Raw genomic sequence first — 115,343 nt, forward strand, 5'->3', positions numbered from 1 at the left:
GACTTCACGCCGTACCGGCTGCGGCCGGGCAGCGTGCTGTGGGTCCGGCCGGGTCAGGTGCAGCAGTTCCAGCCGCGGTCCCGCGTGGACGGTCCGCTGCTGCTCTTCCAGCCGGACTTCCCGCCGCCGGACGTCGCGAGCCCGTTCGGTCCAACGCACTGGCAGCTGGGCGCGCGGGACCAGCGGCTGGCCGCGACCGCCGCCGAGCACCTGGCGCGGGAGTACGCCGCGCTCACCCACGAGCCCGTCGCCGTGGCCGGCCGGCTGCTGGCACACCTGCTGGCGGCCCTCCTGCACCGACTCTCCTTGGCCGCGGGCGGGCAGTCACCCGCCTACAACGAGACCTTCCTGCGGTTCCGCGAGGCCGTGGAGCGGCACTTCACCACCACCCACCGGATCACCGACTACGCCCGCGCGCTCGGCTACTCCCCCCGCACCCTGGCCCGCGCCACGCAGGACGCCGTGAGCATGAACCCCAAGGAATTCCTGGACCGCCGCATCATCCTGGAGGCGAGGCGCCTGCTGGCCCACACCGACCTGCCGGCCGCCACCATCGGCACCCACCTGGGCTTCCCGGCCGCCACCACCTTCGCGAAGTACTTCCGCCACCGAACAGGCACCACCCCAGGCGACTTCCGAGCCACCACCCAGTCCCCCACCTGACCCCCGCCCCCGCGAGGCCGCGTCGGCCTGTCGCGGCTCATTCGCCGCCGATCACGCTTCACGATCGGCGGCGAATCAGCCGCGACGGCCCGACCACCAAGCGGCCGAGCCGCCGCCTGCGAAGCAGCGGCCACAAGCACGGCCGCGTCGGCCTGTCGCGGCTCATTCGCCGCCGATCACGCTTCACGATCGGCGGCGAATCAGCCGCGACGGGCCGACCACCAAGCGGCCGAGCCGCCGCCTGCGGAGCAGCGGCCACAAGCACGGCCGCGTCGGGGTGTCGCGCCTCATTTCCTGTCGATCACGCTTTTCGATCGACAGGAAATCAGGCGCGACGGCCCGACCACAGGGCGGCCGAGCCCGCCGTCTGCGGAGCAGCGGCAATCAAACACAGTTCACCGCACGCCAAGACCGATCCGCCGCGCGCGCCGAATACTCGGGGCATGACCCACAGCCCACACCCGCTCGACCCGTTCACCGCGGCGGAGATCACCCAGGTCAGGGACGCACTGGTGGCCGCGGGCAAGGTCGGCGAGACCACCCGGTTCCCCAGCGTGCTGCCCGTCGAGCCGCCCAAGGAGGTCGTGCGCGCGCACCGGCCGGGCGACCCGGTGACCAAGCGGGCGCGGGTGGTGCTGCTGGACACCGCGACCGGGGTCTCCGCCGAGGCCGTGGTGGACGCGACCGCGGGCGTGGTGGAGTCCTACCGCGAGCTGGAACCGGCCAAGGACGGCCAGCCGGCGATCCTGTTCGAGGAGTACGACCGCAGCGCCGAGCTGGTGCGGGCCGACCCCCGCTGGCAGGCGGCGATGCGCAGGCGGGGCGTCGAGGACTGGTCGCTGGCGTTCGTCGCGCCGCTGTCGCCGGGCTTCTTCGACGAGCCGCTGCTGCGCGACCGGCGCGTGCTGCGCGCGTTGACGTTCCTGCGCGACCACGTGGACGACAGCCCGTGGGCCCACCCGGTCGAGGGCCTGCTCTGCGAGGTGGACCTCATCGCGAACGAGGTCATCGCGGTCACCGACGAGGGCGACGTCCCGACGCCCGCCGAGCACGGCAACTACTCGGGCGCTACACCGCGCACGACGCTGAAGCCGATCTCGATCACCCAGCCCGAGGGCGTCAGCTTCACCGTCGAGGGCAACGAGGTCTCCTGGGAGGGCTGGCGGTTCCGGGTCGGCTTCAACGCCCGCGAGGGCCTGACGCTGCACCGGATCGGGTTCGGCGGCGACCCGGTGCTGTACCGGGCGTCGATGGCCGAGATGGTGGTGCCCTACGGCGACCCCGCGCCGTGGCGCAACTGGATCAGCTACTTCGACGCGGGCGAGTACCTGCTCGGCAAGAACGCCAACTCGCTGCGGCTGGGCTGCGACTGCCTGGGCGTGATCCACTACTTCGACGCCGTGCTCGCCGACGACCACGGGCAGCCGGTCGCCATCCCGCAGGCGATCTGCATGCACGAGGAGGACTACGGCGTGCAGTGGAAGCACACCAACGTCCTCACCGGCGCGTCGGACGTGCGGCGGTCGCGGCGGCTGGTGGTGTCGTCGTTCAGCACCATCGGCAACTACGACTACGGATTCTTCTGGTACTTCTACCTCGACGGCACGATCGAGCTGGAGGCCAAGGCGACCGGCGTCGTGTTCTGCGGCGCGGGCGGCGACTCGCCCTACGGCGCGGAGATCGCGCCCGGCCTGGCGGCGCCGGTGCACCAGCACCTGTTCTGCGCCCGCCTGGACACCGAGGTGGCGAGCGAGGCGAACACCGTCGACGAGATCGACTTCGTCGGCGTGCCGACCGGGCCGGACAACCCGCGCGGCAACGCGTTCACGACGACCACCACCGTGCTGGACCGCGAGTCGACGGCGGCGCGCCTGGCCGACCCGCTGCGCGGTCGGACGTGGGTGGTGCGCAGCGCCGACCGCGTGAACCGGCTGGGCAAGCCGCGCGCCTACCAGCTGGTGCCGAAGCCGGGCCCGACGCTGCTGGCGCAGCCCGACGCGACGGTCGCCGCGCGGGCCGCGTTCGCCACCAGGCACCTGTGGGTGACCCGGTTCCACGAGGACGAGCGCTACCCGGCGGGCGAGTACCCGGACCAGCACCCCGGCGGCGCGGGGCTGCCGCGGTGGGCCGCGCAGGACCGCCCGCTGGTGGACGCCGACCTGGTCCTGTGGCACGTTTTCGGGCCCACCCACCTGCCCCGGCCGGAGGACTGGCCGGTGATGCCGGTGGACTACAGCGGATTCCTGTTCAAGCCGCTCGGATTCCACGACCGCAATCCCACGCTGGACCTGCCCGATTACTCGGCCTGCCGGCACTGCCCGCCCGGTGAATGCCACTGCGCCCATTGAGACCCGCCGAGGCCCGCTGTGCGGCCCATCGAGGCCGACCGGGAACACCCGCCGACCGGTCGGTGAACCGGCCCCGAAGCGCCCGTCGCCCCGCGCCGGCGGCGGGCGCCGAGGGCTGCCCGAACGCCGTCGACGGTGCATATGCACGCGCAGCACCGGGAGGTGACCGCAGCGTTACCGAATCGTGTACACCGGGGGCGCGCGACCATTGCGCGGGCACTTTCCCGTGAATCGTCCACATGATCGGCCCTGACCGGCCGAAAAGCGCCTCCGCGGCGCGCCGGCGACACGCCGCGCGGGCGGTGCCGGAACACCGCTCATCTTTTCTGAACAGGTACTTCAGTATTTTTACGGACCGGTGAACCACCCGGTCGGTACCACTCTTGCCCAACCACCCCGGAAGTGTCGACAGGACGGTGGAACCGGTGAGCGTGCTGTCCGTTGAGGACGTGTCGGTGGACAGGTCCGGACTGCCCATCGTGCGCGGCGTGTCGCTGCGGGTCGACGAGGGTTCGGTGACCGCCCTGCTCGGCGCGAACGGCGCGGGCAAGACCACCCTGCTGGAGGGCGTCTCCGGCGCCCTGCCGGTGTCCTCGGGCGCGATCACGCTCGCCGGCGAGCGGGTCGAGCGGCTGCGGGCCTGGCGGCGAGCGCGGGCCGGCCTCGCGCACGTCGAGCAGAACCGGACCGTCTTCCGGGAGATGTCCACGCTGGACAACCTGCGCGCCGCCTGCCGGCGCGGTGACACGCCCGACCGCGTGTTCGAGCTGTTCCCCGAGCTGCGCAAGCAGGTGGCCGCGCCCGCCGGGCTGCTCTCCGGCGGCGAGCAGCAGATGCTCGTGGTGGGCCGCGCCCTGCTCGGCAGGCCGAAGGTGCTGCTCATCGACGAGATGTCGCTGGGCCTCGCGCCGATCGTGGTGGCCCGGCTGGCCGCCGCCGTGCGGGCCCTCGCCGACGACGGCGTGGGCGTGCTGCTGGTCGAGCAGTTCGCCACCCTGGCCCTCGGCCTCGCCGACCGGGCCTACGTCATGGCCCGCGGCCGGATCGTGTTCTCCGGCGACGGCGGCGGGCTGCGCGGCGACGAGGACCTGCTCCGGTCGCTCTACCTGGGCGACACGCCCTCCGAGACCGGAGTCTGAAGTGGACATCCTGCGTCGCGGGCCGCACCCGGTGGTGCTCGGCCTCCTGCTCGCCGCCGCCGTCGCCGCCCTGGTCGCCGGGTTCGCGAACAGCAACTACACCTTCATGCTCACCGGCGCGGCCGTCAGCACGGTGTTCATGCAGAGCTACGGCCTCATCACCGGCCGGGCGGGCGTGATCTCCCTGTGCCAGCTCAGCTTCGCCGGCATCGGGGCGTGGGTGGTCGGCTGGGCCAACGTGGCCGGCGTGCCCGGCGGGTTCACCGCGTGGCTGCTGCTCGGCGGCCTGGCCGCCACGGTCGCCGGCGTGCTGGTCGGCCTGCCCGCGCTGCGGCTGCGCGGGGTCAACCTGGCGGTCGCGACGTTCGCCTTCGCCATCGCGCTCGACGTGGTGCTCACCGGCATCCCGTTCCCCGGCCAGGGCAACTACCGGCTGGTCGAGCGGCCGGCGGGCTTCACCACCGACAGCGGGTACTTCGTGTTCACCGTCGTCGTCGTCACGGTGATCTTCCTCGGCCTGCGGCACCTGGACCGCACGCGGGCCGGTGGCGCGCTGGTCGAGATCCGCCACTCCGAGCGGGCCGCCGCCGCGCACGGTATCAGCGTGGCGCGGGGCAAGCTGACCGCGTTCGCGCTCAGCGCGTTCGTCGCGGGTGTCGGCGGCGGGCTGATGGCGGGCCAGCTCGGCGTCGTCACGGCGGGCAACTTCGCGGCCTTCGCGTCCGTGTCGCTCTTCGCGATCGCCCTGTTCGTCGGCACCAACAACGTCGAGGGCGCGATCGCGGGCGGCCTGATGGGCGCGGTCTTCCCCTCGGTCCTGGACGCCCTGGGCGTGCCGCAGGACCTCGCCGCGCTGTTCTTCGCCGTCGGCGCGGTGCAGGTGCTGCGCCTGGGCGGCAGCCAGACCGACCTGCTGCGGTCGCGGCGCAGGCGGCGGAAGGCCGCCGAGCGGGGCTCGCTGCCGATACCGCACGCCAACCCCAAGCCGCTCGTGCCGATCCGGCTGCGCGCGCCGCGCGACACCGCCGACGCCACGCCCGCCCTGGAGGTGCGCGACCTGACGGTGCGGTTCGGCGCGCTGACCGCCAACGACGGCGTCTCGCTGGTCGTGCCCAAGGGCCACGTGGTCGGCCTGGTCGGCCCGAACGGCGCGGGCAAGTCCACCCTGATCAACACCGTCACCGGGTTCACCGACCACTACACCGGCCGGGTGCTGCTCAACGGCGAGCCGGTGGACGGCCTGCCCGCGCACCGCCGCGCCCGGCTTGGCCTGCGCCGCAGCTTCCAGCAGCTGCGGGTGCCCGAGCAGCTCACCGTCGGCATGTTCCTCCAGGTCGCGGCGGGCCGGACGCTGCCGGCCGAGGAGGTCGACGAGCAGCTCGCGCTGTTCGAGTGCCCGGCCGCGGACGTGCCGATCGACACCGTCGACGTCGCCACCCGCCGCCTGCTGGAGGTCGCGGGCCTGGTCGCCGGCCGCCCGCCGGTGCTGCTGCTCGACGAGCCCGCCGCGGGCCACTCCGGCGCGGAGACCGAGCTGCTGCAACGACGGCTGTCGGAGGTCCCCGAGCGGTTCGACACCGCCGTCCTGCTGGTGGAGCACGACATCGAGCTGGTCCGCTCCACGTGCGACTCCGTCGTCGTCCTCGACTTCGGGCGCGTCATCGCCGCCGGCCCACCCGACGAGGTGCTGGCCGACCCGGCGGTGATCGCCGCCTACCTGGGTTCCGCAGCCCACTGAAACACCCCATCCCCCGAAGGGACGCATTGTGATCAGGAAGCACCTCAGGGCGGGCGCCGCGCTCGCCGCCGCCGCGCTCACGGCCTCCGCCGTCGTGGGCTGCGGCAGCGGCGGCGACGACACCATCAAGATCGGTGCCGTGGCCGGTCTCACCGGCCAGTTCATCACCGCCGAGGTGGCCAAGACCGCCCAACGCGTGTTCGACGACGCCAACGAGGCGGGCGGCGTCAACGGCAAGAAGATCGAGTACATCGTCAAGGACGACGCGGGCAACCCGCAGCGCACCGCCCAGGTCGCCCGCGAGCTGGCGGACGCGGGCGTGGTCGCGATGGCGGGCTCCGCCAGCTTCACCGACTGCGACGTCAACGACGCGTTCTACCGGCAGCAGAAGATCAGCTCGGTGATGGCGGTCGCCGCCACCCCGAAGTGCTTCCAGAGCCCCAGCATCGCACCGGTCAACGTCGGGCCGTTCACGCTGATGACCGCCGTGCTGCTGCACGCGACGCAGAAGCTGAACGACAAGAACGTCTGCAACTTCAGCTCCCTGCTGCCCGGCAACGAGGAGGCGGTCAAGGAGGCGCTGGCGCGCTGGGAGCGGCTCAGCGGCCAGAAGCTCAAGGTCAACGACCTGACCGTGCCGCAGAGCGGCGACCTCACGCCGTACCTGCTCAAGGCCAAGCAGGCGGGCTGCGACGCCATCCTGTTCAACCCGGCCGAGTCGCTGGTCGTGCCGTGGCTACAGGCCGCGAAGACCCAGGGCATGGACGACGTGGACTTCCTGCTGCTCGCGCCCGCCTACACCGACAGCGTGGCGAAGGCCGTCGGCGGTCTCGGCCTGAACGTCTACGCGGGCAGCGAGTTCGAGCCGTTCACCGCGGAGAGCCTGGCCAACAAGGGCTGGCGCGACACCGTGTCCCGCGCGGGCGCGCAGGCCACCGCGTTCTCCCAGGGCGGCTACCTGTCCGCGAAGTTCCTGGTCGAGGTGCTCAAGACCATCGACGGCGACGTCACCCGCGACTCGGTCAACGCCGCGCTCCGGGACATGACGCCGATCGAGGACCCGATGCTGGGCACGCCGTGGGAGTTCGGCCCCGGCCAGACCCACGCGCCGAACCAGGGCTCCAAGATCGTCCGGCTCACCGGCCTGCGGTGGGTCGTGGTCGACGACACCTTCGTCACCGTGCCCGACGCCTGACCGGAGGCCGCTGTGCTGCAACTGTCCGCGGCCATCGCGGGACTGGTCACCGGCGGGGCCTACGCCCTGATGGGGCTGTCCACCCTGCTCACCTACCGGCTCGTCGCGGTCGTCAACTTCGCGCAGGCCGCCGTCGGCGCGTTCGGCGCGTTCGCGATGGTCGTGCTGCACGACGCGGGCCTGCCGCTGTTCCCGGCCGTCCTGTGCGGCCTGGTCGTGGGCGCCGGGGTGCACATGGGGCTCGGTGCGGTGATGGTGCGCTGGTTCGCGGAGGCGAGCGAGGGCGTGAAGGCCGCGGTGACCATCGCGGCCTTCACCGGGCTCGTCGCCGTGGGGTTGCGGCTGTTCGGGGCACAGCACCCGCACCGGTTCCCCAGCCCGTTCGACAGCCCGGCCGTCACGGTGGGCGGCGTCGTGGTGACCTGGACCGCGGTGGTCACGATGGCCCTCGCGGTGCTGTTCGCGGTGTTGCCCACCATGCTGCTCAAGCGGACCCGCGTCGGCCTGCTGCTGCGTGCGCTGGCGGAGCGGCCGACCACCGCCGAGCTGATCGGCGTGCGGGTGCCGCGACTGTCGCTGGTCGTGTGGGGCACGGCCGGCGCGGCCAGCGCCCTGGCGATCATGATCGTCGCGCCGCAGCTGGCCGGCGACTTCGGCTCGCAGGCCCTGCTGATCACGCCGGCGCTGGCCGCCGCGCTGGTCGGCGGGTTCCGCAGCTTCGCCTGGACGTTCGTCGGCGGTGTCGCCCTCGGGGTGCTCCAGGGGCTCGCCAGCACCGTCGTCGCGCTCCAGCAGTACCGCGGTGTCCTGCCGTTCCTGGTGATCCTCGTCGTCCTGCTGTGGACGCGCCGCCGGGACCGCTGGGACTCGATGGCCTGATCGGATATCGCAAAGGGGATGCCCACCATGTGCCACGCTCGGGACTCGCGCCCGCCGGCGCCGTCGGCCACCACCGGCGGAGCCGCCGGAGGGGTCGCGCCGAGGCCGACCCGCTCCTCCGGGCCCCGTACCCACCGGACGGGGTGCCGGGCCCACCCGGCCGGCCGCTCCGGGTCGTGCGCCGACCCGGCCCGCCCGACCCGGTCCCGCACCCGCCCGACCGGCCCGACCGGGCTCCGCGCCCACTCGACCGGCTCCACCGGGCTCCGCGCCAACCCGGCCGACGTCGACGCCGGCCTGCACGACCGGGGGGCGTAGATGCGCCCCACCGTGCCGCGCCCCACCGCGACGCACCCCGCCGTGACCCGCGCGGCGGTGCTGCGGGACTTCAACGCGCCGCTGGAGCTGACCGAGGTGCCGCTGCCGCGCGAGCTGCCGCCCGGCTCGGCGATCGTGCGGATCACCAGCACGACGCTGTGCGGCACCGACGCGCACCTGTGGCGGGGCGTGCTGCCGTTCGTCCGGACCCCGATCATCCTCGGCCACGAGATGGCGGGCGAGGTGGTGGCGCTGGGCGCGCTCTCCGGGCGGGACGCGTTCGGCAAGCCGGTGGAGATCGGCAGCCGCGTCGTGTGGTCGGAGTCGGTGTGCGGGCACTGCCAGGGCTGCACGGTGCTCCGCGAGCCCGTGCTGTGCGACCACCGGGGCTACGGGTTCGGCCAGCGGGCCGACCGCTGGCCCTTCGCCATCGGCGGCCTGTCCGAGTACGCCTACCTGCCGCCGGGCGCGGACCGCATCGTGCTGGACCCCGAGATGCCGGACACGTGGGCGGCGGCGGCCGGCTGCGCGGTGAAGACCGTGGTGCGGGCGTTCGCCAACGCGGGCGGCGTCGAGCCGGGCTCCACGGTGGCCGTGCAGGGCTCCGGGCCGCTGGGCCTGGTGGCCACCGCGATGGCGCGCGCGGCGGGCGCGGGCCGGGTGATCACCCTGGGCGGTCCGCCGAACCGGCTCGCGCTGGCCGCGAAGTACGGCGCGGACGCGACGATCGACGTCACCGACGTGACCGACCCGGACGAGCGGGTCGCGCAGGTCGAGGAGTTGACCGGCGCGCGCGGCGCGGACCTGGTGCTGGACTTCGCGGGCGCCCCGACGGCGAACCGCGAGGGTGTGTTGATGTGCGGCAAGCGCGGCACGCACGTCGTGGTGGGGCTGGCCGGTCCGCAGGCCGCGCCGGTCCCGATGGACGTCGTGATGGGCCGCGAGATCACCGTCGTCGGGTCGCTCAACGGCGACGTGGGCGACCTGGCGCGGGCACTGCGCTTCCTGTCGGCGTTCGCCGGCCGTTTCGAATGGGACGCCCTGTTCTCACCGCCCGTGGGGCTGGCGGGCGCGGAGCAGGCGATCCGTGACATGGCGTCGATGGCCGCCGTCAAGGCGGTCGTCGACCCCGGACTTGACTAGGAGAACACCCGATGACCGACCCCACTCCGCTGGTGGCCGTCACGACCGGATTCGAGGCCACCGAGCAGTTACCGACCGCCGACGGCGGGCTCGGCGTGTTCGCGGCGCTGGGCCTCGGCCCGGCGACCGTGCTGGAGCTCGCCGAGCGCGCGGAGCTGCCGGAGCGCTCCGCCCGCGTCCTCGCCGACGCGTTGGTGGGCCTGGGGCTGCTGGAGCACGTCGACGGCAGGTACCGCAACACACCGGTGTCGGAGGCGTGCCTCGCCCGGCCCGTCCCGCGCACCTGCCGGACGCCGTCCGATGCGCCGGACCACCCGCGCCGCGCGGACGCCGCCCGGCGCGGGCCGACCGTGCCGGACGGGTCCCGCGCGACCGGTGGCCGTGACCGGGCGGCGGGCGGGCAGCCCGCGCGGGCCCTCCCGCCGACCGGCGCCGGCCTGCCGTGCCCGGCGGCCGGACCGCTCGCCGGCGGGCCGCGCCTCGTGATCGCGGAGGCCGTGTGATGGTGGCGCTGGTTACCGGAGGGGCGGGTGGCATCGGCGGCGCGATCGCCGTGGCGCTGGCCGGGCGCGGCCACCGGGTCGCGATCGCGGACGTGGACCCGGTCGGCCTGGCGCGCAACGCCGAGGAGTTCGGCGGGCTCGCCGTGCACATGGACGTGCGCGACCCGGAGTCGGTGCGCACGGGCGTGGCCAAGGCGATCGCCGAGCTGGGCCCGCTCGACGTGCTCGTGCACGCGGCGGGCGTGGTCGGCGGCGCGGCGCCGCTGATGTCGCTGCCGGTGGAGGCGATGGACGCGGTGCTCGCGGTGAACGTGCGCGGCACGTTCCTGGTCACCCAGGCCGTCGGCGAGGCGATGGTCGCCGCCCGGCGCGGCGGCTCGATCGTGCACATCAGCTCGGCGGGCTCGTTGCAGCCGACCGTCGGCCTCGGGCACTACGAGGCGACCAAGGCGGCCATGAACGCGCTGACCCGCTCGGCGGCGCTGGAACTGGCACCGCACGGCATCCGCGTCAACGCGGTCGCGCCCGGCCCGGTGGAAACGCCGCTGACGGCCTCCGCGATGGCCGACCCGGCCGCCCGCGCGCCCTGGGTCGAGCGCATCCCGCTCGGCCGGCTGGCCAACACCGACGACCTGGTGCCGACCGTGCTGCTGCTGGCGTCGCTGGAGGCGCGGCACATCACCGGGACCGTGCTGCCCATCGACGGCGGTCAGCTGCTGAGAGGATGAGATGGCGCCCGTCGACCACACCCGCGCACCCGTCGTGGGCTACACCGACCGGCTCACCGCCCGGCCCGGCGAGCGGATCTCCGTGCACGCCGGCGCGTCCACCCCGGACGCGCGGGTGCGGCTGCTGCGCGTCGACCACGACGGGACCGCGCCCGTGCGCACCCCGGTCGACGTCGCCCTGCCGGACCGGGTCCGCGTGCCGCACCAGGAGTTCCGGCGCGGCTCGTACGGGCTGGTGCCGCGACCGCCGGTGCTGGGCGAGGCGGTGTCGTTCGCGGTGTGGGTGTGGCCGACGGCGCTGCCCGCCGCGCCGGCCGGGTTGGTCAGCCAGGGCGACGCGACGTGCGGTCCGCACGCGGAGCTGGTGCTGCGGCCCGACGGCGCGCCGGAGTTCGCCGCGCGCACCGCGCACGGGTGCGTCCGGGTGGCCGGCCCGCGGCTGCGACTGCGGCGCTGGTACTTCGTGGTCGGCGGGTACAGCCCGGAGTGCGGTGCGCGACTGGAGGTCCGGGCGCGCGACCGCCTCGCCGACGAGGCCGACGTCGTCACCACCGCGCCACCGGCGGGGCGGCTGGTCACCGGCGGCGCGCCGATGCTGTTCGCCGCGCGCCGGGTCGGCGGCGAGGTGGGCGGGCACTTCGACGGCAAGCTGGACGGGCCCACGGTGTTCACCGAGCTGCGCACGCAGCTGGACTGGCTGGTCGCCGACACGCGGTCCGCCTGGCACCTGGGCGCGCGGGCGCACTGGGAGCTGTCGCACGACATCGGCGGCGACGCCCTGCTGGAGCTGGTCGACGGGCGGCACGGCACGCTGCACAACCACCCGCTGCGCGGCGTCACCGGGCACGACTGGACCGGCGACGTGCCGGACCACCGGTTCGCCGACCGGGGCTACGCGGCCGTGCACTTCCACTCCGACGACCTCGCCGACTGCGGCTGGCCGCCGGTGCTGGAGGTCGCGCTGCCCGAGGACCTGCCCAGCGGTTGCTACGCGGTGGAGCTGCGCACCGCGGAGGGCGTGGACCGGCTGCCGTTCTTCGTGCGACCGCGTGCGCCGTCGGCCCGGCTGGCGTTCCTGGTCCCGACGCTGAGCTACCTGGTCCACGCGCTCGAACACGTGCGCCTGCCGCACCGGCCGGAGGACCCGGCGGAGGTCGCCGCGCCGTTCGCCCGCGACAACCTGCTGCACAGCCCGTGCGACCGGCACACCGACGGCAGCGGCGTGGCCACCGCGTCGCTGCGCCGCCCGCTGCTGGGCCTGCGGGACGACCACGTGCTCCGCCACACCGGCGCGCCGCACCAGTACAGCGCGGACCTCCACCTCGTGGGCTGGTTGCGGCGGCAGGGCTTCGCGTTCGACGTGGTCACCGACCACGACCTGCACGCCGACGGCCTCGCCGCGCTGGAGGGCTACCGGGCCGTCGTGACGGGCAGCCGCCCCGAGTGCTGGACGGGCGCGATGCTCGACGCCGCCACCGCGTACCTGCACGGCGGCGGCAGGCTCGGCCACCTCGGCGGCAACGGGGGGTACTGGGTCACCGCCGTGCACCCCCGGCAGCCGCACCTGGTCGAGCTGCGGCGCGGCGGTCCGGGCGCGTGGCCGTGGGAGGCCGAGCCGGGCGAGCTGGTGCTGGCGGCCACCGGCGAACCGGGCGGCCGGTGGCAGGACCGCGGTCGCCCGCCGCACCGGCTGTTCGGCGTCGGCACGACCGCGGCCCGCCGCCCGCACGAGGTGGTCGGCGGCCACCCGGTGCCCGATGGCATCCCGCGCACCCGGCCGCTGGGCGACTTCGGCGCGGGACTCGACGGCGCGGTGCTCGGCGGCGCGGGACTCGACGGCGCGGCGCTCGGCGACGCGGCCTCGTCGGCGACCGACGCCGCCGACCCGACGCTGTTCGCCACCGTCGGCGGTGGCGCGGTGTTCGCGACCGGCTCCACCGGGTGGTGCGGCGCGCTGTCGCACGACGAGGACGACAACGACGTCTCGCGCCTGACCGCCGCCGTCCTGCGGTGGTTCGGCGTGGGACCGGACACGGAGGACACCCCCGATGCCGCTGCACCCTGAAGCCAAGGCGGTGATCGACGCCAGCGACGCCCGCGGCGGGCTGGTGCCGTTCGGCGAGGACTCGCCCGCCCGGATGCGCGCCGCGTTCGCCGAGTCGTGGCAACCGTCGCCGCACCCCGAACCGGTCGACTCGGTCGTCGACCGCACCATCCCCGGACCGGCGGGCGAGATCCCGGTGCGGATCTACACCCCGCACGGCGACGGCCCGTTCCCCGCGCTGGTGTGGTACCACGGCGGCGGCTGGGTGATCGGGTCGTTGGACGAGAACGACACCACCTGCCGGGCGCTGTGCAACGCGGTCGGCACGATCGTGGTGTCGGTGGACTACCGGCTCGCGCCCGAGCACCGCTACCCGGCCGCCGCCGAGGACGCCTACGCCGCCCTCACGTGGGTCGCGTCGCACGGCGGGGAGATCGGCGCGGACGGCCGGATCGCGGTCGGGGGCGAGACCGCGGGCGGCAACCTGGCCGCCGTGGTCTCGCTGATGGCCCGCGACCACGACGGCCCGCCGATCTCGCTGCAACTGCTGGCGACGCCGGTGACCGCGCCGCCGAGCGACCGCCCGTCCTACGTGGACTACGGCCGCGGCCACTTCCTGGACCGCGCGAGCATGGAGTGGTTCTTCGAGCAGTACCCGCGCGACCCGTCGGACCTGGACGACCCCTACCTCGCGCCGCTGGCGGCGTCCCACCTCGGCGGGCTGCCGCCCGCGCTGGTGCTCACCGCCGAGTTCGACCCGCTGCGCGACGAGGGCGAGGAGTACGCGCACCGGCTGCTGGACGCGGGCGTGCCGGTGACGCTGCTCCGCTACGAGGGCCAGATCAACGGGTTCTTCGCGCTGCTGGTCGACCGGCTCAGCATCTCGGCGGAGGCCCACGCGCGGGCGGCGGCGGCCCTGCGGGCGGCGTTCGCGCAGGAGGCGATCCGGTGACCTGCCGCCGGGCGCCGATGCGCTGACACCGAACCGGAGCCTGCGGTCGCGGTCGCGGCACTGCCGGACGCCACGGCACCGGACGCGACAGCACCGGACGCGACAGCACCGGACGCGGCGGCACCGGACGCGGCGATGCCCGGCGCGGCGGGATCGAGCGTGGCGGCTCGGGAAGGTCGCGGGACCAGGCGCGACGCCGCCCGGAACGGCGGGGCCGGGCGCGGCGGCTCGGGGCGCGGCGATTCCAGGCGTGGCGTGATGGTGGTTCGAAGGGTGCGCGGGTAGCGCGATCCCGAACGGGCGCACGCGTTCCGGGTGCGAACGGGTGAGATCGGGATCACCGGCCGGGCCGTCGGACGCGAAGCCGCCGGACCCCGGCCGCCGGCAGGTGTCCGCCGGCCGCCGGTCCGAGCCTGCGGCCGGCCCGCGGACCGGTGGGAGCCCCGCCGATTGGCGACCGCGGCACACGCCTTGACCGGCGGCGCACCCCGGTGTTGGCGGCGGATTTCCTCTATTGCCCGCGTCACGTCACACGCCGTAGGTTGTGCGCCTACCTAGGAGGCGCGATGGACACCACGAAAGTGGCTTCAGCGGTGCGCATCGGCTCCGCCCTGGGCAGCGGTGCCGCCGTGGAGTGGGGCGAGGTCTTCGCCGCCCTGCGGATGGCGCTGCCGGAGATGTGCGCCGTGCAGGTCACCGGGTACGACCCCGTGTCGCGGGGCTTCGTGGTGATGGCCGAGGACGGCTACAACCACTCGATCAGCCAGGAGCTGGCGCACGAGCTGCCGCGCACCCGCTGGGGCGGTCAGCTGTTCGACTCCGCCGTGCCGCTGCTCATGGACGACATGCCGCACAACTTCCGCGACTCGCCGCACTACCAGGAGCGCCTGCGGCCCGCCGGCTTCGAGGACGGGCTGTCGGCGGTGCTGCGCATGGGCGGTCGCGAGCAGGTGGTGGGCGTCTTACACGCCAACGCCTCGGTCCGGGCGGCCTTCGACGAGGAGGCGCGGCGGTTCGTCGGCGAGCTGGGCTCGGTGCTGGCCCGTCGCGTGGACCCGTTGCACTGCCCGTCGTTCGACACGTGGTTCGGTCCGGAGTGGACGGCGAGCTGGCTGGTGCCCGCCGTCGGCCCGGTGGCCGGCCGCTCGCCCGCCGCGCTCGCCGACGACCCGGCCCTGCGGGCGGTGGCGGAGTCCTTCTCGACGCTCGGCGTGCGCACGGTGCCGTTCCTGTGGCCCGCCAAGGACGGTTGGTACCGCGTGCGCCTGCTGCGGGTGGTCGACGGGCCGCGCAACGGCGTCGTGGCGGCCTGCGCGCCGTTCGAGAACCCGTCCGGGCTCACGGCGCGCGAACTGGACATCGCGACCGGCCTGGTGGCCGGCCTGTCCAACCAGGCGATCGCGGAGAGCCTCGTGGTCAGCAGGCGCACCGTCGAGACCTACGTCGAGCGCCTGCTCACCAAGCTCGACTGCCAGTCGCGCGGCGAGGCCGCGGGCATCGCCGCGCGAGCCGGTTTCGTGCGGCCCTCGTCGGACCCCCGCGGCGTCGGCTCCCTGCTCCGCCTGACCCGCGGCGCCGACCCGTACTGGATCTGACCCGCACCGGACCTGACCCGTACCGGACCTCTCCTGCACCGGACCTCTTCTGGGAGCCACCCCACCGCACCGGACGCGCTCAGGTCCCGGTCGCGACCACCACGACCTGCCCGGACCGCTCGTCGAGGAAGGCCGACGCCGTCCACCGCTCGTGCGTGAACGCCCGGTCGAACGCCTCGCCGGTCAGGAACGGACCGGCGGGCACCCGCTCCCGCAGCCCGGCGACCACCTCCGGCGACCTGCCTTGCGCGGTCGGGCCGTGCGCGGCGACCAGCCGCCGCACCTCGTCGGCGGGCAGCGTCACCACGGCGTCGATCCAGTAGGTCGAGGGTCCGGGCGCGTCGCCCCGGCCGTAGGTGCCCGACATCCACCGCGCACCCGTCGCACCCGCCAACGGCGGGAACCGCTTCCGCAGCGGCTCCAGGTCCTCGCGCACCTCGTCCACCCCGGTCTTGGCCGCTCCGACGCCCCCCATCGGCTCCGCTCCCCTCGTCACCAGGCGGTAACCCGCCACGGCGACGAGCACCGCCACCGCCAGCGAGACCGCCGCCGCCACCCCGACCACCCACGGCCGAACCCCGGTCGAACCGCCCACTAGCGCCGCTCCCTCGGGTTGTCCGGCGTCGACCCGCGCTCGCGCTCCCGGCCGCGCGCGTCCACGTCCTGGCCCGGCACGCCCTCGGGCGGGTGCCCCAGCTCCCAGCTGACGGTCCTCGTCAGCGAGCCGTGCGTGTCGAACGGCTTCGCCCAGCCGACCTCGGTGAACCGGCCGTTCTCGTCGTCGCCCACCTCGGTCGCGATGTCGTGCTGGCCGCGGTTGAAGTTGTACCGGTCCTCGGCCTCCACGGTCACCGTCATGGTGACCCGGTTCCCGTCGACCCGCACGTCGCCGTGGCTCCACACCTGGTAGCCGCCGACCGCCTTCTGCCAGTTCTCCGTCCTCGGGTACGGCTCGGCGGTGGACGGCTGACCGGTCATCGGGAAGTCCGTGCGGCCGGATCGGATCAGCTCCTCGGCGGCGTGGGCGGCCCGCGTGATCTCCGCGTCGACGCCCGCGCGGATGCCCGAGTCCTCCCGGTACGCCTTCTCGTAGTCGAACCCGCGTGGCTCGCCGGTGTTCCCCCAGTAGTGCTCGTACATCCGCGTCGCGTCCGGCAACTGGCCCAGCGCCTGCGCCCCGCGCAATTTCGCGAGCCATTCCACCTTGCTCAGGTGGTCTGCCGCCGTCGATTCCGCCGAACCGTAGGAGAAATCCTCGTCGAAACGCACGTGCGGTTCCTCCGGCGGCCCCACCCGGAATCCGCCGTCGGCGGTGCGGGCGCTCGGGTCGGCCGCCGCGAGTCCGGTCGCGCCACCGTCGGACACCTGCGCCGCTTCGGCCTTGGCCAGCGCGGCGGTCAGGCCCCGGTCGATCTCCCGCGCCTCGTCCAGGACGCGGCGCACGCCGTCGGCGAGTTCGGCGGCGACCCGCGCCCGGCCCTCGGCGTCGGGGTCGTCGGGCGCCTCGTCCCGCACGGCGCCGGCCGCGTCGATGCCGAACCGGTTCGCGCGCGCGGTCGACTCGGTGTCCTCCACCAGCCGGATCAGCGCCGACACGGCGTCGGCCGCCTCGTACAGCGCGCGCTGCACCGAACCCGCCTCGGCCACCAGGTGCTCGGCCCGGTCCTTGACCGCGGCGAGCGCGCCACGCGCGGCCGTGGCGCTCCCGCCGTGCCACAGCAGCGGCCCGAACGCGCCGTCCAGCTCGTCCTGGAGCCCGATGAGCTGGTCCTTCCGGCTCCGGATGACCTCGGCCGCGTCCTCCAGCGCCTCGGCGTCCCACCGGCGGACCTCGTCGTAGGACGCCGTCACCCGGCACCGCCGAAGAACCCGCCCAGCAGGGAGAAGTCCCGCGCCGCCGCCGCCTCGTCGGTGGCGTACCGGTCGGCGGAGGCGGACAGGCCCGCGGCGAACGCGGCGACCTCGGCCGACCAGGCGGCCAGCCGCCGGTCCCACGCGTCCGCGAGCTTCGGCGCGGTCGCGGCGGCCTCCGAACCGGGCAGCGCGCCGGGCACGCCCCGCGGTGCGTCGCCCAGCCCGATCCGCCCGGCCTGCTCACCGGCGGACGCCGCCGCCGCGGCGGCCTTCCGCAAGCCCGCCAGGTCGACCTCGTAACCGCCCACAGCCCCTCCGCCACCCCGTCGGGAATTCGGAGAATAACCGGCCGCCGGGCAACGGAAACCGCCAATCCGGCGGAGACCACTCGAATGGCTGGATATTCCATCCAGCCACGCCATTCCGGATTTGTCGGAATACGCGCCGTGGACGCCACGGGTAACGGAATCGGCGGAAGCGCATATCCCGACCGGCGCCGAACGCCGTCGTCGACGAACACCTCGCCGGGCATGATGACGCACCCGAGGACGAGGACGACCGGCTGGAAGACCCACGACAAGGTCCGACCGACCCCGCTCCCGGCCGGGTCGAGCGAAGCCGGCGCCGCCAAGCACAGGTCGATGACGACCCCGTCACCGCGTCCGGCCAAGACCTCGAAACCGGTCTCCGGACGATCCTCGACGGCCTTCAGGCCCAACTGCCCGCTCGACCGCAGGTTCGGGCTCCTCCGCCGCGAACCCGTCCCGCCACCCGACGGCGACGGGACGGATTCGCGTACGGCGTCCCGGCACCGGCCGGGACGCGCGCGTCGGACGGCTCAGCCGTGGTGCATCCAGACACCCTTGATCTCGGTGTACGCGTCGATCGCGTACGGGCCCATCTCGCGGCCCCAGCCGCTGGACCGGAAACCGCCCCACGGCGCGGCGGCGTCCGGCACGCACGGCATGTTCACGAACACCGCGCCGGCCCGGATGCCGTCCGCCAGGCGGTGCGCCGTGCGGAGGTCGTTGCTCCACACCGACGCCGCCAGGCCGTACGGCGAGTCGTTGACGCGGCTCAGCAGCTCGTCCTCGTCGTCGTAGTCCAGCACCGCCAGCACCGGCCCGAAGACCTCTTCCCGCGCGATGGTCATGCGGTCCTGGACGGCGCCGAACACGGTCGGCCGGTAGAAGTGGCCGGGGCCGTCGGCGGGCGCGCCGCCGGTCAGCAGGTCCGCGCCCTCGGCGACCGCGCCGCGCACGAAGCCGTCCACGCGCTCGCGGTGCTCGGCGCTCACCAGCGGGCCGAGGTCGGTGTCCGGGTGCAGGCCCGCGCCCAGGCGCAGCCCGGAGACGGCGGTGGACAGCTTGGTGGCGAACTCGTCCTGCCGCGCCTTGTCGACGTACAGCCGGGCGTAGGCCGCGCACACCTGGCCGCTGTTGAGCAGGCCGCCCGCGACGGTGCCCTGCACGGCCGCGTCGATGTCGGCGTCCCGCGCGATGACGGTCGGCGTCTTGCCGCCCAGCTCCAGCGTCACCCGCTTGAGGTCCGCCGCCGACGCCGCCACGATGTCGCGGCCCACCGACGTCGAGCCCGTGAACGACACCTTGTCCACGCCGGGGTGGCGGACCAGGGCCTTGCCGGTCTCCGGGCCGCCGGTCACCAGGTTGACCACGCCGGGCGGGAAACCCGCCTCGACGCACAGCTCGACCAGGCGCACGGTGGTCAGCGGCGTCTGCTCGGCGGGCTTGATGACCGTGGTGTTGCCGCACGCCAGGGCGGGCGCCAGCTTCCACGCCATGATCATGAGCGGGAAGTTCCACGGCGCGATGAGCGCGCACACGCCGACCGGCACGCGCCGGTCGAACTGGAGCGTGTTCGGGAACGACACCGAGCGCACCGCGCCGTCCAGCTTGGTGGCCCACCCGGCGAAGTACCGGAAGTGCTCCGCCGTGCCGGTCACGGTGACCGCCCGCGCCACGCCCAGCGGCTGGCCCTGGTCGCGCGTCTCCAGCTCGGCGAGCTTCTCGGCGTCGGCCTCGATCAGGTCGGCCAGCCGCCACAGCAGCGCCGCGCGCTCGGTGGCCGGGGTCGCCGCCCAGCCCGGCAGGGCCTCGCGGGCGGCGGTCACGGCGGCGTCCACGTCGGACGCGCTCGCGTCGGCGCACACCGCGAGCGGCTCGTCCGTGGCGGGGTCGGTGGTGGTGAACTCCCCGGCTCCGGCGGTCCACTGTCCGCCGATGTAAAGATTTGTCGCGCGCATGTCGACTCCCTCCACTGACTGATCGCGGGTCAGTGTGGGCCGCCGGACGACCCGGAAGCTTGGCTGCGGGCGCACGGCGTTTGACCGTCAGCGCGTCCGCTGCGCCGCTGTCAACCCGCCCGGCGCACGGTCGAACCCACCCGGCGCGCGGCTCAACCCGCCCGGTGCTGGACGCTGCGCCGCCGGTACTCCGACGGGGACAGGCCGTACTCCGTCTTGAACGCCCGGCTCAGGTAGGAGGCGTCGACCAGGCCCCACCGCGCGCCGATGACGCCGATCGCGAGCTGGTTCTTGCCGGGGTCGGCGAGGTCCTGCCCGCAGCGCTCCAGCCTGCGGTGCCTGATCCAGCCGGACACCGTCGTCCCCGCCTCGCTGAACAGCTTGTGCAGGTACCGCGTGGAGATGTGGTGCGCCGCCGCGATGTCGCCGGGTGACAGCTCCGGGTCCTCCAGGTGCGCCTCGACGTACGACTTGATCTTCACCAGCATCGCCGCGCGGGACGTCTCGGCGGGCACGTCGGTGTAGTCCACCTGGTCGGCCAGCGCGGTGCCGAGCAGGTCGACCACGTTGCGCGCCAACCGGACGCTGCCGTGCACCTGCGGGTCGTCGATGTTGCGCGCGAGCTGCACGAGCGTCGTGCTGACGATCCCGCTCACGCCCTGCCCGCCCGCGAACCGGACCGCGGTCAGCTGCTCGACCTGCCCGGACGGCAGGCACAGCATGGACCGGGGGAACATCAGCACCAGGGTGGACGACACGTCGTCGAAGGCCAGCGCGTACGGCCGGGTGGTGTCGTAGATGGCGAAGTCGCCGGGGCGCAGCGCCGCCTGCCTGCCGTCCTGGCTGAGCTTGGCGGAGCCGTGCAGCTGGAGCGAGAGCTTGTAGTAGTCCGGCGCGGCGCGGGAGATCGCGCGCGCCGTCCGTCGCACGGTGTGCGCGTCCGCCGACGCCTCGTACACGGAGATGCTGCCGAGGTTCTGACCGCGCAACCGGCCGCGGAACGCCGAGTGCTCGCCGGTGGTGGCCTCCAGGGGCACGAAGGTCTGCGACACGGCCGACTGCCAGAGGTCGAACTGCTGCGTCGCGGGCACACCGGCGGTGGTCAGCACGTAGGACATCGTCGCCCTCCTGGACCTGCGCTGGGACGGTGGTCGGGTTCACACCGTGGCTCGGGTAACACTGGGTGACAGGGACAGTCGTCCGCCATCGCCCGTTCGTCAAGAGTTCGTTGCAGAGTCGTGAATGGGGTCACCAGCCGGTGCGCGCGGAGTCAAAGGGCGTGCGTCTTGGGTCAACATCACCACCCGGCCGTCCTGTTACACCTGGATAGCGGTCACGACAGCGTGCGCCGCGAACGGATCGTATTCGATCCGCTACACGATCCCCGATGTGGAGGTGTTCATGGGTGAGGTCGTGCTGGCAGCGAAGATCACGCATGTGCCGTCGATCTGGCTGTCCATCCAAACCGGCAAGCACCACGGCATCCGCAGGCACGCCGAGGTCGGGCTGGCCGAGGTGGGGCGACGGGCGCGGGAGCGCGGCGCGGACACCTTCGTGGTGGCCGACTCGCACTGGATGAACAGCATGAGCTTCCACATCAACGGGAAGGCTCGGCACCAGGGCAGCTACGCGTCGCACGAGCTGCCGCACTTCATCCACGACCTGGAGTACGACTACCCCGGCGGGCCCGACCTCGCGCGGCTGATCGGCGAGGAGATCAACGCCGGCGGCCAGAAGTCGATGGTCCACGACGTCAAGGACCTCGGCCTGGAGTACGCGACGCTGGTGCCGATGCACTTCATGAACCGCGAGGAGGACCCGCTCGCGGTGGTGCCGGTGGGCTGCAACATCTACTCCACGATCGACGAGAACCGCCGGGTCGGCGAGGCGATCGCGCGGGCCGTGCTGCGCAGCGACCGCAAGGTGGCGTTCCTGGCCAGCGGCTCGCTGTCGCACCAGTTCCCGCCGAACGAGGTCTCCTCGGAGTACCTGGACAAGATCAGCAACCCGATCAACGAGCAGGCCGACCGCCTGGTGCTCGACCAGTGGCGCAACGGCCACATCGCGGAGTTCCTGGCCGCGCTGCCCGCCTACAACGAGCGGTTCACCGGCGAGGCCGCGATGGCCGACACGGCGATGCTGTTCGGCATCCTCGGCTGGGACCGCTACACCGGCCACGGCGAGCAGCTGTGCGACTACTTCCCGAGCAGCGGCACCGGTCAGGTCATCGTCGACTTCCCCATCCCGGACGGGCTCAAGGCATGACGCACCCCCTGGGCCTCGCGCCCACCAAGATCATCGCCGTGCACCTCAACTTCCGCAGCCGCGCGGCCGAGCGGGGCCGGTTCCCGGACGAGCCGTCGTACTTCCTCAAGCCGCCGTCGTCGCTGTCCTGGACGGGCCGCGACCTCGTGCGGCCCGAGGGCACCGAGCTGTCGGCCTTCGAGGGCGAGATCGCGCTCGTCATCGGCAAGCGCGCGTCGCGGGTGCCCCGCGACGCGGCGGCCGACTACATCGGCGGCATCACCGCGGCCAACGACTTCGGCGTGCACGACCTGCGCTACGCCGACCGCGGCTCCAACCTGCGCTCCAAGGGCGCGGACGGCTACACGCCGGTCGGCCCGGTGCTGCTGGACCCGCGCGAGGTCGACCTGCGCGACCTGCGGCTGCGGACGTGGGTCAACGGCGAGCTGGTGCAGGACGACAACACCGGCGACCTGCTGTTCGACTTCGCCTACCTGATCGCCGACCTGAGCCGGAACGTGACGCTGGAGCCCGGCGACATCATCCTCACCGGCACCCCGACCGGCGCGACCGTCGTCGCGCCCGGTGACGTGGTCGAGGTGGCGGTCAACGACACCGAGCGGCTGCGCAACACGGTCCGCGAGGTCGAGCCGCTGGCCAAGCCCGGCGCGCGGCCCAGGGTCACCCGCGAGGACCGGGCGGCGGCCGTCGGCGGCGCCGTGCCGGCGATCAAGCCGGAGACCGAGGCGGCGCTGCGCTCGGTGTCCACGGCGACGCTGTCCAGCCAGCTCCGCAAGCGCGGGCTGCACCACACGTTCCTCACCGGCCTGCGGCCCGCGCGGCCCGACCTGCGCATGGTCGGCACCGCGCACACGCTCCGGTTCCTCCCGCTGCGCGAGGACCAGTTCGCCGAGCGCGGCGGCGGCATGAACGCCCAGAAGCGCGCGGTCGAGTCCATCGGGCCCGGCCAGGTGCTGGTCATCGACGCCCGCGAGGACCACGGCGCGGGCACGCTCGGCGACATCCTCGCGCTGCGCGCGGTCAAGCGCGGCGCGGCGGGCGTGGTCACCGACGGGTGCCTGCGGGACAGCCCGGCGTTCGAGGGCCTCGACCTGCCCGCCTACAGCGCGGGCGCGCACGCGGCCGTCCTGGGTCGTCGGCACGTGCCGTGGGAGGTCGGCGTGGACGTGGCCTGCGCGGGCGTGCTGGTGCGGCCGGGCGACGTGCTGGTGGGCGACGCCGAGGGCGTCATCCTGATCCCGCCCGCGCTGGTGGACGAGGTCGCCGCCGACGCCGTGGCGATGGAGCGCGAGGAGCGGTTCATCCTGGAGCGCGTCGCCGACGGCGAGCCGATCGACGGCCTGTACCCGCTCGGCGCGGCCAAGCGCGCCGAGTACGAGCGGTGGTCGGAGTGACCGCGATCGTCGGCTCGAAGACCCAGTACGCGTACGAGACGCTGCGCGACCGGATCGTCGAGGGGCGCTACGGCCCCGGCGCGCGGCTGGTGTTCGACCGGATCGCGCGGGAGCTGGGCGTCAGCCCGGTCCCGGTGCGGGAGGCCGTGCGCCGGCTCCAGGCCGAGGGCTGGGTGGTGTTCGAGCCGAACGTCGGCGCGCAGGTCGCCGACATCGACCCGGACGCCTACCGGCACACGATGGAGACCCTCGCGCTCCTGGAGGGCCACGCGGTGGCGCACGCCCGGCTGTCCGCGGCGCAGCTCGACCGCGCCGCGCACCTCAACGACCTGATGGCCGCGTCCCTGGTGGAGTTCGACCCGCTCGGCTTCACCCGGCTCAACCGCGAGTTCCACCTGCTGCTGTGCGACGGCTCGCCCAACCCCCGGCTGCGCGAGCTGATCGGCAAGGAGTGGGCGCGGCTGGACATGAGCAGGCGCACCACGTTCAGCCTCGTGCCCGGCCGCGCCCGCGAGTCGGTCGCCGAGCACGCCGAACTCCTGCGCCTCCTGCGCGCCGAGGCACCCGCCGAGGACGTGGAGCGCTTCGCCCGCGAGCACAAGCTCAACACCCTCCGGGCCGTGGACGAGAGGTCCCCGGCCCCGCTCTCAGTGGAGTTCCCGACATGAGGTTCCGTTCCGACCCGGCGTCGATCCGCGGCTCCATCGCGCCCGTCGTCACGCCGTTCACCGCCGAGGGCGAACTGGACACCGACAGCCTGCGCGCGCTGGTGCGCTGGCAGAAGGAGTCCGGTTCGCACGGCGTGTCCATCGGCGGCTCGACCGGCGAGCCCAGCGCGCAGTCGCTGGAGGAGCGCGTCACCGCGATGCGCGTGGTGGCCGAGGAGCTCGGCGACGCCATCCCGTTCCTGCCCGGCACCGGCGCGGTCACGCTCAAGCACACGCTGGAGCTGACCGACGAGGCGCGCAAGCTGGGCGCGGACCTCGCGCTGGTCATCACCCCGTACTACAGCAGGCCGACCCAGGAGGGCCTGTTCGCGTGGTACGACGCGGTGGCGCGGGAGTTCCCCGACCTGCCGATCGTGATCTACAACGTGCCGTCCCGCACGGCCGTGGACATCGCGCCGGACACCGTGGCCAAGCTGCGGCACGCCCACGACAACATCGTGGGCATCAAGGAGACCACCAAGGACTTCGAGCACTTCTCGCACGTGCTGCACAAGTGCGGGCGCGACTTCCTGATGTGGTCGGGCATCGAGCTGCTGTGCCTGCCGCTGCTGGCCATCGGCGGTCGCGGGTTCGTCAGCGCGCTGGCCAACCTCGCGCCCGCCGCCGTGGCGCGGATGTACGAGCTGTACGTCGAGGGCGACCACGAGGGCGCGATCGACCTGCACTACCGGCTGCACCCGCTGGTGGAGCTGCTGTTCGTGGAGACCAACCCGGCGCCCGCCAAGCACGTCCTGGCCGACCTGGGCCGCATCTCCAGCGCCCACGTCCGCCCGCCGCTGGTCCAGCCGACCCCGGCCGGGCTGGAGAAGATCAACGCGCTGCGCGCGCAGGCCGCCGACCTGCTCGTCCCGTCTGGAGTGAACGCATGAGCACCGTGAAGAAGCCGGACAACCTGCCCACCGAGCTGCTGCACCACATCGACGGCAAGGACGTCCCGTCGGTCGACGGCGCGACGTTCGCCGTCGCCGACCCGGTGACCGACACCGAGTACGGCCGCGTGGCCGCCGGTGGCCCCGCCGACGTCGACGCCGCCGTGGCCGCCGCGCGCCGCGCGTTCACCGAGGGCCCGTGGCCCCGGCTGTCCGACCGCGAGCGCGCCAAGGTGCTCAACCGGATCGCGGACGCCATCGAGTCCCGCGCCGACCGGCTGGCGGAGCTGGAGACGTTCGACACCGGCCTGCCGGTGACCCAGGCCAAGGGCCAGGCGCACCGCGCGGCGGAGAACTTCCGCTACTTCGCCGACGTGATCGTGGCGCAGCACGAGGACGCCTACCTCGTGGGCGAGAAGCAGGTCAACTACGCGATCCGGCAGCCGGCCGGCGTCGCGGGCCTGATCACGCCGTGGAACACGCCGTTCATGCTGGAGACCTGGAAGCTCGCGCCGTCGCTGGCGTCGGGCTGCACGGTGGTCCTCAAGCCCGCCGAGTGGTCGCCGCTGTCGGCGAGCCTGCTGCCCGGCATCATGGCCGAGGCGGGCGTGCCGGAGGGCGTGTTCAACCTGGTGCACGGCATCGGCGAGTCGGCGGGCGCGGCCCTGGTGGCGCACCCGGACGTGCCGCGCCTGTCGTTCACCGGCGAGAGCGGCACCGGGCAGATCATCATGCGCACGGCCGCCGAGCACCTCAAGGAGGTGTCGATGGAGCTGGGCGGCAAGTCGCCGTGCGTGGTCTTTGCCGACGCCGACTTCGACCGGGCGGTGGACGCCGCCGTGTTCGGCGTGTTCTCGCTCAACGGCGAGCGCTGCACGGCGTCCTCGCGGGTGCTGGTGCAGCGGGAGATCTACGACCGGTTCGTGGAGGCCCTGGCGGCCCGCGCGTCGGCCGTGCGGGTCGGCCTGCCGTCGGACCCGGCGACCGAGGTGGGCGCGCTGATCCACCCCGAGCACTACGCGCGGGTGCTGGAGTACGTGGAGATCGGCAAGCAGGAGGCCCGCCTGGTGGCCGGCGGCTCGCGACCCGAGCACCTGCCGTCGGGCAACTTCCTGTCGCCCACGGTGTTCGCCGACGTGCCGGCGGACGCGCGGGTGTTCCAGGAGGAGATCTTCGGCCCGGTGGTGTGCGTGACGCCGTTCGACACCGAGGAGGAGGCCGTCGCGCTGGCCAACGCCACCAAGTACGGCCTGGCGGGCTACGTGTGGACGTCGGACCTCCAGCGCGGCCACCGCGTGGCGCGGGCCGTGCAGTCCGGGATGGTGTGGGTCAACTCGCACAACGTGCGGGACCTGCGCACCCCGTTCGGCGGCATCAAGGCCAGCGGCGTCGGCCGGGAGGGCGGTGCGCACAGCATCGACTTCTACAGCGACCTGCGCGCCGTCCACGTGGCGGTGGGCGACCTGACCGGACCCCGCTTCGGAGTTGCCCGACCGTGAACACCCGTTGACCTCGGGCGCACCCGCATCCGCCGGCTATGGGGAACGCGGGTGCCCCGAGGTTAACGTCCGATCATGGGCATGGAGGGCAAGGTCGCGCTGGTGACCGGAGCCGGCTCCGGGATCGGCGCGGCGGTGGCGCGCAGGCTCGACGCCGCCGGTGCGCGGGTGGCCGCGCTGGACGCGGACTCGTCGGCGGTCGAGATCGTGGGCGGCGGGCTGTGGAGCGGGATGGCGGTGTGCGCCGAGGCCGCCGACCCGGCCCAGGCGGAATCGGCGGTGACGGCGGTGGTCGGGCACTTCGGCCGGATCGACCTGCTGGTCACCACCGCGCCCGCGCTGCCTTGCCCGCGCGGGCGCGGCGCACCGCGGGCGGCCGACCCGGCCACCGGCGGGTTCGCGGCGCGGACGCCCGCCGGCGGGCCCGCCGCGGCCGGCGACGGGTCCGCGGCACGACAGGCCGACCCCGACGGCCCGGCGACGCTCGCGGTCGACGACGAGACCTGGCACCTCGTGCTCGGCACCCAGCTCGACGCCGCCTTCTACACCACCCGTGCGGTGCTGCGGGCGATGGGCGGCGACGGCGGCGTGATCGTCGCCGTCGCCGTCACCTGCCCGCACCTGCCACCCCAGTCCGCCGCCGCGGGCGGCATCCGCGGCCTGGTCCGCGCCGTCGCCAGGGACGCCGAGCCGTTGGGCGTGCTGGTCCGCTCGGTCACCGCCCGCTGCACCCCCGATCCCGTCGAGGTCGCCGACACCGTCGCCGGCCTCGCCGTCACCACTGGAGGACCTACATGGGCTCTCGATTCACCGGCCGGGTCGCCCTGATCACCGGCGCGGGCACCGGCATCGGCGCGGCCACCGCCCGGCAGATCGTCGCGGAGGGCGGGCGGGCGGTGCTCACCGGCCGCCGACCCGCGCCGCTGGAGGAGGTCGCCGGCCCGCTGGGCGACGCCGCGCTCGCGCTGCCCGCGGACGCCGCCGACAGCGCGGCGATGGAGGCCGTCGTCGCGCGGGCGACCGAGCGGTTCGGCCGGGTCGACGTCGTGGTGGCCAACGCGGGCGGCCACGGGCTCGGCACCGCGGGCGAGACCACCGACGAGGGGTGGCGGCTGGCCCTCGACGCGAACCTGACCAGCGCGTTCGTCACCATCCGGGCCGCGCTGCCCGGCCTGGTCGACGGCGGCGGCTCGGTCGTCCTGGTGTCCTCGCTGGCGGGCCTGTTCGCCGGGCCGGGCGTCGCGGGCTACACCGCCACCAAGCACGCCCTGGTCGGCCTGACCAGGTCCATCGCCCGCGACTACGGCAAGCACGGCGTGCGGGCGAACGTGGTGTGCCCCGGCTGGGTGCGCACCACGATGGCGGACGAGCAGATGGACCGGTTCGGCGCGACCCGCGGCCTCGGCCGCGACGAGGCGTACGCCCTGGTCACCGAGAACACCCCGCTGGGCAGGCCCGCCGAGGCGGAGGAGGTGGCCTCGGTGATCGCGTTCCTCGCCTCGTCGGACGCCTCCGTCGTCAGCGGCGCGGTGGTCACCGCGGACGCCGGCGCGAGCGCCGTCGACCTGCCCACGATCGAACTGGCGTGAGAGGACACCACCCGATGTCGGATTGGAAGACCGTCGACGACTTCGCCAAGGGCATCGACGGGAACCGGCTGCCCCGCAGCGGCGCCCTCGTCGGCCTGCGCTGGACCGTGCGGCACGACGACGGCGGCCAGGTCGAGCTGTCGTTCACCGACGAGTCCACCGTGGAGTGGTCCACCGGTGACGCGAAGGGCACCGACTGGTACGAGGCGGTGGAGGGCGCGCCCGGCACCTTCTTCGTCTCGCTCCTCTTCGCCGCCACCCCGCGCGAGTCGGCGGTGCTCGTCGCGGACCTGGACAGCAGGCGGACGCTGACCGTCGAGTCGACCATCGCGGAGACCAGGACCGAGGGCGTGCCGCAGGTGTCGCAGGTGTTCCGCCCCGGCGTGCTCGACACCGGCGACGGCGTCGGGCCCAGGGGTGAGGCGCCCGCGCCGTCGCGCGACCTGATCGGCTGGCGCGCCCTCTACCGGTACAGCCCCAACCACCTCTACGAGCACGTGTACCTCAGCTCGGAGCGCTACGCCTGGCAGTGCCTGGTCGGCGAGCAGCGCGGGCACGGCGACGTGGACCTGGCGACGGCGTACCGGATCGCCGAGAACCGGTACGTGTTCACCTTCCGCGAGTTCCGCATCCCCGTGGCCACCACGTGGCTGTACGACCTGGACGCGATGCGCACCACGGGCACCTTCTTCGGCCTCAACGGCGAAGGCGAGATCCGCAACGCGCCCGGCGGCGCGCACATCACGTCGCTCGGCCGCGTGTCCTACCCCGAAGACCAGCCTGTCTGAAGGAAGACCATGACCGCACTGGAAGTCGTCCGCGCCCACTACGCCGCCTCCGACCGGGGTGACCTGGACGGGATGCTCGCGCCGCTCGCACCCGACGCCACCTGGACCGAAGCCGCCGGTTCCACCTACGGCGGCACCTACATCGGCCCGGATGCCATCCGCGCCAACGTGTTCCACCGGATCGGCGCGGACTGGGCGTCGTTCACCGTGACCGTGGCGGACCTGTTCGACGCGGGTGACGTGGTGGTGGCGCTGGGCAACTACACGGGCGTGCACCGCGCCACGGGCAAGGGCATGACCGCCCGCTTCACGCACATCTGGCGCGTCGCGGACGGTCGGGTCGCCAGTTTCGAGCAGGTGGCCGACACCGCGCTGATCCTCGCCGCGGAGTCCTGAGCCGGCGGCCCGGCAGCCCTCCGCCGGGCCGCCCCACGGCCGGAGCGGGCCGCCCGGAGCCGGGCGGTCCGCTCCTTCCACACCACGACGACGGGCCCATCCCGATGCGCATCGGGATGGGCCCGTCGTCGTGCGGAGTCGCCGGTGCGGCGGGGCGGGGCGGTCAGGCCGTCAGGCCCAGGAGGAGCAGCGCTTCTCGACGCACACGCGGGTCACGAAGTCCTTGACGCCGCTCCGGTTGCCCGAGACGCGGAGGGTGCTCACCTTGCCGTCGAACCGGCCCTGGGGTACGACGTTCGCGGTGGAGCGGGTGACCTCCCAGGTGACGTAGTAGTAGCCGCCGCCCGTGGGCGTCCAGGTGCGGCAGATCTCGGCGCCGCGCCCGTCGACGGTGTGCGCGTTGCAGGTGCTGTGCGTGGCTGCGGCGTCGACACCGCGCGGCGCGGCGGTCGCGGCGGTCGCGCCGCCGAGCAGGAGGGCGGCGGTGACGCCGGCGGTGGCCAGCGCGGAGGTCGTCCTGGTGTTCAGCGCGGAGGGCACTGTGTCCTCTTTCATGTCGGCGGGTTCCGGGCGTGGTGTTTGGATCACCGGGTGGGCACGATGCCCGGCCGATCGTGAGGAAACCGTGCGAGAAACCTGGAACGCGCTGGTCACCGGGTGCGCCGACACCGGGCCGGTGCTCCGGTTCCGGCTGCTGGGCGGGGTCGAGGGGCACCTCGGCGGCGCGCGGGTCGACCTGGGGCACCCGCGGCAGCGCGGTGTGCTGGCCGTGCTGCTGGTGGAGGCCAACCGCCCGGTGCCCGCCGCGCGGCTGCTCGACCGCGTGTGGGGCGAGCGGCCACCGGCGCGCGGCCGGGACACGCTGTACAACTACCTGTCGCGGCTGCGCGCGGCCCTGTCCGGCGTCGAGGGCGTGGCGCTGGCCCGCCGGTCCGGCGGCTACCTGCTGACCGTCGACGAGCAGGGCGTCGACCTGCACCGGTTCCGCCGGCTGCTCGCCCTGGCCAGGTCCGCCGGCGACGACCGGCGCGCGGCGGAGCTGTTCGACCTGGCGCTGGGGCTCTGGCGCGGCGAGCCGGTGCCGGACCTGGACACGCCGTGGGCGTGCGACCTGCGGGCCGCCCTGGGCGCGGAGCTGCTGGCCGCCGAGTCGGACCACGCGGACCTCGCGCTGCGCCGCGGGCGGCACGGCGCGCTGCTGCCCGCGCTGTCGGCCCGCGCCGCCCGGCACCCGCTGGACGAGCGCGTCGCCGGGCAGCTGATGCTGGCCCTCTACCGCGACGGCCGCCAGGCCGACGCCCTGGAGCACTACCGGCGCGTCCGCACCCGCTTGGCCGACGACCTGGGCGCGGACCCCGGACCGGCGCTGCAACGGCTGCACCGGCAGATCCTCACCGCCGACCCCGCGCTGCACCCGCCGACACCGCACCCAACCGCCGACACCGCGCCGCACGCACCGACCCCGCACACGCCGGCCGACACCACGCCGCGCACGCAGGCGCCGCACACATCTCCCGACACCACGCCGCACACGCCGACACCGCGCACGCCGGCCGACACCACGCCGCACACGCCGGCCGACAGCGCGCGGCCGGCCACGCCCGTGCCGCGCCAGCTGCCCGCCGCGCCGCCGTGGTTCACCGGCCGCGCCGACGAGCTGGCGGCGCTGACCGCGGCCCTGGGCACCGCGCCGACCGGTGACGCGGGCACGGTGCCGATCACGGCGATCGGCGGCGCGGGCGGCATCGGGAAGACCGCCCTCGCCCTGCACTGGGCGCACCGCAACGCCCACCGCTTCCCCGACGGCCACCTGTTCGTCGACCTGCACGGCTTCAGCCCCACCCACCGCCCGGTGCCGCCCGACGACGCGCTGCGCGGCTTCCTCGCCGCCCTCGGCGTCGCACCCGACCGGGTGCCCGACGACCCGGCCGCCAAGGCCGCGCTGTACCGCAGCCTGGTGGCCGGTAAGCGGGTGCTGGTGGTGCTGGACAACGCGGCGGGCGTCGACCAGGTCGAGCCGCTGCTGCCCGGCTCGCCCACCTGCGCCGTGCTGGTCACCGGCCGCCACCGGCTCGCGGCGCTGATCGACCGCTACGCCGCGCGCCACCTGCGGCTCGACGTGCTCACGCGGGCCGAGGCGCACGCCCTGCTCGCCGCGCGGGTGGGCGCGGCGCGCGTGGCCGCCGAACCCGACGCCGCCGCCGAGCTGGTCGACCGGTGCGGACGCCACCCGCTCGCGCTGTCGATCACGGCCCGCCACGCCTCCACCCGGCCGGGCGCACCGCTGGCCGAGCCGGCCGCCGAGCTGCGCCTGCTGGGCCTGCACCTGCTCGACCACGACGACCCGACCGCCAGCCTGCCCACCGTGCTGTCCTGGTCGCTGCGCCGCCTGACCCCCGAGCAGCGGCGGGTGTTCGCGCTGCTGGGCATCGCGCCCGGCCCCGACACCGGCCTGCCCGCCGCGATCGCCCTCACCGGCCTGCCGCCCGCGCGGGCGCACCGGGCGCTCACCACCCTGGAGGACGCCTCCCTGATCGACCGGCACGCCGGCGGGCGGCACACCATGCACGACCTGATCCGCGACTACGCGACCACCCTGGCCGACGACCTGGACCCCGCGGCGCGCGTGGCGGCGCTGCGCCGGGCGGTGGACTTCTACCTGCACACCGCCCACGCCGCCCAGCAGCTGCTCGACCCGCACACCGAGCCCCTCGCGCTCGACCCGCCCGCGCCCGGCGTCCACCCGCAGCGGCTGCCCGACGCGCCGGCCGCGCTGGCCTGGCTGGACAGCGAGTACCCGCACCTGTCCGCCGCCCAGCACACGGCGTTCACCCACCGGTGGCACCGGCAGGTGTGGCAGCTGGCCCGGACGCTGAGCACCTTCCACGCGCGCCGCGGGCACCGCCCCGACGAGCAGGCCCTGTGGGAGGCCGCGCTGGACGCCGCGACCCACCTGCCCGACCCGGCCACCCGCATCCACGCCCACCGGTCCCTCGGCCGCGCCCACATCCGGCGCGGGCGGCCGGCGGAGGCGATCGGGCACCTGGACCGGTCCCTCGCCCTGGCCCGCGCCCACGACGCGCGCGCCGACCAGGCCCTCACGCACCGCGTCCTCGCCGAGGCCCGGTCGCGCGGCGGTGACAACCGGCGGGCGCTGCACCACGCCCGGCGGGCGCTGGACATCTGCCGCGCGTTGGGCGACCCGGTCGGCCAAGCCGCCGCGCACGCCGACGCGGGCTGGGTCGCCGCCCTGCTGGGCGACCACGGCACCGCGCGCGAGCACTGCCGCAGCGCGCTGGCCCTCAACCGGGACCACCGCGACGACCCCGAGGTGGAGGCGCACGTCCTCGACACCCTCGGCTACGTCGACCACCACACCGGGCGGCACGCGCAGGCCGTCGACCACTACCGGCAGGCGCTCACCCTGTACCGGCCGCTGGGCAGCACGTACTACGCCGCCGACACCCTCGACCGCCTCGGGCACCCGCACCTCGCGCTCGGCCGGCGCCACGAGGCCCGCGCGGTGTGGCGGCAGGCGCTGGAGCTGTACCGCAGGCAGGGCCGGGAAGCCGACGCCGACCGGGTGCTCCGGCAGCTCCGCGACCTGGGCGACACCGCCTCCACCACCGACCCGGACGGCGCCACGCGCTGAAACCCCGCGCGGGGCGGCCGGGACACACCTCCCGGACGCCCCGCGCGGACCTCGCCTACAGCACCGACAGGTCGACGGCCTCGGCCATCGCGCGGTACCCCGCGTCACTGGGGTGCAGCCGGTCACCGCTGTCGTACGCGGGCAGCAGCGCGTCCGGGTCCGCCGGGTCGGCCGTGGCGCGGTCGAAGTCCACCACCGCGTCGAACTCGCCGGACGTGCGGATCCACGCGTTCACCTCGTCCCGCACCGCCTCGCCGCGCTCCGTGTGGTAGCCCGCGCCCTTGAACGGCAGCAGGGTCGCGCCGACGACCCGCACACCGGCGCGGTGCGCCTGCCCGATCAGGTCCCGGTAGCCCGCGATCAGCTGTGCGGCGGTGACCTCCGGGTTCGGCTTGGCGCAGTCGATCGGGAAGTTGCTGAAGCCGATGTCGTTGATGCCCTCCAACAGGATCACCGTGCGCACGTCCGGCTGGGCGAGCACGTCGCGGCCGAACCGCTCGGTGGCCTTCTCGCCGAAGCAGGACGAGTCGTTGAGCACCCGGTTCCCGCCGATGCCCGCGTTCACCACGGCCTTGCGCCCGCGCAGCCGTTCGGCCAGCTCGTCGGGGTACCGGTTGTCACCGTCCACGGTGGACCCGGTGCCGTCGGTGATCGAGTCGCCGAAGGCCACCACGACGTCGCGGCGCGGCGTCCGGTCGACCACTTCGACGGCGGTGACGTAGAACCAGGACGTCGAGGTCTCGCCGAACGCGTCGGCCGCCACGTCCGCCCGGTGGTCGCCCGCGGCCCGGTAGCTGGTCGCGGAGGCGAAGGTGTGCCCGGTCGCCGGACCGGTCCGGCCGGCGAAGTACAGCGTCACCGTCAACCGCTGCAACGGCTCGACCGGCAGGAGCGCCACGTCGCTGACGAGGTCGCCGCCGGGTCGGACCGTCGCCGAGCGGTGGCCGCCGAACGTCAGGTGCCGCACCGAGCGCGGCTGCACGGCCGCGCCCTCGGCAGCCCGCGCCACGGTCGCGCCCGTGATCTCCAGCGGCGCGTCGCCGTAGGCGTTGGACAGGCGGATGCGGACGGCCGGGCCGCCCGAGCTGATCCGCAGCACCTGCCGCACGGTCTGGTCGTCGAACCCCTCCGTGCCCCAGTTCGGGCCGAAGACGTCGGACGGCTCGTGCGGCGACGCCGTCCAGGTGGCCGCCCAGCCGGGCCGCGCGGACGCGGGCGGCGCGAACACCAGCCCCAGGACGGCGGCGAGCAGCACCAAGGCGAACTTCTTCATCGAACCAACCCCCGTAGTCGATCTCGTCGGGCACAACCCGCCCGGCGGCGCGCTTGTTCCCCGATGCCACGCGAGAACCGAAGCACTTCGGGCCCGGCTCACGCGCGCCCCGCCCCGGCACACCGCTCACCCGCGACCACCACGATCCTCACTCACGCCGGACCTGGTGCGGCACCGGCGGCACGGCGCGCGTCGCGTCCGACGGCGACCGCCGCTCCGGGATGACCCGCGGCCTCCGCTTGCCGGTCGCCAGGCCGTTCGCGATGTGGTGCAGCGCTTCCCGCTCCGTCCAGCCGTCCACGCCGACGTGCCGCGCGGCGGCGTCGAGCAGCACCTCGGCCGCCGCGCGGTCGTCCAGCCAGCCCGCGCCGACCAGTTCGCCGAGCCGGCACGCCGCCGTGAACAGCACGTGCGCGCGGGTGCCCGGCCGGGCCGACCGGACCCGGTCCACCTCGCCGCCCACCACGGCCTCCCGGTAGGCGCGGACCCGGCGCGGCGCGGGCGGGTCGGCCGGCGCGGCCCGCTGCTCGGGCTCCGGCGGGCGCAGGGCGGCGACCAGCCAGTCCGGCGCGGGCGCGACGGGCACGTCCCGCACCACCTTGTACAGGCGCGGCCCGCTGGTCGTGCGCCGGATCGAGCCCTGCGCCGCGACGTACCCGCCCGCCGACCGGGTGTCGACGTGCCGGCCGAGCCTGCCGACCGTGTTCGGCGGCGGGACGTCGGGCGCGCGGAAGTAGCGGTGCTCTCCCCCGCCGGGCGTGGCCACCGTGTACGTGTCGCGCGGGTCGTCCGCGCCGTGCCGGCGCGCGAGTTCGGCGAGCACGTCCCGCCCGTGCGGCACGCCCTGGTCGAGGTCGACCACCAGCAGCCCGGCGGCGCGGCAGGAGATGCCGACGTTGTAGGGCTTGTGCCCCCACCAGGCGCGCACCCGGTCGGGGTCCAGGGTCGCCCGGCGGTCCCAGTCCTTGACCGCGGGCACCTTCCCCCACGGCCGCAACGGGATCACGGGCCAGCCCCGCTCGACCGCCGCGAGCGCGGCCGCGAGCCGTGCCCGGAATTCGCTCATGCTCCACCCCCGGTGCCGTCCGGCGTCGGGGGAAGCGCGCCACCTCCCAGTGTGCGGCCCGGCGGCGGCGCGGTACAGGTGCGTCCGGACGATCCCGCCCGGGGCCGCCGGGAGGACGCCGACAGGCCGCCTGCCGCATCTCACCGGCAGCCGCCCGACAGCCGCCCGACACCGCCGCCCACCCGGCGACACCGCACCACCACCCGCGCCAGACAGCCACCGGTGCGCCCGCGCGGCGCGACACACCACACCAACGCCCGCCCGACAACCGCCAACACCCGCCCGCGCGGCGCGACACACCACAGCCTCGCCCGCCCGGCAGCCACCAACACCCGCCCGCGCGGCGACGCCGACGTCGGCCGACCGTCGCCGCGATCACCCGACCGGCGCGGCGACCCGGCACGGCGGCATTCCCGTGTGCGGGGTCCGCGGCGCGTGCGGACCCCGCACCGGGGTCAGCGGCCGACTTCCCGCGACGCCCAGGAAGCCACCGCCGCGTAGTACCGGCCCGCCTCCCGAGCCAGGTTGATCGAGTGCCCGTGCCCCGGCACCACGTGCGCCTCCAGCGGCGCGGTGAAGTACGGCGCCTCGTCCTCCCGCAACGCCTCCGCCGACGAGCAGTCCGTCGCCAACGGCCCGCACACGGCGGAGTCGTGGCTGCCCACCACGGACAGCACCGGCACGTCGACCAGCCTGCTGTAGGGCAGCACCACGGCCACGCCGAGCGCGTCGGCGGTCTCGACCGGCGAGAAGACGTCCTTGGTGGCCTCCTCCAGCTCGCGCGCCGCGCGCGACAGCTCGCCCGGCGCGTGGAAGTTCCCGTAACGCGTGCCCGGCGCGGTGGTCAGGTAGCCGGGCGGGAACAGCGCGCCGAACCTGCGGTCGAGGTTGGCCGGGACGAAGGTCGCGAACACCGCCGTCACCCCGGCCGGGTTGACGCGGTGGGTCATGCCGGTCAGCAGGACGCCGTCCACGTCGTGGTGCGTGCCCGCCTCGACGACGGCGATGGCCGCGCCCAGCGAGTGGCCGCCGATGACCACGCGCGGGAACGACCGGCCGTACGCGCCCGACCGCAGCCCCCGCACGACCTGGTGCATCGCCTCCGCCTGCGCCAGGGCGGTCAGGGTCGCGGCGGGCGGCCGGGAGCTGCCGCCCGTGCCCAGGCGGTCGACGGCCAGGGTCGCGAAGCCGGCCGCGTTCTGCGCCGCCCGGAACGAGTGCGCGCCGGGGTAGTCCCAGTACGCGCTGTTGTAGGTCGCGCCGGGGATCAGCAGCTGGACGGTCGAGCCGCCACCGGCCGGCGTGCACAGCGTCCCGTGCACGACCTCCCGGTGGCCGAGCACGGTGACCGGCGCGTGGACGTCGCGGCACGCCGGCGCGGCGGTGGCCGGTGACGCGGCGGTGAGGGTCGACGCGGCGAGCAGCGCCACCGCGCCGGCGGCGAGTGAGTACCGCAAGTGGGGAGAACCTCCATCGGTGTCGACTGGACAGGACGGTCATGGGCGGCCGGTTCGGGTGCATCAGGCCGACCACCCCGGGGCGCACGGGTTTCCCCGACGCGGGCACCAGGCGCCATCGGGCCGCCACGGTGGCGGCGACGATGGCGATCCCGATGGACGCAGGCGTGGCCGGGGCACTGGTGCAGCCCGCCCGCGAACGGCACGTACGCGCCCCCGGGCACCGACGCCGCGCGCAGGGGCAGCCACCGGTCGGGGTCGAACACCTCCGGCGCGTCGCAGGACAGCGGGTCGTGGTGCAGCGCGTGCGGGCTGAAGCCGACCTCCGCGCCCGCCGGCAGGCGCACGCCGCCCAGCGTCACGTCGGTGGCGGCGCGGCGCATCATCAGCCACCGCGGGCACTTGCGGAGCACTTCCTTGATCACGCGCTGCGTGTAGACCAGCGACGGCACGCCGGCGAAGGTCGTCGCGCGGCGGCCGAGCACCGCGTCCACGACGCCGTGCACGCCGGCGACCGCGCGGTCGAACCGCCGCCGCACCGGCCGGGCGAGCGGCGCGGGCAGCAGCACGCCGAGCCGGACCATCGTGGGCGTGTGCCGCCGGATCTCCGCCGAGGCGCGCGGCCCGAAGTCGGCGGAGAACAGCGTGCGGCCCACCACGGAGATCGCGAAGTCCCGCGCGAGCCGGTCGACGGCCACCCGCTGCCCGTGGCGCCAGGAATCGACCGATTCGACGGCGGATTCGGTCGTCTTTTCCGCGTGCCGCGCCGGCGCAGCGCCGCGCAGGGCAGGCTGGATCAGCCGGTGCCGGCGGCGGCGGAAATCGCCGCCGGTGCTGACCAGGCCGTTTCCGAACGCGCTGCGGAGTTTGTCCACCAGGACGCCCTTGGTGAACTCGCCGGGCCGCCCGGAAAGCACCTGGTGGGCCAATTCCGGAGTGGTCGCGAAGTACACCGGCGGCGAACCGAGGTGCACCCGGACGAGATCGCCGCAAGACCGCAACCCAGCGGTGAAGGCGAGCCGTCCGCGCACCATCGCGAGGGTGTGGCCGAGCAGCGGCAACCGGCCCGGCACGGTCGGTACCTGCGGTTTCGCGGTGTCGGCGGTCATCGCCTCGCCTTCGGAGCCGGATCGGTGCACTCTATGCGCCGTTCGGACCTCGCGGGATCGCGCATTCGAGTTAAGTTGTTGGATCTGCTGGTGCCCGAACGCCGGACCGGGTTGGATGTCACCGTTCACCCACCGACTGGAGTGCGCCGTGACCGAGCTCGACTGGGTGCCCGACGGCATCGACGTCAGCGTCCCCAGCGTGGCCCGCACTTACGACTACCTGCTGGGCGGTGCGCACAACCTCGCGGTCGACCGCGCGATGGGCGATCGAATGCTCGAAGTGCTGCCCGGCGCGCGCGACCTGGTCCGCATGAACCGCGCGTTCCTCCGCCGCGCCGTCACCCACCTGGTCGATTCCGGGATCACCCAGTTCCTCGACATCGGGTCGGGCATCCCGACGGTCGGCAACGTGCACGAGATCGCGCCGCGGGCGAAGGTCGTCTACGTCGACAAGGACCCGGTCGCCGTGGCGCACGGCCGGTTGCTGCTGACGGGCGTCGAGCGCGCCGCGGCGGTGCGGGCGGACCTGCGCGAGCCGGAGGACGTGCTGTCCCGGCCCGAGGTCGTCGGCCTGCTCGACTTCGACCGGCCGATCGCCCTGCTGGCGCTGCTGGTGGTGCACTTCTCGCCGGACTCCGAGGACCCGGTCGGCTACCTCGGGCGCTACCGGGACCGGCTCGCGCCGGGCAGCCGCCTGGTGATCTCGCACGCCACCGCCGACCGCCGCGTCGACACCATGCGGGCGGCGGCGGCGACCGTGCGGCGCAGCAACTCGCGCGACCAGCTCGTCTACCGCTCGCACGCCGAGGTCACCGCCCTGTTCGCCGGGTTCGAGCTGGAGGAGCCGGGCGTGACGGGCTGCGCGCTGTGGCGGCCGGACGGCGTCGGCGCGGTGTCCGACGACCCGGACGACAACACCCAGGTCTACGTGGGCGTCGGCCGCAAGCCGTCCGCCGGGGGCAGGTGAGATGACCGCCGCGCTTCCCCAGGACGCGGACGGCCTCCGCGCCCGCGCGAAGCTCGCGAAGAAGTGGACCTACCTGCTGAGCGCCCGGACGTTCGTGCCGCTGGCCAACCCCGAGCTGGAGGGCCGCCTGCTCGACCTGGTGGGGCGGCTGTGCGCGGGCGTGGCCGACGAGGCGCTGACCCAGCGGGCCGGGCGCGAGGTGGGCGCGGCGCTGGTGGACCTCAACTGCACCACCGCGGACGGCCTCCAGTGCTCGGTGGAGGTGGTGGGCAAGGGCCTCCTCGGCATGGCGGACCTGGTGCGGCCGGAGAAGCTGCGCGACCGCGTGGTGGACGTGGTCGCCGCCCTGGCCGCCGGTTTCGCCGACCGCGTCAAGGCCACCACCCTGGAGCAGCAGGAGCAGCTGGGCCGCTCGCTGTACCGGGCGATGCGGCAGGCCCAGCTCGACCTGGAGGTCGCCACCGCGCGCTGCGACTCGGTGGAGGGCTGCACGGCCACCGGGATCGCGACCACCGACCCGGCGGGGAAGCTGTTGCGCGCCAACGCCGCGCTGGCCCGGATCGTCGACCGGCCCGGTGCGCGGCTGGCGGGCACGTCGCTGTTCGACCTGGCGCACCCCGCCGAGCGGGCCGGCCTGCGCACCGACTACGCGCAGCTGACCAGGGGCGGCACCACGTCGATCACCCAGCCGCGCCGGCTGGTGCGCGCGGACGGCGAGACGGCGTGGGTGACGCTGACCCTGTCCCCGCTGCGCCGCCACGAGGGCGGCGACCAGGTGGTCGTGCTCGCCGAGGACGCCACCGACGTGAATCTGCTCCAGGGCCAGCTCAACCACCAGTCGCTGCACGACGTGCTGACCCGGCTGCCCAACCGCCAGTACTTCACCAGCAGGCTGGAGCAGGCGCTGCGCACCGCCGACCCGGCGACCGGCGTCACCGTGTTCCACCTCGACCTGGACGGCTTCTCGGCGGTCGCCGGCGGCCTGGGCCGCCGCGTCGGCGACCACGTGCTGAAGGTGGTCGCCACCCGGCTGGAGGAGGCGCTGGCCGGGGAGACCGCGATGGTGGCGCGGTTCGGGTTCGACGAGTTCGCGGTCCTGGTGGAGAACACCGACGCCACCCCGGACGTGGTGACCCTGGTGCGCCGCATCAACGACAAGCTCGCCGAGCCGGTCGACGCGGACGGCCACCGGCTCGCGTGCTCGGCGACGATCGGCGTGGTGCACCGGCCGCCGCGCGACGCGTCGCCCGAGGACCTGCTCGACTCGGCGGACCTGACGCTGCGCCGCGCCAAGGGCAGCGGGCGGCGGCAGTGGGAGCTGGCCGACCCGGCCCGCGACGCGCTGGACCGGAGGGTGCTCGGCCTGGCCGCGACGCTGCCCGGCGCGTGGGCGAAGGGCGAGCTGGGCGTCGAGTACCGGCCGCTGGTGGCGCTCGCGGACGAGCGGGTGGTCGCGGCGGAGGTGTCGCTGCGCTGGGCGCACCCGAGGCTCGGCGGCGTGCCGCACGAGCAGTGCCTCGCGCTGGCCGAGGACACCGGGCTGGACGTGCCGCTGGGCGCGCGGGTGCTGCGGGAGGCGTGCGGGCAGGCGCGGGCTTGGCGGCGCGACCTCGGGCGGGACGTGCCGGTGCGGGTGTCGCTGACGCGCGGCCAGGCGGTGGACCCCGGTCTGGCGGGCGCGGTGCGGGAGGCGTTGGCGGACGCCGGGCTGCCCGCCGGGTCGCTGTGGCTGGGCGTGCCCGCCGACGTGGTGCTGGGAGAGGGCGAACCGGCGGACGGCCTGCGCGCCCTGGCCGGCGAGGGCGTCGGCGTGGAGGTGGACGGGTTCACGGCCGCGCCCGCCGACCTGGCGCGGGTGGTGGGCGCGCCGGTGCGGGCGGTGCGGATGTGCCGCCCGCTGACCGACCGGCCGTCGCCGCTGGTGGCGCGGCTGCTGGCGGACCTGCTGGCGGTCGTGCGCGACGCGGGGATCGGGGTGTCGGTGACCGACGTGACGACGCCGGCGCAGGCGCGGTGGTGGCGGGAGGCGGGCGCGGACACGGCGTCCGGTCCGCTGTTCGCGCCCGCCGGACCGCCGGAGGCGATCCGCTGACCGCGGTGCGGCGCCCGCCCGCCGCACCGGGCACGCCCACCGGCCGGGGCACCTCCCCACCGTGCGTGGACGCCGACTGCGGGCGAGCCACCGGCCGGACCCGCCGCCGACCGGTGCCGCCGCCGACCGGTGCCGCCGCCGGACGAGCGCCGAGCCGGCGCGGGGACCGTCCTGCCCGGACGGTCGCGGCGGTGTCACCCGGATCGGCGCACCGTTCGAACAGGTGACCGAATTCGTGGCCGCGAAACGCCCCTTTTCCCCCGGATCGGCCACTCGGATGGGCTAGGTTCTGGGTCGTCATGCGACTCATCGGACGGGACCATCCAAGCGGGGTGCTGCGCGCCGAGATCGACCGCGCGGCGCGCAGCCACGGCGGGCTGGTGCTGGTGGCGGGTGAACCGGGCATCGGCAAGACCACCCTGGTGACCGGCGCCGCCGAGGAGGCCCGCCGGCGGGGCGCGCTGGTGCTCGGCGGCTCGTGCTGGGACTCCGACACCGCGCCCGGCTACTGGCCGTGGGTGCAGGTGGTGCGGGCGCTGCGCCGGGCCGCCACCCCGGACGAGTGGGCGTCGGTCGACCACGAGCGGCTGGCCGTGCTGCTCGGCGAGGCGCCCGCCAACCACGCGCCGGAGAGCTTCCCGCTCTACGACGCGGTGACCTCGGCGCTGGTCGCGGCGTCCCAGCACCGGCCGGTCGTCGTGGTGCTGGAGGACCTGCACTGGGCCGACCTCGCCTCGCTGCGGCTGCTGGAGTTCGCCGCGCGGCACACGTGGTTCGAGCGGGTGCTGCTGCTGGGCACCTACCGCGACGCCGAGGTGGACGCCGACGGCCACCCGCTGCGCCCCCTGATGGCCCCGCTGCTCGGCCGCGCGACCTCGGTGACGCTCACCGGGCTGTCCGCCGCGGAGGTCGGCGAGCTGATGGCGAGCACGGCGGGCCGCGCGCCGGACGCCGACCTGGCCGCCGCCGTGCACCGGTGGACCGGCGGCAACCCGTTCTTCGTCGAGCAGACCGCCCGGCTGTGGCAGAGCGGCGCACCGGTGCCCGCCATCGCGCCCGGCGTGCGGGACGCGTTGCAGCGCAGGCTGTCGCTGCTGTCCGAACCGGTCGGCGCGCTGCTCACCACCGCGTCCGTGCTCGGCCGCGAGTTCCACCGCCGGGTGCTGGCCGCGACCGCCGCGCTGCCCGTGCCGCACGTGGACCGACTGCTCGACCAGGCCGCGCAGGCCCGGCTGGTGCGGGCGCTGGGCGCGGGCCGGTTCTCGTTCGCGCACGACCTCGTCCGGGAGACGCTGTACGGCTCGCTGGAGGACGTGGCCGCCCGGCACGCGGCCGTCGTGGAGGCGCTGTCCGGCGACCTGGCCGACCAGGCGATGCCCGGCGACCTCGCCCGGCACGCCCACCTCGCGGGCGAGCGGCTGCCCGAGGACCGCGCCGTGGACCTCATGGTCGCCGCCGCGCGGGACGCGAGCACCCGCACGGCGGTGGAGGAGGCCACCGGGCACTACCGCCGGGCGCTGGACCGCGCCACCGACCCGCACCGGCGGCTCCGGCTGGAGCTGGCCCTGGCGCGCGAGCTGTTCCACTGCGGCTCCCCCGGCGACGCCGCCGGCCACTTCGACGCCGCCGTCGCCCTCGTCCGCTCGCTGGGCGACCCGCAGGCGCTGGCCCGCGTCGCGCTGACGCGCTACCGCTTCGCCGACCCCGACGACACCGGGCTCGCGCTGCTGCGCGACGCCCACGCCGCCCTGGTCGGCCCGCCGCCGGAGGAACCGCCCGAGGTGCTGGCGCGCCGGCTCAGCGTCCGGGTGGCGGAGCTGGCGCGGGTCGGGCAGGACGACGACGCGCTCGCCGACGGCCTGTGGGCCGCGCACGACACGGCGTGGGGCCTCGGCACGGCGGCGCAGCGGCTCGCGCTGACCGACGAGCTGACCGCGGTGGCCCGCCGCACCTCCGACCGCGGTTCGCTGCACTTCGCGGCGTCGCTGCGCTGGGTGGCGCTGGTCGAGCTGGGCGATCCCCGCTACCTGGACCAGGTGCGGGCGTTCGTGGCGGAGTCGGAGCGGGCGGCGCTGCCGCGGTTCGAGTTCGCGGCGTTGGTCGACCAGGCCATCATCGCGGCGTTCGGCGGCCGGTTCACCGAGGCGGAGTCCCTGCTGGCGCGGGCGGACGCGCTCGGCGCGGAGGAGAACACCGGCTTCCGCATGATGCACGTGCACCTGTGGTGGGCGCTGTACGCGTTGCAGGGCAAGTTCGCCGAGCTGGACCGGCTGGACCTCACCGGCTACCCGTACCCGGACCTGCTGCGGGGCTTGGGCGCGCTGGGCCGGGGCGACGTGGCGGCGGCCCGCGTGCACCTGGCGTCGCACGACCCGGCCGACGACCGCTTCCAGCGGATGTTCGAGCCGCTGTGGCAGCGGTTCCGGGCGCACTTCGCGCACGCCGCCGGCGACCGGGCGCTGGCGGCCGAGGTGCGCGCCGAGCTCGCGCCGCACCGGGGCCAGTGGCTGGTCTCGCTCTACGGCTGCGACCTCAGCGGGCCGGTGGACCTGTGGCTGGGCCTGGTGGACCTCGCGCTGGGCCGCCACGACGACGCGGTGGCGGAGCTGACCGCCGCGCTGCGCTCGGCGGAGCTGATGCGGGCCCGCCCGTGGGCGGTCGAGGCGCGCCGGCACCTGGTGACGGCGTTGCGCGCCACCGGTTCCCCGGTCGACGCGCTCGGCGCCGAGGTGGCCCGCGAGGCGGCGGCGCTGGGCATGCGGCACCTGGCCGACCGCGGACCGGCCGACGAGTTCCACCGCGACGGCGACGTGTGGTCGCTGTCCTACGCCGGCGCGACGGCGCGGATGCCCGACTCGAAGGGGCTGCGCGACCTGCACGTGCTGCTGGGCAGGCCGGGCACACCGGTGTCGGCGGTGGACCTGCTCGACCCGGAGGCCGTGCCGTCGGCGCGGTCGGGCGGTGACCCGGTGCTGGACGAGGAGGCCAAGGCCGCCTACCGCCGCCGCCTCGCGCGGCTGGACGAGGAGATCGACCAGGCGCACGACGACGACCGGGCGGCGGCGCTGGACCGCGAGCGCGCGGCCCTGCTGGCGGAGCTGCGCTCGGCCGCCGGTCTCGCGGGCCGCACCCGCCGGCTCGGCGACCAGGCCGAGCGGGCCCGCAAGACGGTGACCGCGCGCATCCGCGACGCGCTGCGGAAGATGGACGAACGCCACCCCGCTCTGGCCGCGCACCTGCGGGAGCACCTGTCGACCGGCTCGACGTGCGTCTACTCCGGACAGGTCCACTTCAGACTGTAGCGACCGGTGCGGCGGATCGCGGGGAGGCCCCCGCACCGCCGTTCCCCTTCGGGGTGGCGGTGCGGGGGCCCCGTCCGAGTGGTGCGACGACCGGCGTCAGGACGCCGGGGTGGGCAGCTCCAGGAGCGTGGTCTCCGAGCAGTCGGCCGCCGGACGCTGATCGGTCGACTCCTGCACACTCATAGTCATCAACGCCATCCAATAAAGAAAGTAACGGTCCTGCTGCGCGCCCTCGGGAGGCAGGTTGTCGTCCTTGCAGGCGGCGAGCTTACCTTTGGCCGGGTTGGCCGGGTCGAGGTCGTTGTAGGTCTTGGGGCCGAAATTCTCGTCCCGCACGGCCATCCCGCCCGCAGTGGTCCCCCCGCCCGTGGCCGAGCCGCTCGGGGTGTCGGCGAACCGGGTGGGCACGGACTTGATGCGGGCGGTCGCGCAGTTGCCGGTCGGCGGGGTCTGGTCCTTCGTCGTCACGGTGACGGTGGCGCTGAACTTGCGCTTCACCGGGTCGACCTTGCTGACACAACCCGTGATCGCCAGGCTGGTGATCGTCTCGGCCTTGTCCGCGTGGTAGAGCTTCTCCCACTTGGCGTCGTCGGTCGGGTGTGCTTCGCCGGCGGTGGCGGCGGTGGCGGTGGTGGTCAGGGCCAGCGCCACGGCGACGGCCACACTCGGAAGACTGGTCTTACGCATTACTCGCCTCGATCGTCGTAGGGACATCGCGGCATCCGGATACACGCGACCAGCATTCCCGCCGCCATGCGCGCCCAAGCCCCACCCGCACAACAACCCACCATCCGGCGACACACCCCCACCACACCTCACCCACGTGACAACACCACCCGGCGCAAAGGTCACCGCTCACTTGCGTTGAGGGCCCCGCACCGCCGTTCCCCTTCGGGGTGACGGTGCGGGGTCCCGTCCGCGTGAGTGCGACGACCGATGTCAGGACGCCGGAGTGGGCAGCTTCAGCGGCGTGGTCTCCGAGCAGTCGGCCGACGGCCGCTGGTCGGTCGGCTCCTGCGCCTGGCCCCTGTTCCTCATCAGCAACCAGGCGAAGAAGTCCCCGAACCGCGCGCCGCCGGGAGGCGGGTTGTCGCCCTTGCAGGCGGCCAGCGCACCCTCGGGCGGGTTGGCCGGGTCCAGGTCGTCGTAGGTCTTGGGGCTGAAGTTCTCGTCCGCGGCGACCGCGTCCCCGGTGATCCCGCTCCTCGACGTGAAGCCGACCGGGGTGTCGGCGTTCGCCGTGGGCACCGACTTGATGCGGGCGGTGACGCAGTTGCCGGTGGGCGGGGTCTGGTCCTTCGTCGTCACGGTGACGGTGGCGCTGAACTTGCGCTTCACCGGGTCGACCTTGCTGACACAACCCGTGATCGCCAAGCTGGTGATCGTCTCGGCCTTCTCGGCGCGGTAAAGCTTCTCCCACCCGGGGTCGTCGGTCGGGTGCGCCTCGTCGGCGGTGGCGGCGGTGGTGCTGGCGGTGAGGGCCAGCGCCACGGCGACGGCCACGCTCGGAAGACTCGTCTTACGCATACTCGCCTCGATCGTCGTAGGGACATCGCGGCATCCGGATACACCCGACCAGCATTCCCACCGCCATGCGCGCCCAAGCCCCGGCCGGCACGACAACCCACCATCCGGCGACACCGCCACCGCACGTCACCCCACGTGACAACACCACCCGACGCACGGGCCACCACTCACTTGCGTTGAGGACCCCGCACCGCCGTTCCCCTTCGGGGTGGCCGTGCGGGGTCCCGCCCGAGTGGTGCGACGACCGGTGTCAGGACGCCGGAGTGGGCAGCTTCAGGGGCGTGATCTCCGAGCAGTCGGCCGACAGCCGCTGATCGGTCGACTCCTGCGCTTGGACCTTCTTCCCCGCCAACCACAAAATGAGGTTGACGGGTATGGGATAGTCGGACCGCCGGCCGTCGGGAGGCAGTTTGCCGTCCTTGCAGGCGGCGAGCTTGCCCTCGGGCGGGTCGGCCGGGTCCAGGTCGTCGTAGGTCTTGGGGCTGAAGTTCTCGTCCGCGGCGACCCCGCCCGCGGTGTTCCCCCCGCCCGTGGCCGAGCCGCTCGGGATGTCGGCGAACCCGGTGGGCACGGACTTGATGCGGGCGGTCACGCAGTTGCCGGTCGGCGGGGTCTGGTCCTTCGTCGTCACGGTGACAGTGGCGCTGAACTTGCGCTTCACCGGATCGACCTTGCTGACACAACCCGTGATCGCCAGGCTGGTGATCGTCTCGCCCTTCTCGGCGCGGTAAAGCTTCTCCCACTTGGCGTCGTCGGTCGGGTGCGCTTCGCCGGCGGTGACGGCGGTGGCGGTGGAGGTGAGGGCCAGCGCCACGGCGACGGCCACACTCGGAAGACTCGTCTTACGCATTACTCGCCTCGATCGTCGTAGGGACATCGCGGCATCCGGATACACGTGACCAGGATTCCCGCCGCCATGCGCACCCAAGCCCCACCCGCACAACAACCCACCATCCGGCGACACAACGCCACCGCGCGTCACCCCGCGTGACAACACCACCCGGCGCGCAGACCACCGCTCACTTGCGTTGGGGCCCCGCACCACCGTTCCCGTTCGAGGTGGTGGTGCGGGGCTCCGTCCGAGTGGTGTGACGACCGGCGTCAGGACTCCGGGGTGGGCAGCTTCAGGGGCGTGATCTCCGAGCAGTCGGCCGCCGGCCGCTGATCGGTCGGCTCCTGCGCCTGGAGCATGTGCCGCTTCGCAAGCCAGACGAAGGCAGCCATCTGTCGCGCGCCGTCGGGAGGCGGGTTGTCACCCTTGCAGGCGGACAGCACAGCCTCGGGTGGGTTGGCCGGGTCCAGGTCGTCGTAGGTCTTGGGGCCGTAGTTCTCGTCCCGCACGGCAACCCCCGCCCGCGGCGTTCCCCCACCCGTGGCCGAACCGCTCGGGATGCTCGCGAACCCCGTGGGCACGGACTTGATGCGGGCGGTCGCGCAGTTGCCGGTGGGCGGGGTCTGGTCCTTCGTCGTCACGGTGACGGTGGCGCTGAACTTGCGCTTCACCGGGTCGACCTTGCTGACACAAGCCGTGAAGGCGAGGCTGGTGATGGTCTCGGCCTTGTCGGCGCGGTAAAGCTTCTCCCACGGGAGGCCGTCGGTCGGCTGCGCCTCACCGGCGGAGGCAACGGAGGCAACGGAGGCAACGGAGGCAGCGGTGGAGGTGAGGGCCAGCGCCACGGCGACGGCCACGCTCGGAAGACTCGTCTTACGCATTACTCGCCTCGATCGTCGTAGGGACATCGCGGCATCCGGACACACCCGACCAGCATTCCCACCACCATGCGCACCCAAGCCCTGCCGACGCGTTCTCCCACCATCCGGCGACACACCACCACCACACCTCACCCCACGTGACAACACCACCCGACGCGCGGACCACCGCTCACTTGCGGTTGTAGAGCCGCATCGTCAACGAGCCGCACACGACCGTGAACACCACGCCGTAGGCCAGCGTCCACGCCATCGCCTGCCCGTCGAACCCGCCCGCCATCAACGCCCGCACCGCCGCCACCAGCTTGGTGATCGGGTTGACGTCCACGAAGGCCCGCAACCAACCCGGCATCGTCTCCGGGTTGACGTACACATTGGACAGGAACGTCAGCGGGAACAGCACCAGCATGCTGACGCCCATCACGGACTTCTCGCTGCGCAGCAGCAACCCGAACATGGTCCAGATCCACGAGAACGCGAACGAGAACGCCACCAGCACCGCCACGCCCAGCAGCACGCCGGTGAACCCGCCCTCGGGCCGGAAGCCGAGGATCAGCCCCACGACCATGATGGTGGTGGACGCGAGCACGTACCGCAGCAGGTCGCCCAGGATGTAGCCGACCATCGGCGCGGGCCGCCAGATCGGCAGCGTCCGGAACCGGTCGAAGACGCCCTTCTCGATGTCGCTGTTCACCGCGACGCCCGTGTACATCGTGATCATCACGACGCTGGTCACGGTGATGCCGGGCAGCAGGTACTGGAGGTACTCCCCCGGCGAGCCGGCCAGCGCGCCGCCGAACAGGTAGGTGAACATCAGGATCATCATCACCGGGAACGCGGTGACGTCGAACAGCTGCTCCGGCACGTGCTTGATCTTCAGCACCGCGCGCCACCCGAAGGTCAGCGACGCGGACAGCGCGCTCGGCCGCCGGGGCGGGTGCGCCTCCAGCAGCACGGCGGCCAGGTCCGCCCGATCGGGCGCGGGCAGCAGCTCGGGTTCCTTGGTGACGGTCATGCCGCCGCCTCCTTCTTGTCGGTCAGGGCAAGGAAGACCTCGTCCAGGCTGGGCTGGCCGAGGGAGAAGTTGTCGACGGTGATGCCCTCGCGCGCCAGCTGCGCCAGCGCCTCGGCGGCCTGCTCGGTGGCCCGCCCGGACAGGCGGGCGGTCAGCGCCACCGGGTCCGCGTCGAGCAGCACCTCCGCGTCGAGCACCCGCGCCAGCACCGCGCGGGCGTCGGGGCGGCGGTCGGCGTCCCGCAGCCTCAGGTGCACCGAGCCGACGCCGACGGACGCCTTCAGCTCGCCCTTGGTGCCCTCGGCGATGACGCGGCCGTGGTCGATCACCGCGATGCGGGAGGCGAGCTGGTCGGCCTCGTCGAGGTACTGGGTGGTCAGCAGGACGGTCGTGCCGTGCGCGACGACGGCGCGGACGATGTCCCACACCTGGTTGCGGCTGCGCGGGTCCAGGCCCGTGGTCGGCTCGTCCAGGAACAGCAGGCGCGGCGTGTTCAGGATGCTGGCCGCGATGTCGAGCCGCCGCCGCATGCCGCCCGAGTAGTGCTTGACCTGCTTGGCGGCGGCGTCGGTCAGGCCGAACGCCGCCAGCAGCTGAGCGGCGCGGTCCCTGGCGCGGGCGCGGGGGTGGCCGGTGAGCCTGCCCAGCAGGACCAGGTTCTCCGCGCCGGTCAGGTCCTCGTCGACCGAGGCGTACTGGCCGGTGAGGCTCACCAGCCGGCGGACCGACTCGGGGTCGGCGCGCACGTCGTGGCCGAACACCCGCGCCTCGCCGTCGTCGGGTCGCAGCAGGGTGGCGAGCATCTTGACCGTGGTGGTCTTGCCCGCGCCGTTGGGGCCGAGCAGCCCGTACACGGTGCCGGCGGGCACGGTCAGGTCGACGCCGTCCACCGCGCGGGTGCCGCCGAAGACCTTCACCAACCCGGAGGTTTCGATCGCGTTCACTTCGTGTCCTTCCTCAGGAGACATAGGGGTGGGCGCGCCGGGCGGCGCGCAGCGCGGCGGCCCACCAGATCAGCTGGTCGAGCATCGCGGTGGCCGCCTGCCGGTGGTGCTCGGACTCCAGCGGGCCGTCGTCGAGCAGGTTGATCGCCACGCCGTCGCGCGTGGTCATGACGTGCAGCTCGGTGAACACCGTCCGGAGCTGCTCGACGGCGATCACCCCCGCCGACCGGTAGCCGTAGGAGACGAACGCGGCGGCCTTGGCGTGCCACTCGTCGTAGGCGTAGTCGATCGCCTGCTTGAGGGAGGCCGGGAAGCTGCGGTTGTACTCGGGCGTGACGACGACGAACCCGTCGGCCCAGGCGACGTGGGCGGCGAACCGGCGCATCGCCGGCGTCGGCTGCTCCGGGTAGGACGGTGGGAACTCGAAGTCGACGAGGTCGACCAGCCGGACCTCGACCGCCTGCCGCCGCCCGACCACCTCGGCGGCCCAGCGCCCGATCCCGTCCCCGACCCGGCCTCGGCGCGTGCTGCCGACGACCACGGCGATCCGCAACGGCTCCATCCCGACACCTCCCCACACCCCACAGGCGCGAGACGCCCGCCGGCCGCCCGCCAGATCGGATCTGGCGGCGTGGCCCCGGCGCGCCTCGCGGGCCGCCGGCGAACCGCCGCACGACCCGACGCCGAACGGCTACGCCGCGCACGACCCCGCGCCGCACCGCCTCCCACGGCCCGGCACCGCGCACGACCCCGCGCCGCACCGCCTCCCACGGCCCGGCACCGCGACCCGCGCGCACGAAAAAGGGGCGGTTCGCCCGAGGTCGTCCCCGGTCGAACCGCCCCGACGGCGGAGGAGGTCAGATGCGGCAGGTGTCCAGTGAGCTCACCAGGATCGCCCGCGCGCCCACCCGCCACAGCTCGTCCATGATGAACGGCGCGTCGTCGCGCGGCACCAGCGAGCGCACCGCCACCCAGCCCTCGCGCGCCAGCGGCGACACGGTGGGCGACTCGATGCCCGGCACGAGCTTGAACGCCTCTTCCTGGGCGGTCACCGGGCAGTCGAAGTCGAGGATCACGTACCGCCGCGCGATCAGGACGCCTTGCAGCCGCCGGTGCAGGATCTCGACCGACCGGGCGGCCGCCGGGACCTCCTCGACCGTGTCGCCCTGGATCAGCACGGCCTCGGACTTCAGGATGGGCTTGCCGAACGTCTCCAGGCCGGACGTCTTCAGCGTGATGCCGGTCTCGACGACGTCGGCGATGGCGTCCGCCACGCCCAGCTCGACGGCCGTCTCCACGGCGCCGTCCAGCCGCACCAGCTTGGCCTCGATGCCGTGGGCGGACAGGTGGTTCTCCACCAGGTTCGGGTAGCTGGTCGCGATGCGCTTGCCCGCCAGCCCGGCCGAGTCGGAAATGCCGCCGGGCTTGGAGGCGAAGTAGAACGACGCTCGCCCGAACCCGAGCGGGAGGATTTCCTTCGCGGACACGGTGGAATCCAGCAGCAGGTCCCGGCCGGTGATGCCGACGTCCAGCGACCCCTCGCCGACGTACACCGCGATGTCGCGCGGCCGGAGGAAAAAGAACTGCACGTCATTCGCCGGATCGGCCACGATCAGCTCGCGCCCGGACCGATGGACCCGGTACCCCGCTTCGACCAGCATTTGCGCCGCGGGAGCACTCAATGAGCCCTTGTTGGGCAGGGCGAAGCGAAGAGGAGCCATGCCGCGCAGTCTCCCACACCGCCGCGGTTCGCCCTGACCAGGGGCCGACGTCCTGTCCCACGGTGTGGAACCCGGCCGCCGGGCGGTGGCGGACCGCGCCGCGCCGAGCGATCCGGTGGACACCCCGAGCCGACCGGCCTCTCACTCGACCCGGTGAATTCGGACATCACGTGAACAACTGTCGCAGCGCTTCCGGGCACCGCCGCGGGAACGCCGCCGGTGCGCCGGGGGAATGCTTTCTACCGGTTTCCGAACCACCACGTCGCAAACGAGGCGGTCTCGAATCCCAGTGACGCGTAGAGCGGTGCGCCCGCGTCCGTGGCGGTGAGCGTCATGGGCTTGTCGACTCCGTTGAGGGCCGCGTGCGCCAATGCCCGCCCGATGCCGCGCGACCGGTGCTCGGGCAGGGTCGTCACCCAGTACAGCCCGGCCGCCGAGTCGCCCTCGACGGTCAGGCAGGCGCCCGCCACGACGCCGGCGCGGCGGACGAGGTGGAACCGCAGGGCGGTCTCGTCCAGCAGGGCGGGCGGGAACGCCTCGCCCGGTCGGAGGCCCCGCAGCGGGAAGCCGTCGAGCACCGTCCGCTCGACGGCCGACAGCTCCTCGGCGGTCGTCGCGGTGGTCACGTCGAGCGCGGGCGCGGGCAGCGGCGACGGGGGCCGCACCATCATGGGCAACCGGCTGGGGGCGAGCCGCCACGGCGCGGCGTCGACCGTGCCGAACGGGTCCTCGACGGTGACCCGGCCCGGCGCGTCCGCGACGAGCCGGGCGAGCGCGGCGAGGTCGTCGGCGTCCGGGTCCGGCGCGAGGACCAGCGCGCGGAGCAGCGCCGGGCCGTTCAGGGCCACGAAACCGGGCCGCCGCACGAGGTCGTGGCCCCGCGCGCGGGCCAGGGTGGTCAGGAGCACCTCGCCGTTGCGCGTCGCGAGGTGCACGGGGGCGGCGGTCATGATCCGGACCCTATTCGCGGTGCGGGGGATTCGACCAGTGAGTTTCGTCGCTACCCGGTCGGCGGCGCGCCGCCGACCGGGGGCCTGCCGCGCGCCGCGGCACCCGGCTCAGTCCGGTCGCCCGGCCTTGCCCAGCAACTGCTCGAACGGCACCACGGCGGCGAACCGGTCGACGGGCCGGGCCGGGGCCCGGCCCTCCAGCAGGCCGGCCAGCTCGCCCGCCGCCCGCTCGATCCGCTCGGACAGCCCCTGCGGCGCGCCCCAGTCCGCCGACGCCGCGTACACGGCGGTCGGCACGACGTTCGCCCGCAGGTAGGCGAACAACGGCCGCAGCGCGTAGTCGAGCACCAGCGAGTGCCGCTCCGTGCCGCCGGTCGCGCCGACGAGGACCGGCTTGCCCGCCAACGACTCCGGCTCCAGCACGTCCACGAACGACTTGAACAGCCCGCTGTAGGACGCGTTGAACGTCGGCGTGACCGCGATCAGCGCGTCCGCGCCGACGACGTCGTCCACGACGGCCTTCAACCGCGCGCTCGGGAACCCGGTGACGAGGTTGTCCGCCACGTCGCGCGCGACGTCGCGCAGGTGCACCACCGTCGTGTCGACCGGCAGCAGCGCGCCGACCGCGGCGGCGAGCCGGTCGGCCAGCAGGTGGCTGGACGACGGCTCGCCGAGCCCGGCCGACACCACGGTGAGCGCGGTCATCGGACCGCCGCCGTCCGCAGCGACGCGTGCGTGGGCGCGTCCGGCACGTCCGCCGGGCGGCCGGCCGCGAACTCGCGCCGCAGCACCGGCACGATCTCGCCGAGCAGGTCCAACTGCTCCAGCACCGTCTTCAGCGGCAGCCCGGCGTGGTCCACGAGGAACAACTGCCGCTGGTAGTCGCCGAAGTGCTCGCGGAACGTCAGGGTCTTCTCGACGACCTCCTGCGGGCTGCCCACGGTGAGCGGGGTCTGGGCGGTGAAGTCCTCAAGGGACGGACCGTGGCCGTACACCGGGGCGTTGTCGAAGTAGGGGCGGAACTCGCGCACCGCGTCCTGCGAGTTGCGGCGCATGAAGACCTGCCCGCCGAGCCCGACGATGGCCTGGTGCGCCGCGCCGTGCCCGTAGTGCTCGTAGCGCTCCCGGTAGAGGTTGATCAGCCGGATGAAGTGCTCCTTGGGCCAGAAGATGTTGTTGGCGAAGAAGCCGTCGCCGTAGTACGCCGCCTGCTCGGCGATCTCCGGGCTCCGGATCGAGCCGTGCCACACGAACGGCGGCACGCCGTCCAGCGGCCGGGGCGTCGCGGTGAAGGACTGCAACGGGGTCCGGTGCTTGCCCTCCCAGTCCACGACGTCCTCGCGCCACAACCGGTGCAGCAGGTGGTAGTTCTCGATCGCCAGGTCGATGCCGTCGCGGATGTCACGACCGAACCACGGGTACACGGGTCCCGTGTTGCCGCGCCCCATCATCAGGTCCACCCGGCCGTCGGCCAGGTGCTGGAGCATCGCGAAGTCCTCGGCGATCTTCACCGGGTCGTTCGTGGTGATCAGGGTGGTCGCGGTGGACAGGATGAGCCGCTCGGTGCGGGCGGCGACGTAGCCGAGCATCGTGGTGGGCGAGGACGGCACGAACGGCGGGTTGTGGTGCTCGCCGGTCGCGAAGACGTCCAGGCCGACCTCCTCGGCCTTCAACGCGATCGCGACCATCGCCTTGATGCGCTCGGCCTCGGTCGGCGTCCGCCCCGTGGTCGGGTCGGGCGTCACGTCGCCGACGGTGAAGATCCCGAACTGCATAGCCGCTCCTCGCGTAGTTAGTTGCGCTTTCAACTACTTGGAACGGTACCCCGCCCCCGCCTATTCCGCCGCCACCGGGTGGCGCGAACCACGCCCGGCACGTGTCCCGGACCACCCGCGCGCCCGACGGGGTCCGCTTGTTTGATGAACATGGGATTCATTAGCATGTGACCGGTGACCGTCACCCACGACGCGCCCGCGCGCGACTTCAGCCGCTACCTCACCGCCCGCCTGCTGTCCGTCGCGGGCACGCTGGTGTCGGTGGTCGCGCTGCCGGTGCTCGTCTACCGGCTCACCGGCTCCGCCGGGTGGACGTCGGCCGTCGCGATGGCGGAAGCCCTGCCCTACCTCGTCTTCGGCCTGCTCGCGGGCGCGGTGGCGGACCGGGTCGACCGGCGGCGGCTCATGGTGGCGATGGACGTCGTGGTGGCGTGCGGGCTGGTGACCGTCCCGCTCGCGTGGTGGGCGGGCGTGCTGACCGCGTTGCACGTGGTGCTGGTGGCGTTCCTCGCGCAGACGGCGTTCGTGTTCTTCGACGCGGCCAACTTCGGCGCGCTGCCCTCGTTGGTGGGCAAGGACAAGCTCACCGCCGCGTACGCCAGGCTGTTCGGCCGGTCGACCGTCGTCGAGCTGGTCGTGCCGGCCGTGGCCGGGCTGCTCGTGGCCACCGCGGCGCCGGCCGACCTGCTCGCGGTCAACGCGGTCACCGCCGCCGGTTCGGCCATGCTGATCCGGTCGATCCACGGCGCACTGTCCACACCGCGCGCCGACGCGACCACGCTGGTCGGCGACATCGGCTCCGGGCTGCGGTTCCTCTGGCGGCAGCCCATCGTCCGCACCCTGACGCTGGTCGGCGCGACGCACTCGGCGGCGGCGGGCGCGTGGGTCGCCATGCTGGTGCCGTGGGCGGACGGCGTGCTCGGCGTCGCGCCGTCCGGCGACGCGCGGCTGGCGGCCCTGTTCAGCTGCTGGGGCGTCGGCGCGCTGCTCGCGTCGCGCCTGCTGCCCGCGCTGACCGGGCGGTGGGGCGGCGCGCGGCTGGCGCTGGGCGCGCTGCCGGTGTGCCTGCTGTGCGGCGTCGGCGCGCTGCTGAGCACCCACTGGGTGCTCGCGTGCGCCGCCGCGATCGCCTGGGGCGCCGCGCACTCGACCGTGGTGCTGAACGCGATCACCTACCGCCAGCGGATCTGCCCGCAGGAACTCCAGTCGCGGGTCAACACCACGGCCCGGATGCTGTCGTGGGGCCTCGGGCAGCCCGCGGGCGCGGCGCTGGCCGGCGCGGCGGCCGTGCTCGCCGGACCTCGGGCCGGGCTCGCCGCGGGTGTGGCCGTGCTGCTGGCCGGGGTCGTCCTGGCCTGGGCGACCCCGACGCTGCGCCGCGCCGCGCGGTCCGCTACCGCGGATTAGGCCAGTTCCAGCGGAACCCGTAGCTGCCCGGTCCGAAGTCGAGCGCCACGCCCAGCAGCGAGCCGCCCGCGTCCACCTCCACCGGGTGGGCGACCTCCGTGCCGCCGACCTGCCGGTACTGCACGCAGTCGACGGGGCGCGCCAGCGGGTCGAACGCGATCTCCAGCACGTACTCCCGCACCGGCAGCCGGAACTTGCGCCCGCAGGCCAGCGCGGGCGGGTACGGCGGGCGGCTCACCAGCTCGTGCTCGATGACGATGCTGTCGCCCTGGCGCAGCGCCCGGTCGAACAGCAGCTCCGCCACCACCAGGCCGGCGGCGGGGTGCGTGACCAGCCGGCCGAGCGAGCAGTGCCGCAGCGGTGCCAGTACCGGCAGGTGCCGAGCCGGCTCGTCGACGTGCGCGAGGACCACCCAGCGGTCCGCGCCGTCGGCGTCCGCCCGCAGCACGTGCCTGGACCGGATGCTGCGCTCGCCCCGCTCGGGCCCCACGGTGACGAAGTCGTGCTGGCTCAGGCGGGTCAGCCGCTCGTCGCTGCTGGTGTCGACCTGCCGGAACGCCCACTCGACCTGGTCCGGGTCCGACCACAGCGCGCTGATCGGCACCGTCCGGTCCGGAGCGCGCTTGAGCCACCGGCCGCGCGGCCGGGGCGGCCCGAGCAGGCCGACCAGGTACCCGGTGGGCAGCGCCAGGATCTCCTCCAGGTGGCCGATCGCGGCCAGGGACGAGCGTCGCTCCGGTCGGCTGCGGCCCGACTGCCAGTAGCTCAGGGTCGCCAGGCTGACCTTCACGCCCTGCTGCGCCAGGTGTTCGCGGATGCGTTCCAGGCCCAGCCCGCGCTCGGCGATGGCGGCGCGCAACGCCCCGGCGAAGGTGTCCGTCCTCGCTGTGTCCATGTGGCAACTCCCCCTTGCTGCGCGGGACAACGGTATTGCGCGGACGGGGCCGGGGGGAATGGCCTGCCGCCTACTTTTCGGGTGCGGGCACCGGTCTCGGCGTGCCGCCGACGACGAACAACGCGAGCGGCACGTCCTCTTCCCCGCCCCTGACAAGGGCTTTCACCGCGTCGTCCGCGAAACCGGCGACCGCGCAGCAGCGCAGGCCGACCGCGGTGGCCACGAGGTAGAGGTTCTGCACCGCGACGCCCGCGTCCAGGTGGACGGTGCGGTAATGCCGGGGACCGTATTTCGCGAGCCCCGGCCCCATCCGTCCGGTCAGGACGACCGCGGCGCGGGCGCGCTCGGCGAACCCGTCCTGCGCGAACACGCCCGCCAGGTCGGCGGTCCCGGTGCGGCACAGGGCGTGCGGCTCGCGCAGGTACTCGAAGACCTCGCCGTCCACGACGACGTGGACGGCCAGCGACGGCAGGCCGCCCGCCGTCGGGTTCATGCCGAGCACGTGCGGCGGGACGTGCCGCTGCACGCCCACCGCCAGGCCGAGCAGGGTGCCGAGGTCCTGCCGGCTCAGCGGCCCGTAGGAGTAGCGCGACCGGCGGGACCGCAGCGCGGCCACGAGCGTCGTCGCCGGTTCCGCCGGCGGCGGCAGCGGGATCACAGGAACGGCGGCGGGTCGAGGAGCAGCGAGCCGGTGTCGCCCCAGCGGGGCAGCCCGAGGTAGCGGAACGCGGCGGGCGCGTTGGGCACCAACCCCGTCGCGCACACCCGCACCACCCGCAGGCCCGCCTCCGCGACGTCGTCGGTGGTGAGGTCGACGGTCGCGATCCGGTTGCCCGCCAGGCTCTCCCGCAGGGCGGCGGGATTCCCTCCCGCGTGGACTGTCGCGGTGCGCTCCGGTCTGGTGAAGCGGTGCAGCAGCTCCGCCTGCACGCGCGGGTCGAGCCAGACCTGGACCTGCGCGCCGAGGTCGCGCACGCGCGCGTAGCCCGCGCCCGCGTCGTCGCGGTACCGGCGGTCGGCGCGGTGCGGCAGGTAGAGCCCCTCGGCGAGGACGCCCGCCTCGACGGCGCGGAACACCCAGCCGTCCGGGTCCAGCAGCCCCTGCGTGAAGATCCAGGTGTGGACGGCCTCCAGCACGGCCTTCGTGCACGCCTCCACCGGGTCGAACCGCGCCGCTCCCCCGCCCGCGACGATGCCGGTGGCGCGGTCCACCACGACCGCCGCCACGCAGGCGACCGGGTGCTCGGTGGGCAGCTCGACCAGGTGGACGTCCAGCGGGCACCCGGCCAGCTCGGCGGCCAGGCCGGGCACGTCCTCCACCGGGATGCCGGTGGTCGGCGCGCCCAGGTGCCACCAGCGCTCCAGCGCGTCGCGCTCCACCAGTTCCAGCAGCGCGCGGGTGAACGCGTCCTCGGCGTCGACGCCGGTGGCGATGCCCGCGTAGTTGAGGTGGTGCAGCCGCGGTTCGGTCCGGCGGCGGCCCGAGTGGTAGTTGAGGTAGACCCACGAGGCGGGCAGGAGGCACGGTTCGCCCGCCTCCTCGCCCTCCACCCACGCGATCGTCAGGTCTTCGGTGAACGGCCGGTACGGGAACCCCTCGGCGGCGTACTGCCAGGGCGCGAAGAACGGCAGGTCCGCCGGCCCGAAGTGGCGGACGCCCTCGGCGACCAGCTCGGCGGCGGTGGCGGTGCGCAGGCCGGGCGGGACGCGGTTGCCGCAGTAGCGCTCCACCGCCTCGCCGACGGCGGCGGCGCGGGCCGCGTCGACGTCGCCGAACGTCGTGCCCAGGCTGACCCGGTCGGCCGGCCACGCGCCGAGCCGCCGGGCGTCGGCCACCTCGGCGGTGACGGCGCGGTAGCGGCGCGGCACGCCGGGCACCGGCGCGACGTCGACGAGCCTGCGCACGATCCCGGTCAGCGGGTCCACCAGCAGCGGCGCGATCACGATGCGTTCTCCTCGGGTAGGGCGGCGGGCGGTCGCCCGCTGTGCCGGGGGATGCGGGTGTGGGCGCGGTTGGCGCGGAGGTGGTTGGCGCGGAGGTGGACGCGGAAGTAGTTGGCGCGGAAGTGGTGGGCGCGGAAGTGGTGGGCGCGGAAGTGGTGGGCGCGGAAGTGGTGGGCGTGTCGGTGGCCGGGACGCGATGGCCGGGCCCGAACCGGGGCCTCCCCGGTGCGCGGCTCTCGCACGCGGCGCGGCCGGCGGCCATCGGCGAACCCGACGCGCCGGCTGCCACCGGCAGCCCTGACACCCTGGCGGCGACCGGCGGCCCTGGCACCCCGGCGGCCCTGACACCTCGGCGGCCCTGGCACCCCGGCGGCCCCGGCGCGCGGCCGCGCGGTCACGACGCGACCTCCTCGGGCAGCGCGGCGGCGGGCAGCGCGCCCGATCCCGCGACGTGCCAGGGGATGCGGGCCAGCGCGCGGTGGACCTCCCGGCGACTGGGGCGCAGCTCCCGCGCCCGGACCGGGTCCTCCCCCGTGTGCGGGTTGCGGGCGTGGCGCGGCCAGTGGTGGCCGGCGACCTCGACGCGCAATCGTGCGCCCTCCGCGACGGGCACGCCGATCGGCGGCAGCTCCACCGTGACGGTCCCCGGCTCGCCCGGCCGGTGCGACCGGCGGGTGACGCCGTGCGCGAGGTGGACCCCGTCGAGCGACAGGCGCACGACCCAGTCCGCGTCCGGCGCGTCGGCCGAGGCGTGCAACGTCACCGTCGTCCCGCCGCGCAGCTCGCCCGCCGGCAGGGGCGGTGTGCGCAGGACGGCGCAGGGGCCGCCGGTGACGGGCGCGCCCACCGGCACCGATCGGAAGGGGTGCTCCGGGTCGGCGTGGAACCCGCCCTCGACGACCTCCAGCTCGACGGCTCCCGGCTCGACGGTTCCGGGCTCGACGGCTCCCGGCTCGACGTGCGTGCCGCTCGCCGCGTGGCGGCGCCAGCCGCCGGCGACGTGGAACGCCCGGTCGCCGCGGAGGCGTCCGAGCGCGCGGGCCCAGGCGGTGTAGAGCGCGCCGACGCGGCGGCCGGCCAGCGCGGCTCCGGGCGCGCGGGCGTCCAGCTCGTGCGCCCACGGTCCCAGGACGAGCCTGGTCGGCCCGCCCCAGTGGCGGGCGAGGCGCTCGGTGTCGGCGGCGAACGGGTCGCGCAGGCCGCCGACGGCGAGCAGCGGCATGGTGAGCCGGGGCAGCGCCCGCCACAGCTCCTCGGTGCGCTCCGGCGCGCGCCACAGGTCGTCCCAGCCGCGCACGAGGTCGACCACCGGCGTGCGGGTGAGGTCGGTGGACACGGCGGTCGCCGCGTGCTCGCCCCACCAGCCGACGCGGCACGCGAGCCGGGCCGCGCCGCCGGGTTCGCGGGCGGTCTCGCCCAGGCCCAGCGCGGGCACGGCCGCCAGCACGCCGACCACCGCGTCCGGCCGGGCGATGGCGGCGGTCACCGCGCAGTGCGCGGCGTAGGAGGAACCCGCCGCGATGATCCGGTCGAAGCCGAGCCGCCGCAGCGCGTCCACCACGGCGGCCCCGTCGTCGCCCTCGCGCCGGTAGGGCCGGAAGACGCCGGTCGAGCCGTGCCTGCCGCGCACGTCGCCCACCGCGCAGGAAAACCCGCGCCGGGCCCAGCCCTCGGCCTCGGCGAGGTGGTGGTGGCGGCCGTAGGGGGTGCGGATCAGCACCAGCGGCGCGTCGCGGTCGGCCGTGACGAGGGTGTGCGCGAGCCCCGCCACGGTGAAGTCACGGCGCACTGGCGGGCACCGGCAGCACCGGGTGGTCGGCGAGCGCGCCGGTGTCGAGGTCGAGCACGCGCAGCCGGCGGTGGGCCGGGACGGCGGCGGGGGTGAGCGAGTTGGCGGTCGCGGTCGCGCCGGTGGCCCAGCGCGCGAGGTCCTTGGCCGCGAGCGCCGCGACCAGGAGCAGCTCGGCCGGGTCGGGCGCCTCGTCGCCGAGCACCGCGTCGCGGCCCGCCCAGTACGCCCGCAGGTGCCGGTGCCCGGAGCCGGCGGCGGCGAGCCGGCGGGCGCGCACGTCCCGGTGGGACACGCCGGTCGGCTCCAGCACCACGTGCCTGCCCTCGCGGCTGACGCGCTGCCAGCCGACGCCGTGGTCGGCGAGGGCGTCGAGCGCCAGCCACCGCTCGGGCGCGGGTCCGTCGTGCCACGCGCACACCGCCGCCGGCCGCGCGGCCAGCACGGTGTCGAGGTCGGCGTCGGGCGCCAGCGCGACGGGGTCCGCGCCCGCCCGGCGCAGCGCGTCGGCGAACTCGCCGCCGCGGTCGGCCAGCACCGCGACCGCGCGTCGGTCGGCGGGCCAGCGGGCGCGCCCGCCGAGGTGGCCGGCGTGCTCGAACGCGGCCAGTTCGGGCGGGGTCGGCGCGCCGGTCGCGGTGAGCGCCGCGCGGACGCCGCCGAGGGCCGCGTCGGGCAGGGCGACGGTGAACAGCTCGCCCGCCGCGTCCCGCAGCGCCGCGCCGGCCGGTCCGGTGAACAGCGCCGTTCCGGGCTTCAGGGTCTCCACGCGCGCCTCCTGGTCGGGGTTCGGGGTTCCGGCGAGGGGTCCGGGGCCGCCGGTGCGGCGGCCCCGGACCGGGTCACTCGTCGTCGCCGTCGAACGGGTTCTCCACCAGCGCGTTGCTGTGGCTGGCGGAGTTGTGCGGCAGTTCGCGCTCGGCCTCGACGTTCACGAAGACCTGGTCCACGGGACGTCTCCTCTCTGGTTGTGCGGCGTCGGTCGGATCGACCACCACCAACCTAATCTGGAACGACAACCATTTTCAATACCCCGTTGGTAGTGATCCACAGCACCTGGCCCGCCACCCCGTAGACGTCGCGCAGCAGCGCGGCGTCCACCACGTCGGCCGGCGGGCCGTCGGCGTGCACCACCCCGTCGCGCAGCGCCACGACGCGGTCCGAGTAGCGCGCGGCCTGGCTCAGGTCGTGCAGCACCGACACCACGGTCAGCCCCCGGTCCCGTTGCAGCGCCCGCACCAGGTCGAGCACGTCGAACTGGTGGCGGATGTCCAGGTAGGTGGTGGGTTCGTCGAGCAGGAGCACCGGCGCGTCCTGCGCGAGCGCCAGGGCCAGCCGGACGCGCTGCCGCTGACCGCCGGAGAGCCGTTCCACCGGCGTGTCCGCCCACTCGGCGACCCCGGTGTCGCGCAACGCGTCGCGCACCGGCGCGTCGTCGGTGTCGCCGAGCATCCCCAGCGGGCCCCGTGCGGCGTACCGGCCCTGGCGCACGAACTGGCGGACGGTCAGGCCCTGCACGTACGGCGTCGCCTGCGGCAGCAGCGCGATCCGGCGCGCGATCCGGCGGCGCGGCAGGCCCGCCATCGGCACGCCGTCCAGCCGGACGCCGCCCTCCGCCGGCCGCAGCAGGCCGGCCAGCACGCGCAGCAGCGTCGTCTTGCCGCTGCCGTTCTGCCCGAGCAGGCTCACCCACTCCCCCGCCCGCACCGCCAGGTCGACGCCGTCGAGGACGGTGCGCCCGCCGAACCGCACGCGCACCCCTTCGGCGCGCAGTGGTGTCATCCGATGCGGTGTCATTCCTTGGGGTGTCATCCCATGCGGTGTCATCCCATCCCCCCGGTTCTCCTCGCCACCAGCACCAGCACGCCCGCGCCCAGCAGCGCGGTGATGGCGCCGGCGGGCACGTGGACGAGCTGCCCGACCGCGTCCGCCGCCGCGACGGCCGCGGCCCCGGTCAGCGCGGCGGCCGGCACCGCGTGCCGGTGCGCCACGCCGACCAGGCGACGCGCGAGGTGCGGCGCGAGCAGGCCGACGAACGCCGTCGCGCCCACCGCCGCGACCGCCCCGGACGTGGCCAGCGCCGCCAGCAGCAGCACCGCGCTGCGCCACGGCACGACCGCCAGGCCGACGGCGTGGGCGTGGTCGTCGTCCACCGCCAGCACGTCGAGCACGCCGCCGAGCAGCGTCGCGGCCACCACCGCCAGCAGCGCGACCGGCCACAGCGGCGCCAGGTGCTCCCAGGTGCGGCCGACCAGCGAGCCGAGCAGCCACCGCGACACCGCGCCCGCCAGCTGCGGACGCGCCGTGAGCAGCACGAGCGTGGTGCCCACCAGCACCGCCGACACGACCACGCCGCGCACCGCCACGTCGCCGGAGACGCCCGCGAGCAGCCACAGCACCCCACCGCCCAGCACGCCGCCGACCAGCGCCGCGCCGGCCATCGGCAGCGGCTGCGCGGCCACGCCGCCGACGACGGACGCGACCACCGCGCCCAGCACCGCGCCCGAGCCGACCCCGGTGATCTCCGGCGACGCGAGCTGGTTGCGGATCGCGGACTGGAGCAGCGCGCCGGCCACCCCCAGGCACGCGCCCGCGCACAGGCCGACCAGCACGCGCGGCGCACGCAGCTCCAGCACCACCGTCCGCGCGTGGGCGTCGTCGCCGAACAACGCGCCCAGCGTCGCACCGGTCGAACCGACGCTGACCTGCGCCGCCGCGCACAGCAGGACCAGCAGCGCCAACGCGCACAGCCGCCACCCCGCCCTCACGCGCGCCTCCGCACCAGCAAGCCGACCGCGACCGCCGCCAACGCCGTCAACCCGCCGACCGGCAGCTCCACCGGGTACAGCGCGGTGCGCGCCACCAGGTCCGCGACCACGACGACCAGCGCGCCCAGCAGCGCGGTCGTCCCCGCCGAGGGCCGCCCGATCCGCGCCGCCAGCCGGGGCGCGAAGAAGCCGACCCACGCCACCGGACCCGCCGGCCCGACCACGACGGCCACCAGCAGCGACGCCACGCCGAGCACGGCCAGCCGCACCCGCGCCGGCCGCAGCCCCGCCGACAGCGCCTCGTCGTCGCCCAGCCGCAGCACCCGCACCCGCGGCAGCACGAGCACCACCGCGGGCACCGCCAGCAGCACGCCGACGCCGACCGGGACGAGCGTCTCCCACGTCGTGCCGGTCAACGAGCCCAGCAGGTAGCGCACCAGCACGCCCTGCTCCCGCGAGTCCGTCACCGCCGTGGCCGCGAGCAGCACCGCCTGGCAGGCCGAGCCGACGGCCGCGCCGATCAGCAGCACCGCCGCCGGCCCGGTCGCGCCGCGCACCGCGAGCAGGGTCAGCGCGCCGCCCGCCGCCGCGCCGAGCAGCGCGGGCGTGAGCGGCGCGCCGGGCAGCGCGACCCCGGACGCGACGCACACGCCCACCGCGGCGGACGCGCCGCTGGACACGCCGAGCAGCTCGGGCACGGCCAGCGGGTTGCGCAGCGACTCCTGCAGCAGCAGGCCCGCCGTGCCCAGGCACGCGCCGGCGACCGCGCCCAGCAGCAGCCGGGGCGCGCGCAGCTGCCACACCACGACCTGTTCGAGTTCCGTGCCCGTGAACAGCACGACCGGCTCGCCGAGCAGCAACGACCCGAGCACCGCCGCCACGGCGGCGGCGGCGAGCAGCCTCAAGCGGGCACCTTCGCCACGGCCTCGTCCACGACCGCCGTCAGGCTGCGCAGACCGCGGCCCGAGCCCCACAGCTTGGCGTGCATCTCGTGCACGCGCTGCTGCTGCACGGCCGGGATCTGCCGCCACACCGGGTTGTCCGCGAGCCGGCTGCTCAACGTCCGGTCCTCGGCGGCGAACAGCAGCGAGTACACGAAGATGACGTCCGGCTGCTTGGCGAGCAGCTCCTCGACGCTGTAGTTGTTGGCCGTGTCGACGTCGGAACCCTTGGCGGGGAACGGGTAGCCGAACAGCTGCCCCAGCAGGTGGCCCTTGAGCGAGGCCGTCGTGTCGACGCCGATGGAGTCCACGCTGCCGTACATCAACAGCACCTTGCGCGCCGACTGGCCGTTGGCGTGGGTCTTCCCGACCGCGTCGGCCAGGTGCGCGCGGAACCTCTCCTCCGCCCGCACCGCCTGGTCGGTGCGTCCGGTCAGCGCGCCGAGCGCGCGCAGGTAGCCGACGGACTCCTCCCACGTGGCGGGCTCGGCCGTCCACAGCGGGGCGAACTTCTCGATGGCGGGCCGCAGCGCGTCGTGCACGCCCGGCAGCCCGATGACCAGGTCGGGCCGGAAGCCGGCGATGGCCTCCACGTCCTCGCCGCCGAACGTGCCCGGCACGACCGGCACGGCCTCGCCCGCCGCGCCGAGCAGGGCGGGGTGCGTGATCAGGGCGGCGTTGCTGGTGCCCACCGGGGTCAGGCCCAGGTCGGCCACCAGGTCGTCGCACAGGCCGTTGAGGCAGACGATCCGCTCGGCGGGCTCGGGGAGGGTGATCCGCGCGCCGCGCGGGTCGGTGACGCTCAGCGCCGGCTCCAGCGGGGCGGCGGTGCGCACGATCGGCGTGGCCGAGGGCGTCTCCTCGGCGGGGGCGGTGTTGCAGGCCGCGGCGCAGGCGGCGACAGCGGCGGCGGCGACCAGCGCGAGCGTCCTCATCGGGCGTCCTCCAGCCAGGTCAGCAGGGTGGCGGCGTCGCGGCGGAACGCCTCGGGCGAGTCGTCGGGCACGAACTCCAGCAGCACCTGGCGGTCCCGCCCGTCCCCGGCGAGCAGGGCCAGCAGCGGTCGCCACAGGTCTTCGCGCGCGTCGAGCGGCAGCCGCTCGGTGAAGCCGTCCGCGCCCCAGGAGAACGCGTGCACGGCGGCCAGCCTCGGCAGCAGGGCGGTGACCTCGGCGACGCACTCCCGGACGTCCGGCGACTCGCGCGGCTGCCAGTGCGCTACCAGGTCGACCTCGTCGAGCAGCCGCACGGCCGACGCCAGGTCGTCGGTGAGCGACGAGACGTGGTGCTCGGCGGTGACCGCGATGCCGCGCCCGGCGGCCAGGTCGGCGCAGCGCCGCAGGTCGCCGGTGATCGCGGCGCGCTCGGCCGGCCCGACCTCGGCCGAGCCGCGCACGCCCGCCCACACCCGGACGCGGGGCGCGCCCAGGGCTTCCGCCGTGTCCAGGACGGGCGCGAAGTCGGCCGGGTCGCTGTCGCCGGGCTTGTAGTACGAGCCGTACGTGCCGACGGCCAGGCCGCGGTCGTGGCACAGCCGGGCGGCGCGGGCCGCGCCGGCCAGGTCGCCCGGCGGCACGTGGCGGTCACCGCCCCACTCGACCACCCCCAGCCCGGCGTCGGCGGCCAGCCCGACGACCTGTTCGACCGGGGCGTCCCGGAAGGTGACCGAGGCCAATCCTGCGGTGATCATGTGTGCCCTTCACTCGTGCGGGTGAAGTGACATACTTACTGAATATGACTGTCGTTATCAAGCCCCAATCCGGGCGACCACCACCGCGCACGCACCCCGCCGCCACACCACCTCGACCGAGCGGAAACCGGCCTCCCGCAACGCTTCCGCGTGCCGGGGGACGGGCGGGCAGAAGTCGGCGGACTCGTCCGCGCGCGGGTTCAGGCGGCGTGTTGCGGCGGCGTGTTGCGGCGGCGTTCGACGAGTTCGCGAAGGGCGGGCACCGGTGGGAGCGGCAGCGCGGGGGCGGCCGCTGTCCTGAACGGGTTGGTGAACGGCGGTTGGCCGGGACGGCGGGTGAGCGTGGTTTCTCGGCGGTGATGAGTGGTCCTGGCGGACTCGGTGCGCGACGCGATCAGCGGCGTCCGGGCCCACACGGACCCCGAGCAGCACAGACGCGAGCAGCACGACCGGAACAGCACGGACCCGAGCAGCGCAGAGCCGAGCAGCACAGAGCGGAAGAGCACGGGCCGGAACAGCACGGACCGGAACAGCACGGACCGGAACAGCACGGGCCCGGCGCGGCCGAGCCCCGCGCCGGGCAGTCCCGCGCTGCCGTCAGCCCCGTTCGACGAGGTGCCCCACCACGTCCGGGCCGGGGTGGGCGTGGCCCGAGCCGTCGCGGCGCTGGTCGACCGCGGGCAGTTCCACCGGCGCGCCGTTGTCCGCCGCACCCGCCGGCCGCGGACCCACCCACGCCAGCGCCAGACCGCTCTCGCCCTTCAGGAAGCGGTGCGCCCGCACGCCGCCGGTCGCCCGGCCCTTCGCCGGGTACTCCGCGAACGGCGTCACCTTCACGCTTTGCCCCGTCGAGGTGACCACCATCGGCGCACCGTGCTCGTCGTCGTCGGTGCGCACCGCGCCGAAGAACACCACCCGTGCGCCGGCGGGCAGGTTGATCCCCGCCATGCCACCGCCCCGCAGGCCCTGCGGGCGCACCAGCCCGGCGCTGTAGCGCAGCAGCGAAGCCTCGGACGACACGAACACCAGCGTCTCCTCCGCGCTGCCCAGCCACGTCGCGCCGACGACCTCGTCACCCTCCTTGAGGGAGATCACCTCGAACTCGTCCGACCGCACCGGCCACTCCGGCGCGCACACCTTCACCACGCCCTGCCGGGTGCCCAGCGCCAGGCCGGGCGAGCCGGTGTCGGACAGCGGCGCGATGCCGACCACCCGCTCGCCCGGCGCGAGGTCCACCAGCTCGCCGGCCGCCATGCCGCCGCTGAGCGACACCGTGCCGCTCTGCTCGGGCAGCACCGGCAGCGGCAGCACGTCGGTCTTGACCGCCCGCCCCCGGTTCGTCACCAGCAGCACCTGCCCGCGCGCCGTGGTGTGCACGACCGCCGCCACCGCGTCGTGCTTGGCCCGGCCGTTGCGCCGCCGCGCCTCGGACGCCTCCTCCGACTCCGCCGCCGTCCGCGCCACCAACCCGGTCGCCGACAGCACCACCTGGCACGGGTCGTCGGCGACCTCCAGCGGCCCGGCGGGCCTCGACGCGGCCAGCACCTCCTTCAGGTCGCCGTCGAGCAGCACGGTCCGGCGTTCCTGGCCGAGGTCCTTGGCGACCTTCGCCAGCTCGCCCGACACGACCTTCCGCAGCTCGCGCTCGTCGTCGAGGATCTTCGACAGCTCCGCGATCTCCTTGCGCAGCTTGTCCTGCTCGGCCTCCAGCTCGATCGCGTCGTAGCGGGTGAGGCGGCGCAGCGGCGTGTCCAGGATGTAGGCGGCCTGGACGGCGGAGAGCCCGAACTTCGCCATCAGGCCCTCCTTGGCGGCCTGCGCGTGCTCGCTGCCCCGGATCAGCTTGATCACCTTGTCGATGTCCAGCAGTGCCTTCAGCAGGCCCTCGACCAGGTGCAGCCGGTCCTCGCGCTTGCGGCGGCGGTACCGGGTGCGCCGGGTGACCACCTCGTACCGGTGCGCCAGGAACACCTCCAGCAGCGCCTTGAGCCCCAGCGTCCGCGGCTGCCCCTCGACCAGCACCAGGTTGTTGATGCCGAACGACTGCTCCATCGGCGTCAACCGGTACAGGTCGGCCAGCAGCGCCTGCGGGTTCACCCCGACCTTGCACTCGATCACGACCCGCGTGCCGTTCTCGCGGTCGGTGAGGTCCTTGACGTCGGCGATGCCGGTCAGCCGCTTGGACTTGGTCACCTCGTCGGTGATCTTCTCGATGATCTTCTCCGGCCCGACGCCGTAGGGCAGCTCGGTCACCGTGATCGCCTGGCGGCCCCGGCTGCCCTCCAGCGGCCCGGTCGTCACCTTGGCCCGCATCCGCACCACGCCGCGCCCGGTCTCGTACGCCTTGCGCACCTCGTCCAGGCCCAGCAGCACGCCGCCGGTCGGCAGGTCGGGGCCGGGGATGAACTCCATCAGCTTGTCCAGCGACGCGTCCGGGTGGTTCACCAGCCAGCGCGCGGCGGCCACGACCTCGCCCAGGTTGTGCGGGATCATGTTCGTCGCCATGCCGACCGCGATCCCCGACGTGCCGTTGACCAGCAGGTTCGGGAACGCCGCCGGCAGCACCGACGGCTCCTGGAGCGAACCGTCGTAGTTGGGGCGGAAGTCGACGGTCTCCTCGTCCAGCTCGCCGACCAGCAGCATGGCGGCGGGCGACATGCGGGCTTCCGTGTACCGCGACGCGGCCGGGCCGTCGTCCGGGGAACCGAAGTTGCCGTGCCCGTCGACCAGCGGGGTGTTCAGCGAGAAGTCCTGCGCCAGGCGGACCATCGCGTCGTAGATCGCCGTGTCGCCGTGCGGGTGGTACTTGCCCATGCAGTTGTGCACGACCCGGCCCGCGACCACGAACGCGTGTTCCTCGGTGCCGACCTGGATGTCGTAGGTCGTGTCCGGCGCGGCCGGCTCGACCGCGACCACCTCGCACCGGGACGGCCCGTCGGGCGCCCCGTCGGCGCGCGCGCCGCGGATGACGTCGACCAGCTCGTCGTGGCCGGTCTTCGTCCAGCGCAGCAGGGCTGCGGCGAGGGCCGCCGCGTGGCGACCGGCGACCCGCAGGCCGTCGGGCGCCCGCTCGGCGCGGATGCCCGCGTCGGCGAGCATCGCGTACAGCGCGTCGCCGGTGTCGGCGAACCCGATCGACCGGCCCTCGCGCACGTGCCCGGCGGCGTCGAACAGGCCGGCCAGGAACGGCGCCCAGCGGGCGCGCTCGGCCAGCACGGACGGCGGCGTGCCGAGGAGCGCGGCGCCCAGGTCGGCGTGCGGCGCGAACGCGAGCACGTGGCGGTCCACGCCGTCCTCGCCCTCGTGCTTGTCGCGCTCGACCGCCACGTCCCGCGCGATGGCCCAGCCGTGCGCGGTGTCCACCGGGTCGGTGGCCGCCAGCTCCAGGCGGACCCGGCCGGCCACCTCCTCACCGACCGCCGAGACCAGGCCCAGGACGTACGCGGCCACGTCGCCGCCGTCCGCGACCAGGGTCGCGTGCCGGTCCGCGCCGAAGCCGACGGTGCGGCGGCCGACGAGGTCGCGGGCGTCGGTCCACGCGCCGTCGTCGGTGCGGAACCGCTGGCCGGGCGTGACGAGCATGGTGTCGCCGTCCGCCCACGTGACGCGGACCAGCTCGGAGACCGGGTTCTCGTACGCCTGCACGACCCGGACCGGCCGGCCGGAGCCGTCCAGCACGCGGTCGCCGACCTCGATCGCCTCGATCGGGCGCAGGCCCTCGGGCGTGGACACCAGCGCGCCGCGCACGAAGCAGTCGCCGACCACGCGGGAGGACTTGACGTACGGGCTGGTCGGCCGGTGGCCCTGCTCGTTCATCGAGAACAGGATGCGGCGGTGCACCGGCTTGAGGCCGTCGCGCGCGTCGGGCAGCGCGCGCGAGTGGATGACCGAGTAGGCGTACTCCAGGTACGAGTCCTCGATCTCCGTGGTCAGCGAGTTGTCGAACACCTGCGCGCCCGCGCGGTCGAAGGCGGACGGGTCGACCCTGGTCGTGGGGGTCTTGCGGCGAGCCACTGTTTCTCCTGCGTCAGACGTCGATCGCGGACTGGTCGACCCGGACGGCCGACTCGACGAGCCACGCCCGGCGCGGCTCCACCTTCTCACCCATCAGCAGCTCCAACGCGGCCTCCGCGGCCTCCGCGTCGGTCATGGTGATGCGCCGGACGGACCGGGTCGCGGGGTTCATCGTGGTCTCCCACAACTCGTCCGCGTCCATCTCGCCGAGCCCCTTGAACCGGGGCACCGGCTTGACGACCGTCCTGCCCGCCTTCTCCAGCCGCGCGACGGTCTGCTCCATCTGCCGCTGCGTGAACGTGAAGTGGGTCTCGGCGTTGCGGCCCTTGGTCACGACCTTGTGCAGCGGCGGCATCGCGGCGTACAGCCGGCCGTCCTCGATCACCGGCCGCATGTACTTGGCGAACAGCGTGATCAGCAGCGTGCGGATGTGCGAGCCGTCGACGTCCGCGTCCGCCATGAGGATCACCCGGCCGTAGCGCATGGCGGCGAGGTCGAACGTGCGCCCGGTGCCCGCGCCCAGCACCTGCACGATGGACGCGATCTCGGCGTTGCGCAGGGTGTCGGCGAGGCTCGCCTTCTGCACGTTCAGGATCTTGCCGCGCAGCGGGAGCAGCGCCTGGTACTCGGAGACGCGCGCCATGCGGGCCGAGCCCAGCGCGCTGTCGCCCTCCACCAGGAACAGCTCGCTGCGCGCCACGCCGGTCGTGCGGCAGTCGACCAGCTTCGCGGGCATCGCCGCGCCCTCCAGCGCCGTCTTCCGGCGGGCGGCGTCCTTCTGCTGCTTCTGGGTCAGGCGGACGCGGGAGGCGTCCACGACCTTCTGCAGCACCACCTTCGCCTCGGCCTTGGTGCGGCGGTCCTCGGTCCAGGACCGCACCTGCTTCTCGACGATGCCGAGGACGACCCTGGTGATGCCGGCGGTGGACAGCTCGTCCTTCGTCTGGGACGTGAACTGCGGCTCGGGGATGCGCACGTGCACCACCGCCGTCATGCCCTCCAGCACGTCCTCCAGCGTCGGCGGGTCCTCCTTGGGCTTGAGCAGGCCGCGGGTCCGGCCGATGGCCTCCTGCACCGCCTTGAGGACGGCCCGCTCGAAACCGCGGCGGTGCGTGCCGCCGTGGACGTTGCGGATCGTGTTCGTGAAGCACTCGACGACGCGCTCGTAACCGGTGCCCCAGCGCAGCGCGATCTCGACCTCGGCGTGGCGCTCGACCTTGGACCGCATGACGCCGTTCTCGTCGGCCGCGTTCTCGTGGTAGACGCCCGTGCCGTTGATCAGCAGCGTGCCGGAGACGGGCTTCTCGCCGGACGGCGCGAGGAAGTCGACCATGTCGGACAGGCCGCCGGGGTAGTGGAACGTCTCCTCCGTCGGCGCCTCGCCGGTCGCGTCGCGCAGCACGTAGGTGACGCCGGGCACCAGGAACGCCGTGTTGCGCAGCTTCGCGCGGACCGCCTCGACGTCGAGCGCGGCGCCGTTCTCGAAGTAGCGGGCGTCGTGCCAGTAGCGGATCGAGGTGCCGGTGCGCTTGGTGCGGCCGGTGACGCGCAGGCCGGACTCGCGGGTGAACGCCGCGTTCGGGCCCGGCCCGTCGAACGTGCCGGGCACGCCGTGCGCGAACGACATCTCGTGCTTGCGGCCCTCGCGCATCACCACCACGTCGAACCGGTGGGACAGGGCGTTGACGGCGGACGCGCCGACGCCGTGCAGGCCGCCGGACGTCTTGTACCCGGAGCCGCCGAACTTGCCGCCCGCGTGCAGCCGGGTCAGCACCAGCTCGACACCGGACAAGCCGGACTTGGCGTGGACGCCCGTGGGGATGCCCCGGCCGTCGTCGTCGACCTGGACGCTGCCGTCGGCGTGCAGGGTCACCACGATCTTCGTGGCGTGCCCGGCCACGCCCTCGTCGGTGGAGTTGTCGACCACCTCCGTGAACAGGTGGTTGATCCCCCGGCTGTCGGTGGACCCGATGTACATGCCGGGGCGCTTGCGAACCGCTTCCAGACCTTCGAGGTGGGTCAGGTCGTCGGCCCCGTACAGGATCTCAGCGGTCACCGGGTCGTTCTCCCCCAGGCTTGATGTGCGAGGTGGTGCTGTGCGTCGAGCGGCTCACGGTAGACGAGGGTAACTGCCGGGTCCGAGGTGTTTGATTGCCGCTGCTCCGCAGACGGCGGGCTCGGCCGCCTGAAGTCGGGCCATCGCGCCTGATTTCCCGCTGTGTTGGATGGCCGCTGCTTCGCAGACGGCGGGCTCGGCCGCCCTGTGGTCGGGCCATCGCGCCTGATTTCCCGTCGATCGAAAAGCATGATCGACGGGAAATGAGGCGCGACAACCCGACGGCGGCCTCGCGGCGCGGGAGCGGTAGCGAGGTGAGAGCAGACGCGGCCTCGCGGCGCGGGGGTAGCGGGGCGTGAGAGCCCGACTTGGCCTCGCGGGAGCGGTAGCGGGGTGTGGGAGGCGGGCTCGCGGTGTGGGGGTGGGTCACCCCTCCAGTTGGCGCCACAGGTGGTGGGAGGCTGTTGACTCTGTGTGGCGGCCCAGTTGGTCCAGTGCCCAGGCCCGGTGGAAGGCCGCCCGTGCCACGCCTGCCCCGCCCAGTGCGACGCCCCGGTCGAACGCGTGCACCGCCTCCTCCAGGCGGCCCGCCGCCAGCAGCGCGTCGCCCCGGAGCGCCCACGTCCGGTGGTCGTTCGGGTCGAGCGCCACCAGCTCGTCGGTCGCCGCCACCGCCTCGGCAGGCGCGCCGGTCCTCAGGTGGGTGCGGGCGATGGTCTCGTGCAGGGGGTAGGCGTAGTCGTCGTGCGCGAGGCGTTCCAGCGCGGTGCGCGGCCGGGCGGCGCGCTGGCTCGCCGCGGCCCGGTCCAGCAGGTCCCACGTCGCGGCGAGGTCGCCCCGCAGGAACGGCACGAACGCCAGCGCCCGGTAGTGCGCCTGCGCGGCCAGCGGCTCGTCCGGCGGGAACCGCGCGACCAGGGCGGCGGCCTCGTCCAGCACCGCCGTGGCCGCGCCGCGCCGACCGTTGCGGACCAGCACGAACAGCGCCAGCGCGTGCCGGTCGCCCGCCGGGAGCCCCTCGTCGCGGGCGCCGGCCAGCGCCAGGCCCTCCACCTCGGCGGACGACGGGCGCGACCAGTGCAGCACCGCGAGCTGCCGGACCGCGAGGCCGGGGGTGAACCCCCGGAACGGGGACGTGCCCAGCACCTCCGCCGCGTGCCGCTGGTAGCCCAGGCGCAGCAGCAGGTCGGCCGCGACCGACCGCTCGGCAGGCGCCGGCCCGCCGCGGACGCGGTCGAGCACCCGCCACCACAGCGGCGACGCGAGGTCGCGCGGGAACGCCGCCATGTCGGGCCCGATCGCGTCGAGCCTGCCGCGGCTCGCCGCCGCGTACACCCGCGTCAGCGGCGACGGGCTGGTGTTGAAGCGCGGCAGCGCGGCGGCCTCGCCGTCCGCGAAGTGCCGCGCGACGGCGTGCGTCACCTCCGCCGGCCGCGACGACCACGGCCCCGGGTCGGCCAGCCCCGGCCAGACGCCGCACCGCGCCGGGACACCCGCCGACGCCAGCGCGACGAGCCTGCGCGCGAGCGCCCGGAGCCCCGGGTCGGGCTCGTAGCGCGGTGGCACGACGGCCTCGCCGAGGTCGCCCACCCCCTCATGGTGCACCGCGCGCGCCCGCCGTGCGAGCGCCGACCGCCGGCCACGGCGTCACCCGGCGCACCGGCCGGGCGACGACGCGGGAAGTCCGACAAGGGCCCACCCCGTCCGGGCAGGCCCCCGCCGCCGCGAGAGGTCAGACGTTGCGCCGGTACTGGCCGCCGACCTCGAAGAACGCCTCCGTCACCTGCCCCAGCGTGCACACCCGAGCCGCGTCCATCAGCACCTCGAACACGTTCTCCCCGGACTGCGCGGCCTCCTTCAACCGCCGCAGCGCCGGCTCCGCCTCCGCCGCGTGCGCCGCCGCGAACGCCTGCGTCCGCTCCACCTGCGACCGCTTCTCCTCCTCGGTCGCCCGCGCCAGCTCGATCGTCACGTGCTCCCGCTCACCGCTGTCCGGCAGGAACGTGTTCACGCCGATCAACGGCAGCGAACCGTCGTGCTTGCGCTGCTCGTAGAGCATCGACTCGTCCTGGATGCGACCGCGCTGGTAACCGGTCTCCATCGCGCCCAGCACGCCGCCGCGCTCGGACAACCGGTCGAACTCCATCAGCACGGCCTCTTCGACCAGGTCCGTCAGCTCGTCGATGATGAACGAGCCCTGCAACGGGTTCTCGTTCGCCGACAGGCCCCACTCCTTGTTGATGATCAGCTGGATCGCCATCGCCCGCCGCACCGACGACTCCGTGGGCGTCGTGATCGCCTCGTCGTAGGCGTTGGTGTGGAGCGAGTTGCAGTTGTCGTACAGCGCGCACAGCGCCTGGAGCGTCGTGCGGATGTCGTTGAAGTCCATCTCCTGCGCGTGCAGCGACCGACCGGAGGTCTGCACGTGGTACTTGAACTTCTGCGACCGCTCGTTCGCGCCGTAGCGCTCCCGCATCGCCACCGCCCAGATCCGCCGCGCCACCCGGCCGATCACGCTGTACTCGGCGTCCATGCCGTTGGAGAAGAAGAACGACAGGTTCGGCGCGAAGTCGTCCACGTGCATCCCGCGCGCCAGGTACGACTCGACGTAGGTGAACCCGTTGGCCAGCGTGAACGCCAACTGGCTGATCGGGTTCGCACCCGCCTCCGCGATGTGGTAGCCGGAGATCGACACCGAGTAGAAGTTGCGCACCTTCCGCCGGATGAACCACTCCTGGATGTCGGCCATCATCCGCAGCGAGAACTCGGTGGAGAAGATGCAGGTGTTCTGCCCCTGGTCCTCCTTGAGGATGTCGGCCTGCACCGTGCCGCGCACGTTCGCCAGCGCCCACGCCCGCAGCTCCTCGGCCTCGGCCTCGGTCGGCTCCCGGCCCTCGGCCGCGCGGAACGCGTCGATCCGCTGGTCGACCACCGTGTTGAGGAAGAACGCCAGGATCGTCGGCGCGGGCCCGTTGATCGTCATCGACACCGACGTGGTCGGCGCGGTCAGGTCGAAGCCGTCGTAGAGCGCCTTCATGTCGTCCAGCGTCGCGATGGACACCCCGGACGTGCCGATCTTGCCGTAGACGTCCGGCGGCGTGTCCGGGTCCCGCCCGTACAGCGTCACCGAGTCGAACGCCGTCGACAGCCGGGTCGCCTCCGACCCCTTCGACAGGTACTTGAAGCGCCGGTTGGTGCGGAACGCGTCACCCTCGCCCGCGAACATGCGGGCCGGGTCCTCACCGTCCCGCTTGAACGGGAACACCCCCGCCGTGTACGGGAAGTGACCGGGCAGGTTCTCCTTGCGCAGGAACCGCAGCAGCGTCCCCTCGTCGTCGAACCTCGGCAGCGCCACCCTCGGCACCTTGTTCCCCGACAACGTCTCCCGCGTCAACCGGGTGTGGATCTCCTTGTCCCGCACCCGCACCACCAGCTCGTCACCGGTGTAGTCCTCCACCACGCCCGGCCACGCCGCCAGCAGCTCCGCCGACCCGGCGTCCACGCGCCGCTCCGCCGCCGCCAGCAGCTCCGCGACCGCGGCCGTGTCGTGCCCGGCCGCCGCCAGCTCGTCCCGCGCCGCGCGCAGGTGCGCCACCCGGCGCACCGCGTCGACGTGCGTCTCCGTCGCCCGGTGGTAGCCGCGCACCGTCTCCGCGATCTCCGCCAGGTACCGCGCCCTGGCCGCGGGCACGACCGTCGACGCCGACGTCGACACCTTGCCCGCCACCGGCGCCAGCGCGCCCGGCGACAGCTCCAGCCCCCGCCGCGCCAGCTCGCCGCGCAGGTGCTGGTACAGCGCCGTCACGCCGTCGTCGTTGAACGTCGCCGCGCTCGTGCCGAAGACCGGCATGTCCTCCCACGCCACGCCGAACGCCTCGCGGTTGCGCACCAGCTGGCGCGCCACGTCCCGGCGGGCGTCCTCCGCGCCGCGGCGCTCGAACTTGTTGATCGCCACCGCGTCCGCGAAGTCCAGCATGTCGATCTTCTCCAGCTGCGACGCCGCGCCGAACTCCGGCGTCATGACGTACAGCGAGAGGTCGACGAACGGCACGATCGCCGCGTCGCCCTGGCCGATGCCGGGCGTCTCCACCACGATCAGGTCGAACCCGGCCGCCTTGCACGCCAGGATCGCGTCGCCCAGCCCCTCCGGCACCTCGCTGCCCGCGCGGCGGGTGGCCAGCGACCGGAAGAACACCCGGTCGCCGTCCAGGCAGTTCATCCGGATGCGGTCGCCCAGCAGCGCGCCGCCGCCGCGCCGCCGGGTCGGGTCCACGGCCAGCACCGCGATGCGGAGCTTGTCCTCCTGGTCCAGCCGGAAGCGGCGGACCAGCTCGTCGGTCAGCGACGACTTGCCCGAGCCGCCGGTGCCGGTGATGCCCAGCACGGGCACCGGGCGCGCGGCCCGGACGACCCGCTCGCGCACGTCGGCGGGCAGCCGCCCGGCCTCGATCGCCGTGATCGCGCGCGCCAGCACGTCGTCCGCCCCGGTGAAGAGCCCGTCCCAGGACGACGGCGCGACCGCCGCCAGGTCCCGGTCGCAGGACTCCACCATGAAGTTGATCATCCGCGCGAGGCCCAGCTCCTGCCCGTCGGCGGGCGAGAAGATCCGGGCCACCCCGCGCGAGTGCAGCAGCTCGATCTCCTCCGGCACGATGACGCCGCCACCGCCGCCGAAGACCTTGACGTGCCCCGCGCCGCGCTCGGCCAGCAGCTCCACCAGGTAGCTGAAGTACTCGACGTGGCCGCCCTGGTAGGCGCTGATCGCGATGCCCTGCACGTCCTCCTGCACGGCCGCGGCGACGACCTCGCGCACCGACCGGTTGTGACCGAGGTGGACGACCTCCGCGCCCTGCGACTGGAGGATGCGGCGCATGATGTTGATGGCCGCGTCGTGGCCGTCGAACAGGCTGGCCGCGGTGACGAACCGGACGGGGTGCTCGGGCACGTGCAGCGGGCTGGCGTCGGACACGACGACTCCTTCGGCATCGCGGAACTGCCCCCAGAATACTAGGACATCCGTCTATCGGAAGTAATACGGAACTGTGCGTCGGGTCACCACGACCGCGACCCCGGCCCACCGCAGGTCTACCACCCCGCGCGCCCGCCGGTCACTCCGGAGGTGCGCGCGATCACCGCGTGTCCAGGGGCGACGGGTAGGCTTCGATCATGGGACCACGGCGTGCGCGGAGCGGCGACCGCCCGGCCACGCGCACCCCGGACGCGGTCGGCGAGCGGTTCGCGGACCCGGCCACCGGTCGCGCCGCCACCCGCGTACCCGCCGCCACCGGGCCGCCGACCACCGGGCCGCCGCCGCGCCCGGCACCGCCCGCACCGGCGGTCGACGTGCGCGCACCCGACCGCCGAGCGGTTCCGGGCGAGCGGCGGACCCGTGGCCGCGCCGGGTGCCGCGCGCTCCCGTTCGCGCAGGTCACGGCCGCGCCGGCCCGTTCGCCGACCCTGATCGCCCACCCGCCGCACGCGCGTGTAGCTTTCGCATGAAAGGGGTAGGAGTCCGCCCATGAGCAGCACACCGATCTACGACGAGCTGGCCGCCATCCTGCTCGTCGACCAGCCGACGAAGGCCGAGCCCGGCAGGCCGGTCGCGCCGGAGCCCGTCGAGCAGCCGCCCAAGCAGGTCCGCACCGGCGGCCGACGGCGCAAGCCCGAGCCCGACGCCTGATCTTTAGTCCACACTGAAGGAATAATGATCATTGCGGTCGAACAGGCGTTCGACCTGAGCTAGGCTCCGCACCCATGCAGGTGTCGCTGTTCGACGACGGCGCGGAGCCACCCGGCCTGCGCCCGCTCACCGGCGTCCGCCGCACCGTGCTGGGCGACGGCGCGTGGATCGACGTGCTCCCCGGCTGGCTCACGGGCGCGGACGAGCTGTTCCGGCGGCTGGCGGCGGACGTGCCGTGGCGCGCCGAGCGCCGGCAGATGTACGAGCGCGTGGTGACCGTGCCGCGCCTGCTGTGCTTCTACGGCGAGGACGCCGCGCTGCCCGACCCCGTGCTGGCCGAGGCCCGCGCCGCCCTCAGCGACCGGTACGCCGACGAGCTGGGCGAGCCGTTCCGGACCGCCGGGCTGTGCTACTACCGCGACGGCCGCGACAGCGTGGCCTGGCACGGCGACACCATCGGCCGCGGCGGCGCCGAGGACACGATGGTCGCGATCGTGTCGGTCGGCACGCCCCGCGCCCTCGTGCTGCGCCCGCGCGGCGGCGGCGCGACCGTCCGGTACGCGCTGGGCCACGGCGACCTGGTCGTGATGGGCGGGTCGTGCCAGCGGACGTGGGAGCACGCCGTGCCCAAGACCGCGAAGTCCGTCGGGCCGCGCATCAGCATCCAGTTCCGGCCGCGCGGGGTGCGCTGACGGTCCACCCGCTCGCCGGGTGACGCGCGCCACCCGACGGCCATACCATACCGTATGGTACGGTCGGGGCGTGGTGAGCAGGCGGGACTGGTTGGACGTCGGGTTGCGGGTGCTGGCCGAGGACGGCGCGCCCGCGCTGACCGTCGAGCGGCTGAGCGGGCGGCTCGGCGTCACGAAGGGCTCGTTCTACCACCACTTCAAGGGGATGGGCGGGTTCAAGCAGGACCTGCTCGCACATTTCGAGGCCGAGTGCACCACCGGCTACATCGAGCGCGCCGAGCAGGGCGGCGGCACCGCCCGCGACCGGGTCGAGCGCTTGATGCGGCTGGTGCTGGCCGACGGGGAGGACCGGCCGCCGCTGGAGCCCGCCATGCGCGCGTGGGCGTTGCAGGACGCCGACGTCCGGGCCGCGCAGGAGCGGGTCGACCGCGAGCGGATCGCCTACCTGGCGGGGCTGTGGGCGGCGATCGGGCCGGCGGAGGACGCGCTGCCGACGGCCCGGCTGCTCTACCTCGTGCTGGTCGGCGCGGACCACGTGCTGCCGCCGGTGGGCGCGGCCGACCTGCGGGAGGTCTACGCACTCGCCCTGCGACTGGTCGACCGGGGGACGACATGAGACCGCACTGGGTGCCGAGGTTGCTCGTCTTCACCGCGGTGATGCACTTCCTGTGGGCGTTCGCGCAGCCCAACGCGTGGTCCGCGATCGCGCGCGACGGGTTCTTCCGCGCGGTGGTGGACGAGGGCGCGGCGGACTTCTGGTCGCGCGAGGCGACCGTCTGGTTCATGGTGGGCGGCGTCGCGCTGCTCGCGCTGGGCACGTTGACGCGGAAGGCGGTGCGCGACAACGGGCGGCTGCCCGCGCAGCTCGGCTGGTACCTGCTCGCCATGGGCGTGCCGCTGGTCGTGCTGTACTTCCCCGCCACGGGCGGCTGGGCGCTGGTCGTCATCGGCGTCCTGGCGCTGACCGCGCGCGAGGGGGCGAGGGCGGCGTGACGGCGTTGCGGGTCGTGCTGGTGCTGCTGGGGCTGTTCGTCGTCGGCACCGGCCTGGCGGACGTCGTGGTGGGCCCCGCCGTGCTGCCGGGCAGCCCGTCGGCCACGCCGACGCTGGACAGCCACTACCGGTTCTTCGCGACCATGTGGCTGGCGCTGGGCGTGGTGCTGCTGTGGGTCGCGCCGCGGGTCGACCGGGCGACCGCGGCGCTGCGCGGCGCGTGCGCGGCGGTGTTCGCGGGTGGCGTCGCCCGGATCGTGTCGCTGCTCGCGGTGGGCCCGCCGCACGGGCTGCTGGTGTTCTTCATCGGGGTCGAACTCGTCCTGCCGCCCGCGCTGGTGTGGTGGCAGCGGGCCGTGTCGGCGCGGGCGGGCGCGGCCGGGTCCTGACGGCGGCGGGCCGGGCGCCGACCCGCCGCGGACCCGTCAGCCGCGCAGGGCGGGGAAGTCCTCTTCCCGGTACTCCCCCGCCCTCCGCTCACCCGTCTCCCGGCCGCGCAGCTCGACCCGGCGGATCTTGCCCGAGACCGTCTTCGGCAGCTCCGCGAACTCCAGCCGGCGAACCCTCCGGTACGGCGCGAGGTGCTCCCGCGCGTGCCGCAGGATCTCGAACGCCGTCCGCTCGTCGGCCGCGAAACCGTCGGCGAGCACGACGTACGCCTTCGGCACGGCCAGCCGGACCGGGTCCGGCGACGGCACGACCGCCGCCTCCGCCACCGCCTCGTGCTCCAGCAGCACGCTCTCCAGCTCGAACGGCGAGATGCGGTAGTCCGACGCCTTGAACACGTCGTCGGCGCGCCCGACGTAGGTCAGGTACCCGTCCTCGTCCACCGAGCCGATGTCGCCCGTGTGGTAGTAGCCGTCGCGCATCACCTCGGCGGTGCGCTCGGCGTCGCCGTGGTAGCCCGTCATCAGGCCCAGCGGGCGGTCCGACAGGTCCAGGCAGATTTCGCCCTCCGCGCCCGGCCGCCCGGTCACCGGGTCGACCAGCACCACCGGGAAACCGGGCGCGGGGCGGCCCATCGAGCCGGGCTTCACCGGCTGGCCGGGCGTGTTCGCGACCTGCACGGTGGTCTCGGTCTGGCCGAAACCGTCCCGGATGGTCACGCCCCACGCCGCGCGGACCCGCTCGATCACCTCCGGGTTGAGCGGCTCGCCCGCGCCGACCACCTTGCGCGGCGGCGTGCGCAGCACCGTCAGGTCGGCCTGGATCAGCATCCGCCACACCGTCGGCGGCGCGCAGAAGCTCGTCACGCCGCAACGGTCCATCTCGGCCATCAGCCGCGCCGCGTCGAACCTCGCGTAGTTGACGACGAACACGGTCGCCTCGGCGTTCCAGGGCGCGAAGACGTTGCTCCAGGCGTGCTTCGCCCACCCCGGCGACGAGATGTTGAGGTGCACGTCGCCCGGTTCCAGCCCGATCCAGTACATCGTGGACAGGTGGCCGATCGGGTAGGAGGCGTGCGTGTGCTCGACCAGCTTGGGCCGGGCGGTCGTGCCCGAGGTGAAGTACAGCAGCAGCGCGTCCGACGCCCGCGTGACGCCGTCGGGGGCGAAGTCGGCGTCGGCGTCCCGCGACCGGGCGTAGTCGAGCCAGCCCGGCACGGGCGGGCCGACCGCGATGCGCGTGTACCCGCCGGGCACGTCGGCGAACTTCCCGGTGTCGGCCGCGCCCGCCACCACGTGCCGCGCCGCGCCGCGCTCGACGCGGTCCACCAGTTCGGCCGGCCCGAGCAGGGTGGTCGCCGGGATGACCACCGCGCCGAGCTTCATCGCCGCCAGCAGCACCTCCCACAGCTCGACCCGGTTGCCCAGCATCAGCACGACCCGGTCGCCGCGCCGCACCCCGTTGTCGCGCAGCCAGTTCGCCACCTGGTTCGACCGGCGGGACAGCTCGGCGAACGACCAGCGCCCCTCGCGGCCGTCCTCCTCCACGATCCACAGCGCGGTCCGGTCCTCGCCCCGCGCGACCTCGTCGAACCAGTCCAGCGCCCAGTTGAACTCGACGGGGTCGGGCCAGCGGAAGCCGGCACGGGCGGTGGCGTAGTCGGTCGCGTGGCGCAGCAGGAAGTCACGGGCGTCGCGGAAGTCCATCGGTCGAGCGTCGGCCGTCGGGAGCCGGCGCGCCACCCCCGTTCGGAGGTGTCGTCGCGGCGCTCGGCGGACCCGCGCGCGATGAGCGGGCGCGGGCATGCGCGGCGCAGCGGGCGCGGGCGGCGTGGCGTGACGTGGCGCAGCGCGGTGTGATGGGGCGCGGCCCGGTGTGGTGCGGCGGGCGGGTGTGCGGGCGGCGCGGCGCGGTGAGCGGGCGGCGCGGCGTCCCCCGTGGACGGGCGCGGCGGGGAGCTAGAAGTCGCCGAGCTCCGCGCGGACCCGCGCGCACTCCGTCCGCAGGCCGCCGTCCACCGCCTGGCTGATCTCGTGCAGCGACCGCAGCTGCTCGGGCGTCAGCACGTCGAACAGGTGCTCGCGCACGGCCGTCACGTGGCCGGGCGCGGCGGCGTCCAGGGCGGCGAACCCGCGCTCGGTGAGCTGGGCGATGGAGCCGCGCCGGTCCGACGCGCACGCCCGCCGCTCGACCAGCCCCTCCTTCTCCAGCTTGGCCACGGCGTGGGAGAGCCGGCTGCGCGACGAGTGGCAGTTGACCGCCAGCTCGCTCATCCGCAGCGCACGGCCGGGCGCCTCCGAGAGCGCGACCAGGATCTCGTAGTACGCCATCGGCATCCCGGAGTCGCGCTGCATCTGCCGGTCGAGGTGTTCGGTGAACTTCGTCACGGCGGCCATGAAGCCGCGCCATATCCGCTGTTCATCGGCGCTCAGCCACCGCACGTCGCTCATGCCCCCATCATACGGTTCTGTTGAACCTTCAACCAGGATGCGCTATGTTCAGTTGAGAGTTCAACCAGACCGAAACCAGAAGGACACCATGACCACGCAGACTGAGCAGATCCCCGGCTACCTCGCGGGCACGTGGGCGATCGACCCGGTGCACTCGGACGTTTCCTTCGTGGTCCGCCACCTCGGCGTCTCCAAGGTCCGCGGCCACTTCGACACCTTCGAGGGCACGATCGTCACGGCGGAGAACCCGCTGGAGTCGACGGTCACCGCGAAGATCGCGACCGCGTCGATCAACACCAAGAACGCCCAGCGCGACGCCCACGTCAAGAACGAGGACTTCCTCGACGTGGAGAACCACCCCGAGCTGACCTTCACCTCGACCGGCGTGCGCGCCCACGGCGAGGGCTACCTCGTCGACGGCCAGCTGACCCTGCGCGGCGTCACCAAGCCGGTGACGCTGGAGCTGGAGCTGAACGGCTTCGGCGACGGCATGGCCGAGGGCTCCAAGGTCGCGGGCTTCTCGGCCAGCACCGAGATCAGCCGCAAGGACTTCGGCGTGACCGGCGGCCCGGCGGGCGCGGCCGTCGGCGACAAGATCACCATCCTGCTGGAGATCGAGGCCACCCTCCAGTCCTGAGCGACACCGTCGAAGGGGCTTGTCGGCGACGCGCCGGCGGGCCCCTTTCGCGCGTCCGGGACCACGAACGCGCCACCCGGCCCGCCCTCGCCACGGCACGCGCGACCGGCAGCACGCGCCGTGGCGTGGTTCACCGGATCGTGCACCCCGATATTCCCTCTCGTGCCGCATTTCGGTAAGTTTTCGATCACCGCCGTGACCGCCCGTGAACCATGAGCCCCTATCCCCCGTATCAGGATCCGGGACCGCAGTCCCCCGGTACGCCTGAAGCAGCGGAACTCGATCCGGACACGGTCCGCTCTCGGGGTGTAGACCACGTGGGTGACAGGGGTTGTACTCATGGCACCATCTGGCGCAGCACGCGCCGGACGCAGGCGAGGGAGGACCGGTGTGAACGCCCAGACCGAACAGGTCGACGACCTTCGACTCGTCGCGCTGCCCACCGCGGTCAACGTCGCGGACTTGTTCGTGCGCTTCTCCCTGGGCGAGTGGCGGCTGCGCTCCATGCAGGACGAGGCCGCGCAGACCGCGCGCCGCCTGGTCGGCGCGGCCGTCGACGTGGCCGACCGCCGCCTGCCCCACCTCCTGCTGGTCCGGCTGCGGCTCAGCGGCAGCCACCTGGTGGTCGAGGTCGAGGGCAACCGCGTCGCGCTGCCGCCGGAGCTGGCCGGCGGCCGGGCCGGGCTGGTCGACCTCACCGCGGGGGGCCGCCTCGCCTGGTGCGAGCTGACCCTGCCGTCGGGCATGAACGCCTCCGCCGTCCCCCTGCCGCGCCGCGAGCCGCGCCGCTCGCCCGCCGCCGAGCAGCTGGGCGACGAGCCGGACGTCGACCCCGAGCTGATCCAGCGCATCCTCTACGGCCTGGGCGGCGCGGCCGAGCGGCGTCGCGACTGAGGCGACGCCGCCCGCGCCCGGCTCACCGCGCGAGCGCCGCCAGGGCGACCGCCAGCACGCCCATACCGCACCACGACACGAGCGGCAGCCGCTCGTGCAGCACCACCACCCCGAGCACCGCCGCCACGGCCGGCTCCGCGAGCGTCAACGTGGTCGCCGCGGCGGCGGACGTGTGCCGCAGGCCCCGGCCGAACAGCAGGTAGGCCACGAACGTGGTGAACACCGACAGGTGCGCCACCACCGCGACGCCCGCCCCGGTGCCCAGCCACCCGACGCCGAGCACGAGCAGCACCGGCAGGGTGAGCGCGGACGCCCCGCCGAACACCGTGCCGACCACCGCCCGCGATGGCAGGCCCTGGCCGATCAGGTGCGCGCAGATCACCGAGTACGCGGCGTAGGACAGGCCCGCGACCAGCGCCGCCGCCACGCCGACCAGGTCGACGCGCGCCTCGCCGCCGCCCAGCACGAGCAGCGCGCACCCCGCCACGGCGGTCAGCGTGACCAGCGGCCGGGCCCGGACGCCCAGCACGACCGGCGCGGTGGCCAGCGCCACGGTGGTGGCGACCGCCACCCCGGTGCGCGCCACGGCCGGGTAGAACGCCAGCGCGTACCCGGCGACGGCGACCGCGCCCAGCGCGAGCAGCCGCCGGTCGGCGGTGCGGACCACTTCGCGCGTGCCGCGCGCGGTCAGCAGCAGCAGGCAGCCGCCGACCACCAGGCCGGCCGCGCCGACCGCCGCGGCGGGCGCGGACTCGGGTGCCAGGGAGCTGACGGTGCCGGTGGTGCCCCACAGGACGCACGCCGCCAGGATGGGCAGCGGGCCGTGGAGGAAACGTGGACGTGCTCGTACTCCGACAGATGACACGGGTTCTCCGTTCGCGGGGGTTTTCCGGGGATCGCGAACGGGCGCACACGGCGGTGCCGGCGTGCGTGGGAGGAGCCGCGGGTGCGCCCGTCAGGCGACCGGCGGCGGCAGAACGACGTGCCAGTGGGTGTCCACGGTCGGATTCTAACCGCATGGGTACGCTGGGATCATGGACATCGGCGTCGCGGATGACCTGCTGCGGCGGTCCCTCGTGGTCTACAAGTTCGCGGTCGAGGAGCTCATGACCAAGCTCCGCATCCTCAGCGAGGAGTTCGACCTCGTGCACAGCCACGACCCCATCGAGCACGTCACGCAGCGCGTGAAGCGGCCGGACGCCATCCTGGACAAGCTGCGCCGCAAGGGGCTGGCCCCCGACCTCGCGCTCGCCGCCGAGCACCTCGACGACGTGGCGGGCGTGCGCGTGGTGTGCCCCTTCGTGTCCGACGTGTACCGGGTGCGCGACATGCTGGCGCGGCAGAGCGACGTGGAGATCCTCAAGACCAAGGACTACATCGCCGCGCCGAAGCCCAACGGCTACCGCAGCCTGCACCTGATCGTGCGCATCCCGGTCTTCCTGTCCGACCGGGTGGAGCACGTCAAGGTGGAGGTGCAGCTGCGCACCATCGCGATGGACTTCTGGGCGACGCTGGAGCACAAGCTGTTCTACAAGTACGACGACCAGGTGCCCGCCGGTTTCGTGGACGAGCTGACCAGCACGGCGGCCATCGCCGCCGAGCTGGACGCGCGCATGGAGTCCCTGCACCAGAAGGTGCAGCGGGACTGACGCCGCGCCGGACGGCGGGCGGGGCCGGTGCGACGCCGGACGGCTCACGCCAGTGGCAGCTCGCCCTCGTCGTCCGGGTCGATGCGCCGCTCGGCGGCGGTGATCGGGACGTCGTCGATGCTCGCCTCGCGCCGCCGCATCAGCCCGTCGGGCGCGAACTCCCAGTTCTCGTTGCCGTGGCTGCGCCACCACCGGCCCTCGTCGTCGTGCCACTCGTACTGGAACCGCACGGCGATCCGGTCGCCCGCCCACGCCCACAGCGACTTGCGCAGCACGTACCGGTGCTCGCGCGCCCACTTGCGGGTGAGGAAGGCGATGATCTCGTCGCGGCCGGTGATGAACTCGGACCTGTTGCGCCACACCGAATCCGGCGTGTAGGCCGCCGCCACGCGCAGCGGGTCGCGCGTGTTCCAGGCGTCCTGCGCGGCCCGGACCTTGCGGCGGGCGGACTCCTCGTCGAACGGCGGCACGAGGGCGGCCGGCCCCGGACCCGGTGTCGCGACACCCAAGGGGATCACCTCTTCTAACGGTTGGTCGACGCCCTTGACGTTAGAAGAACGGTCTAACGGATGCAAGCCCGTGTTAGCGTTAGACCGTGTCGTCCGACGAGCCGCGGCCCGTCCGCCTGATGAACACGGTCCGCGCGGACCGCTCGGGCGTGCGCGACCACCTCACCACCGCCGCGGAGCTGACCGCGTGGCTCGGCGCGCCGGCCGACGCCCGTGACCTGGCCGCGTTCCGCGTGCTCCGCCGGGCCCTGCGCGACCTGGCCGCCGAGCTGACCGGCGACACCCGGCCCGTCGCCGCCGACCGAGACCCGCACCGGGCCGTCGGGCACGTCAACGACGCGGTCGGGCGCGCCGACAGCCGGCCGCGACTGGCCCTGGTCGACGGCGAGCCGCGCCGACGCCCCGCCGGCGACGCGTCGCCCGCCGCCCGCGCCCTCGCCGGGATCGCCGCCGAGGCCGTCGAGCTGTTCACCGGTCCCGACCGCGCGCTGCTGCGCGCCTGCCACGCGCCGGGCTGCGTGCTCTACTTCGTCCGGGACCACCCCCGCCGGGAATGGTGCTCGCCCGCGTGCGGCAACCGCGCCCGCGCCGCCCGGCACTACCGGCGGGTCGCCTCGCGGCGGACGCCCGGCTAACCGGCAAACGACGCCGACGGCTCGGGGTTACGGCCGCCGGCGGTGATTCTTCGAAATTTCTTCGCACTCGCCAAAAATGGACCTCCGACCGCGGCGGCCGGCCGCATTACCGGTTGACAGTTTTCCCGCCACGCCTCCCTAAAAAGGCTCGCAAACATCGGTGATATTACGGAACCGACCAGTCCAAACCAGTCCGTTCGAGTGAACCCGGAAGATCGTCCCGAGAACGTGCGGTTACGCCGGGACAAACCAGGGAATCTCTATTCGACAAATGCTCCGTTTGGCGGTCGCGATGATCCCGGAACGGCCGTCAACGTTGGTTCGCAGCCGATCGGCTCATTCTTCCTAAGGACCTGTGATGGACACCGAACGCATCGCGAGACGATTAGCGGGGCTCGCGCGCGACCACCTGGTGCCCGGCGCGCAACTCGCCGTGCACCGCCCCGGCGCCGAGTTGTGGACGACCGAGGTCGGCCTGCCCGCCGACGCGGCCGTCCCGATCGGCTCGATCACCAAGACGTTCACCGCCACCGTCGCGATGGCCCTGGTCTCCGACGGCGACCTCGACCTCGACGCGCCGCTGCCGGACGTGGACCACCCGCTGACGCTGCGCCACCTGCTCAGCCACACCGGCGGCCTGCCCTCCGACCCGGACGACGTCCGCACCACCTCGCTGCGCCGCCACGCCCTGGAGGCGAGCCGGAACCTGGCGCCGCTGCACCGGCCGGGCGCGGGCTTCTCCTACTCCAACATCGGCTACGTCCTCGTCGGCCACCTCATCGAGGTGGCCACCGGCATGTCCTGGTGGGAGGCGGTGGACGCGGTGCTGCTGCGGCCCCTGGGGCTGCGCCCGCACTTCACCGTCGGCCCCGACACCGACCGCGACGCGGTGCCCGGCCACGCCGTCAACCCGGCGCTGCGCCGCGTCGTCCCGGTGCGGCAGTCGCTGGCCCTCGTGGACGCGCCCGCGGGCGCGCTGGCCGCCAGCGCGACCGACCTGGTGACCTTCGGCCGGATGCTGGCGGGCGCGCCGCCGCACCTCGTGACCGCCGCCGACCTCGCCCTGATGCGCGCGCCGGTGCGGCACGCCGAGCCGTTCGGGATGGCCGACGGGTGGGGGCTGGGGCTCGCGCTGTACGAGCGCGACGGCGTCACCTGGGTCGGCCACGACGGCACCGCCGACGGCACGTCGTGCCACCTGCGGATCAACCCCGCCGACGGCTCCGCGGTGGCGCTGACCACCAACGGCAGCAGCGGCTTCGCGCTCTGGCGGGACCTCGTGCCGGAATTGGCCGCGGCCGGGCTGCCGGTGGGCGATTACGACGGGGTGCGCGACCTGCGCGACCCGATCCCGCCGCCGCCGGACTGCGCGGGCGACTTCCTCAACGGCGACACCGAATACTCGGTGCGGCCCGCCGGCCGGGAGGTGCTCAAGCTCACGGTGGACGGCGAGCCGTTCGCGGACCTCTCGTTGTTCGACGGGCTGGTGTTCGCGATGCGGGATTCCGACACCGGCGACACGAGCCAGACGGGCCGTTTCCTGCGCAACCCCCGCGGTGGCGGGATCGAGTGGATACAGATCGGTGGCCGGCTCGCTCGGCGGCACGTCACGCAAATGGTCTGAGAAATCACGTTTGAACCGTCCCTGTTGCGGGTAGTAACCGCCGCCCGCCTGTTCCGGAGAAAGGTTCTGCTCGCGATGACGTCTGCCCGAAACCTGCCGAGAATGGTGGACGCGCAGGTCGACCGGACACCCGACGCGCCCGCGATCGTGTCCGCCGACGGCGTGGTCCCCTACCGCGAGCTGGCGGCACGGGCCAACCGGCTCGCGCACCGCCTGATCGCCCGCGGCGCCCGCGCGGAACGCGTGGTGGCGATCGCCCTGCCCCGCTCGGTGGACAACGTCGTCGCGCGGCTGGCGGTGCTCAAGACCGGCGCCGCCTACCTGCCGGTGGACCCCGCCTACCCGGCGGAGCGGATCGCGTTCATGCTCGCCGACGCCGACCCGCTGCTCGTGCTGGACGGCCCCCTCGACGACGCCGCCGGCCCGGACGCGCCGGACACCGACCCCGGTGTGCCGATCCACCCGGACTCCCCGGCGTACGTGATCTACACGTCCGGCTCGACCGGACGGCCGAAGGGCGTGGTGGTGACCCACCGCGGGCTGCCCGCGTTCTCCGACGCCGAGGTGGCGCACTTCGACGTGCGGCCGGGCGACCGGGTGCTCCAGTTCTCCTCGCCCAGCTTCGACGCCTCGGTGCTGGAGCTGTGCATGGCGCTCCCGGTCGGCGCGGCGCTGGTCGTGCCGCCGGAGGGTCCGCTGCTGGGCGACCAGCTCGCGGACGTGCTCCGGGACTTCGGCGTGACGCACGCGCTGATCCCGCCGGTCGCGCTGGCCACCGTGCCGCACCGGCCGCTGCCCGCGTTCCGCACGCTCGTCGTCGGCGGCGACGCGTGCCCGCCCGACCTGGTCGAGCGGTGGTCGCCGGGGCGGCGCATGGTCAACGCCTACGGCCCGACCGAGTCGACGGTCGTCACGAGCTGGAGCGGTCCGCTGACGCCGGGCGGGCCGCCGCCGATCGGCAGGCCCGTCCCCGGCACCGGGGTCCGGGTCCTGGACGAGGAGCTGGCCGAGTGCGCCGAGGGCGAGCTGTACGTCACCGGCGTCGGCCTGGCGCGCGGCTACCTCGGCCGGCCGGGGCTGACCGCGACCAGGTTCGTCGCCGACCCGTTCGGGCCGCCGGGCGCGCGGATGTACCGGACGGGCGACGTGGTGCGGGTGCGCGCCGACGGCGAGCTGGAGTTCGTGGGCCGCGCCGACCACCAGGTGAAGATCCGCGGCTTCCGGGTGGAGCCCGGCGAGGTCGAGGCGCTGCTGCGGGAGCACCCCGCGGTGCGCCAGGCCGTCGTGGTGGCGCGGGGCGAGCCCAAGCGGCTGGTCGCCTACGTGGTGGGCGGTACGGCGGGGCTGCGGGAGCACCTGGCGGCGACGCTGCCCGACTACCTGGTGCCGTCGGCGTTCGTCGCGCTGGACGCGCTGCCGCTGAGCCCCAACGGGAAGCTGGACCGGGCCGCGCTGCCCGCGCCGGTCGTCGGCGACGTGCCGGCGGGCTTCGTCGCGCCCCGCACCGGGGACGAGCGTCGGGTCGCGGCGGTGTGGAAGGACGTGCTGGGCGTGGCGCACGTTGGCGCGCACGACGACTTCTTCGCGCTGGGCGGCGACTCGGTCCTGGCCGTGCGGGCGCTGGCCAGGCTGGGCGGGCTGCCGGTGCGGGCGATGTTCGAGCACCGCACGGTCGAGGCGCTGGCGCGGGCGCTGCCGACGCGCTCACCGATACCCCGCGTGCCGCGCGGCCGCCCGCTGCCGCTGTCGACGGCGCAGCGGCGGCTGTTCTCGCTGGACGGCACCGCCGAGCAGAACACGGCCGCCGCGCTGCGGCTGACCGGCCCGCTGGACGTGCCCCGGTTGGCGCGGGCGCTCGACGCCCTGGCGCGGCGGCACGACGCGCTGCGCACCACGTTCGACGTCGTCGACGGCGAACCGGTCCAGGTCGTCGCGGAGAGCGGCGCGATCCCGCTGGTCGAGGGCGACGAGCGGGACCTGGCGACGCCGTTCGACCTGCGGCGCGGCCCGCTGGCGCGGGCGGTGCTGCGCCGCCTCGGCCCCGACGACCACGTGCTCGCGCTGGTGCAGCACCACATCGTCACCGACGGCTGGTCGGTCGGCGTGCTGCTGGCCGAGCTGGCCGACCTCTACGCCGGCGTCGAGCCGCCGCCGCCGACCGCCCAGTACCCGGACTTCGCGGCGTGGGACGCGTCGCGGCCGGAGGGCGACGTGGCGTACTGGCGCGACCGGCTGGTCGGCATCGAGGCGCTGGACCTGCCCACCGACCGGCCGCGCCCACCGCTGCGCACGACGTCCGGCGCGGTGCTGCGCCGCCCGCTGCCCGCCGACCTCGTGCGGCGGCTGGCCGACGTCGGGCGGGCGCACGACGCGACCCTGTTCATGACGCTCACCGCCGCCGTGCAGGTGCTGCTGTCGTCCCGCAGCCGGCAGCGGGACGTCGCGCTGGGCACGGTGACCTCCGGCCGGGACCACGCGGACCTGGAGCGGGCGGTCGGGTTCTTCGTGCGCACGCTGGTCCTGCGCTCGTGGGTCGACCCGGAGCTGCCGTTCACCGGTTTCCTCGACCACGTCCGGGACACCGTGCTGGAGGCGTTCGCGCACGACGACGTGCCGTTCGACCGGGTGGTGGCCGCGGTCGGGGCGGACCCGGACCCGAGCCGCACGCCGCTGGTGCAGGCCGTGGTCGCGCTGCACCCGCCGCTGGTGGAGCGCGCGGACTTCGGCGGGCTCACGGCGACCGAGCACGACCTGCCGCGCCCGAACGCCCGGTTCGACCTCGTGGTGGAGTTCTGGCCGAGGGACGACTCCCTGACGCTGACCGTGGAGCACAACACCGACCTGTTCGACGCCGCGACCGTCGAGCGGCTGGCCGAGGACCTGGAGGCGCTGCTGCGCCAGGTGGTCGACGACCCGGACCGGCCGCTGCGCGGGCTGGTCGAGCTGGACTTCCCGCCCGACGACACGGTCCGCGTCCGGGGGATGCGGGTCGACGTCGCGGCCGTGGAGGAGGTGCTGCGGCGGCACCACGAGGTGTCCGACGCGGTGGTGGTGGCCACCGAACGGCGGCTGGTCGCGTACGTGACCCCGCCGGTGAGCCCGGCCGCGCTGGAGGGTTTCGCGGCCCAGGTGCTGCCCGCGCACAGCGTGCCGACGACGTTCGTCGGGCTCGACCGGCTGGACCGCGACGACCTGCCCGCGCCGCCCGACGAGCCGCGCGCCTACGTCGCGCCCCGCACGCCCGTGGAGGCCGTGCTGGCGCGGGTGTTCGCGGAGGTGCTGGGCGCGGCGCGGGTCGGGGTGCGGGACAACTTCTTCGCGCTGGGCGGCGACTCCATCCTCGGCATCCAGGTCGTCACCCGCGCCCGCCAGGCCGGGCTGGTGCTGACCTCGCGGGACATCTTCGCGCACCAGACGATCGCCGCGCTCGCGCCGCACGTGACGCGCGACCTGCCGCCCGCCACCGACCAGGGCGAGGTGACCGGCGAGGCGCCGACGACGCCGATCCAGCGCTGGTTCCTCGGCACCGGCTCGACGCTGTTCGAGCAGTCCCTGGTGGTGGACCTCGACACCGACCTGGACGAGGCGGCGCTGCGCGTCGCGGTGGACGCGCTGGTCGCGCACCACGACGCGCTGCGGATGCGGTTCGAGGGCGACCGGCAGGTCGGCGAGCCCGTCGGGCGCGGTGAGCCGCTGCTGCGCGCCGAGGCGCTGGGCGCGCGGTCCGTGCGGCTGACCGCGCACCACCTCGTGGTGGACGGGGTGTCGTGGCGCATCCTGGCGGAGGACCTGGTGACCGCCCACCGGCAGGCCGCGGCGGGCGGGGCCGTCCACCTCGGGCGGAAGACGACGTCGTTCCGCGACTGGGCGCGGCGGCTGCGCGACCACGCGGTCGCCGGCGGGTTCGACGCCGAGCTGCCGCACTGGGAGGCGGTGTCCGGGGAGGGCGTCCCGACCGACCGCGACGGGCCCAACACCTTCGCCACCGCGCGGGCGGTGACCGTGCGGCTCACCGGCGACGAGACGGCGGCGCTGCTGCGCGACGTGCCGGACGTGTACCGCACGCAGGTCAACGACGTGCTGCTGACCGCGCTGGGCCGGGTGCTGGCCGACTGGACGGGCCGCGACCGGGTCTTGGTCGACCTGGAGGGACACGGCCGCGAGGAGCTGTTCGACGACGTCGACCTGTCCCGCACGGTCGGCTGGTTCACCACGGTCTTCCCGGTGGCGCTGGACGTGCCGCGCGGGTGGGGCGAGGCGTTGAAGGCGGTGAAGGAGCGCTTGCGCGCGGTCCCGAACCGGGGCATCGGCTACGGCGCGCTGCGCCACTTCGCGGGCGGGCCGGTGTGCGACCCGGCGGTGAGCTTCAACTACCTGGGTCGGTTCACCGCCGACCAGCGGGACCTCGACCTCGCCGCCGACCCGGACATGCCGCGACCGCACCTGATCGACGTCGTCGGCCGGGTGCAGGCCGACCGGCTGGAGTTCACCTGGCACTACAGCGCGGCCGTCCACGACGAGGCGACCGTCGCGCGGCTCGCCGACGAATTCGCCGGGGCGCTGCGGGCGATCGTCGCGCACTGCCGGGAACCGGGCGCGGGCGGGCGCACCCCGTCGGACTTCCCGCTGGCGCGGCTCACCCAGGACGAGGTGGACCGGATCACCGGCGAGGACGCGTACCCGCTGACGCCGATGCAGGCGGGCATGGTGTTCCACGGCCTCGGTGAGCAGGGCGCGTACTTCCAGCAGACGACGTTCGTGGTGGACGGCGTGCCGGACTCCGCCGCGCTCGCCCGGTCCTGGCAGCGCGTCGTGGACCGGACCCCGGTGCTGCGCAGCTCGGTGTTGTGGGAGGGCGTCCGCGAGCCGTTGCAGGTGGTGCACGAGCACGCCGAGGTGCCGTTCACCTTCCTGGACTGGAGCGACCTGGACGAGGCGGCGCGGGCCGAGCGGCTGTCGGCGCTGCTGGCCGCCGACCGGTCGGTGGGCATCGACCTCGCGACGCCGCCGCTGATGCGGGTCGCGATCATCCGGCTCGCGCCGGCGACCGTGCGGGTGCTGTGGACGTTCCACCACGTCCTGCTCGACGGGTGGAGCGTGTTCCAGGTGCTGTCCGACGTGCTGGGCGAACCGGCCGAGCGGCCACCGTTCCGGGACTACGTGGCGTGGCTCGCGGACCAGGACGGCCAGGCCGCCGAGCGGCACTGGCGGCAGGTGCTCGGCACGTTCGACGCGCCGACGCCGCTGCCCGCCGACCGGCCCGCCCTCGGGCCCGCGACGTCCTCCGCCCGGCACTCGGTCGAGCTGACCGAGGCCGAGTCGGCGCGGCTGTACGAGTTCGCCCGCGAGCACCGGCTGACGCCGAGCGCGATCGTGCAGGGGGCGTGGGCGCTGCTGCTGGCCAGGTCGTCGGGGCGGCGGGACGTGTGCTTCGGCGCGACGGTGTCGGGTCGGCCCGCGGACCTGCCGGGCGTGGACGCGATCACCGGCATCTTCATCAACACCCTGCCGGTGCGGGTCCGGGTGGACGGCGCCCGGCCGGTCGCGGAGTGGCTGCGCGACCTCCAGGCGGCGCAGGCGGAGTCCCGCCGGTTCGAGCACGTGCCGCTGACCGCGTTGCGGGCGTGGAGCGGGGTCGAGGCGGGCGCCGCCCTGTTCGACAGCGCGGTGGTCTTCGAGAACTACCCGGTCGACCTCGCCGACGGGATGGGGCTGCGCGAGCTGGAGGCCGTCGAGACGACGAGCTTCCCGCTCAGCGCCACGGTCTACCCGGCGCGCCGGCTGGGCGTGCTGCTCGGCTACGAGCCCGCGATGTTCGACGCAGGCACCGTGGCCCGGCTCGGCGAACGGCTGACGGCGCTGCTGGTGGGCCTCACCGCCGACCCCGACCGGCCGGTGGCGCGGGTGCCTTGGCTGTCGGAGGACGAGCGCCGCCGGGTGCTGGTCGAGTGGAACGGCCGCGGCCACAGCGCGCCGCGCACGACCATCCCGGCGCGGTTCGCCGAGCAGGCCGCCCGCACGCCCGACCGCGTCGCCGTGGCACTGGCCGACGACCGGCTGACCTACCGCGAGCTGGACGAGCGGGCGAACCGGTTGGCGCACCACCTGATCGGCCTCGGCGCGAGTCCGGAACGCCTGGTGGCGCTGCTGCTGCCCCGCTCGGTCGACCTGGTCGTGGCGGTGCTGGGCGTGCTGAAGTCGGGCGCGGCCTACCTGCCGATCGACCCCGCCTACCCGGCCGACCGGATCGCGGGCGTCCTCGCCGACGCCGACCCCGCCGTCGTGCTGGACGCGGTGCCGGACCTGACCGGGTACCCGGCCACCGCACCGGACGTGCGGTTGACGCCGGACAACGCGGCGTACGTGATCTACACGTCGGGCTCGACCGGGCGGCCCAAGGGCGTGGTGATCCCGCACGGCAACGTCATCCGCCTGTTCTCCGCCACCAACCACTGGTTCCACTTCGACCACACCGACGTCTGGACACTGTTCCACAGCTACGCCTTCGACTTCTCCGTCTGGGAACTGTGGGGACCCCTCCTGCACGGCGGACGCTTGGTGGTCGTGCCGCACGACACCTCGCGAACACCGCGCGACTTCGCCCGCCTGTTACGCGAAGAGGGCGTCACGGTGCTCAACCAGACACCCTCGGCGTTCTACCAACTCATCCCCGAACAACCCGACGCCCGCTACATCATCTTCGGCGGAGAAGCCCTCGACCAGCACAAACTCCACAACTGGCACGGCACCGGCCAACTGGTCAACATGTACGGCATCACCGAAACCACCGTCCACGTCACTCACACCCACGCCGACGGCACCATCGGTGAACCGATACCCGACCTGCGCGTCTACGTCCTGGACGACGATCTCCAACCCACTCCACCCGGCATCACCGGCGAAATGCACATCGCCGGACCCGGACTCGCCCGCGGCTACCTCAACCGACCCGGCCTCACCGCACAACGCTTCATCGCCAACCCCTACGGCCCACCCGGCACCCGCCTCTACCGCACCGGCGACCTCGCCCGATGGCACAACGGCAAACTCCACTACCACGGCCGCACCGACCACCAACTCAAGATCCGCGGCTTCCGCATCGAACCCGGCGAAGTCGAAGTGGTCCTCGGCGCGCATCCTGCGGTCGCCCAGGTCGTTGTGCTGGAGCAGGACCAGCGTCTGGTGGCGTACTACGTGCCGAACGGGCCCGTGCAGGTTTCGGAACTGCGCGGTCACGCCTCGGCCGTGCTGCCGGAGCACATGGTCCCGTCGGCGTTCGTGGCACTGGACCGACTGCCGCTCAACGCCAACGGCAAGTTGGACCGCGTCGCGCTCCCCGCGCCCGAGCGCGACGCGGTCACCTCCACCGACTACGTCGCGCCGCGCACCGGCACCGAAGAGGCGATCGCGGCCATCTGGGCCGACGAGCTGGACGTCGACCGGGTCGGCGTGGAGGACAGCTTCTTCGCGCTGGGCGGCGACTCGATCCGCAGCCTGCGCATCACGTCCCGGACCAAGGCGGCGTTCGGCGTCGACCTCTCGCCGCGCGACGTGCTCACCGCGCGCACGGTGTCCTCGCTGGCCGACCTGGTGGAAGACCTGGTCCTGGCCGACCTCGAAGCCCTCGCCGACCGGGAAGCGTGAACCATGACCACGTCCAAGGAAAGCCGCATCTCCGCGCTGCCCGCACACCTGCGGGAGCGCCTGCGCGACCGGCTGGCCGGCAAGGGCGCGCCGGTCGCGACCGAGCCCGCCATCCCGACCGCGCCGCGCACGGGTCCGCTGCCGCTGTCGCCCGGCCAGCGGCGGCTGTGGTTCCTCGACCAGTTCCAGCCCGGCGACACCGAGTACAACAGCGCCTTCGCGCTGCGGCTGCGCGGGCCGCTCGACGTGCCGCGCCTCACCGGGGCGGTGCGCGGGCTGGTGCGGCGGCACGAGTCGCTGCGCACCGCGTTCGACCAGGTCGACGGGCAGCCGGTGCAGGTCATCCACGCCGACCCGGTGCTCGACGTGCCGCTGGTGGACGCGCCCGACCCGGACGCCGCGCTGCGCGCCGAGGTGGAGCGGCCGTTCGACCTGGCGCGCGGTCCGCTGTTCCGGGCGGTCGTGCTGCGGGTCGCGCCCGAGGACCACGTGCTGCTGCTGACGTCCCACCACATCGTCGTGGACGGCTGGTCGCTCGGCGTGCTGGTGGAGGAGCTGGGCGCGCTGTACCGGGGCGAGGCGCTGCCGCCGCCCGCGCTCCAGTACGCGGACTACGCGGTGTGGCAGCGGGACCGGCCGGTGCGCGTCGACTACTGGCGCGAGCGGCTGGCCGGCGTGCAGCCGCTGGAGCTGCCGACCGACCGGCCCCGGCCCGCCGAGCGGACCTCGGCGGGCGCGACCCGCGGGTTCACCGTGCCGGCCGCGCTCACCGCGCGGCTCGCGGAGCTGGCCCGCGCCAACGAGACCACCCTGTTCACCGTCCTGCTCACCGCGTGCCAGGTGCTGCTGGCCCGCTACACCGGGCAGGACGACATCGCGGTCGGCACGGTGACCAGCGGTCGCGGCCGACCGGAGTTGCAGCGGCTGGTGGGCTTCCTCGTCGGCACCGTCGTCATCCGGTCCACTGTGGACACGTCGCGCACGTTCGAGGAGCTGCTGCGCGAGACCGGGGCGGTCGCCCTCGACGCGTTCGCGCACGACGACGTGCCGTTCGACCGGGTGGTGGAGGCGGTCGCGGCGCGCCGCGACCCGAGCCGCACGCCGCTGTTCGACGTGATGGTGTCGATGCAGAACGTGGGTGGCTCGCTGCCCCGGTTACCCGGCCTGGAGGTGGCCGAGCAGCCGCTGACCCGGCGCAAGGCGATCTTCGACCTCGGCATCGACTTCACCGCCGCCGACGACGGCGTCCACTGCCTGGTCGAGTACAACACCGACCTGTTCGACGCGGCCACCGTGGACCGGATGTGCCGCCACCTGCACGTCCTGCTGGCGCGCTGCGCGGCCGAGCCGCGCCGCCGGCTCGCCGACGTGCCGCTGCTGCTGGGCGACGAGCCGGACCCGCGCGGCGCGGCGATGGCGGTGCCGGCCACGACGTTCCCCGCGCTGGTCACGGCGCAGGCCGCCCGCACGCCCGACGCCACCGCCGTGGTGTGCGGAGAGGTCCGGCTGACCTTCGCCGAGCTGGAGGCGCGGTCGAACCGGCTGGCCCACCGCCTGGTCGCGGACGGGGTGCGGCCCGAGCAGGTCGTCGCGCTGTCGGCGCCGCGCGGCGCGGACGCCGTCGTGGCGGTGCTGGGCATCCTGAAGGCCGGTGCGGCGTACCTGCCGGTGGACCCGTCGCTGCCGGAGCGCCGCCGGGCGTACCTGACGGGCGATTCCGGCGCGGTGCGGGTGATCGACGGCCCGGTCGACACGGCGGGGATGCCCGACACGCCGCCTCCGGTCCGCCTGCGCCCGGACCACGCGGCGTACGTCATCTACACCTCCGGCTCCACCGGCCGGCCCAAGGGCGTGGTCGTCGAGCACCGGAACCTGGTGAACCTGCTGCACAACCACCGGGAGGAGTTCGGCCCGGAGCGCCTGCGGATCGGGCTGACCGCCGTGTTCTCGTTCGACACGTCGTGGGACGGCCTGGCGCGGCTGGCCGACGGACACGAGGTGCACGTCCTGACCGACGACGTCCGCCTCGAACCCGCCGCGCTGGTCGACTACGTCCGCGAGCACCGCATCGACTTCCTCGACCTCACACCCTCCTACGTCCAACAGCTCCTCCCCGCCGGACTCCTCGACGGCGACCACACGCCCAAGATCCTCATGCTCGGCGGCGAAGCCCTGCCCACGTCCCTGTGGCGGGAACTCCTCGACGCACCGACGCGGGCCTACAACTTCTACGGCCCCACCGAGACCACCGTCGACGCCGTCTCGACGCCCGTGACGGGCGACCGGCCGGTCATCGGCCGCCCGCTGCGCAACCTCACGGCCTACGTGCTCGACGCGAACCTCCAGCCGCAACCCGAGGGCGTGCCCGGCGAGTTGTTCATCGCGGGCGCACAGGTCGCGCGCGGCTACCTCAACCGACCCAGCCTCACCGCACAGCGGTTCCTGCCCGACCCCTTCGGACCACCCGGCACCCGCATGTACCGCACCGGCGACCGCGTCCGCTGGACCGACGACCGACTCGAATACCTCGGCCGCACCGACGACCAGGTCAAGATCCGCGGCTACCGCATCGAACCGGGCGAAGTCGAAACCGCACTGCTCAGCCACCCCGACGTCGGCGAGGCGGCGGTCGTCGCGCGCACCGACCACGGGCACACCCGGCTCGTCGCCTACGTCGTCACCACCGCGCCGGTCGACCTGCGCGCCCACCTCAAGCCGCTGCTGCCGGACTACCAGGTCCCGGCGGCGTTCGTGGAGCTGGACCGCATCCCGTTGACGCCCAACGGGAAGCTCGACCGGGCGGCGCTGCCCGCGCCGCGGGTGGCCGGCGACGACCACGTCGCGCCGACGACGCCCGAGGAGGCCGAGCTGGCGCGCATCTGGGCCGACGTGCTGGGCGTGGAGCGGGTCGGCGCGCACGACAACTTCTTCACCCTCGGCGGCGACTCGATCCTGTCGATCCAGCTCGTGTCGCGCGCCCGGCGGGCCGGGTTCCGGCTCACCTCGCGGGACGTGTTCCGCCACCAGACCGTGGCGGAGCTGGCGCGGGCCGCGACGGCGGCGGCCGAGCCCGCGCCGCGGCGCGTGTTCACCGGCCCCGCGCCGCTGACGCCGATCCAGCGCTGGTTCTTCGCCGAGCACGGGCCGCTGGCGCACTTCACGATGACGCTGCTGGTGGAGCTGGAGCCGTCGGTGGACGAGGAGGCGCTGCGGAGCGCCGTGCGGGCCGTCGTCCGGCACCACGACGCGCTGCGCCTGCGGTTCCGGCGGGTGGACGGCCGGTGGGCGCAGGAGGTGGCCGACGGCGACGACGACGTGTTCCGCGTCGAGGCCGGAGTGGACACCGACGCCGACACCGAGGCCCGCGTCCGGGCGGCCCGGCAGGACCTGGACCTCTCCGACGGACCGCTGCTGCGGGCCGTGCTGCTCCGCGGCGCGCGGCCGGCGTTGCTGTTGACCGCGCACCACCTGGTGGTGGACGGCGTGTCGTGGCGAATCCTGTTGGCGGACCTGGAGAAGGCGTACCGGGGCGAGGCCCTGGAGCCGGTCGGGACGTCGTTCACCCAGTGGGCGCACCGCCTCGCCGAGCACGTGCGGTCGGGCGCGCTGGACGACGCGCTGCCGCACTGGCGCTCCATGCCCGAGCCGGTCGCCCTGCCGGTGGACCGGGACGGCCCCAACACGGCGGGCTCCGCGCGCGTGGTGTCGGTGCGGCTGGACCGCGAGACGACCGACGCGCTGCTGCACCGCGTGCCGCCCGTGTACCGGACGCAGGTCAACGACGTGCTGCTGAGCGCGCTGGGGCGCGTGCTGGCCGAGTGGACCGGCCGGGACTCGGTGGCGGTGGCGCTGGAGGGCCACGGCCGCGAGGAGCTGTTCGACGACGTCGACCTCTCCCGCACCGTCGGCTGGTTCACCACGCAGTTCCCGGTGGTGCTGGACACGTGCGACGACTGGGGCCGCACCCTCAAGGCCGTCAAGGAGAACCTGCGCGCCGTGCCGCACCGGGGGCTGAGCTTCGAGGCGCTCGGCGTCGGTACGCCGCTGCCGGCGGTCTCGTTCAACTACCACGGCCGGTTCGAGGTCGCCGACGGCGGCTTCTACCGCGCCCGCCGCGACGCCGCGGGCGAGGACGTCGCGCCGGACCGGCCGCGCGGCCACCTGCTGGAGGTCACCGGGCTGGTCGAGCACGGCGAGCTGGCGCTGCGCTGGGAGTACTCGGACCACGCGCACGACCGCGCGACCGTGCGGCGGCTGGCCGACCGGATGCTCGACGCGCTGCGGGAGGTCGTGGCGCACTGCGCGACGCCGGGCGCGGGCGGCTGGACCCCGTCGGACTTCCCGCTGGCCCGGCTCACGCAGGAGCAGGTCGACCGGATCGCCGGGCCGGACGTGGAGGACGTCTACCGGCTGACGCCGTTGCAGGCGGGCATGGTGTTCCACAGCCTGGTCGAGCCCGGCGCGTACGTGGACCGGGTGCGGCTGGTGCTGGACGGCGTCACCGACCCGGCGGCGCTGGCCGAGGCGTGGCAGCGGGTCGTGGACCGCACGCCCGTGTTGCGCAGCAGCGTGGTGTGGGACGGGGTCGACGAGCCCGTGCAGGTGGTGCACCGGCACGTGACCGTGCCCGCCGACGGCGAGCTGGACCTCGGTGTCGCGCCGCTGCTGCGGGTCCGGGTCACGCCGCTGTCCGACGAGCGCGTGGAGCTGGTGTGGTCGTCGCACCACGTGATCCTGGACGGGTGGAGCACCGGCCAGGTGTTCGCGGAGGTGCTGGAGCACTACCGCGCCATCACCGGGGGGCGGCCCGCGCGGCTGCCCGCGCGCCGCCCGTTCCGCGACTACCTCCGCCGGCTGGCCGACCTGGGCGACGCCGAGCGGGACGCCGCCGAGGCGTACTGGCGGTCGGCGCTGTCCGAGGTGGACGTGCCGACGCCGCTGCCCTACGACCGGCCGCCCGCCGAGGCGCACCGGGCGGCGGCGACGGCGTCCGTGCGCGTCGAGGTGGACCTCGGCGGCGCGCCGCAGCGGGCCGGGCTGACCGTCAACACCGTCGTGCAGGGCGCGTGGGCGCTGCTGCTGGCGCAGGTGTCCGGCGAGCACGACGTGGTGTTCGGCAGCACGGTGTCCGGCCGCCCGGCCGAGCTGCCCGGCGTCGAGACCATGATCGGCATGTTGATCAACACGGTGCCGACGCGGGTGACCGTCGACCCGGCCGCCCGCGTCGGCGCGTGGCTGCGGGAGTTGCAGGCCGCGCAGGGCGAGGCGCGCCGGTACGACCACACGGCGCTGGCCGACATCCAGTCGTGGGTGGGCGCGCGGCTGTTCGACAGCGTGGTGGTGTTCGAGAACTACCCGTTCGACCGGGACGGCGACGGGCCGCGGGTGGTCGAGGTCGACGCGGTGGACGACACGACGCTGCCGCTGGCCCTCACCGCGTCCGGGACCGACCGGCTCGCCCTGGAGCTGGCCTACGACCCCGACCTGTTCGACGTCGCCACCGCCGACCGGCTCGCGGGCCGGCTGCGCGACCTCGTCGCGGCGATCGCGCGGGACGTCGACGCGCCGGTCGCCGACCTGTCGCGGCTGTCGCCCGAGGACGAGCGGCGCGTGCTGGTCGAGTGGAACCGGACCGCGCTCGACACGCCGGCCGCGCTGTACCCGGAGGTGTTCGCGGCGCAGGCCGCCCGGACGCCGGACGACACGGCGCTGGTGTTCCGCGACGCGCGCTGGACGTTCGCCGAGCTGGACGCGCGGGCGAACCGCCTGGCGCACCACCTGGTCGCGCGGGGCGCGGGACCGGAGCGGGTGGTGGCGGTGCGGCTGCCGCGCTCGGCCGACGTGGTCGTGGCCGTGCTGGCGGTGCTCAAGGCGGGCGCGGTGTACCTGCCGGTCGACGTCGGCCTGCCCGCCGAGCGCGTGGACTTCCTGCTGGCCGACGCGCGGCCGGCGCTCGTGCTGGACGAGCTGCCCGACACGTCCGGGCTGCCCGGCACCGCTCCCCCGGTGCCGCTGCGCCCGGACCACGCCGCCTACGTGATCTACACGTCGGGCTCGACGGGGCGGCCCAAGGGCGTCGTGGTCGAGCACGGGCAGCTCGCGAACCTGTTCCACGCCAACCGGCACGACCTGATGGGCGAGCGGACGTCCTTCGCCCTCACCGCGACGTTCTCGTTCGACACGTCGTGGGAGGGCCTGCTGTTCCTCGCCGGCGGCGGCGAGCTGCACGTCATCGACGAGGAGCTGCGCCTGGACCCGGCCGCCCTGGTCGACTACGTCCGGACGCGCGGCATCGGCACCGTCGACCTCACGCCGTCCTACGCGCACCGCCTGGTCGAGGCCGGCCTGCTGGACTCCGGTGTCCGCCGCGTCCTGCTCGGCGGCGAGGCGGTCGACGCGGCGCTGTGGCGGGCGATCGCCGCCTCCGCCGTCGAGGGCTTCAACTACTACGGGCCGACCGAGACCGCGGTCGACGCGGTGTCGACCGCCATCACCGGTGACCGGCCGGTGATCGGCCGGCCGCTGCACAACCTCGCCGCCTACGTGCTCGACCGCGACCTGCGGCCGGTGCCGCCGGGTGTGGTGGGCGAGCTGTTCGTGGCGGGCGCGCAGGTCTCGCGCGGCTACCTCGGGCAGCCCGGCCTGACCGCGCGGCGCTTCCCGCCCGACCCGTTCGGCCGGCCGGGCGCGCGGATGTACCGGACCGGCGACCGCGTGCGGTGGCTGCCCGACGGTCGGCTGGAGTACCTGGGCCGGGCCGACGACCAGGTCAAGATCCGGGGGTTCCGGGTCGAGCCGGGCGAGGTGGCCGCCGCGCTGCGCGCGGTGCCGGGCGTGCGCGACGCCGTCGTGGTCGTCCGGGACGGCCGGCTCGTCGGGTACGTCACCGGCGTGCCCGAGCGCGACGCGCGGGCGGCGCTGGCCGCGTCGCTGCCGGATCACCTGGTGCCGTCGGCCGTGGTGGTCCTGGACAGCTTCCCGCTGGCGCCCAGCGGGAAGGTCGACCGGCGGGCGCTGCCGGAGCCGGCGTTCACCGGCGGTCGCGTCGAGCCGGCCACCGACGCCGAGCGGACCGTCGCCGCGATCTGGGCCGACGTCCTGGGCCTGGCGCGGGTCGGCGCGGAGGACGACTTCTTCGCGCTGGGCGGCGACTCGATCCTCAGCATCGGCGTGACGTCGCGGCTGCGCGCCGCCTTCGGCGTGCAGCTCTCGCCGCGCGCGGTGTTCGAGCACCGCACGGTGCGCGCGCTCGCTTTTGTGCTCGCGGGCGCCGCCGCCGCGGACGCCATCCCGGTGCTGCCGCGCGGTGGCCCGCACCCGCAGTCGCCCGCGCAGCGGCGGCTGTGGTTCCTGGACCAGTTCGAGCCCGGCGGTGTCGAGTACGTGACGCCGACCGCGTGGCGGCTGCGCGGCCCGCTCGACGTCGGCGCGCTGCGGCGCGCGGTGAACGGGCTCGTCGCCCGGCACGAGTCGCTGCGCACGACGTTCGACGACGCGGGGCAGGTCGTGCGCGAGCCGTTCGACGTGCCGCTGACCGTGGAGGGCCGCCCGTGGGAGCAGGTGGTGCGGCAGGAGGCCACGACGCCGTTCGACCTGCGGGAGGGCCCGCTGGTGCGGGCGCGGCTGGTGCGGGTGGCCGACGACGACCACGTGTTCGTGCTGACCCTGCACCACATCGTCACCGACGGCTGGTCCACCGGTGTGCTGGCCCGCGACCTCGGCGCGCTGTACGCCGGCGACGAGCTGCCGCCGCTGCCCGTGCAGTACGTGGACTTCACGGCGTGGCAGGAGGCGCCGCCGGTCGACTACTGGGCGCGGCGGCTGGCCGGCGTCCCGCCGCTGGAGCTGCCCACCGACCGGCCCCGGCCGGCGGTGCGCACGGGCGCGGGCGCGATGCGCTCGTTCACCGTGCCGGCGGAGGTCGCGGCGGCGGTGAAGGAGCTGGCGCGGCGGCACGGCGACACGGTGTTCACCACGCTCGTCGCGGCCTGCCAGGCGCTGCTGGCCCGGTACACCGGGCAGGACGACATCGCGGTCGGCACGGCGGTGTCGGGCCGGGGTCGCGCCGAGCTGGACGACGTGGTCGGCCTGTTCGTCAACACCGTCGTCCTGCGGTCCACAGTGGACACGAGGCGGAGCTTCACCGAGCTGTTGACCGGGGTGCGGTCCGCGGTGCTCGACGGGTTCGCGCACCAGGACGTGCCGTTCGAGCGGGTCGTGGAGGCCGTGCGCCCGGACCGCGACCCGAGCCGCAACGCCCTGTTCGACGTCATGGTGCTGGTGCAGAACACCGGTGACGCGGCGCCCGTGCTGCCGGGCGTGGTCGCGACCGAGCTGCCGCTGCCGCTGACCACCGCCACCTGCGACCTGACGTTCGAGTTCGGCGAGTCCGACGGCGCGCTGCTGGGCGCGGTCGAGTACAGCACCGACCTGTTCGACGCCGCCACCGTCGACCGCATGGCGCGGCACCTGGTCGCGCTGCTGGCCGGGGTCGCCGCCGCGCCCGACCGGCCGCTGTCGGCGATCCCGCTGCTGTCGGGCGACGAGCCCGACCCGCGCGGCAGGGTCACCGACGTGCCGCACACGACGTTCCCCGCGCTGTTCGAGGCCCAAGCCGCGCGCACGCCGCACGCGACCGCCGTGGTGTGCGGCGACACGCGCCTGACCTACGCCGAGGTGGACGAGCGCGCGAACCGGCTGGCCCACCACCTGATCGCGCGGGGCGCGTCGCCCGAGCGCGTGGTCGCCGTGCTGCTGCCCCGGTCCGCCGACGTCGTGGTGGCGATCCTGGCCGTGCACAAGGCGGGCGCGGTGTACCTGCCGGTCGACCGGGACCTGCCGCGCGAGCGGGTCGACTTCCTGCTGCGGGACGCCGACCCGGCGCTGGTGCTCGACTCGTGGCCGGACCTCGCCGGGTGCCCGGCGCACCGGCCGGGCGTGCCGGTGCGGCCGGACCACGCGGCGTACGTCATCCACACCTCCGGCTCCACCGGCACGCCGAAGGGCGTCGTGGTGGAGCACCGCCACCTGGTCAACCTGCTGCACAACCACCGCGCCGACTTCGCGGCCGAGCCGCTGCGGGTGGCCTTGTCGGCGGTGTTCTCGTTCGACACGTCCTGGGAGGGCCCGCTGCTCATGGCCGACGGCCACGAGCTGCACGTCCTGACCGACGACGTCCGCCTCGAACCCGCCGCGCTGGTCGACTACGTCCGCCAGCACCGCATCGACTTCCTCGACCTCACACCCTCCTACGTCCAACAGCTCCTCCCCGCCGGACTCCTCGACGGCGACCACACGCCCAAGATCCTCATGCTCGGCGGCGAAGCCCTGCCCGCCACGCTGTGGCGCGAGCTGGCGGCTTCACCGACGCGGGCCTACAACTTCTACGGCCCCACCGAGACCACCGTCGACGCCGTCTCGACGCCCGTGACGGGCGACCGGCCGGTCATCGGCCGCCCCCTGGACAACCTGGTCGCGCACGTGCTCGACGCCGACCTCCGACCGACACCGACCGGGGTGCCCGGCGAGCTGTACATCGCGGGCGCACAGGTCGCGCGCGGCTACCTCAACCGACCCGGCCTCACCGCACAGCGGTTCCTGCCCGACCCGTACGGACCACCCGGCACCCGCATGTACCGCACCGGCGACCGCGTCCGCTGGACCGACGACCGACTCGAATACCTCGGCCGCACCGACGACCAGGTCAAGATCCGCGGCTACCGCATCGAACCGGGCGAAGTCGAAACCGCACTGCTCAGCCACCCCGACGTCACGCAGGCCGTGGTCGTGGCGCGGGAGCACAACGGGCACCAGCGGCTCGTCGCCTACACCGTGGGCGCGCCGGCGGACCCGGCCGGGTGGCTCAAGGACCGGCTGCCCGACCACCTGGTGCCGTCGGCCTTCGTGGCGCTGGACGCCGTGCCGATGACGCCGAGCGGCAAGGTCGACCGCCGCGCGCTGCCCGCGCCGACGTTCACCGACGCCGGGTACGTGCCGCCCGCGCCCGGTGTCGCGGCGGAGCTGGCCGCGATCTGGGCCGACGTGCTCGGGGTGGAGCGGGTCGGCGCGCGGGACAACTTCTTCGCGCTGGGCGGCGACTCGATCCTGAGCATGCAGGTGGTGTCGCGCGCCCGGCAGGCCGGGATGCGGTTGACGGCCAAGGAGGTCTTCCTGCGGCAGACCGTGGCCGAGCTGGCGCTCGCGGTCACCGCCGACACCGGCGGCGCGCACGAGGTCGTGACCGGCCCGGCCCCGCTGACCCCGATCCAGCGCTGGTTCTTCGCCGAGCACGGGCCGCTGGCGCACTTCACCATGTCCGTCCTCACCGACCTCGGCGACGACGTGGACGTGCCCGCGCTGCGGTCCGCGCTGCACGCGGTCGTCGCGCGCCACGACGCCCTGCGCACGCGGTTCACGCGGGTGGACGGGCAGTGGCGGCAGGAGGTCGCGGGCACTGGGGAGGACGTGCTGCGCCTGGCGTCCACAGTGGACCACCCGGCGGAGGCCGACGCGGCGCGGAGGAGCCTGGACCTGGAGCGCGGCCCGCTGTTCCGGGCGGTGCTGTTCCCCGACGGCAAGCTGTTCCTCACCGCGCACCACCTCGTCGTGGACGCGGTGTCGTGGCGGATCGTCCTGTCCGACCTGCGGACCGCCTACGCGGGCGGCGACCTCGCGCCGGTGGGCACCCCGTTCGCCGGCTGGGCGCACCGGCTGGACGCCCACGTGCGGTCCGGCGGGTTCGACGGGGCGCTCGCGCACTGGGCGGCCGTGCCCGTGGAGGAGCCGACGCCCACGACGGCGGGCACCGCGCGCGGCGTGTCGGTGCGGTTGGGGCGCGCCGACACCGACGCCCTGCTGCACCGGGTGCCCGAGGCGTACCGGACGCGGGTCGACGACGTGCTGCTGACCGCGCTGGCCGCGGCGTTCGGTGGCCGCGCGCTGGTCGCGCTGGAGGGACACGGCCGCGAGGAGCTGTTCGACGGCGTCGACCTGTCCCGCACCGTCGGCTGGTTCACCGCGCAGTTCCCGGTGGCGCTGGAGGTGCCCGCCGGCGACTGGGGACGCGCGCTCAAGGCGGTGAAGGAGCGGCTGCGGGCGGTGCCGGACCGGGGGCTGAGCTACGAGGCGCTGCGCTACGCCGATCGCGGGCTGACCGGCGCGCTGCCGCGCGTGTGCTTCAACTACCTGGGCCGGTTCGAGTCCGACGCGTTCGGCGAGGCCGAGCACGGCCGCGAGGTGCCCGACGACCTCGTGCGACCGCACCTGCTCGACATCACCGCCGCCGTGACCGACGGCGAACTCGCGCTGGAGTGGGAGTACTCCACGCAGGCGCACGACGAGGCCGAGGTGCGGGCGCTGGCCGACCGGATGGTGGACGCCCTGCGCGGCATCGTCGCGCACTGCGCGTCACCCGAGGCGTGGGGCCGCACGCCGTCGGACTTCCCGTTGGCGCGGCTCACGCAGGAGCAGGTCGACCGGATCGCCCGGCCCGACGTGGAGGACGTCTACCCGCTCACGCCGTTGCAGGCGGGGATGCTGTTCCACGACCTGGTGGACGACGGCACGGCCTACTTCAACCAGCTCCGCGTCCGACTGTCCGGTGTGGACTCGCCCGAGCGCCTCGCCCGCGCGTGGCAGCGCGTGGTCGACCGCACCCCGACCCTGCGCACCGCCGTGGTGTGGGAGGGCGTGGACGAGCCGGTGCAGGTGGTGCGCCGCGACGTGGTGCTGCCGGTGGAGTTCGCGCCGGTGACCGACGAGCTGGTGGCGCGCGACGCCCGGCGGGGGCTGGACCTCACCCGCGCGCCGTTGATGCGGCTGGTGGTCGGGCGCGTCTCCGACCACGAGGTCGACCTGCTGTGGACCTCGCACCACCTGCTGCTGGACGGCTGGAGCACCGCGCAGGTGTTCGGCGAGGTGCTCGCCGAGTACGCGGGTGCGGACCCGGTCGCGCGGCGGCCGTTCCGCGACTACCTGGCGTGGCTGGCCGCGCAGGACCCGGCCGCGGCCGAGGAGCACTGGCGGGGCGTGCTCGCCGGGTTCACCGCGCCCACTCCCCTGCCCTACGACCGGCCGCCGACCGACGCGCACCGCGCCGAGTCGTCGGCCCGCGTGGTGCTGGACCTGCCGGTGGACCGGGCGGCCGAGGTGGCGCGGGCCAACGGCCTGACCGTCAACACGATCGTGCAGGGCGCGTGGGCGCTGCTGCTGTCCAGGGTGTCCGGCGAGCGCGACGTCGTGTTCGGCACCACGGTGTCCGGGCGGCCGGCGGAGCTGCCCGGTGTCGAGGACGTGGTGGGCATGTTCATCAACACCGTGCCCACGCGCGTCGTCGTGGACCCGCGCGCCGGGGTCGTGCCGTGGCTGCGCCGGCTCCAGGAGGCCCAGACCGAGTCGCGGCGGTTCGACTTCGCGTCCCTCGCGCAGGTGCGGTCGTGGGCCGGCGGTCCGCTGTTCGACAGCCTGCTGGCGTTCGAGAACTACCCGGTCGAGGCGCCCGCCGGCGACGCGCCGCGAGTGGTCGGCGAGGTCGACGGCCTGGACACCACCACGTTCCCGCTGACCGTGCGGGCGCACGCCGACGACTCGCTGCACGTCGAGCTGACCTACGACCCGCGCCTGTTCGACGCCGCCACGGTCGAGCGGCTCGGCGGGTGGCTGTCGCGCCTCATCGGCGCGATCGGCGACGACGCCGGGCGCGCGGTGGGCGAGCTGCCGTGGCTGTCCGACGACGAGCGCCGGCAGGTCCTGCACGACTGGCAGGGCTCCGGGTCCGACGGGCCGACCGGCACCATCCCGGAGCGGTTCGCCGCGCAGGCGGCGCGGACGCCGGACGCCGTCGCGGTGACCTGGCAGGGCGTCGGGCTGACCTACCGCGAGCTGGACGAGCGGGCGAACCGGTTGGCGCACCACCTGATCGGCCTGGGCGCGGGCCCGGAGCGGTTCGTGGGCCTGCTGCTGCCGCGATCGCTCGACCTGGTGGTGGCGGTGCTGGGCGTGCTGAAGTCGGGCGCGGCCTACCTGCCGATCGACCCCGCCTACCCGGCCGACCGGATCGCCGGGATGATCGCCGACGCCGAGCCGGTCGTCGTCCTGGACGGCATCCCGAATCTCGACGGGTGTCCCGACGTGGCGCCGGAAGTGGCGTTGCGGCCCGAGCACCCGGCGTACGTGATCTACACGTCGGGCTCGACCGGGCGGCCCAAGGGCGTGGTGATCCCGCACGGCAACGTCATCCGCCTGTTCTCCGCCACCGACCACTGGTTCCACTTCGACCACACCGACGTCTGGACGCTGTTCCACAGCTACGCCTTCGACTTCTCCGTCTGGGAACTGTGGGGACCCCTCCTGCACGGCGGACGCCTCGTCGTCGTACCCCACGACACCTCGCGAACACCGCGCGACTTCGCCCGCCTGTTACGCGAAGAAGGCGTCACGGTGCTCAACCAGACACCCTCGGCGTTCTACCAACTCATCCCCGAACAACCCGACGCCCGCTACATCATCTTCGGCGGAGAAGCCCTCGACCAGCACAAACTCCACAACTGGCACGGCACCGCCCAACTGGTCAACATGTACGGCATCACCGAAACCACCGTCCACGTCACCTATACGGAAGCCGACGGCACCATCGGTCAACCGATACCCGACCTCCGCGTCTACGTCCTGGACGACGATCTCCAACCCGTCCCACCCGGCATCACCGGCGAAATGTACGTCGCCGGACCCGGACTCGCCCGCGGCTACCTCAACCGACCCGGCCTCACCGCACAACGCTTCATCGCCAACCCCTACGGCCCACCCGGCACCCGCCTCTACCGCACCGGCGACCTCGCCCGATGGCACAACGGCAAACTCCACTACCACGGCCGCACCGACCACCAACTCAAGATCCGCGGCTTCCGCATCGAACCCGGCGAGATCGAGGCGGTGCTGGCGTCCCACCCGTCGGTGCGGCAGGTGTCCGTGGTGGTGCGGGACGAGCGGCTGGTCGCGTACGCGGTCGCGGACGGCGAGGTCGCGGTGCCGGCGCTGCGCGACCACGCGGCGCGGTCGCTGCCCGAGCACATGGTGCCGAGCGCGTACGTCCTGCTGGACCGGTTGCCGCTCAACGCCAACGGCAAGCTCGACCGGGCCGCGCTGCCCGCGCCGGGGCGGGACGCGTCGGTGGCCGACGGGTTCGTCGCGCCGAGGACGGAGGCCGAACGGCTGGTGGCCGGCGTCTGGGCCGACGTGCTGGGCGTGGAGCGGGTCGGCGCGGAGGACAACTTCTTCGCGCTGGGCGGCGACTCGATCCTCAGCATCCGGGTGGCGTCCCGGCTGCGCGAGACGTTCGACCTGTCGCCGCGCGCGGTGTTCGACCACCCGACGGTGGCGCGCCTCGCGGCGGCGCTGACCGGTGACGCGCCGACGCCGATCCCGCGCGCGGAGGGCGAGTTCGCGCTGTCGTTCGCGCAGCAGCGGCTGTGGTTCCTGGACCAGTTCTCGCCGGGCGGCACGGAGTACGTGACGCCGTTCGCGGTGCGGCTGCGCGGCGAGCTGGACGTGGCGCGGCTGCGGCGGGCCCTGTCGGCGCTGGTGGCGCGGCACGAGTCGCTGCGCACCACGTTCCCGGCCGTCGACGGGCTGCCGACGCAGGTCGTGCACCCGCCGCACGAGGTGGCGCTGCCGGTGGTGGACGAGCTGCCGCCGGTCGAGCCGTTCGACCTCGGCGCGGGCCCCCTGTTCCGGCCGGCGCTGGTGCGGGTCGGGCCGGACGAGCACGTGCTGGCGCTGACCATGCACCACATCGTCACCGACGGCTGGTCCGGCGGCGTGCTGGTGTCCGACCTGGCCGCGCTGTACGCCGGCGAGGACCTGCCGGAGCTCCCGGTCCGGTACGTCGACTTCGCCGCGTGGCAGCGGTCCCAGCCGCTGGACGGGCAGCTGGAGTACTGGCGGGAGCGGCTGGCGGGCGTGCCGGCGCTGGAGCTGCCCACCGACCGGCCGCGGCCCGCCGTGCACACGACGTCCGGCGCGCAGTGCGAGTTCGCCGTGCCCGCCGGGGTCGCCGACGCGCTGCGCGACATCGCGCGGCGCACCGACAGCACGCTGTTCATGACGCTGGTCGCGGCGTGCCAGGTGCTGTTCCACCGCTGGTCCGGGCAGGAGGACTTCGCCCTGGGCACGGTCGCCGCCGGGCGCGACCGGCCCGAGGTCGAGCGGGTGGTGGGGCTGTTCGTCAACACCCTGGCGCTGCGGGCCGCGGTCGACCCGCTCGGGACGTTCCCCGAGCTGCTGGCGCGGGTGCGGACGACGGTGCTGGAGGCGTTCGCCCACCAGGACGTGCCGTTCGAGCGGGTGGTCGACGCCGTGCAGCCGGACCGCGACACCAGCCGCACACCGCTGTTCCAGGCGGTGGTGGCGCTGCAGAACGCGCCGCGGGCGGCCGGGTTCGCCGGGCTGGACGCCTCCGACGTCGCCCGACCCGTGGTGTCGACCGGGTTCGACGTGACGGTGGAGTTCACCGAGGAGGACGGCGGCGGGCTCGCCGGGTCGATCGAGTACAACACCGACCTGTTCGACGCGGTCACCGCGCGCCGGCTGGCCGACCACCTCGGCGTGCTGCTGGCGGGCCTCGCGACGGACCACGACCGTCCAGTGTGGACGCTGCCGGTGCTGCCGCCCGACGAGCTGGCGGCGGTGGAGCGGTTCGGGCGCGGCCCGCGCGGCGTGCGGTTCGCCCCGCTCGCCCGCCTGGTCGAGCGGCAGGCCGGGCGCACGCCCGACGCGCTCGCGCTGACCGGCGCGGCCGAGCTGACCTTCGCCCAGCTCGACCGGGCCGCCAACCGGTTGGCGCACCACCTGATCGCGCGAGGCGCGGGTCCGGAGCGGCTCGTCGCCGTGCGGCTGCCCCGCTCGGCCGACCTGGTGATCGCCGAGCTGGCGGTGCTGAAGGCGGGCGCGGCGTTCCTGCCGGTGGACCCGTCCTACCCGGCGGAGCGGATCGCGCTCATGCTCGACGACGCCCGGCCGCTGCTGGTGCTGGACGGCCCGGTCGACGTGTCGGGCCTGCCGGGCACCGCGCCGGACGTGGCGGTGCGGCCCGAGCACCCGGCGTACGTCATCTACACGTCCGGGTCGACCGGGCGACCGAAGGGCGTCGTGGTGACCCACGCGGGCATCGCCACGTTCTCGGCGGCCGAGATCGCGCACCTGGACGTGCGGCCCGGCGACCGGGTGCTGGAGTTCTCCTCGCCGAGCTTCGACGCCTCGGTGCTGGAGCTGTGCCTGTCGCTGCCCGCCGGCGCGGCGCTGGTCGTGCCGCCGGAGGGGCCGCTGCTGGGCGACCGGCTCGCCGAGGTGCTGACCGCGCACCGGGTGACGCACGCGCTGATCCCGCCGGTCGCGCTGGCGACGCTGCCCGACGTCGCCCTGCCGGCGTTCCGGTCGCTGGTGGTCGGCGGCGACGCGTGCCCGCCGGACCTGGTGGACCGCTGGGCGCCCGGACGGCGCATGGTCAACGCCTACGGGCCCACCGAGTCGACCGTCGTCGCCACGTGGAGCGCTCCCCTGACGCCCGGCGGCACGCCGCCGATCGGGCGGCCGATCCCCGGCACCGAGGTCCACGTGCTGGACCCGGCCCTGCGGCCGGTGCCGATCGGCGTGCCGGGCGAGCTGTACGTGTCGGGCGCGGGCCTCGCGCGCGGCTACCTGGACCGGCCGGGGTTGACCGCGTCGCGGTTCGTCGCGAACCCGTTCGGCGCGCCCGGTTCCCGCATGTACCGCACGGGCGACGTGGTGCGGTGGCGGCGCGACGGCCGGCTGGAGTTCGTCGGCCGGGCCGACGAGCAGGTGAAGATCCGCGGTTTCCGGGTCGAGCTGGGCGAGGTGGAGGCCGCGTTGCTGCGGCACCCCGACGTGCGGGAGGCCGTGGTGGTCGCGCGGGCCGACGGCGCGGGCCACAAGCGGCTCGTCGCCTACGTCGTCGGCGCGGTGGCGGACCTGCGGGACTTCCTCGCCGAGTCGCTGCCCGACCACCTGGTGCCGTCGCTGTTCGTGCCGATCGACGCCATGCCGGTGAGCCCCAACGGGAAGGTCGACCGCGCGCGGCTGCCCGCGCCGGACTTCTCGGCGCTGTCCACGGCCGGGCACGTGCCGCCGTCCGGACCGGTGGAGGAGGCGCTGGCCGCCGTGTGGGCGGACGTCCTCGGCGTGCCCGCGGTGGGCGCGGAGGACAACTTCTTCACGCTGGGCGGCGACTCGATCCTGAGCATGCAGGTGGTGGCGCGGGCTCGGCAGGCCGGCCTGCGGTTCACCACCAGGGACCTGTTCGTGCACCAGACGGTCGCGCGGCTCGCGCCCGCGGTGCGGCTGGAGGAGGGCGGCGGCGAGCGGTCCGCCGTGGTCGGCGAGGTGCCGCTGACCCCGATCCAGCACTGGTTCCTGCACTCCGGCCGGCGCAACCCGCACCACTTCAACCAGTCGCACCTGGTGGAGCTGGACCCGGAGGTGGACGTGGCCGCGCTGCGGGGCGCGCTGCGGGCGCTGCTCGCGCAGCACGACGCGCTGCGGACCCGGTTCCGCCACGAGGACGGGCGGTGGCGGCAGGAGGTCCCGCCGGTGTCGGACGTGGACGTGCTGACGGTCGCGTCCGGGGTGGAGGACCTGGAGGCGTTCGCGGACGAGGTGCACGCGGGGTTCGACCTCGGCACGGGTCCGCTGTTGCGCGCGGTGCTGTTCCGGGAGCCCGACCGGTCGTCGCTGCTGCTGGTGGCGCACCACCTGGTCGTGGACGGTGTCTCGTGGCGGATCCTGCTGGACGACCTGGAGACCGCCTACCGGGGCGGCGACCTGGGCGCCAAGACGACCTCGTTCCAGGAGTGGGCGCGGCGGCTGCGCGACCACGTGGCCGCGGGCGGGTTCGACGCCGAGGTCGACCACTGGGCCAAGCCCCTCCCGGTGCTGCCGCGGGCGACCACGCCCGCCGAGGTCGTCACGCTGGAGCTGGACGAGGACGACACCGCGGCGCTGCTGCGCGGCGCGCCCGCCGCCTACCGCACCCGGATCAACGACGTGCTGCTCGCGGCGCTGGCGTGGGCGCTGTCCCGGTGGACGGGCTCGGAGACGGTGTCGGTCGACCTGGAGGGCCACGGCCGCGAGGACCTGTTCGACGGGGTCGACCTGTCCCGGACCGTCGGGTGGTTCACCACCGTGTTCCCGGTGGAGCTGACGGTGCCCGAGGGCGACTGGCGGACGCGGGTCAAGGCGGTGCGGCGGCAGCTCCGGTCCGTGCCGGGCAACGGCATCGGCTACGGCGCGCTGCGGCAGCACGGCCGCCTGCCCGCCGGCGGCGTGCCGCTGGTCGCGTTCAACTACCTGGGGCAGTTCGACCCCGGCTCGGCCGAGGCCGAGGGCCTGTACCGGGCAGTGCTGCCGTCCATCGGCCGGGAGCACGACCCGGCCGACCACGGCGAGCACCTGATCGACGTCGTCGGCGAGGCGGGCGGCGGCCGGCTCGGGTTCTCCTGGTACCACCACCCCGACGCGCACCCGGCGGACGTGGTGCGCGGCGTGGTGGCGGACTTCGCGGCGGCGCTGCGGGCCATCGCCGAGGACTGCCGGGGTGCGGTGTGACCACCTCGTTGGCGCGCAACCGGAACTACACGCTGCTGTGGGGCGGGCAGGCGCTGGCCGAGGTCGGGTTCTCGGCCTCGCTGATCGCGTTCCCGCTGCTGGTGCTGGCGATCACGGGGTCGCCCGCGGCGTCCGGCCTGGTCCTCGCGGTCGACGCCACCGCGCAACTGCTGGCGGGCCTGCCCGCCGGCGCGCTGGTCGACCGGTGGGACCGCAGGCGGATCATGCTGGCGTGCGAGGCGGCGCAGGCGCTGGCGCTGGGCTCGCTGGTGCTCGCGCTGCTCGGCGACGCGGCGTCGGTGCCGCACATGGTCGCCGTGGCCGCGGTCCTGGGCGTGTGCCGGGCGTTGTTCGAGCCGGCCGAGGACGCCTGCCTGCCCCGGCTCGTGCCGGACGCGCAGCTCGCGACCGCCGTGGCGATGAACGCGGCGCGGTCGTCGTTGGGCCAGATGTCGGGCACCGCGCTGGGCGGCGCGCTGTTCGCGGTGGCGCGCTGGGCGCCGTTCCTGCTCGACCTGGTGACGCACTGCCTCGCGTTCGTGGCGCTGCTGTTCCTGCGCGTGCCGCCGCGCGAACCGGTCGCGGTCGCCGAGCGGCACCTCCTGCGGGAGATCGGCGACGGCCTGCGCTGGGTGTGGCGGCGGCGCGAGATCCGCGTGACGGCGCTGTGCGCGGTGGTGCTGAACCTGTTCTTCACCGCGTTCTACCTCGTGGTCATCGTACTGGCGGAGGCGCGCGGTGTGTCGTCCGCCGCGATCGGCGTGATGGCCGCGATGCTCGGCGTCGGTGGCGTGGTGGGCGCGCTGATCGCGCCGTGGCTGCACCGCGTGCTCGGGCCGTACGTGTCGATCGCGGCCGTGTTCTGGGTGTTGACGCTGTTGACGCCCGTGGCCTACTTCGTGTCCGACGGGTTCGTGATGGGCGGGTTGTTCGCGCTCATGACGTTGTTGGCCCCCACCGCGAACACGACGATCTCCACCCACCAGCTGCTGCTCACGCCGGACGCGATGCGCGGGCGGCTCAGCGGCGTGGTGTCGGTGGTGCTGGGGGCGGCGGGTGCGCTCGGGCCCGCGTTGGGCGGCCTGCTCACCGAGTTCCTCTCCGCCGACCGCGCCGTGCTGGTGTGCGCGGTCGGCATCGCCCTGGTTACCGCGTTCGTGACGATCAGCCCGACGTTGCGGCGCTATTCCGCTGAACAGGAAGGTGTTCCGAATGAGGTCTGACATCGCCTACCAGGTGCTGGTCAACGACGAGGGCCAGTACTCGCTGTGGCCCGCGCACCAGCCCGTGCCGGCGGGGTGGGTCGCCGACGGCAAGACCGGCACCGTGGACGAGTGCTCCGCCCACGTCGACTCGGTGTGGACCGACATGCGGCCGAAGTCGTTGCGGGACGCCATGTCCGACTGACCGCCCCGGCGGTCCGGTGGCACCCGGCCCGCGCCCGCTCGTCACGGCGGGCGCGAGCCGGCGCACCGTCGGCCAGTCCATAATGGACTTCCGTGCGGCGCGGCCGGTCAGGCGTCGCGCAGGACGACGTCGGCGTCCGTCCGGGCCGACTCGACCAACGCCCGCCCCACGCGGGCGGTGCGCGCCGAGTCGGCCAGGGACACCAGCGGGGTGTCGCCCGTGCGCACGGCCCGGTGGAACTCGGCGGCCTGGTGCTCGTACGGGTCGGCGGCCGGCACCACCTCCCGCCGGACGCCCCGCCCGGTCACGACGGTGATCACGCCGTCCTCGCGGCCCAGCGCCCAGGCGTTGTCGACCGCGATCGAGCCGTCGACGCCCTGGAGCTCGTAGCGCGACCGGGGACCGTAGTCGAACCCGTAGTCGAGCAGGGCCGCGCGACCGCCGCCGAAGTCCAGCACGGCCACGGCGCTCGTGTCGACCGCCGCGCCGCCCTCGGCGTGGAACCGGGCGCGGACCCGCTCCGGCGGCCGGCCGAACGCCCACAGCGCCACGTCGAACGCGTAGCAGCCGACG

General features: G+C 74.5%; 81 protein-coding genes (2 of these 81 cut by a window edge). 40 read left to right on the forward strand and 41 right to left on the reverse strand.

The genetic code is table 11. From position 1 onward, the window contains the following. The 12 genes from C8E97_RS22385 to C8E97_RS22445 all read left to right on the forward strand — a co-directional run. On the forward strand, window positions 1-663 hold the 3' portion of the coding sequence (locus tag C8E97_RS22385; RefSeq protein WP_121007463.1) for a helix-turn-helix domain-containing protein. It extends 189 nt beyond the left edge of the window; 663 of the gene's 852 nt are visible here — the last part of the coding sequence; its start codon lies off the left edge, out of view; its stop codon occupies window positions 661-663. 443 nt (window positions 664-1,106) lie between these two features. Next, entirely contained in the window at window positions 1,107-3,011 is a 1,905-nt protein-coding gene (locus C8E97_RS22390) for a primary-amine oxidase (RefSeq protein ID WP_121007464.1), read from the forward strand. A gap of 425 nt (window positions 3,012-3,436) precedes the next feature. Further along, the gene (locus C8E97_RS22395; RefSeq protein WP_121012127.1) at window positions 3,437-4,150 is read left to right on the forward strand and encodes an ABC transporter ATP-binding protein; all 714 of its coding nucleotides are present in this window, start codon (window positions 3,437-3,439) and stop codon (window positions 4,148-4,150) included. Window position 4,151: 1 nt separating this feature from the next. After that, window positions 4,152-5,888: a branched-chain amino acid ABC transporter ATP-binding protein/permease gene (locus C8E97_RS22400; protein ID WP_121007465.1), complete on the forward strand. Its 1,737-nt coding sequence runs from the start codon at window positions 4,152-4,154 to the stop codon at window positions 5,886-5,888. A 28-nt stretch (window positions 5,889-5,916) separates the two neighbouring features. Beyond that, complete coding sequence (locus C8E97_RS22405) at window positions 5,917-7,083, forward strand: ABC transporter substrate-binding protein (RefSeq protein WP_246019075.1); 1,167 nt, start codon at window positions 5,917-5,919, stop codon at window positions 7,081-7,083. A gap of 12 nt (window positions 7,084-7,095) precedes the next feature. After that, window positions 7,096-7,962 carry a branched-chain amino acid ABC transporter permease gene (locus tag C8E97_RS22410; RefSeq protein WP_121007466.1) on the forward strand — a complete coding sequence of 289 codons (867 nt, stop codon included), beginning with the start codon at window positions 7,096-7,098 and terminating at the stop codon, window positions 7,960-7,962. A gap of 318 nt (window positions 7,963-8,280) precedes the next feature. Next, window positions 8,281-9,423 carry a zinc-binding dehydrogenase gene (locus tag C8E97_RS22420; RefSeq protein ID WP_121007468.1) on the forward strand — a complete coding sequence of 381 codons (1,143 nt, stop codon included), beginning with the start codon at window positions 8,281-8,283 and terminating at the stop codon, window positions 9,421-9,423. An 11-nt stretch (window positions 9,424-9,434) separates the two neighbouring features. Beyond that, window positions 9,435-9,926, forward strand: a complete 492-nt coding sequence (locus C8E97_RS22425) for a methyltransferase family protein (protein WP_121007469.1) — start codon at window positions 9,435-9,437, stop codon at window positions 9,924-9,926. Next, window positions 9,926-10,654, forward strand: coding sequence for an SDR family NAD(P)-dependent oxidoreductase (locus C8E97_RS22430; RefSeq protein WP_121012133.1), 729 nt, complete (start codon window positions 9,926-9,928; stop codon window positions 10,652-10,654). Before C8E97_RS22425 ends, C8E97_RS22430 begins: the two co-directional genes overlap by 1 nt. A 1-nt stretch (window position 10,655) precedes the next feature. Further along, window positions 10,656-12,719 (forward strand): N,N-dimethylformamidase beta subunit family domain-containing protein, encoded by a 2,064-nt coding sequence (locus tag C8E97_RS22435; RefSeq protein WP_121007470.1) that lies wholly within the window; start codon window positions 10,656-10,658, stop codon window positions 12,717-12,719. After that, on the forward strand, window positions 12,703-13,650 hold the full coding sequence (locus C8E97_RS22440) for an alpha/beta hydrolase (RefSeq protein ID WP_121007471.1): 948 nt from the start codon (window positions 12,703-12,705) through the stop codon (window positions 13,648-13,650). Before C8E97_RS22435 ends, C8E97_RS22440 begins: the two co-directional genes overlap by 17 nt. Before the next feature lie 566 nt (window positions 13,651-14,216). After that, on the forward strand, window positions 14,217-15,245 hold the full coding sequence (locus tag C8E97_RS22445) for a LuxR C-terminal-related transcriptional regulator (RefSeq protein ID WP_121007472.1): 1,029 nt from the start codon (window positions 14,217-14,219) through the stop codon (window positions 15,243-15,245). 79 nt (window positions 15,246-15,324) lie between these two features. Here the strand turns inward: C8E97_RS22445 and C8E97_RS22450 are convergent, their stop codons facing one another. The 5 genes from C8E97_RS22450 to C8E97_RS22470 form a co-directional block, all read right to left on the reverse strand. Continuing rightward, the gene (locus C8E97_RS22450; RefSeq protein ID WP_121007473.1) at window positions 15,325-15,840 is read right to left on the reverse strand and encodes a hypothetical protein; all 516 of its coding nucleotides are present in this window, start codon (window positions 15,838-15,840) and stop codon (window positions 15,325-15,327) included. After that, window positions 15,840-17,096 (reverse strand): hypothetical protein, encoded by a 1,257-nt coding sequence (locus tag C8E97_RS22455; RefSeq protein ID WP_121007474.1) that lies wholly within the window; start codon window positions 17,094-17,096, stop codon window positions 15,840-15,842. The genes C8E97_RS22450 and C8E97_RS22455 overlap by 1 nt, the downstream gene beginning before the upstream one ends. Continuing rightward, window positions 17,093-17,407 carry a hypothetical protein gene (locus C8E97_RS22460; RefSeq protein WP_121007475.1) on the reverse strand — a complete coding sequence of 105 codons (315 nt, stop codon included), beginning with the start codon at window positions 17,405-17,407 and terminating at the stop codon, window positions 17,093-17,095. The genes C8E97_RS22455 and C8E97_RS22460 overlap by 4 nt, the downstream gene beginning before the upstream one ends. Window positions 17,408-17,937: 530 nt before the next feature. Beyond that, entirely contained in the window at window positions 17,938-19,362 is a 1,425-nt protein-coding gene (locus tag C8E97_RS22465; RefSeq protein ID WP_121007476.1) for an aldehyde dehydrogenase family protein, read from the reverse strand. Between the two features lie 152 nt (window positions 19,363-19,514). After that, on the reverse strand, window positions 19,515-20,480 hold the full coding sequence (locus C8E97_RS22470; protein WP_121007477.1) for an AraC-like ligand-binding domain-containing protein: 966 nt from the start codon (window positions 20,478-20,480) through the stop codon (window positions 19,515-19,517). Window positions 20,481-20,763: 283 nt separating this feature from the next. Between C8E97_RS22470 and hpaD the strand changes: the two genes are divergently transcribed. From hpaD to C8E97_RS22515, 9 genes are all read left to right on the forward strand, one after another. Beyond that, window positions 20,764-21,627 carry a 3,4-dihydroxyphenylacetate 2,3-dioxygenase gene (gene hpaD, locus C8E97_RS22475; RefSeq protein WP_170211960.1) on the forward strand — a complete coding sequence of 288 codons (864 nt, stop codon included), beginning with the start codon at window positions 20,764-20,766 and terminating at the stop codon, window positions 21,625-21,627. Continuing rightward, a complete protein-coding gene (locus C8E97_RS22480) occupies window positions 21,624-23,021 on the forward strand; it encodes a fumarylacetoacetate hydrolase family protein (RefSeq protein ID WP_121007478.1) in 1,398 nt (465 codons plus the stop codon). The genes hpaD and C8E97_RS22480 overlap by 4 nt, the downstream gene beginning before the upstream one ends. Then, window positions 23,018-23,689, forward strand: a complete 672-nt coding sequence (locus C8E97_RS22485; RefSeq protein ID WP_121007479.1) for a GntR family transcriptional regulator — start codon at window positions 23,018-23,020, stop codon at window positions 23,687-23,689. Before C8E97_RS22480 ends, C8E97_RS22485 begins: the two co-directional genes overlap by 4 nt. After that, a complete protein-coding gene (gene dapA / locus C8E97_RS22490) occupies window positions 23,686-24,618 on the forward strand; it encodes a 4-hydroxy-tetrahydrodipicolinate synthase (RefSeq protein WP_121007480.1) in 933 nt (310 codons plus the stop codon). Before C8E97_RS22485 ends, dapA begins: the two co-directional genes overlap by 4 nt. After that, entirely contained in the window at window positions 24,615-26,117 is a 1,503-nt protein-coding gene (hpaE, locus tag C8E97_RS22495; protein WP_121007481.1) for a 5-carboxymethyl-2-hydroxymuconate semialdehyde dehydrogenase, read from the forward strand. Before dapA ends, hpaE begins: the two co-directional genes overlap by 4 nt. A gap of 75 nt (window positions 26,118-26,192) precedes the next feature. Further along, window positions 26,193-26,945, forward strand: coding sequence for an SDR family NAD(P)-dependent oxidoreductase (locus C8E97_RS34830; RefSeq protein WP_170211962.1), 753 nt, complete (start codon window positions 26,193-26,195; stop codon window positions 26,943-26,945). After that, on the forward strand, window positions 26,912-27,706 hold the full coding sequence (locus C8E97_RS22505; protein ID WP_121007482.1) for an SDR family NAD(P)-dependent oxidoreductase: 795 nt from the start codon (window positions 26,912-26,914) through the stop codon (window positions 27,704-27,706). The genes C8E97_RS34830 and C8E97_RS22505 overlap by 34 nt, the downstream gene beginning before the upstream one ends. 14 nt (window positions 27,707-27,720) lie before the next feature. Continuing rightward, entirely contained in the window at window positions 27,721-28,494 is a 774-nt protein-coding gene (locus C8E97_RS22510) for a molybdenum cofactor biosynthesis F family protein (RefSeq protein WP_121007483.1), read from the forward strand. Window positions 28,495-28,503: 9 nt separating this feature from the next. Beyond that, entirely contained in the window at window positions 28,504-28,890 is a 387-nt protein-coding gene (locus C8E97_RS22515; protein ID WP_121007484.1) for a nuclear transport factor 2 family protein, read from the forward strand. Window positions 28,891-29,061: 171 nt separating this feature from the next. Here C8E97_RS22515 and C8E97_RS36220 read toward each other — a convergent pair whose 3' ends face one another. Next, entirely contained in the window at window positions 29,062-29,445 is a 384-nt protein-coding gene (locus C8E97_RS36220) for a hypothetical protein (RefSeq protein WP_246019078.1), read from the reverse strand. A gap of 70 nt (window positions 29,446-29,515) precedes the next feature. On the opposite strand from C8E97_RS36220, the gene C8E97_RS22525 reads away from it, so the two are divergent. After that, the gene (locus C8E97_RS22525) at window positions 29,516-32,542 is read left to right on the forward strand and encodes an AfsR/SARP family transcriptional regulator (protein ID WP_246019080.1); all 3,027 of its coding nucleotides are present in this window, start codon (window positions 29,516-29,518) and stop codon (window positions 32,540-32,542) included. Window positions 32,543-32,597: 55 nt separating this feature from the next. Here the strand turns inward: C8E97_RS22525 and C8E97_RS22530 are convergent, their stop codons facing one another. The 4 genes from C8E97_RS22530 to C8E97_RS22545 form a co-directional block, all read right to left on the reverse strand. Further along, complete coding sequence (locus C8E97_RS22530; protein WP_121007486.1) at window positions 32,598-33,815, reverse strand: SGNH/GDSL hydrolase family protein; 1,218 nt, start codon at window positions 33,813-33,815, stop codon at window positions 32,598-32,600. 148 nt (window positions 33,816-33,963) lie between these two features. After that, window positions 33,964-34,881 (reverse strand): bifunctional DNA primase/polymerase, encoded by a 918-nt coding sequence (locus tag C8E97_RS22535; RefSeq protein ID WP_121007487.1) that lies wholly within the window; start codon window positions 34,879-34,881, stop codon window positions 33,964-33,966. A 455-nt stretch (window positions 34,882-35,336) separates the two neighbouring features. Then, window positions 35,337-36,203 carry an alpha/beta hydrolase gene (locus C8E97_RS22540; RefSeq protein ID WP_246019082.1) on the reverse strand — a complete coding sequence of 289 codons (867 nt, stop codon included), beginning with the start codon at window positions 36,201-36,203 and terminating at the stop codon, window positions 35,337-35,339. Further along, entirely contained in the window at window positions 36,149-37,576 is a 1,428-nt protein-coding gene (locus tag C8E97_RS22545; protein ID WP_246019084.1) for a cytochrome P450, read from the reverse strand. The genes C8E97_RS22540 and C8E97_RS22545 overlap by 55 nt, the downstream gene beginning before the upstream one ends. Before the next feature lie 19 nt (window positions 37,577-37,595). On the opposite strand from C8E97_RS22545, the gene C8E97_RS22550 reads away from it, so the two are divergent. The 3 genes from C8E97_RS22550 to C8E97_RS22560 all read left to right on the forward strand — a co-directional run bounded on the left by C8E97_RS22550 (window position 37,596) and on the right by C8E97_RS22560 (window position 43,808). Further along, window positions 37,596-38,414, forward strand: coding sequence for an SAM-dependent methyltransferase (locus tag C8E97_RS22550; protein ID WP_246019086.1), 819 nt, complete (start codon window positions 37,596-37,598; stop codon window positions 38,412-38,414). A 1-nt stretch (window position 38,415) separates the two neighbouring features. Continuing rightward, complete coding sequence (locus tag C8E97_RS22555) at window positions 38,416-40,506, forward strand: putative bifunctional diguanylate cyclase/phosphodiesterase (protein ID WP_121007490.1); 2,091 nt, start codon at window positions 38,416-38,418, stop codon at window positions 40,504-40,506. Between the two features lie 299 nt (window positions 40,507-40,805). Continuing rightward, complete coding sequence (locus C8E97_RS22560; RefSeq protein ID WP_121007491.1) at window positions 40,806-43,808, forward strand: ATP-binding protein; 3,003 nt, start codon at window positions 40,806-40,808, stop codon at window positions 43,806-43,808. A gap of 96 nt (window positions 43,809-43,904) precedes the next feature. On the opposite strand, the gene C8E97_RS22565 is transcribed toward C8E97_RS22560, so the two are convergent. From C8E97_RS22565 to C8E97_RS22615, 11 genes are all read right to left on the reverse strand, one after another. Next, a complete protein-coding gene (locus tag C8E97_RS22565) occupies window positions 43,905-44,471 on the reverse strand; it encodes a hypothetical protein (protein ID WP_121007492.1) in 567 nt (188 codons plus the stop codon). A 276-nt stretch (window positions 44,472-44,747) separates the two neighbouring features. Further along, window positions 44,748-45,311 (reverse strand): hypothetical protein, encoded by a 564-nt coding sequence (locus C8E97_RS22570; protein ID WP_121007493.1) that lies wholly within the window; start codon window positions 45,309-45,311, stop codon window positions 44,748-44,750. Window positions 45,312-45,585: 274 nt separating this feature from the next. After that, window positions 45,586-46,230: a hypothetical protein gene (locus tag C8E97_RS22575; RefSeq protein WP_211347113.1), complete on the reverse strand. Its 645-nt coding sequence runs from the start codon at window positions 46,228-46,230 to the stop codon at window positions 45,586-45,588. A gap of 206 nt (window positions 46,231-46,436) precedes the next feature. After that, window positions 46,437-47,024, reverse strand: a complete 588-nt coding sequence (locus C8E97_RS22580) for a hypothetical protein (protein WP_121007495.1) — start codon at window positions 47,022-47,024, stop codon at window positions 46,437-46,439. A 193-nt stretch (window positions 47,025-47,217) separates the two neighbouring features. Next, a complete protein-coding gene (locus C8E97_RS22585) occupies window positions 47,218-48,060 on the reverse strand; it encodes an ABC transporter permease (protein ID WP_121007496.1) in 843 nt (280 codons plus the stop codon). Beyond that, window positions 48,057-49,028: an ATP-binding cassette domain-containing protein gene (locus C8E97_RS22590; protein WP_121007497.1), complete on the reverse strand. Its 972-nt coding sequence runs from the start codon at window positions 49,026-49,028 to the stop codon at window positions 48,057-48,059. Before C8E97_RS22590 ends, C8E97_RS22585 begins: the two co-directional genes overlap by 4 nt. Beyond that, window positions 49,018-49,566 (reverse strand): NADPH-dependent FMN reductase, encoded by a 549-nt coding sequence (locus C8E97_RS22595; protein ID WP_121007498.1) that lies wholly within the window; start codon window positions 49,564-49,566, stop codon window positions 49,018-49,020. The genes C8E97_RS22590 and C8E97_RS22595 overlap by 11 nt, the downstream gene beginning before the upstream one ends. Before the next feature lie 295 nt (window positions 49,567-49,861). Then, window positions 49,862-50,725 (reverse strand): ATP phosphoribosyltransferase, encoded by an 864-nt coding sequence (gene hisG, locus C8E97_RS22600; protein ID WP_121007499.1) that lies wholly within the window; start codon window positions 50,723-50,725, stop codon window positions 49,862-49,864. A gap of 239 nt (window positions 50,726-50,964) precedes the next feature. Then, complete coding sequence (locus tag C8E97_RS22605) at window positions 50,965-51,675, reverse strand: GNAT family N-acetyltransferase (protein WP_121007500.1); 711 nt, start codon at window positions 51,673-51,675, stop codon at window positions 50,965-50,967. Window positions 51,676-51,783: 108 nt separating this feature from the next. Beyond that, window positions 51,784-52,380 carry an FMN reductase gene (locus tag C8E97_RS22610; RefSeq protein ID WP_121007501.1) on the reverse strand — a complete coding sequence of 199 codons (597 nt, stop codon included), beginning with the start codon at window positions 52,378-52,380 and terminating at the stop codon, window positions 51,784-51,786. Continuing rightward, window positions 52,377-53,450, reverse strand: a complete 1,074-nt coding sequence (locus C8E97_RS22615; RefSeq protein ID WP_121007502.1) for an LLM class flavin-dependent oxidoreductase — start codon at window positions 53,448-53,450, stop codon at window positions 52,377-52,379. Before C8E97_RS22615 ends, C8E97_RS22610 begins: the two co-directional genes overlap by 4 nt. Before the next feature lie 174 nt (window positions 53,451-53,624). Between C8E97_RS22615 and C8E97_RS22620 the strand changes: the two genes are divergently transcribed. Then, entirely contained in the window at window positions 53,625-54,857 is a 1,233-nt protein-coding gene (locus C8E97_RS22620; RefSeq protein ID WP_121007503.1) for an MFS transporter, read from the forward strand. Here C8E97_RS22620 and C8E97_RS22625 read toward each other — a convergent pair. From C8E97_RS22625 to icmF, 15 genes are all read right to left on the reverse strand, one after another. Then, complete coding sequence (locus tag C8E97_RS22625) at window positions 54,844-55,752, reverse strand: XRE family transcriptional regulator (RefSeq protein WP_121007504.1); 909 nt, start codon at window positions 55,750-55,752, stop codon at window positions 54,844-54,846. The two genes, C8E97_RS22620 and C8E97_RS22625, sit on opposite strands and share 14 nt — an antisense overlap. A gap of 70 nt (window positions 55,753-55,822) precedes the next feature. Then, on the reverse strand, window positions 55,823-56,410 hold the full coding sequence (locus C8E97_RS22630; RefSeq protein ID WP_170211963.1) for a SagB/ThcOx family dehydrogenase: 588 nt from the start codon (window positions 56,408-56,410) through the stop codon (window positions 55,823-55,825). Continuing rightward, window positions 56,407-57,696, reverse strand: coding sequence for a YcaO-like family protein (locus tag C8E97_RS22635; RefSeq protein WP_121007506.1), 1,290 nt, complete (start codon window positions 57,694-57,696; stop codon window positions 56,407-56,409). The genes C8E97_RS22630 and C8E97_RS22635 overlap by 4 nt, the downstream gene beginning before the upstream one ends. Before the next feature lie 394 nt (window positions 57,697-58,090). After that, complete coding sequence (locus tag C8E97_RS22645) at window positions 58,091-59,485, reverse strand: CocE/NonD family hydrolase (protein WP_121007507.1); 1,395 nt, start codon at window positions 59,483-59,485, stop codon at window positions 58,091-58,093. Beyond that, a complete protein-coding gene (locus C8E97_RS22650; protein WP_121007508.1) occupies window positions 59,475-60,254 on the reverse strand; it encodes a hypothetical protein in 780 nt (259 codons plus the stop codon). The genes C8E97_RS22645 and C8E97_RS22650 overlap by 11 nt, the downstream gene beginning before the upstream one ends. A gap of 73 nt (window positions 60,255-60,327) precedes the next feature. Further along, on the reverse strand, window positions 60,328-60,435 hold the full coding sequence (amiA, locus tag C8E97_RS36225; RefSeq protein WP_246019088.1) for a streptamidine family RiPP: 108 nt from the start codon (window positions 60,433-60,435) through the stop codon (window positions 60,328-60,330). Window positions 60,436-60,487: 52 nt separating this feature from the next. Further along, window positions 60,488-61,267 carry an ABC transporter ATP-binding protein gene (locus tag C8E97_RS22655; protein WP_246019089.1) on the reverse strand — a complete coding sequence of 260 codons (780 nt, stop codon included), beginning with the start codon at window positions 61,265-61,267 and terminating at the stop codon, window positions 60,488-60,490. Window positions 61,268-61,308: 41 nt separating this feature from the next. Beyond that, window positions 61,309-62,253 carry a FecCD family ABC transporter permease gene (locus tag C8E97_RS22660; protein WP_121007510.1) on the reverse strand — a complete coding sequence of 315 codons (945 nt, stop codon included), beginning with the start codon at window positions 62,251-62,253 and terminating at the stop codon, window positions 61,309-61,311. Further along, window positions 62,250-63,158 carry a FecCD family ABC transporter permease gene (locus C8E97_RS22665; protein ID WP_121007511.1) on the reverse strand — a complete coding sequence of 303 codons (909 nt, stop codon included), beginning with the start codon at window positions 63,156-63,158 and terminating at the stop codon, window positions 62,250-62,252. Before C8E97_RS22665 ends, C8E97_RS22660 begins: the two co-directional genes overlap by 4 nt. Continuing rightward, entirely contained in the window at window positions 63,155-64,129 is a 975-nt protein-coding gene (locus tag C8E97_RS22670) for an ABC transporter substrate-binding protein (RefSeq protein WP_121007512.1), read from the reverse strand. The genes C8E97_RS22665 and C8E97_RS22670 overlap by 4 nt, the downstream gene beginning before the upstream one ends. Then, window positions 64,126-64,884 carry a sugar phosphate isomerase/epimerase family protein gene (locus C8E97_RS22675; RefSeq protein WP_121007513.1) on the reverse strand — a complete coding sequence of 253 codons (759 nt, stop codon included), beginning with the start codon at window positions 64,882-64,884 and terminating at the stop codon, window positions 64,126-64,128. The genes C8E97_RS22670 and C8E97_RS22675 overlap by 4 nt, the downstream gene beginning before the upstream one ends. A 597-nt stretch (window positions 64,885-65,481) precedes the next feature. After that, window positions 65,482-68,898: a DNA topoisomerase (ATP-hydrolyzing) gene (locus C8E97_RS22685; RefSeq protein WP_121007515.1), complete on the reverse strand. Its 3,417-nt coding sequence runs from the start codon at window positions 68,896-68,898 to the stop codon at window positions 65,482-65,484. A gap of 13 nt (window positions 68,899-68,911) precedes the next feature. Further along, on the reverse strand, window positions 68,912-70,954 hold the full coding sequence (locus tag C8E97_RS22690) for a DNA gyrase/topoisomerase IV subunit B (protein ID WP_121007516.1): 2,043 nt from the start codon (window positions 70,952-70,954) through the stop codon (window positions 68,912-68,914). Between the two features lie 426 nt (window positions 70,955-71,380). Beyond that, the gene (locus C8E97_RS22695; protein WP_121007517.1) at window positions 71,381-72,544 is read right to left on the reverse strand and encodes a tetratricopeptide repeat protein; all 1,164 of its coding nucleotides are present in this window, start codon (window positions 72,542-72,544) and stop codon (window positions 71,381-71,383) included. 142 nt (window positions 72,545-72,686) lie between these two features. Then, complete coding sequence (gene icmF, locus C8E97_RS22700; protein WP_121007518.1) at window positions 72,687-75,923, reverse strand: fused isobutyryl-CoA mutase/GTPase IcmF; 3,237 nt, start codon at window positions 75,921-75,923, stop codon at window positions 72,687-72,689. A gap of 549 nt (window positions 75,924-76,472) precedes the next feature. On the opposite strand from icmF, the gene C8E97_RS34835 reads away from it, so the two are divergent. The 5 genes from C8E97_RS34835 (at window position 76,473) to C8E97_RS34845 (ending at window position 78,708) form a co-directional block, all read left to right on the forward strand. Then, window positions 76,473-76,634: a hypothetical protein gene (locus tag C8E97_RS34835; RefSeq protein ID WP_170211964.1), complete on the forward strand. Its 162-nt coding sequence runs from the start codon at window positions 76,473-76,475 to the stop codon at window positions 76,632-76,634. Between the two features lie 74 nt (window positions 76,635-76,708). Next, on the forward strand, window positions 76,709-77,326 hold the full coding sequence (locus tag C8E97_RS22710) for an alpha-ketoglutarate-dependent dioxygenase AlkB (protein ID WP_121007520.1): 618 nt from the start codon (window positions 76,709-76,711) through the stop codon (window positions 77,324-77,326). 70 nt (window positions 77,327-77,396) lie between these two features. Then, on the forward strand, window positions 77,397-77,942 hold the full coding sequence (locus tag C8E97_RS22715; protein WP_121007521.1) for a TetR/AcrR family transcriptional regulator: 546 nt from the start codon (window positions 77,397-77,399) through the stop codon (window positions 77,940-77,942). Then, window positions 77,939-78,319, forward strand: a complete 381-nt coding sequence (locus C8E97_RS34840; RefSeq protein WP_170211965.1) for a DUF6463 family protein — start codon at window positions 77,939-77,941, stop codon at window positions 78,317-78,319. Before C8E97_RS22715 ends, C8E97_RS34840 begins: the two co-directional genes overlap by 4 nt. Beyond that, window positions 78,316-78,708: a DUF4345 domain-containing protein gene (locus tag C8E97_RS34845; protein WP_170211966.1), complete on the forward strand. Its 393-nt coding sequence runs from the start codon at window positions 78,316-78,318 to the stop codon at window positions 78,706-78,708. Before C8E97_RS34840 ends, C8E97_RS34845 begins: the two co-directional genes overlap by 4 nt. 36 nt (window positions 78,709-78,744) lie before the next feature. On the opposite strand, the gene C8E97_RS22725 is transcribed toward C8E97_RS34845, so the two are convergent. Both C8E97_RS22725 and C8E97_RS22730 read right to left on the reverse strand, forming a co-directional pair. Continuing rightward, window positions 78,745-80,412, reverse strand: coding sequence for an AMP-binding protein (locus C8E97_RS22725; protein ID WP_121012142.1), 1,668 nt, complete (start codon window positions 80,410-80,412; stop codon window positions 78,745-78,747). 252 nt (window positions 80,413-80,664) lie between these two features. Then, window positions 80,665-81,156, reverse strand: coding sequence for a MarR family winged helix-turn-helix transcriptional regulator (locus tag C8E97_RS22730; protein WP_121007523.1), 492 nt, complete (start codon window positions 81,154-81,156; stop codon window positions 80,665-80,667). An 88-nt stretch (window positions 81,157-81,244) separates the two neighbouring features. Between C8E97_RS22730 and C8E97_RS22735 the strand changes: the two genes are divergently transcribed. Beyond that, on the forward strand, window positions 81,245-81,793 hold the full coding sequence (locus tag C8E97_RS22735; RefSeq protein WP_121007524.1) for a YceI family protein: 549 nt from the start codon (window positions 81,245-81,247) through the stop codon (window positions 81,791-81,793). Window positions 81,794-82,183: 390 nt separating this feature from the next. Further along, the gene (locus C8E97_RS22740; RefSeq protein WP_121007525.1) at window positions 82,184-82,687 is read left to right on the forward strand and encodes an ATP-binding protein; all 504 of its coding nucleotides are present in this window, start codon (window positions 82,184-82,186) and stop codon (window positions 82,685-82,687) included. A gap of 22 nt (window positions 82,688-82,709) precedes the next feature. Here C8E97_RS22740 and C8E97_RS22745 read toward each other — a convergent pair whose 3' ends face one another. Further along, window positions 82,710-83,552, reverse strand: coding sequence for an EamA family transporter (locus C8E97_RS22745; protein WP_121007526.1), 843 nt, complete (start codon window positions 83,550-83,552; stop codon window positions 82,710-82,712). Window positions 83,553-83,721: 169 nt separating this feature from the next. Here C8E97_RS22745 and C8E97_RS22750 point away from each other — a divergent pair, with 169 nt between their 5' ends. Further along, the gene (locus tag C8E97_RS22750) at window positions 83,722-84,336 is read left to right on the forward strand and encodes a GTP pyrophosphokinase (RefSeq protein ID WP_121007527.1); all 615 of its coding nucleotides are present in this window, start codon (window positions 83,722-83,724) and stop codon (window positions 84,334-84,336) included. A gap of 44 nt (window positions 84,337-84,380) precedes the next feature. Here the strand turns inward: C8E97_RS22750 and C8E97_RS22755 are convergent, their stop codons facing one another. Continuing rightward, the gene (locus C8E97_RS22755; protein ID WP_246019090.1) at window positions 84,381-84,845 is read right to left on the reverse strand and encodes a nuclear transport factor 2 family protein; all 465 of its coding nucleotides are present in this window, start codon (window positions 84,843-84,845) and stop codon (window positions 84,381-84,383) included. Between the two features lie 86 nt (window positions 84,846-84,931). On the opposite strand from C8E97_RS22755, the gene C8E97_RS22760 reads away from it, so the two are divergent. The 6 genes from C8E97_RS22760 to C8E97_RS22785 all read left to right on the forward strand — a co-directional run bounded on the left by C8E97_RS22760 (window position 84,932) and on the right by C8E97_RS22785 (window position 114,770). Beyond that, window positions 84,932-85,480: an ABATE domain-containing protein gene (locus tag C8E97_RS22760; protein ID WP_211347114.1), complete on the forward strand. Its 549-nt coding sequence runs from the start codon at window positions 84,932-84,934 to the stop codon at window positions 85,478-85,480. A 358-nt stretch (window positions 85,481-85,838) separates the two neighbouring features. Then, window positions 85,839-87,104 carry a serine hydrolase domain-containing protein gene (locus C8E97_RS22765; protein WP_121007528.1) on the forward strand — a complete coding sequence of 422 codons (1,266 nt, stop codon included), beginning with the start codon at window positions 85,839-85,841 and terminating at the stop codon, window positions 87,102-87,104. 24 nt (window positions 87,105-87,128) lie between these two features. Then, window positions 87,129-94,748 (forward strand): amino acid adenylation domain-containing protein, encoded by a 7,620-nt coding sequence (locus tag C8E97_RS22770; RefSeq protein ID WP_425470568.1) that lies wholly within the window; start codon window positions 87,129-87,131, stop codon window positions 94,746-94,748. Between the two features lie 3 nt (window positions 94,749-94,751). Beyond that, complete coding sequence (locus C8E97_RS22775; protein WP_121007530.1) at window positions 94,752-113,363, forward strand: non-ribosomal peptide synthase/polyketide synthase; 18,612 nt, start codon at window positions 94,752-94,754, stop codon at window positions 113,361-113,363. Further along, complete coding sequence (locus tag C8E97_RS22780; RefSeq protein WP_121007531.1) at window positions 113,360-114,586, forward strand: MFS transporter; 1,227 nt, start codon at window positions 113,360-113,362, stop codon at window positions 114,584-114,586. Before C8E97_RS22775 ends, C8E97_RS22780 begins: the two co-directional genes overlap by 4 nt. After that, window positions 114,576-114,770 carry an MbtH family protein gene (locus tag C8E97_RS22785; RefSeq protein ID WP_121007532.1) on the forward strand — a complete coding sequence of 65 codons (195 nt, stop codon included), beginning with the start codon at window positions 114,576-114,578 and terminating at the stop codon, window positions 114,768-114,770. The genes C8E97_RS22780 and C8E97_RS22785 overlap by 11 nt, the downstream gene beginning before the upstream one ends. Before the next feature lie 107 nt (window positions 114,771-114,877). Here C8E97_RS22785 and C8E97_RS22790 read toward each other — a convergent pair whose 3' ends face one another. Continuing rightward, a protein-coding gene (locus C8E97_RS22790; RefSeq protein WP_211347115.1) for a Gfo/Idh/MocA family protein crosses the window boundary here: on the reverse strand, window positions 114,878-115,343 show its 3' end. The gene runs 533 nt beyond the window's last position; 466 of the gene's 999 nt are visible here — the last part of the coding sequence; the start codon falls outside the window, past its right edge; its stop codon occupies window positions 114,878-114,880.

This window comes from Saccharothrix australiensis (assembly GCF_003634935.1).
Lineage (GTDB): Bacteria > Actinomycetota > Actinomycetes > Mycobacteriales > Pseudonocardiaceae > Actinosynnema > Actinosynnema australiense.

Bases quoted from the DNA above. Each gene is read 5' to 3' on its own strand.
- C8E97_RS22615 (WP_121007502.1), bottom strand. From the start codon at position 53,450: ATGCAGTTCGGGATCTTCACCGTCGGCGACGTGACGCCCGACCCGACC.
- C8E97_RS22515 (WP_121007484.1), top strand. From the start codon at position 28,504: ATGACCGCACTGGAAGTCGTCCGCGCCCACTACGCCGCCTCCGACCGG.
- C8E97_RS34835 (WP_170211964.1), top strand. From the start codon at position 76,473: ATGAGCAGCACACCGATCTACGACGAGCTGGCCGCCATCCTGCTCGTC.
- C8E97_RS22390 (WP_121007464.1), top strand. From the start codon at position 1,107: ATGACCCACAGCCCACACCCGCTCGACCCGTTCACCGCGGCGGAGATC.
- C8E97_RS22435 (WP_121007470.1), top strand. From the start codon at position 10,656: ATGGCGCCCGTCGACCACACCCGCGCACCCGTCGTGGGCTACACCGAC.
- C8E97_RS22470 (WP_121007477.1), bottom strand. From the start codon at position 20,480: ATGTCCTACGTGCTGACCACCGCCGGTGTGCCCGCGACGCAGCAGTTC.
- C8E97_RS22440 (WP_121007471.1), top strand. From the start codon at position 12,703: ATGCCGCTGCACCCTGAAGCCAAGGCGGTGATCGACGCCAGCGACGCC.
- C8E97_RS22625 (WP_121007504.1), bottom strand. From the start codon at position 55,752: ATGGACACAGCGAGGACGGACACCTTCGCCGGGGCGTTGCGCGCCGCC.
- C8E97_RS22480 (WP_121007478.1), top strand. From the start codon at position 21,624: ATGACGCACCCCCTGGGCCTCGCGCCCACCAAGATCATCGCCGTGCAC.
- C8E97_RS22765 (WP_121007528.1), top strand. From the start codon at position 85,839: ATGGACACCGAACGCATCGCGAGACGATTAGCGGGGCTCGCGCGCGAC.
- C8E97_RS34840 (WP_170211965.1), top strand. From the start codon at position 77,939: ATGAGACCGCACTGGGTGCCGAGGTTGCTCGTCTTCACCGCGGTGATG.
- C8E97_RS22785 (WP_121007532.1), top strand. From the start codon at position 114,576: ATGAGGTCTGACATCGCCTACCAGGTGCTGGTCAACGACGAGGGCCAG.
- C8E97_RS22425 (WP_121007469.1), top strand. From the start codon at position 9,435: ATGACCGACCCCACTCCGCTGGTGGCCGTCACGACCGGATTCGAGGCC.
- C8E97_RS22430 (WP_121012133.1), top strand. From the start codon at position 9,926: ATGGTGGCGCTGGTTACCGGAGGGGCGGGTGGCATCGGCGGCGCGATC.
- C8E97_RS22605 (WP_121007500.1), bottom strand. From the start codon at position 51,675: ATGACCGCCGCCCCCGTGCACCTCGCGACGCGCAACGGCGAGGTGCTC.
- C8E97_RS22675 (WP_121007513.1), bottom strand. From the start codon at position 64,884: ATGATCACCGCAGGATTGGCCTCGGTCACCTTCCGGGACGCCCCGGTC.
- C8E97_RS22555 (WP_121007490.1), top strand. From the start codon at position 38,416: ATGACCGCCGCGCTTCCCCAGGACGCGGACGGCCTCCGCGCCCGCGCG.
- C8E97_RS22535 (WP_121007487.1), bottom strand. From the start codon at position 34,881: ATGAGCGAATTCCGGGCACGGCTCGCGGCCGCGCTCGCGGCGGTCGAG.
- C8E97_RS34830 (WP_170211962.1), top strand. From the start codon at position 26,193: ATGGGCATGGAGGGCAAGGTCGCGCTGGTGACCGGAGCCGGCTCCGGG.
- hisG (WP_121007499.1), bottom strand. From the start codon at position 50,725: ATGGCTCCTCTTCGCTTCGCCCTGCCCAACAAGGGCTCATTGAGTGCT.
- C8E97_RS22610 (WP_121007501.1), bottom strand. From the start codon at position 52,380: ATGACCGCGCTCACCGTGGTGTCGGCCGGGCTCGGCGAGCCGTCGTCC.
- C8E97_RS22595 (WP_121007498.1), bottom strand. From the start codon at position 49,566: ATGGAGCCGTTGCGGATCGCCGTGGTCGTCGGCAGCACGCGCCGAGGC.
- C8E97_RS36220 (WP_246019078.1), bottom strand. From the start codon at position 29,445: ATGAAAGAGGACACAGTGCCCTCCGCGCTGAACACCAGGACGACCTCC.
- C8E97_RS22735 (WP_121007524.1), top strand. From the start codon at position 81,245: ATGACCACGCAGACTGAGCAGATCCCCGGCTACCTCGCGGGCACGTGG.
- hpaD (WP_170211960.1), top strand. From the start codon at position 20,764: ATGGGTGAGGTCGTGCTGGCAGCGAAGATCACGCATGTGCCGTCGATC.
- C8E97_RS22445 (WP_121007472.1), top strand. From the start codon at position 14,217: ATGGACACCACGAAAGTGGCTTCAGCGGTGCGCATCGGCTCCGCCCTG.
- hpaE (WP_121007481.1), top strand. From the start codon at position 24,615: ATGAGCACCGTGAAGAAGCCGGACAACCTGCCCACCGAGCTGCTGCAC.
- C8E97_RS22510 (WP_121007483.1), top strand. From the start codon at position 27,721: ATGTCGGATTGGAAGACCGTCGACGACTTCGCCAAGGGCATCGACGGG.
- C8E97_RS22530 (WP_121007486.1), bottom strand. From the start codon at position 33,815: ATGAAGAAGTTCGCCTTGGTGCTGCTCGCCGCCGTCCTGGGGCTGGTG.
- C8E97_RS22730 (WP_121007523.1), bottom strand. From the start codon at position 81,156: ATGAGCGACGTGCGGTGGCTGAGCGCCGATGAACAGCGGATATGGCGC.
- C8E97_RS22420 (WP_121007468.1), top strand. From the start codon at position 8,281: ATGCGCCCCACCGTGCCGCGCCCCACCGCGACGCACCCCGCCGTGACC.
- C8E97_RS22590 (WP_121007497.1), bottom strand. From the start codon at position 49,028: ATGTCTCCTGAGGAAGGACACGAAGTGAACGCGATCGAAACCTCCGGG.
- C8E97_RS22560 (WP_121007491.1), top strand. From the start codon at position 40,806: ATGCGACTCATCGGACGGGACCATCCAAGCGGGGTGCTGCGCGCCGAG.
- C8E97_RS22710 (WP_121007520.1), top strand. From the start codon at position 76,709: ATGCAGGTGTCGCTGTTCGACGACGGCGCGGAGCCACCCGGCCTGCGC.
- C8E97_RS22775 (WP_121007530.1), top strand. From the start codon at position 94,752: ATGACCACGTCCAAGGAAAGCCGCATCTCCGCGCTGCCCGCACACCTG.
- C8E97_RS22670 (WP_121007512.1), bottom strand. From the start codon at position 64,129: ATGAGGACGCTCGCGCTGGTCGCCGCCGCCGCTGTCGCCGCCTGCGCC.
- C8E97_RS22725 (WP_121012142.1), bottom strand. From the start codon at position 80,412: ATGGACTTCCGCGACGCCCGTGACTTCCTGCTGCGCCACGCGACCGAC.
- C8E97_RS22465 (WP_121007476.1), bottom strand. From the start codon at position 19,362: ATGCGCGCGACAAATCTTTACATCGGCGGACAGTGGACCGCCGGAGCC.
- C8E97_RS22585 (WP_121007496.1), bottom strand. From the start codon at position 48,060: ATGACCGTCACCAAGGAACCCGAGCTGCTGCCCGCGCCCGATCGGGCG.
- C8E97_RS22655 (WP_246019089.1), bottom strand. From the start codon at position 61,267: ATGACACCACTGCGCGCCGAAGGGGTGCGCGTGCGGTTCGGCGGGCGC.
- C8E97_RS22750 (WP_121007527.1), top strand. From the start codon at position 83,722: ATGGACATCGGCGTCGCGGATGACCTGCTGCGGCGGTCCCTCGTGGTC.
- dapA (WP_121007480.1), top strand. From the start codon at position 23,686: ATGAGGTTCCGTTCCGACCCGGCGTCGATCCGCGGCTCCATCGCGCCC.
- C8E97_RS22505 (WP_121007482.1), top strand. From the start codon at position 26,912: ATGGGCTCTCGATTCACCGGCCGGGTCGCCCTGATCACCGGCGCGGGC.